General features: G+C 66.4%; 99 protein-coding genes, 2 tRNA genes, 3 pseudogenes and 1 riboswitch (2 of these 105 running past the window's edge). Of the genes and pseudogenes, 57 read left to right on the top strand and 47 right to left on the bottom strand.

Annotation, left to right across the window (positions count from 1 at the left end):
* The 8 genes in view from BKA23_RS02180 to BKA23_RS02215 are tightly spaced (at most 27 nt apart) and all read left to right on the top strand, a layout consistent with a single transcriptional unit that may run on beyond the window.
* Window positions 1-961 carry the 3' portion of an AMP-binding protein gene (locus BKA23_RS02180; RefSeq protein WP_145225071.1) on the top strand. Its footprint begins 635 nt before the window's first position, so 961 of the gene's 1,596 nt are visible here — the last part of the coding sequence; the start codon falls outside the window, past its left edge; its stop codon occupies window positions 959-961.
* Window positions 958-1,713 (top strand): enoyl-CoA hydratase-related protein, encoded by a 756-nt coding sequence (locus BKA23_RS02185; RefSeq protein ID WP_145225073.1) that lies wholly within the window; start codon window positions 958-960, stop codon window positions 1,711-1,713. Before BKA23_RS02180 ends, BKA23_RS02185 begins: the two co-directional genes overlap by 4 nt.
* Entirely contained in the window at window positions 1,710-2,879 is a 1,170-nt protein-coding gene (locus tag BKA23_RS02190) for a CaiB/BaiF CoA transferase family protein (protein ID WP_246104408.1), read from the top strand. The genes BKA23_RS02185 and BKA23_RS02190 overlap by 4 nt, the downstream gene beginning before the upstream one ends.
* Window positions 2,879-4,096, top strand: coding sequence for an acetyl-CoA C-acetyltransferase (locus tag BKA23_RS02195; protein WP_145225077.1), 1,218 nt, complete (start codon window positions 2,879-2,881; stop codon window positions 4,094-4,096). Before BKA23_RS02190 ends, BKA23_RS02195 begins: the two co-directional genes overlap by 1 nt.
* Before the next feature lie 2 nt (window positions 4,097-4,098).
* Window positions 4,099-6,270: a 3-hydroxyacyl-CoA dehydrogenase NAD-binding domain-containing protein gene (locus BKA23_RS02200; RefSeq protein WP_246104409.1), complete on the top strand. Its 2,172-nt coding sequence runs from the start codon at window positions 4,099-4,101 to the stop codon at window positions 6,268-6,270.
* Window positions 6,267-7,412 (top strand): acyl-CoA dehydrogenase family protein, encoded by a 1,146-nt coding sequence (locus BKA23_RS02205; RefSeq protein ID WP_145225079.1) that lies wholly within the window; start codon window positions 6,267-6,269, stop codon window positions 7,410-7,412. Before BKA23_RS02200 ends, BKA23_RS02205 begins: the two co-directional genes overlap by 4 nt.
* A 27-nt stretch (window positions 7,413-7,439) precedes the next feature.
* Entirely contained in the window at window positions 7,440-8,144 is a 705-nt protein-coding gene (locus BKA23_RS02210) for a response regulator transcription factor (RefSeq protein ID WP_145225081.1), read from the top strand.
* Entirely contained in the window at window positions 8,141-9,529 is a 1,389-nt protein-coding gene (locus BKA23_RS02215) for a HAMP domain-containing sensor histidine kinase (protein ID WP_145225084.1), read from the top strand. Before BKA23_RS02210 ends, BKA23_RS02215 begins: the two co-directional genes overlap by 4 nt.
* Window positions 9,530-9,575: 46 nt before the next feature.
* Here BKA23_RS02215 and BKA23_RS02220 read toward each other — a convergent pair whose 3' ends face one another.
* Window positions 9,576-10,082 carry a hypothetical protein gene (locus BKA23_RS02220; RefSeq protein WP_145225086.1) on the bottom strand — a complete coding sequence of 169 codons (507 nt, stop codon included), beginning with the start codon at window positions 10,080-10,082 and terminating at the stop codon, window positions 9,576-9,578.
* A gap of 135 nt (window positions 10,083-10,217) precedes the next feature.
* Between BKA23_RS02220 and BKA23_RS02225 the strand changes: the two genes are divergently transcribed.
* Window positions 10,218-11,258 (top strand): LLM class F420-dependent oxidoreductase, encoded by a 1,041-nt coding sequence (locus BKA23_RS02225; RefSeq protein ID WP_145225088.1) that lies wholly within the window; start codon window positions 10,218-10,220, stop codon window positions 11,256-11,258.
* 202 nt (window positions 11,259-11,460) lie between these two features.
* Entirely contained in the window at window positions 11,461-13,092 is a 1,632-nt protein-coding gene (gene groL, locus BKA23_RS02230; protein ID WP_145225090.1) for a chaperonin GroEL, read from the top strand.
* Window positions 13,093-13,432: 340 nt separating this feature from the next.
* Here the strand turns inward: groL and BKA23_RS02235 are convergent, their stop codons facing one another.
* The 3 genes from BKA23_RS02235 to BKA23_RS02245 all read right to left on the bottom strand — a co-directional run bounded on the left by BKA23_RS02235 (window position 13,433) and on the right by BKA23_RS02245 (window position 16,897).
* Window positions 13,433-14,383 (bottom strand): hypothetical protein, encoded by a 951-nt coding sequence (locus BKA23_RS02235; RefSeq protein WP_145225092.1) that lies wholly within the window; start codon window positions 14,381-14,383, stop codon window positions 13,433-13,435.
* 308 nt (window positions 14,384-14,691) lie between these two features.
* The gene (locus BKA23_RS02240) at window positions 14,692-15,648 is read right to left on the bottom strand and encodes a hypothetical protein (protein ID WP_170226332.1); all 957 of its coding nucleotides are present in this window, start codon (window positions 15,646-15,648) and stop codon (window positions 14,692-14,694) included.
* Window positions 15,649-15,952: 304 nt separating this feature from the next.
* Entirely contained in the window at window positions 15,953-16,897 is a 945-nt protein-coding gene (locus BKA23_RS02245) for a hypothetical protein (protein ID WP_145225095.1), read from the bottom strand.
* Between the two features lie 262 nt (window positions 16,898-17,159).
* On the opposite strand from BKA23_RS02245, the gene BKA23_RS02250 reads away from it, so the two are divergent.
* Complete coding sequence (locus tag BKA23_RS02250; RefSeq protein ID WP_246104410.1) at window positions 17,160-19,061, top strand: potassium transporter Kup; 1,902 nt, start codon at window positions 17,160-17,162, stop codon at window positions 19,059-19,061.
* Window positions 19,062-19,083: 22 nt separating this feature from the next.
* On the opposite strand, the gene BKA23_RS02255 is transcribed toward BKA23_RS02250, so the two are convergent.
* Complete coding sequence (locus tag BKA23_RS02255) at window positions 19,084-19,536, bottom strand: hypothetical protein (protein ID WP_170226333.1); 453 nt, start codon at window positions 19,534-19,536, stop codon at window positions 19,084-19,086.
* A gap of 259 nt (window positions 19,537-19,795) precedes the next feature.
* On the opposite strand from BKA23_RS02255, the gene BKA23_RS02260 reads away from it, so the two are divergent.
* Window positions 19,796-20,359, top strand: a complete 564-nt coding sequence (locus BKA23_RS02260; protein WP_145225099.1) for a PadR family transcriptional regulator — start codon at window positions 19,796-19,798, stop codon at window positions 20,357-20,359.
* Window positions 20,356-22,374, top strand: coding sequence for an NADPH-dependent 2,4-dienoyl-CoA reductase (locus BKA23_RS02265; RefSeq protein ID WP_145225101.1), 2,019 nt, complete (start codon window positions 20,356-20,358; stop codon window positions 22,372-22,374). The genes BKA23_RS02260 and BKA23_RS02265 overlap by 4 nt, the downstream gene beginning before the upstream one ends.
* Before the next feature lie 75 nt (window positions 22,375-22,449).
* Here BKA23_RS02265 and BKA23_RS02270 read toward each other — a convergent pair whose 3' ends face one another.
* From BKA23_RS02270 to BKA23_RS02290, 5 genes are all read right to left on the bottom strand, one after another.
* Complete coding sequence (locus BKA23_RS02270) at window positions 22,450-22,761, bottom strand: WXG100 family type VII secretion target (RefSeq protein ID WP_170226334.1); 312 nt, start codon at window positions 22,759-22,761, stop codon at window positions 22,450-22,452.
* 113 nt (window positions 22,762-22,874) lie between these two features.
* Window positions 22,875-24,923 carry a HelD family protein gene (locus BKA23_RS02275; protein WP_145225105.1) on the bottom strand — a complete coding sequence of 683 codons (2,049 nt, stop codon included), beginning with the start codon at window positions 24,921-24,923 and terminating at the stop codon, window positions 22,875-22,877.
* 190 nt (window positions 24,924-25,113) lie between these two features.
* On the bottom strand, window positions 25,114-26,745 hold the full coding sequence (locus tag BKA23_RS02280; protein ID WP_145225107.1) for a S1C family serine protease: 1,632 nt from the start codon (window positions 26,743-26,745) through the stop codon (window positions 25,114-25,116).
* Between the two features lie 59 nt (window positions 26,746-26,804).
* Window positions 26,805-28,364, bottom strand: coding sequence for a sensor histidine kinase (locus BKA23_RS02285; protein WP_246104411.1), 1,560 nt, complete (start codon window positions 28,362-28,364; stop codon window positions 26,805-26,807).
* Window positions 28,361-29,059 (bottom strand): response regulator transcription factor, encoded by a 699-nt coding sequence (locus BKA23_RS02290; RefSeq protein ID WP_145225109.1) that lies wholly within the window; start codon window positions 29,057-29,059, stop codon window positions 28,361-28,363. Before BKA23_RS02290 ends, BKA23_RS02285 begins: the two co-directional genes overlap by 4 nt.
* A gap of 160 nt (window positions 29,060-29,219) precedes the next feature.
* Between BKA23_RS02290 and BKA23_RS02295 the strand changes: the two genes are divergently transcribed.
* Both BKA23_RS02295 and BKA23_RS02300 read left to right on the top strand, forming a co-directional pair.
* Window positions 29,220-29,642 (top strand): MarR family winged helix-turn-helix transcriptional regulator, encoded by a 423-nt coding sequence (locus tag BKA23_RS02295; protein ID WP_211841570.1) that lies wholly within the window; start codon window positions 29,220-29,222, stop codon window positions 29,640-29,642.
* Window positions 29,639-30,925, top strand: coding sequence for an MFS transporter (locus tag BKA23_RS02300; RefSeq protein WP_145225111.1), 1,287 nt, complete (start codon window positions 29,639-29,641; stop codon window positions 30,923-30,925). Before BKA23_RS02295 ends, BKA23_RS02300 begins: the two co-directional genes overlap by 4 nt.
* Window positions 30,926-31,041: 116 nt before the next feature.
* On the opposite strand, the gene pepN is transcribed toward BKA23_RS02300, so the two are convergent.
* Window positions 31,042-33,642, bottom strand: coding sequence for an aminopeptidase N (pepN, locus tag BKA23_RS02305; protein WP_145225113.1), 2,601 nt, complete (start codon window positions 33,640-33,642; stop codon window positions 31,042-31,044).
* A gap of 9 nt (window positions 33,643-33,651) precedes the next feature.
* Window positions 33,652-34,782: a phosphoserine transaminase gene (gene serC, locus BKA23_RS02310; protein ID WP_145225115.1), complete on the bottom strand. Its 1,131-nt coding sequence runs from the start codon at window positions 34,780-34,782 to the stop codon at window positions 33,652-33,654.
* A gap of 34 nt (window positions 34,783-34,816) precedes the next feature.
* Between serC and pdxH the strand changes: the two genes are divergently transcribed.
* The 4 genes from pdxH (at window position 34,817) to BKA23_RS02330 (ending at window position 38,437) form a co-directional block, all read left to right on the top strand.
* The gene (gene pdxH / locus BKA23_RS02315) at window positions 34,817-35,497 is read left to right on the top strand and encodes a pyridoxamine 5'-phosphate oxidase (protein ID WP_246104412.1); all 681 of its coding nucleotides are present in this window, start codon (window positions 34,817-34,819) and stop codon (window positions 35,495-35,497) included.
* A 614-nt stretch (window positions 35,498-36,111) separates the two neighbouring features.
* Window positions 36,112-36,801, top strand: a complete 690-nt coding sequence (locus tag BKA23_RS02320; RefSeq protein WP_145225118.1) for an iron-dependent transcriptional repressor DtxR — start codon at window positions 36,112-36,114, stop codon at window positions 36,799-36,801.
* A 164-nt stretch (window positions 36,802-36,965) separates the two neighbouring features.
* A riboswitch (cyclic di-AMP (ydaO/yuaA leader) is annotated at window positions 36,966-37,137 on the top strand.
* Between the two features lie 58 nt (window positions 37,138-37,195).
* Window positions 37,196-37,870 (top strand): C40 family peptidase, encoded by a 675-nt coding sequence (locus BKA23_RS02325; protein ID WP_170226335.1) that lies wholly within the window; start codon window positions 37,196-37,198, stop codon window positions 37,868-37,870.
* Between the two features lie 132 nt (window positions 37,871-38,002).
* On the top strand, window positions 38,003-38,437 hold the full coding sequence (locus tag BKA23_RS02330) for a DUF6918 family protein (RefSeq protein ID WP_145225122.1): 435 nt from the start codon (window positions 38,003-38,005) through the stop codon (window positions 38,435-38,437).
* Between the two features lie 227 nt (window positions 38,438-38,664).
* Here BKA23_RS02330 and BKA23_RS02335 read toward each other — a convergent pair whose 3' ends face one another.
* Together BKA23_RS02335 and BKA23_RS02340 are read right to left on the bottom strand one after the other, a co-directional pair.
* Complete coding sequence (locus BKA23_RS02335) at window positions 38,665-40,452, bottom strand: HNH endonuclease signature motif containing protein (RefSeq protein ID WP_145225124.1); 1,788 nt, start codon at window positions 40,450-40,452, stop codon at window positions 38,665-38,667.
* Between the two features lie 150 nt (window positions 40,453-40,602).
* Entirely contained in the window at window positions 40,603-41,139 is a 537-nt protein-coding gene (locus BKA23_RS02340) for a hypothetical protein (RefSeq protein ID WP_211841571.1), read from the bottom strand.
* A gap of 37 nt (window positions 41,140-41,176) precedes the next feature.
* Here BKA23_RS02340 and BKA23_RS02345 point away from each other — a divergent pair, with 37 nt between their 5' ends.
* Both BKA23_RS02345 and BKA23_RS02350 read left to right on the top strand, forming a co-directional pair.
* A complete protein-coding gene (locus tag BKA23_RS02345) occupies window positions 41,177-41,920 on the top strand; it encodes a dienelactone hydrolase family protein (protein ID WP_145225126.1) in 744 nt (247 codons plus the stop codon).
* Window positions 41,921-41,922: 2 nt separating this feature from the next.
* Entirely contained in the window at window positions 41,923-42,189 is a 267-nt protein-coding gene (locus BKA23_RS02350) for a DUF6295 family protein (RefSeq protein WP_145225127.1), read from the top strand.
* 175 nt (window positions 42,190-42,364) lie between these two features.
* Here the strand turns inward: BKA23_RS02350 and BKA23_RS02355 are convergent, their stop codons facing one another.
* The gene (locus BKA23_RS02355; protein ID WP_145225129.1) at window positions 42,365-43,030 is read right to left on the bottom strand and encodes a response regulator; all 666 of its coding nucleotides are present in this window, start codon (window positions 43,028-43,030) and stop codon (window positions 42,365-42,367) included.
* Window positions 43,023-44,216, bottom strand: coding sequence for a sensor histidine kinase (locus tag BKA23_RS02360; RefSeq protein WP_145225131.1), 1,194 nt, complete (start codon window positions 44,214-44,216; stop codon window positions 43,023-43,025). Before BKA23_RS02360 ends, BKA23_RS02355 begins: the two co-directional genes overlap by 8 nt.
* Window positions 44,217-44,512: 296 nt before the next feature.
* Between BKA23_RS02360 and BKA23_RS02365 the strand changes: the two genes are divergently transcribed.
* Window positions 44,513-44,815, top strand: coding sequence for an ABC transporter permease (locus BKA23_RS02365; RefSeq protein WP_145225132.1), 303 nt, complete (start codon window positions 44,513-44,515; stop codon window positions 44,813-44,815).
* 117 nt (window positions 44,816-44,932) lie between these two features.
* Here BKA23_RS02365 and BKA23_RS02370 read toward each other — a convergent pair whose 3' ends face one another.
* The 8 genes from BKA23_RS02370 to BKA23_RS02405 form a co-directional block, all read right to left on the bottom strand.
* The gene (locus tag BKA23_RS02370; RefSeq protein WP_145225134.1) at window positions 44,933-45,745 is read right to left on the bottom strand and encodes a COG4705 family protein; all 813 of its coding nucleotides are present in this window, start codon (window positions 45,743-45,745) and stop codon (window positions 44,933-44,935) included.
* 48 nt (window positions 45,746-45,793) lie between these two features.
* Complete coding sequence (locus BKA23_RS02375) at window positions 45,794-46,630, bottom strand: ABC transporter permease subunit (protein WP_145225136.1); 837 nt, start codon at window positions 46,628-46,630, stop codon at window positions 45,794-45,796.
* On the bottom strand, window positions 46,630-47,541 hold the full coding sequence (locus BKA23_RS02380) for an ATP-binding cassette domain-containing protein (RefSeq protein WP_145228114.1): 912 nt from the start codon (window positions 47,539-47,541) through the stop codon (window positions 46,630-46,632). The genes BKA23_RS02375 and BKA23_RS02380 overlap by 1 nt, the downstream gene beginning before the upstream one ends.
* A 137-nt stretch (window positions 47,542-47,678) precedes the next feature.
* On the bottom strand, window positions 47,679-49,136 hold the full coding sequence (locus BKA23_RS02385; protein WP_211841572.1) for a phytoene desaturase family protein: 1,458 nt from the start codon (window positions 49,134-49,136) through the stop codon (window positions 47,679-47,681).
* Window positions 49,137-49,606: 470 nt separating this feature from the next.
* Window positions 49,607-49,729: a type B 50S ribosomal protein L36 gene (ykgO, locus tag BKA23_RS02390; protein ID WP_145225138.1), complete on the bottom strand. Its 123-nt coding sequence runs from the start codon at window positions 49,727-49,729 to the stop codon at window positions 49,607-49,609.
* The gene (rpmF, locus tag BKA23_RS02395; RefSeq protein WP_145225140.1) at window positions 49,726-49,908 is read right to left on the bottom strand and encodes a 50S ribosomal protein L32; all 183 of its coding nucleotides are present in this window, start codon (window positions 49,906-49,908) and stop codon (window positions 49,726-49,728) included. The genes ykgO and rpmF overlap by 4 nt, the downstream gene beginning before the upstream one ends.
* A 38-nt stretch (window positions 49,909-49,946) precedes the next feature.
* Window positions 49,947-51,050, bottom strand: coding sequence for a GTP-binding protein (locus tag BKA23_RS02400; protein WP_145225142.1), 1,104 nt, complete (start codon window positions 51,048-51,050; stop codon window positions 49,947-49,949).
* Window positions 51,047-51,304, bottom strand: coding sequence for a type B 50S ribosomal protein L31 (locus BKA23_RS02405; protein WP_145225144.1), 258 nt, complete (start codon window positions 51,302-51,304; stop codon window positions 51,047-51,049). Before BKA23_RS02405 ends, BKA23_RS02400 begins: the two co-directional genes overlap by 4 nt.
* A 53-nt stretch (window positions 51,305-51,357) precedes the next feature.
* Between BKA23_RS02405 and rpmB the strand changes: the two genes are divergently transcribed.
* The 3 genes from rpmB to rpsN are packed head-to-tail and all read left to right on the top strand — an operon-like array spanning window position 51,358 to window position 52,066.
* A complete protein-coding gene (gene rpmB, locus BKA23_RS02410) occupies window positions 51,358-51,594 on the top strand; it encodes a 50S ribosomal protein L28 (protein ID WP_145225146.1) in 237 nt (78 codons plus the stop codon).
* The gene (gene rpmG, locus BKA23_RS02415) at window positions 51,594-51,764 is read left to right on the top strand and encodes a 50S ribosomal protein L33 (protein ID WP_145225148.1); all 171 of its coding nucleotides are present in this window, start codon (window positions 51,594-51,596) and stop codon (window positions 51,762-51,764) included. Before rpmB ends, rpmG begins: the two co-directional genes overlap by 1 nt.
* Window positions 51,764-52,066 (top strand): 30S ribosomal protein S14, encoded by a 303-nt coding sequence (gene rpsN / locus BKA23_RS02420; protein ID WP_145225150.1) that lies wholly within the window; start codon window positions 51,764-51,766, stop codon window positions 52,064-52,066. Before rpmG ends, rpsN begins: the two co-directional genes overlap by 1 nt.
* A 136-nt stretch (window positions 52,067-52,202) precedes the next feature.
* On the opposite strand, the gene BKA23_RS02425 is transcribed toward rpsN, so the two are convergent.
* Window positions 52,203-52,736 carry a hypothetical protein gene (locus tag BKA23_RS02425; RefSeq protein ID WP_145225152.1) on the bottom strand — a complete coding sequence of 178 codons (534 nt, stop codon included), beginning with the start codon at window positions 52,734-52,736 and terminating at the stop codon, window positions 52,203-52,205.
* A 69-nt stretch (window positions 52,737-52,805) separates the two neighbouring features.
* Here BKA23_RS02425 and BKA23_RS02430 point away from each other — a divergent pair, with 69 nt between their 5' ends.
* On the top strand, window positions 52,806-54,257 hold the full coding sequence (locus BKA23_RS02430) for a cobyric acid synthase (protein WP_145225154.1): 1,452 nt from the start codon (window positions 52,806-52,808) through the stop codon (window positions 54,255-54,257).
* Here BKA23_RS02430 and BKA23_RS02435 read toward each other — a convergent pair.
* The gene (locus BKA23_RS02435) at window positions 54,235-55,455 is read right to left on the bottom strand and encodes a Gfo/Idh/MocA family protein (protein WP_211841573.1); all 1,221 of its coding nucleotides are present in this window, start codon (window positions 55,453-55,455) and stop codon (window positions 54,235-54,237) included. The two genes, BKA23_RS02430 and BKA23_RS02435, sit on opposite strands and share 23 nt — an antisense overlap.
* Before the next feature lie 129 nt (window positions 55,456-55,584).
* Here BKA23_RS02435 and BKA23_RS02440 point away from each other — a divergent pair, with 129 nt between their 5' ends.
* The 4 genes from BKA23_RS02440 to BKA23_RS02455 all read left to right on the top strand — a co-directional run bounded on the left by BKA23_RS02440 (window position 55,585) and on the right by BKA23_RS02455 (window position 60,495).
* Window positions 55,585-56,634 (top strand): NAD(P)-dependent alcohol dehydrogenase, encoded by a 1,050-nt coding sequence (locus BKA23_RS02440; protein WP_145225157.1) that lies wholly within the window; start codon window positions 55,585-55,587, stop codon window positions 56,632-56,634.
* Window positions 56,635-56,767: 133 nt separating this feature from the next.
* Complete coding sequence (locus BKA23_RS02445) at window positions 56,768-57,772, top strand: aldo/keto reductase family protein (RefSeq protein ID WP_145225159.1); 1,005 nt, start codon at window positions 56,768-56,770, stop codon at window positions 57,770-57,772.
* A gap of 31 nt (window positions 57,773-57,803) precedes the next feature.
* Window positions 57,804-59,561, top strand: coding sequence for a DUF429 domain-containing protein (locus BKA23_RS02450; RefSeq protein ID WP_145225161.1), 1,758 nt, complete (start codon window positions 57,804-57,806; stop codon window positions 59,559-59,561).
* A gap of 34 nt (window positions 59,562-59,595) precedes the next feature.
* Window positions 59,596-60,495 carry an SDR family NAD(P)-dependent oxidoreductase gene (locus BKA23_RS02455; RefSeq protein WP_145225163.1) on the top strand — a complete coding sequence of 300 codons (900 nt, stop codon included), beginning with the start codon at window positions 59,596-59,598 and terminating at the stop codon, window positions 60,493-60,495.
* Between the two features lie 432 nt (window positions 60,496-60,927).
* Here the strand turns inward: BKA23_RS02455 and BKA23_RS02460 are convergent, their stop codons facing one another.
* Window positions 60,928-62,175, bottom strand: coding sequence for an IS256 family transposase (locus BKA23_RS02460; RefSeq protein ID WP_145224741.1), 1,248 nt, complete (start codon window positions 62,173-62,175; stop codon window positions 60,928-60,930).
* A 716-nt stretch (window positions 62,176-62,891) separates the two neighbouring features.
* Between BKA23_RS02460 and BKA23_RS02465 the strand changes: the two genes are divergently transcribed.
* Genes BKA23_RS02465 through BKA23_RS02500 form a run of 8 tightly spaced genes read left to right on the top strand, consistent with a single transcriptional unit; the run spans window position 62,892 to window position 72,943 of the window.
* Window positions 62,892-63,932 carry a LacI family DNA-binding transcriptional regulator gene (locus tag BKA23_RS02465; RefSeq protein ID WP_145225165.1) on the top strand — a complete coding sequence of 347 codons (1,041 nt, stop codon included), beginning with the start codon at window positions 62,892-62,894 and terminating at the stop codon, window positions 63,930-63,932.
* Window positions 63,933-63,949: 17 nt separating this feature from the next.
* Window positions 63,950-65,839 (top strand): GH39 family glycosyl hydrolase, encoded by a 1,890-nt coding sequence (locus BKA23_RS02470; protein WP_170226337.1) that lies wholly within the window; start codon window positions 63,950-63,952, stop codon window positions 65,837-65,839.
* On the top strand, window positions 65,836-67,494 hold the full coding sequence (locus tag BKA23_RS02475; protein WP_145225169.1) for an ABC transporter substrate-binding protein: 1,659 nt from the start codon (window positions 65,836-65,838) through the stop codon (window positions 67,492-67,494). Before BKA23_RS02470 ends, BKA23_RS02475 begins: the two co-directional genes overlap by 4 nt.
* Before the next feature lie 36 nt (window positions 67,495-67,530).
* The gene (locus BKA23_RS02480; protein WP_145225171.1) at window positions 67,531-68,514 is read left to right on the top strand and encodes an ABC transporter permease; all 984 of its coding nucleotides are present in this window, start codon (window positions 67,531-67,533) and stop codon (window positions 68,512-68,514) included.
* Window positions 68,511-69,455 carry an ABC transporter permease gene (locus tag BKA23_RS02485; RefSeq protein ID WP_145225173.1) on the top strand — a complete coding sequence of 315 codons (945 nt, stop codon included), beginning with the start codon at window positions 68,511-68,513 and terminating at the stop codon, window positions 69,453-69,455. Before BKA23_RS02480 ends, BKA23_RS02485 begins: the two co-directional genes overlap by 4 nt.
* Window positions 69,455-70,447, top strand: coding sequence for an ABC transporter ATP-binding protein (locus BKA23_RS18170; RefSeq protein WP_145225175.1), 993 nt, complete (start codon window positions 69,455-69,457; stop codon window positions 70,445-70,447). Before BKA23_RS02485 ends, BKA23_RS18170 begins: the two co-directional genes overlap by 1 nt.
* Window positions 70,440-71,252 (top strand): ABC transporter ATP-binding protein, encoded by an 813-nt coding sequence (locus BKA23_RS18175; protein WP_145225177.1) that lies wholly within the window; start codon window positions 70,440-70,442, stop codon window positions 71,250-71,252. The genes BKA23_RS18170 and BKA23_RS18175 overlap by 8 nt, the downstream gene beginning before the upstream one ends.
* Window positions 71,253-71,293: 41 nt before the next feature.
* Complete coding sequence (locus BKA23_RS02500) at window positions 71,294-72,943, top strand: glucoamylase family protein (protein WP_145225179.1); 1,650 nt, start codon at window positions 71,294-71,296, stop codon at window positions 72,941-72,943.
* Between the two features lie 115 nt (window positions 72,944-73,058).
* On the opposite strand, the gene BKA23_RS02505 is transcribed toward BKA23_RS02500, so the two are convergent.
* The 4 genes from BKA23_RS02505 to BKA23_RS02520 all read right to left on the bottom strand — a co-directional run bounded on the left by BKA23_RS02505 (window position 73,059) and on the right by BKA23_RS02520 (window position 75,899).
* Window positions 73,059-73,427 (bottom strand): hypothetical protein, encoded by a 369-nt coding sequence (locus tag BKA23_RS02505; RefSeq protein ID WP_145225181.1) that lies wholly within the window; start codon window positions 73,425-73,427, stop codon window positions 73,059-73,061.
* A gap of 365 nt (window positions 73,428-73,792) precedes the next feature.
* Window positions 73,793-74,824, bottom strand: a complete 1,032-nt coding sequence (locus BKA23_RS02510) for a hypothetical protein (protein WP_145225183.1) — start codon at window positions 74,822-74,824, stop codon at window positions 73,793-73,795.
* Between the two features lie 173 nt (window positions 74,825-74,997).
* Window positions 74,998-75,073, bottom strand: a tRNA-Arg gene (locus BKA23_RS02515).
* Between the two features lie 76 nt (window positions 75,074-75,149).
* Window positions 75,150-75,899: a DUF4118 domain-containing protein gene (locus BKA23_RS02520; protein WP_145225185.1), complete on the bottom strand. Its 750-nt coding sequence runs from the start codon at window positions 75,897-75,899 to the stop codon at window positions 75,150-75,152.
* A gap of 102 nt (window positions 75,900-76,001) precedes the next feature.
* Between BKA23_RS02520 and BKA23_RS02525 the strand changes: the two genes are divergently transcribed.
* Window positions 76,002-76,691: a hypothetical protein gene (locus tag BKA23_RS02525; protein WP_145225187.1), complete on the top strand. Its 690-nt coding sequence runs from the start codon at window positions 76,002-76,004 to the stop codon at window positions 76,689-76,691.
* A 7-nt stretch (window positions 76,692-76,698) separates the two neighbouring features.
* Here BKA23_RS02525 and BKA23_RS02530 read toward each other — a convergent pair whose 3' ends face one another.
* From BKA23_RS02530 to BKA23_RS02560, 7 genes are all read right to left on the bottom strand, one after another.
* On the bottom strand, window positions 76,699-77,604 hold the full coding sequence (locus BKA23_RS02530) for a siderophore-interacting protein (RefSeq protein ID WP_145225189.1): 906 nt from the start codon (window positions 77,602-77,604) through the stop codon (window positions 76,699-76,701).
* Window positions 77,601-79,982 (bottom strand): GNAT family N-acetyltransferase, encoded by a 2,382-nt coding sequence (locus tag BKA23_RS02535; protein WP_145225191.1) that lies wholly within the window; start codon window positions 79,980-79,982, stop codon window positions 77,601-77,603. The genes BKA23_RS02530 and BKA23_RS02535 overlap by 4 nt, the downstream gene beginning before the upstream one ends.
* Window positions 79,983-79,993: 11 nt before the next feature.
* Window positions 79,994-81,289, bottom strand: a complete 1,296-nt coding sequence (locus BKA23_RS02540) for a lysine N(6)-hydroxylase/L-ornithine N(5)-oxygenase family protein (protein ID WP_145225193.1) — start codon at window positions 81,287-81,289, stop codon at window positions 79,994-79,996.
* A 15-nt stretch (window positions 81,290-81,304) separates the two neighbouring features.
* Window positions 81,305-82,861: a pyridoxal phosphate-dependent decarboxylase family protein gene (locus BKA23_RS02545; RefSeq protein WP_145225195.1), complete on the bottom strand. Its 1,557-nt coding sequence runs from the start codon at window positions 82,859-82,861 to the stop codon at window positions 81,305-81,307.
* A 127-nt stretch (window positions 82,862-82,988) separates the two neighbouring features.
* Window positions 82,989-83,792 carry an ABC transporter ATP-binding protein gene (locus BKA23_RS02550; protein ID WP_145225196.1) on the bottom strand — a complete coding sequence of 268 codons (804 nt, stop codon included), beginning with the start codon at window positions 83,790-83,792 and terminating at the stop codon, window positions 82,989-82,991.
* A gap of 30 nt (window positions 83,793-83,822) precedes the next feature.
* On the bottom strand, window positions 83,823-84,878 hold the full coding sequence (locus tag BKA23_RS02555) for a FecCD family ABC transporter permease (RefSeq protein ID WP_246104413.1): 1,056 nt from the start codon (window positions 84,876-84,878) through the stop codon (window positions 83,823-83,825).
* Window positions 84,875-85,927, bottom strand: a complete 1,053-nt coding sequence (locus tag BKA23_RS02560; protein ID WP_145225198.1) for a FecCD family ABC transporter permease — start codon at window positions 85,925-85,927, stop codon at window positions 84,875-84,877. Before BKA23_RS02560 ends, BKA23_RS02555 begins: the two co-directional genes overlap by 4 nt.
* Before the next feature lie 132 nt (window positions 85,928-86,059).
* Between BKA23_RS02560 and BKA23_RS02565 the strand changes: the two genes are divergently transcribed.
* On the top strand, window positions 86,060-87,106 hold the full coding sequence (locus BKA23_RS02565) for an ABC transporter substrate-binding protein (protein WP_145225200.1): 1,047 nt from the start codon (window positions 86,060-86,062) through the stop codon (window positions 87,104-87,106).
* A gap of 70 nt (window positions 87,107-87,176) precedes the next feature.
* On the opposite strand, the gene BKA23_RS02570 is transcribed toward BKA23_RS02565, so the two are convergent.
* Window positions 87,177-88,490 carry an AI-2E family transporter gene (locus BKA23_RS02570; protein ID WP_170226338.1) on the bottom strand — a complete coding sequence of 438 codons (1,314 nt, stop codon included), beginning with the start codon at window positions 88,488-88,490 and terminating at the stop codon, window positions 87,177-87,179.
* A 295-nt stretch (window positions 88,491-88,785) separates the two neighbouring features.
* Between BKA23_RS02570 and BKA23_RS02575 the strand changes: the two genes are divergently transcribed.
* The gene (locus BKA23_RS02575) at window positions 88,786-92,862 is read left to right on the top strand and encodes an AAA domain-containing protein (protein ID WP_145225204.1); all 4,077 of its coding nucleotides are present in this window, start codon (window positions 88,786-88,788) and stop codon (window positions 92,860-92,862) included.
* A 330-nt stretch (window positions 92,863-93,192) separates the two neighbouring features.
* Here BKA23_RS02575 and BKA23_RS02580 read toward each other — a convergent pair whose 3' ends face one another.
* The 6 genes from BKA23_RS02580 to BKA23_RS02605 all read right to left on the bottom strand — a co-directional run bounded on the left by BKA23_RS02580 (window position 93,193) and on the right by BKA23_RS02605 (window position 97,881).
* Complete coding sequence (locus tag BKA23_RS02580; RefSeq protein ID WP_145225206.1) at window positions 93,193-93,561, bottom strand: MscL family protein; 369 nt, start codon at window positions 93,559-93,561, stop codon at window positions 93,193-93,195.
* 101 nt (window positions 93,562-93,662) lie between these two features.
* Window positions 93,663-94,376 carry an SAF domain-containing protein gene (locus BKA23_RS02585; protein WP_145225208.1) on the bottom strand — a complete coding sequence of 238 codons (714 nt, stop codon included), beginning with the start codon at window positions 94,374-94,376 and terminating at the stop codon, window positions 93,663-93,665.
* The gene (locus BKA23_RS02590; protein WP_211841574.1) at window positions 94,373-95,236 is read right to left on the bottom strand and encodes an S-methyl-5'-thioadenosine phosphorylase; all 864 of its coding nucleotides are present in this window, start codon (window positions 95,234-95,236) and stop codon (window positions 94,373-94,375) included. The genes BKA23_RS02585 and BKA23_RS02590 overlap by 4 nt, the downstream gene beginning before the upstream one ends.
* Window positions 95,237-95,334: 98 nt before the next feature.
* Window positions 95,335-95,715, bottom strand: coding sequence for an FmdB family zinc ribbon protein (locus BKA23_RS02595; RefSeq protein ID WP_145225210.1), 381 nt, complete (start codon window positions 95,713-95,715; stop codon window positions 95,335-95,337).
* Between the two features lie 21 nt (window positions 95,716-95,736).
* Window positions 95,737-97,272, bottom strand: a complete 1,536-nt coding sequence (locus tag BKA23_RS02600) for a potassium/proton antiporter (protein ID WP_145225212.1) — start codon at window positions 97,270-97,272, stop codon at window positions 95,737-95,739.
* Window positions 97,273-97,320: 48 nt separating this feature from the next.
* Entirely contained in the window at window positions 97,321-97,881 is a 561-nt protein-coding gene (locus BKA23_RS02605; RefSeq protein WP_170226339.1) for a 5-formyltetrahydrofolate cyclo-ligase, read from the bottom strand.
* A gap of 70 nt (window positions 97,882-97,951) precedes the next feature.
* Between BKA23_RS02605 and galU the strand changes: the two genes are divergently transcribed.
* The 10 genes and pseudogenes from galU to BKA23_RS02655 form a co-directional block, all read left to right on the top strand.
* Entirely contained in the window at window positions 97,952-98,899 is a 948-nt protein-coding gene (gene galU, locus BKA23_RS02610) for a UTP--glucose-1-phosphate uridylyltransferase GalU (RefSeq protein ID WP_145228122.1), read from the top strand.
* Between the two features lie 185 nt (window positions 98,900-99,084).
* Window positions 99,085-100,299 carry a molybdopterin molybdotransferase MoeA gene (locus BKA23_RS02615; protein WP_246104415.1) on the top strand — a complete coding sequence of 405 codons (1,215 nt, stop codon included), beginning with the start codon at window positions 99,085-99,087 and terminating at the stop codon, window positions 100,297-100,299.
* Window positions 100,296-100,775 carry a cyclic pyranopterin monophosphate synthase MoaC gene (moaC, locus tag BKA23_RS02620; RefSeq protein WP_145225218.1) on the top strand — a complete coding sequence of 160 codons (480 nt, stop codon included), beginning with the start codon at window positions 100,296-100,298 and terminating at the stop codon, window positions 100,773-100,775. Before BKA23_RS02615 ends, moaC begins: the two co-directional genes overlap by 4 nt.
* Window positions 100,768-101,313, top strand: coding sequence for a MogA/MoaB family molybdenum cofactor biosynthesis protein (locus tag BKA23_RS02625; protein ID WP_145225220.1), 546 nt, complete (start codon window positions 100,768-100,770; stop codon window positions 101,311-101,313). Before moaC ends, BKA23_RS02625 begins: the two co-directional genes overlap by 8 nt.
* Window positions 101,314-101,363: 50 nt before the next feature.
* Window positions 101,364-101,918 (top strand): GNAT family N-acetyltransferase, encoded by a 555-nt coding sequence (locus BKA23_RS02630; RefSeq protein WP_246104416.1) that lies wholly within the window; start codon window positions 101,364-101,366, stop codon window positions 101,916-101,918.
* 127 nt (window positions 101,919-102,045) lie between these two features.
* Window positions 102,046-103,161 (top strand): hypothetical protein, encoded by a 1,116-nt coding sequence (locus tag BKA23_RS02635; RefSeq protein ID WP_145225225.1) that lies wholly within the window; start codon window positions 102,046-102,048, stop codon window positions 103,159-103,161.
* A gap of 4 nt (window positions 103,162-103,165) precedes the next feature.
* Window positions 103,166-104,116, top strand: coding sequence for an aldo/keto reductase (locus BKA23_RS02640; RefSeq protein ID WP_145225227.1), 951 nt, complete (start codon window positions 103,166-103,168; stop codon window positions 104,114-104,116).
* A gap of 50 nt (window positions 104,117-104,166) precedes the next feature.
* Window positions 104,167-104,242, top strand: a tRNA-Ala gene (locus BKA23_RS02645).
* A 337-nt stretch (window positions 104,243-104,579) separates the two neighbouring features.
* A protein-coding gene (locus BKA23_RS02650) for an IS3 family transposase (RefSeq protein ID WP_246104417.1) occupies window positions 104,580-105,781 on the top strand; the annotation gives its coding sequence in 2 pieces (ribosomal slippage) (window positions 104,580-104,858 and window positions 104,861-105,781; 1,200 coding nt in all).
* 89 nt (window positions 105,782-105,870) lie between these two features.
* Window positions 105,871-106,337: pseudogene (locus tag BKA23_RS02655) on the top strand (DDE-type integrase/transposase/recombinase); the annotation flags it as partial.
* Between the two features lie 156 nt (window positions 106,338-106,493).
* Here the strand turns inward: BKA23_RS02655 and BKA23_RS17575 are convergent.
* The gene (locus BKA23_RS17575; RefSeq protein WP_170226342.1) at window positions 106,494-106,664 is read right to left on the bottom strand and encodes a hypothetical protein; all 171 of its coding nucleotides are present in this window, start codon (window positions 106,662-106,664) and stop codon (window positions 106,494-106,496) included.
* Window positions 106,665-107,063: 399 nt separating this feature from the next.
* Between BKA23_RS17575 and BKA23_RS02660 the strand changes: the two are divergent.
* From BKA23_RS02660 to BKA23_RS02685, 6 genes and pseudogenes are all read left to right on the top strand, one after another.
* Window positions 107,064-107,852 (top strand): annotated as a pseudogene (locus tag BKA23_RS02660) (IS256 family transposase); the annotation flags it as partial.
* Between the two features lie 241 nt (window positions 107,853-108,093).
* Window positions 108,094-109,320 carry an IS110 family RNA-guided transposase gene (locus BKA23_RS02665; protein ID WP_145225232.1) on the top strand — a complete coding sequence of 409 codons (1,227 nt, stop codon included), beginning with the start codon at window positions 108,094-108,096 and terminating at the stop codon, window positions 109,318-109,320.
* 98 nt (window positions 109,321-109,418) lie between these two features.
* A pseudogene (locus BKA23_RS02670) lies at window positions 109,419-109,892 on the top strand (transposase); the annotation flags it as partial.
* A gap of 60 nt (window positions 109,893-109,952) precedes the next feature.
* Window positions 109,953-113,750, top strand: coding sequence for an RHS repeat protein (locus BKA23_RS02675; RefSeq protein WP_145225233.1), 3,798 nt, complete (start codon window positions 109,953-109,955; stop codon window positions 113,748-113,750).
* Window positions 113,747-114,085: a hypothetical protein gene (locus BKA23_RS02680; protein ID WP_145225235.1), complete on the top strand. Its 339-nt coding sequence runs from the start codon at window positions 113,747-113,749 to the stop codon at window positions 114,083-114,085. Before BKA23_RS02675 ends, BKA23_RS02680 begins: the two co-directional genes overlap by 4 nt.
* A gap of 59 nt (window positions 114,086-114,144) precedes the next feature.
* Window positions 114,145-114,465 (top strand): hypothetical protein, encoded by a 321-nt coding sequence (locus BKA23_RS02685; RefSeq protein WP_145225237.1) that lies wholly within the window; start codon window positions 114,145-114,147, stop codon window positions 114,463-114,465.
* Between the two features lie 474 nt (window positions 114,466-114,939).
* Here the strand turns inward: BKA23_RS02685 and BKA23_RS02690 are convergent, their stop codons facing one another.
* On the bottom strand, window positions 114,940-115,343 hold the final stretch of the coding sequence (locus BKA23_RS02690) for a zeta toxin family protein (RefSeq protein ID WP_145225239.1). Its footprint extends 751 nt past the window's final position; the window shows 404 of its 1,155 coding nt (coding positions 752-1,155); its start codon lies off the right edge, out of view; its stop codon occupies window positions 114,940-114,942.

Consider the following 115,343-nt stretch of genomic DNA (forward strand, 5'->3'; position numbering starts at 1 on the left):
GGCGTGGAACAGCCGCGAGGACGACATCACCCTCCTGGCGACACCGCTGTTTCACATCGGCGGCATCGGAGTCTGCTCGGGGACGTTGTTGGCCGGGAGTTCGATCGTCTTGCAGGAGACCGGCCTCTTCGACGCCGGCGCGACCCTGGATCTGATGGAACGAGAACGGGTTACGGGCACCTTCCTCGTGCCGGCGCAGTGGCAGACCGTCGTCGCCGAGCAGGAGCGCCAGCCGCGCGAGATCTGCCTGCGGGTGCTCAGCTGGGGCGCGGCTCCGGCCACCGAGCACCTGCTGCGCCGGATGAGCGAGGTCTTTCCCGGAGGCTCCAGCATCGCGGTCTTCGGGCAGAGCGAGATGAGCCCCATCACGTGCGTGCTGCACGAGCAGGACGCAATCCGCAAACTCGGCTCCGTCGGTCGCCCGATCTCGACGTTGGCGGTCCGGGTGCTCGACCCGCTCGGGCACGACGTCGCCCCGGGCGAGGTCGGCGAGATCGTCTATCGCGGTCCGACCCAGATGATGGGCTACTGGCGCGATCCGCAGGCCACCGCGGATGCCTTTGTCAACGGATGGTTCCGCAGTGGCGATCTGGTCCGCATCGACGACGAGGGCTTCGTCTTCGTGGTCGACCGCACCAAGGACATGGTGATCTCCGGCGGCGAGAACATCTACTGCCTCGAGGTCGAGAACGTCCTTGCCGAACACCCGGACATCCTCGAAGTGACCGTGGTCGGCGGTCCCCACCCGACGTATGGCGAAACTCCTGTGGCCGTTGCGGTCCTCCGTGCCGGCGCACAACTCACGCTGCCGCAGCTGCGCGAGTGGGCCGACGGCCGCATTGCGCGTTACAAGCTGCCGACAGAACTGCACCTGGTCGCTGCGCTGCCGCGTAATCCCAGCGGAAAGGTGCTCAAAGCCCAACTGCGGCAAGAGCTCTCAGCCGAAGGGAGCAGCGCGTGAGCGGCGTGCAGACGATCGTCGACGGCCCGGTGGTGACCGTGCGCTTCGATGCCCCCGAACGACTGAACGCCGTCGGTGGCGCGGCTGGCCAGGCCGTCATCGCGGCGGTCGAGCAGCTCGAGCGTGACGACGCACTGCGCGTGCTGGTGCTCACCGGCACCGGCCGGGCATTCTCCAGCGGCGCCGATCTGACCGGTGCCGACGGGCTGCGTCAGCGGCCGGTCGAGGCGATGGAGGCGACCAGCGCCGTCATACGTGCGCTGGTGGGATGCAGCAAGCCGGTCGTCGCGGCGGTCAACGGACTCGCCGCCGGCGTCGCCGTCGGATACGTGCTGGCCGCGGATATCGCTGTCGCTGCCCAGGATTCGTACCTCCTGCTGCCCTTCACCGGCATCGGTCTGATGCCGGACGGCGGCACCACCGTGAGCTTCGCCGCGTCGGCCGGCCGAGCACGAGCGATGCGTGCGGCATTGCTCGGCGAGAAGGTGCCTGCCCGGCAGGCACTGGAGTGGGGCCTGATCTCACAGGTGTGCACAGCAGACGAGCTCGACGACGTGGTGGCGGCCATCTGCCGCACGCTCGTCGCCCGACCGGCCGCGGCGCTGACTGCCACGAAGCGGGCGGTCAACGCAGCATGTCTGCCGGAACTGGACGCCGCCCTCGACCGCGAGCGAGACGGCCAACTGACACAGTTCGAAGACCCCGAATTCGCCGCCCGTGCAGCTGCTTTCGTGCGGGGAGGGCGTTCGTGACCGGGCCGTTGAGCGGCATACGTGTCGTCGAGCTCGCGGCGATCGGCCCGGCGCCGTTCGCTGGAATGATGCTGGCCGATCTCGGCGCCGAGGTGATTCGGGTGGGACGCCTCGATGGCGATGATCAGGCGGCGACGGCGCCAACGCACGGCGTGCTCAACCGTGGCCGCCGCTGGATGCAACTCGACCTCAAGAAGCCCGAATCCCTTGAGATAGTGCGCAGACTCGCGGCCAGCGCCGACATCTTCACCGAGGGCTTCCGGCCCGGCGTCGCCGAACGGCTCGGCCTGGGACCGGATGTCCTGCTGGCGGACAATCCGCGGTTGGTCTACGGGCGGATGACCGGCTGGGGCCAGGACGGTCCGCGGGCGGCCTCCGCAGGCCACGACCTCGGTTACATCGCGCTGACCGGGGCGCTCCACCCGTGCGTCGATGCGACCGGCCGGCCGACGCCACCGCTGAACATGCTCGGCGACTTCGGCGGCGGCGGGATGTTGCTGGTCGCCGGTGTGCTGGCGGCGCTGTGGTCGGCCGCGCGCACGGGTGAGGGACAGGTGGTCGACGCCGCGATCGTCGACGGCACCGCGCTGCTGACCGGCATGCACCAGGCGATGACCGGATCCGGGCTCTGGGCGCAACCACCGGGTGGCAATCTTTTCGACGGTGGTGCGCCGTTCTACGGCGTCTACGGCACACGTGACGACAAGTGGCTGTCGGTCGCGGCTATCGAGCCCAAGTTCTACGCGCTGCTGCTCGACGGCCTGGGTCTTGATCTCGACCCGGCGCAGCAGAACGACCAAGCGACCTGGCCTGCCACCAAAGCGGTGATCGCAGAACGCATTCGAGGCCGTGACCGCGCCGAGTGGGAGCAGGTCTTCGCCGGCTCCGACGCGTGTGTCGCCCCCGTGCTCGACCCGTCCGAGGCTGCCTCGGACGACCAGCTGAAGGCTCGTGGCACGTATGTCGAGCGTGACGGGTTACGGCATCCATCACCCGCGCCGCGCTTCTCAGGTACGCCCACCGAGTTACCTGTATCGACCAGCGGCGATGAGACCGCACAGATCCTGCACGAGCTGGGATACGCCGAAGACCACCTTGTCGAGTTCACCCGGAGCGGAGTCATCCGTGACGCAGCCGCCGACCGGCATACGAAAGGAAACGTCTGATGCCCACCGAAGCCTTCATCTTTGAGGCTGTTCGCACTCCGCGTGGTCGCGGGAAGGCGACCGGATCACTGCACGAGGTCAAGCCGATCAAGCTCGTCACCGGACTCATCGACGAGGTGCGGCGGCGCAATCCTTCCCTCGACGTGGCGGCCATCGACGATGTCGTGCTCGGCGTCGTCAGCCCGCTCGGCGACCAGGGTTCGGTGATCGCCAAGACGGCAGCACTTGCGGCGGGGCTGCCGCCGACGACGGCTGGTGTGCAGTTGGACAGGTTCTGCGCGAGCGGGCTGGAGGCGGTCAACACCGCTGCGGAGAAAGTGCGCTCGGGGTGGCACGACCTGATCCTGGCTGGGGGAGTCGAGTCGATGTCCCGTGTGCCGATGGGCTCAGACGGCGGCGCGTGGGCCTATGACCCGGAGACCGCGCACGCCACCGGGTTCGTTCCGCAGGGCATCGGCGCCGACCTCATCGCCACCATCGAGGGCTGGAGCCGCGAGGACGTCGACACGTATGCCGCCGAAAGCCAGAATCGCGCCGGCAAGGCACAGGCGGACGGTCGGTTCGACCGGTCGGTGGTGCCCGTGCGCGACAACAACGGCCTCGTCGTGCTCGAGCGAGATGAATTCCTGCGACCGCAGACCACCGTCGAGAGCTTGGCGTCGCTCAAGCCGTCGTTCGCGACCATCGGTGATCAGGCCGGCTTCGACGCCGTGGCCCTGCAGAAATATCACTGGATCGAGCGGATCAACCACGTGCATCATGCCGGCAACTCCAGTGGCATCGTCGACGGCGCCGCTCTGATGCTCATCGGTTCGCAGGAGGCGGGCGACGCGCAGGGGCTCACCGCGCGTGGGCGTGTCGTGGCCACAGCCGTCAGCGGAGCCGATCCGACGATCATGCTCACCGGGCCGGCACCTGCTGCGCGAAAAGCGCTGGCGCGAGCCGGAATGCAGGTCGGTGACATCGACCTGTTCGAGGTCAACGAAGCCTTCGCCGCGGTGCCGATGCGCTTCATGCGGGACCTCGACGTCGACCACGAGATCGTCAACGTCAACGGTGGCGCAATCGCACTCGGTCACCCACTGGGCGCGACCGGCGCGATGATCCTGGGCACGCTGCTGGACGAGTTGGACCGACAGGACAAGCGATTCGGCCTGGCGACGCTGTGCGTCGGCGGAGGCATGGGCATCGCCACCATCATCGAGAGGACCAACTGACCGTGTCCGACACCTTGCAGACCACCACGATCAGCGGCCGGCGCGACGACGCCGGCATCGTGACCGTCGTCATCGACGACCCGGCCGGTTCGGCGAATGTCATGAACGACGCCTTCCGTCAGTCGCTGCACGGATGTGTGGACTGGCTCGAGAAGACACGCGACGACGTCACCGGTGTGGTGCTCACCAGCGCCAAGAAGACCTTTTTCGCCGGCGGTGATCTCACCCGGCTGCGCGAGGTGACACCGGACACCGCCGAGGAGTTCTTCACCGGCGCCGAGGCGATGAAGGCCGACCTCCGACGCCTTGAGACCTTCGGGTTTCCCGTCGTCGCAGTCCTTTCCGGCTCAGCGCTCGGTGGCGGCCTGGAGATTGCGCTGGCCTGTCACCACCGCATCGCGGTCGACAACCGCAGCAGCTTCGGGTTCCCGGAAGTCACCCTCGGATTGTTGCCCGGCGGTGGGGGAGTCACGCGCACTGTCCGCATGCTCGGGCTGGCGGACGCGCTCACCAAGGTGCTCGGCCAAGGCGCGAAGTTCCGCCCTGCGCAGGCCGTCGAGCTCGGGCTTGTCGACGCCCTTGCGCCCGACGAGCAAGCTGCAGTCACCGCCGCCCACGAGTGGATCGCTCAGCACCCGGAAGTCCACAAGCCTTGGGACGTCAAGGGATTCAAGATTCCTGGCGGGACTCCCGCGGGCGGTCCGATCAAGGAGTTCATTCCCGCCTTCACCGCATCGCTGACCAAACAGCTGAAGGGCGCGCCCTACCCCGCGCCATACGCGATCCTGGCCGCGGCGGTCGAGGGATCACAGGTCGACTTCGACACGGCATCCCGGATCGAGAGCCGCTATCTCACCGAGCTGGCCGCCGGGCAGATCAGCAAGAACATGATCCAGGCGTTCTTCTTCGACCTGCAGGGCATCAAGAAGGGCGCCTCACGACCCGGCGGTATCGAGCCTCGCAAGGCCCACCGCGTCGGGGTGCTCGGGGCCGGGATGATGGGCGCAGGCATCGCCTACTCCCTGGCCAAGGTCGGCATCGACGTCGTCCTGAAGGACGTCGACGAGGCCGCCGCGCAGAAGGGCAAGGGGTACTCGATCGGATTGTGCGACAAGGCAGTTGGCCGCGGGCGTATGACGCAGGCCGCCGCCGACGCACTGCTGGCGCACATCACTCCCACCAGTGACCCCGAAGCCCTGGCCGGATGCGACACCGTCATCGAGGCGGTCTTCGAGGATCCACAGCTCAAGAGCCGTGTCTTCGCAGAGGTCGTCGGCCACGTCGCACCGGACGCGCTGTTGTGCTCCAACACCTCGACCCTGCCGATCACCGGCCTGGCCAAGGACATCGAGCGACCGGCCGACTTCATCGGACTGCACTTCTTTTCCCCGGTGGACAAGATGCAGCTGGTCGAGATCATCGTCGGTGCGAAGACCAGCACCGAATCCGTCGCGCACGCCTACGATCTCGTGCTGCAGTTGGGCAAGACGCCGATCGTCGTGCAGGATTCACGCGGCTTCTTCACCTCCCGGGTCATCGGCACCTTCACCGGTGAGGGCTTGGCCATGCTTGCCGAGGGTGTGAATCCGGTCAGCCTCGAGCGGGCCGCGACGCAGGCGGGGTACCCGGTCGGCACCTTGCAGATCAGCGACGAGCTCAACCTCGAACTCATGCAGAAGATCCAGCGTGCGACCGCTGCTGCTGCGGAAGCGGAGGGTGCGACACCGCCACAGCATCCGTCATACGCGGTGGTCGACGAGATGATTCGCCAGGGCCGTCCGAACCGTAAGAGCGGCAAGGGTTTCTACGACTACGACGAGTCCGGCCGGCGAGGTTCGCTCTGGCCCGGCCTCGCGACGCTCTTTCCGGTGGCCGCCGAGCAACCGCCGATGCAGGACATCAAGGACAGGTTCTTGTTCGTCGAGGCGCTGGAGTCGGTGCGCTGCGTGCAGGAAGGCGTGATCACGGCAGCTGCCGACGCCAACATCGGCTCGATCCTGGGCATCGGCTACCCGGCCTGGACCGGCGGCGTGCTGCAGTTCATCAACGGGTATGCCGGTGGGCTGACCGGATTCATCGCACGGGCGCAGGAACTGGAAGCGGCATACGGGCCACGTTTCGCTGTGCCGGAACTGTTGCAGGAGAAGGCAACTCGAGGAGAGAGGTTCGAATGACGACCCGTGAGCTGTTCGACGAAGACCACGAGGCATTCCGCCGCTCGGCGCGGGCGTTCCTGCAACGGGAGGCGGTGCCGCACCGCGAGCAGTGGGACGCCGACGGCATCGTCTCGCGCGATGCCTGGCTGGCGGCCGGTCGCGCGGGGATGATCGGTATGGCGGTGCCCGAGGAGTTCGGCGGTGGTGGTCAGCCGGACTTCCGGTTCAACACCGTCTTCACCGAGGAGTCCGTCGCGGCCGAGGTTACCGGTCTGGGTGTGGGCCTGGAGAACGACATCATCATCCCGTATCTGCTGCAGCTGGCCACCGAGGAGCAGAAGCGGCGCTGGCTGCCCGAGGTGTGCACCGGCGAGAAGATCCTGGCCATCGGTATGACGGAACCCGGTGCCGGCAGCGACCTGCAGGGTATAGCCACGACTGCGGTCGACAAAGGTGACCACTACCTGCTGAATGGTCGAAAGACATTCATCTCCAACGGGATTCTCGCAGACCTGGTGATCGTGGTGGCCAAGACGGATCCGAACGCCGGTCACAAGGGCATCAGCCTCCTGGTGGTCGAGCGCGGTATGCCGGGCTTCGAACGCGGCCGCAATCTTGACAAGCTCGGGCTGCACGCGCAGGACACCGCAGAGCTCATCTTCGAGGACGTCCGTGTGCCCAAGGAAAACCTGCTCGGTGCCGAGGGCAGCGGTTTCATCTCGCTCATGCAGAACCTCCCGCAGGAGCGACTGTCCATCGCTGTCATCGCCGTCACGTCCATCGAGCGCATCCTGCAGCTCTGCCTGGACTACGCCAAGGACCGCACGGCCTTCGGCCGACCGATCGGCGCCTTCCAGCACAACCGCTTCGTCCTCGCCGAGATGGCGACAGAGGCGCGCATCGCCCGCGTCTACGTCGACGACTGCATCCGCCGCCATGTCGCCGGTGAACTCGATGCCGCCGAGGCGTCGGGTGCGAAGTACTGGACCACCGAGCTGCAGAAGAAGATCGTCGACGCCGGTGTGCAACTGCACGGCGGTTACGGCTATATGACCGAGTACCCCATCGCGCGTGCCTATGCCGACAGCCGGATCCAGACGATCTACGGCGGCACCACCGAGATCATGAAGGAGATAGTGGGGCGTTCGCTCGGGATCTGACCAGTTTCACCTGCCTACAGTGGCGCCATGTCGACTCCCGAGACAGCCGCCACTCGCGGGCTCGTGATGGTGGTCGAGGACGAACCCTCGATCGCCGAACTGGTCCGCATGCAGTTGGCGCGCGCCGGATACGGCGTCCACCTCGAACGTGACGGTGCCCAGGCGCTGGCCGCGATCGGTCGCCTCCGGCCGGTCGCGGTGATCCTGGACATCGGCTTGCCCGGCCTCGACGGCATCGAGGTGTGCCGCCAGCTGCGTGCCGGAAACGACTGGACCCCAGTGCTTTTCACCACCGCGCGAGACGACGAGATTGATCGGATCCTCGGTCTCGAGCTGGGCGCGGACGACTACATCACCAAGCCGTTCTCGCCGCGTGAGCTCGTTGCGCGGGTGGCTACGGTGCTACGTCGAACCTCCGGCACGCCGGGACGTTCTCGCTTGCTGCGCCTCGGCTCGCTCGTCCTCGACCCGGCCGCGCGTCGCGCTGCGGCCGATGATCGTGACATCCCCCTGACAGCAACGGAATTCGACCTGTTGCATTTCCTCATGGGCAATCCCGGGCAGGTCTTCAGCCGCGATCAGCTGCTGAGCCAGGTCTGGGGGTATGCCGCGCTGGACGGCGGTCGCACGGTCGACGTGCACGTCGCGCAGGTGCGCGCCAAACTTGGCGACGCCAGCCCGATCCGGACGGTCCGTGGCGTGGGCTACAGCGCAGAGGAGCCGCGGTTGTGAGGCTCCGGCTGCGATCCCTGACCGCACGCCTGACGCTGCTCGCGGTCGTCATCGCGGTCATCACGGGGCTGCTCGCCGCCGCGATCGCCTACGGGCTGATCCAGCGAGAGGCCGAAGCACGCACGAAGGCCACGCTGTCCCGGCTGGCCGATGCGGCCCAGGCCACGACCGATCTCGGCAGCAATCCCGACACGGCGCAACGTCGCGCGCGTCGTCTGCTGGAGGCGCTCGACATACAGTTCGTCACCATCTCGCGATCGGGAGTCGAGCAACCGGCGACCGGGTTGGCCGCCCGCAGCCTGACCGCCACGGACAAGGCGCAACTGCTGGCGGGAGAGCGGGTGTCAGGGCAGCGGCGGATCAACGGCCGTTGGGTGCTGATCCAGGGTCGCCCGACCAGCGCCGGCGCGATCGTCCTGGCGCAGCGGCGGTCGGATGCCGCCGCCGCCGCGGACGACGCGATCGTGCGCCTGCTCTGGGGCATCCTCATCGCGGTGGTCGTCGCGGTGGTGCTCGGCGTCGTCTTCGCCCGACGACTCAGTCGCCCGCTGCGGACGACTGCGTCGGTGGCTGCTGCGATCGAACGCGGCGAGCGTGCGGCGGTCGCGCCCACGACCGGCCCCAGCGAGATCGCGGAGGTCGGCGCCGCCCTCAACTCGCTCGCCGGTGCGCTGGCCGGATCCGAGCAGCGCCAGCGCGACTTCCTGCTGTCGGTCTCTCACGATCTGCGCACGCCTCTCACGGCGATCACCGGGTATGCCGAGTCACTGGCCGACGGTGTCGTCCCCGCCGAGGAGACGGCCGTCGTCGGAGCCACGATGCTGGGGGAGTCGCAGCGGCTGCGGCGCATGGTCGACGACCTGCTGGATCTCGCACGGCTGGATGCGCGTGAGCTGCGCATCGACCCGACCGACATCGAGGCGACGGCATTCGGAGCCGACACCGCCCGGGTGTGGGCGGCACGTTGCGCGGCCGAGGGCGTGTCCTTCGCCTTCCGGCAGCCGCCGCCACCGATCTGGTTGCGGTCTGATCCGACTCGGATCCGCCAGATCCTCGACGGATTGTTCGACAACGCGCTGCGGGTGACTCCTGTCGGCAAAAGCATTGTGCTGCAACTGGATTCGGTCGAGGACCAGGTCGTTTTCGAGGTGCGCGACGGCGGCCCTGGTCTCAGCGACGAAGACCTGGATGTTGCCTTCGAGCGGGCCGCGCTCTACGAGCGCTACCGCGGCATACGGCCCGTCGGCACCGGACTCGGCCTAGCGATCGTGCACGCACTGACCACCCGGCTCGGTGGCAGGGTGGAGGCGGGTCACGCGCCAGAAGGCGGCGCGAGGTTCACCGTCCGCCTGCCGCAGCGCATGGACGGCGAACCTCGCGACTGACCGGGCAGCGAGCCGTGCGAATGACTTGCCGCCCGGTGTCTGTGTGTTACTTGGCGACGTCGATCCGCGTCGCGGTGTATGACGTCGTACCGGTGCCGATCACAACGACCTTCGCACCGTCGTGCACACCGCTGATCGTGCCGGCGCTCTTGGTGGCGCGCATCCGCACCTTCGTCGAACCGTTGACGGCGAAGGTCTCCTCCACGTTGTTGCGTGCCATCACCGTGATCGAGGTCGGTGACACAGCGGTGACCGTTCCGCGGATCTCGTCATGGGTGACCAGCGCACCGGTCTTCTTGTCCTTGGTGACCCAGCTGCCGTAGACGACGCCGCGGCCGAGGCGGACGTGGCGCTTCCCGTCGGCCTTGTGGGCGGTCGATGATGCGGTCGTACTCACGGCGGCTGCTGGCGGTGCTGCGTTCGCCTCCGTCGAGGAGACGGCCACGGCGCCACCCGCGAGGGCGGCTACTGCGGTGCCGGCGACGGCGTACTTCTTCCACATGTCGATGTGTCCTTGCTGTTGCAGTGATGCCGCCGAGGATTTCGGCGACACCACCGACGATGCGCTCCGGATGTCAGCGTCCCGGCAGGCGATTGTGAAGGTTGTGTAAGAACGAGCGCGCCGCAGGCGCGATACTGGCGGGTAGACCGGCGGAGCCCACCGCCATACAACCCCCGGAGGTCACCCGTGCGTATCGGAATGCCACTGAACTACTCGAGCGGGTTCGCCGAGACGGCAGCGGAGGTGACCGACCTCGAGAGCGCAGGTCTCGACATCATCTTCGTCCCCGAGGCGTATTCCTTCGACGCGGTCAGCCAGCTCGGCTATCTGGCCGCGCGCACGCAGCGGCTGATTTTGGCGTCAGGCATCCTGCAGATCTACAGCCGCACGCCCACCCTGACCGCGATGACCGCCGCCGGCCTCGACTACGTCTCCGGTGGGCGCTTCATGCTCGGCATCGGCGCATCGGGTCCGCAGGTGATCGAGGGATTCCACGGCGTGAAGTACGACGCCCCGCTGGGTCGCACCCGCGAGCTCATCGACATCTGCCGGCAGGTATGGCGCCGCGAACGTGTCGACTACCAGGGGAAGTACTACCGCATCCCGCTGCCGCCGGAGGAGGGCACCGGTCTCGGCAAACCGCTGAAGCTGATCAACCACCCCGTTCGCGAACGCATCCCGGTCATGATCGCCGCGCTCGGCCCCAAGAATGTCGCCATGACCGCAGAGGTCGCCGAGGCGTGGGAGCCGATCTTCTTCTATCCCGAGCGTGCGGGCGACGTCTGGGGCGAGTCGCTCGCGCAGGGCCGCGCCAAACGTGACCCGAGCCTCGGCGACCTCGATGTCTGTGTCGGTATGCCGATGGCGATCGGCGACGACGTCGACCATCTGCTGCAGGGTCATCGTGACCAACTCGCCCTGTATGTCGGCGGGATGGGTGCGCGCGGCAAGAACTTCTACAACACCCTTGCCCAGCGTTACGGCTTCGAGGAGGCGGCCCGAACCGTTCAGGATCTGTATCTGGGCGGCAAGAAGTCCGAGGCCGCCGCCGCGTTGCCGGATGAACTGGTGCGCATGACATCGTTGATCGGGCCCAAGAGCTGGGTCGCCGAGCGCGTCCAGGCGTATGCCGCAGCAGGGGTCACCACGCTCAGCGTCACGCCGATCGCGGCGGACACCGCGAGCCGGGTGCGGATGATCGAGGAGTTGCGGTCGCTGGTGTCGTGAGCTGCCCCTCGCTACGGCCGTTTGCACTCGCGGTCAGAGAGTGCCAATAATGGCGTTAGCACTCTCTGCTTGAGAGTGACAACTTCAGCAGTATGGCGAGGGTTCGCTGCAGGTCGCCTCCGAAAGGCGCTCCGCACGAGCCCGTCCGTCGCGGGCGCCATACCGCTGGCTTCGTCACACACACGTGAGGATTGGACCGCACATGGCCAAGACCATTGCATTCGACGAGGAAGCCCGTCGCGGTCTCGAGCGGGGTATGAACACCCTCGCCGACGCCGTCAAGGTGACCCTCGGCCCCAAGGGCCGCAACGTCGTCCTGGAGAAGAAGTGGGGCGCACCCACGATCACCAACGACGGTGTGAGCATCGCCAAGGAGATCGAGCTGGACGAGCCGTACGAGAAGATCGGCGCCGAGCTCGTCAAGGAAGTTGCCAAGAAGACCGACGACGTCGCCGGTGACGGCACCACCACTGCCACCGTCCTGGCGCAGGCCATGGTCAAGGAGGGCCTGCGCAACGTTGCTGCCGGCGCCAACCCGATGGCGCTGAAGCGCGGCATCGAGCAGGCTGTCGCCAAGGTGTCGGAGTCGCTGACGACCGCCTCCAAGGAGATCGACACCAAGGAGCAGATCGCTGCTGTTGCGGCCATCTCCGCCGGTGGCGACGCGACCGTCGGTGAGCTCATCGCCGAGGCGATGGACAAGGTCGGCAAGGAAGGCGTCATCACCGTCGAGGAGTCCAACACCTTCGGGCTCGAGCTCGAGCTCACCGAGGGCATGCGCTTCGACAAGGGCTACATCTCCGGTTACTTCGTGACCGACACCGAGAGCATGGAAGCCGTGCTCGACGACCCGTACATCCTGATCGTCAACTCCAAGATCTCGAGCGTGAAAGACCTCCTGCCGTTGCTGGAGAAGGTCATGCAGTCCGGCAAGCCGCTGGTCATCATCGCCGAGGACACCGAGGGCGAGGCTCTGTCGACGCTGGTCGTCAACAAGATCCGCGGCACCTTCAAGTCGGTCGCGGTCAAGGCCCCCGGCTTCGGTGACCGTCGCAAGGCCATGCTCGGTGACATCGCCATCCTCACCGGTGGTCAGGTCATCTCCGAGGAGGTCGGCCTCAAGCTCGACACCGCCGAGCTCGACCTGCTGGGCAAGGCCCGCAAGGTCGTCGTCACCAAGGACGAGACCACCATCGTCGAGGGTGCCGGCGACGCCGACCAGATCGCCGGTCGCGTCAAGCAGATCCGCGCCGAGATCGAGAACTCCGACTCCGACTACGACCGTGAGAAGCTGCAGGAGCGCCTGGCCAAGCTGGCCGGCGGTGTTGCCGTCATCAAGGTCGGCGCCGCCACCGAGGTCGAGCTCAAGGAGCGCAAGCACCGCATCGAGGACGCCGTCCGCGCCGCCAAGGCGTCGGTTGAAGAAGGCATCGTCGCCGGCGGTGGCGTTGCGCTGCTGCAGGCCGGCAAGGGTGCGGTCGACTCGCTGTCGCTGAGCGGCGACGAGGCCACCGGCGCCAACATCGTGGTCGTGGCCACCGAGGCTCCGCTGAAGCAGATCGCCGCCAACGCGGGCCTGGAGCCCGGTGTCGTTGCCGCCAAGGTGCGTTCGCTGCCGACCGGTGAGGGCCTCAACGCCGCCACCGGTGAGTATGTCGACATGCTCGCGGCAGGCATCCCGGACCCGACCAAGGTGACCCGTTCGGCGCTGCAGAACGCCGCGTCGATCGCAGCGCTCTTCCTCACCACCGAGGCCGTCATCGCCGACAAGCCGGAGAAGGCAGCCGCTGCGCCGGCCGACCCGACCGGTGGCATGGGCGACATGGGCTTCTGACGAAGCGCGTAGCGGAGGTTGGCGGCGAGCGACGTAGGAGCGTGGCGGCCGGCCGACGTGGAGTGCGAGGAGGACGCCCGATGGATATGGGCTTCTGACGAAGCGCGTAGCGGAGGTTGGCGGCGAGCGACGTAGGAGCGTGGCGGCCGGCCGACGTGGAGTGCGAGGAGGACGCCCGATGGATATGGGCTTCTGACGAAGCGCTCACCAGCACGAAGAAGCGGCCGCTTCCCCCGGATGGGGGAGGCGGCCGCTTCTGTATGCCGTCGGTGTTCGACGTGGGCGCGGCTGTCGCCGCCCCCACGTCGAACACCGAGCGGGGTGTTGCGTGGTCGGCCGATCAGTTGGGGATGAAGTCGGTGCCGGGCACGCGCCAGATGATGGTCTGGGCGGAGTTGGCGACCTGGATCACGGCTGCGCCGGTGTCGAAGCCGGTGTTGATGCTGCCGTAACCGTTTCTGCTGCTCCAAACGGCCTTGCCCGCCGGCGAGATGACCATCAGCTGGCCACTGGTGGTCAGGGCTGCGTGCGAACCGGGCACCTTGGTGTTGGTCTGCCACACCGTCTTGCCGTTGATGCTGTAGGCGAGGTTGCCGTTGGTGTACATCGACAACGAGGAGTTGTAGCTGCCCTGGCCGTTGTAGCTGATCTGGTTGTAGTGCAGATACTGGCCGGACGGCAGCACGCTGTTCGCCTGGATCCCGTCCGCGCGGCTGCCCGATTGCCACACCACAGCACCGGCGGCGGTGGTCATCACCAGGTTGCCGGAGTTGTTGATGGTGAGAGTTTTGCCGCCCTTGCCTGCGGTGTTGCTGTTCCAGATCAGGCCGCCGGCCCCGGTTCGGATAGCCAGGTCGCCGTTGCAGTAGAACGAGATCGAGGTGTTGTCGTCCTTGCTGACGTTGTTGTCAAAGGCAGACCATGTCCCGAAGGCTTCGTTGCTGTAGGCGCCGGCCGATGGGAACTGCACGAGTTGCAGAATGACTCCGGCGCCATGGTCGGCGACGAAGTCGTATCGGCCGTTCGCGCTGGAGATCCAGTACGTCGGGTTGTCGGCGTGGATGTTGTTGCACGCGGTCAGAGTCGAGGGCACCGTTGACGAGTCGAGCTCCTTCGCAGCACCGATCCGCTGCGACAGGGCGGTCGCGCGGGCCGGTGTGAAGTGGGAGACGCCGGTCGAGGCCGATGCCGATGCCGCTGCGGTGACGCAGCCGGTCGAGACGAGGGCTGCGGCAACAGTGGTGGTGGACAAGACGGTCTTCAACGTGGGCCGTCGAGTGGTGGTGCGCATAGTGCGTCCTTCGGTCAGAAAAAGAGGATGACCGATGCGGTCCCCCCGGAGAAAGTGGCCACGGTCGAGCAGTGCTGACTGGAGTTCCCCTGTGTGGCCGGGATCACGATAGACGTAGTTTCCTTGGGATTACCTGGGAGAACAGGTGCGCCGACCTCCCTTGGCCGGAGAGTTCGGAGCGGCCGCTTCTGCCCGGTGGAGGCGGAACGGCCGCATCGATCATGGGGCCTCAGCGCAGGTATGCCGCGCGGCATACCTGCGCTGAGGCCGTCGTTGTCGAGCCAGGCTGTCGTCGAGCCAGGTCGGTGTCAGCCGACCTCTCCCAGGTTGGTGCCAGGTACCTGCCAGATCGGAGTGCCGTCGTCATCAGCCACGAAGATCGTGCCGGAGCTGGTGTCGAACGCGGTGTTGAGGCTGCCGCCGCCGTTCTTGCTGGACCACTGCAGCTTGCCCGCAGGTGAGATCACCATCAACTGGCCACGCGTGGTCAGTGCGGCGTGGGAGCCGGGGACCTTCGTCTTGCTGTGCCACACGACCTTGCCGTTGACGCTGAAGGCGAGGTCTCCGTTGGTGTACATCGACAGTCGGGTCTGCTGGGTTCCTTCGCCGACCCCGTAGGCCCAGAACTGCAGGAACTGGTTGCTTGGCAGGATGTGGTTTGCGGTGAGTGCCTCGGCGCGCGAGCCGGACTGCCACACCACTGCGCCGGCCGCATTGGTCATGACGATGTTGCCGGAGTTGCTGATCGTGACCTTCTTGCCGCCCTTGCCGGCGGTGTTGCTGTGCCAGATCAACGCACCCGACTGCGCCCGCACCGCCAGATCACCGTTGCAATACAGAGCGAGCATCGTGTCGTCCTCCCAACTCGTCGACCCGTTGAACACGACCCAGGTGGGCAGGGCCAGGTCGCCGTAGTCGGCCGCGTTGGGCAGCCGCAGATCCTGCAGCACCATCGCAGCACCGGGAGTCACCACGAACGCGTAACTCTCGTTGGTGCTGACCAGCAACGGGATCTGTGCCGACGACTTGATGTTGTTGCAGGCGGTGAGTGATGCGGGCGCCTGCGGGATCCCGCCGTCGAATGCCTTTGCCGCGGCAGACAGTCGATGGTGCTCGGCGGCGGAGCGCACGTATGACGATGCCCCGGTGGTCCCGGTCTCGGCGGATGCCGTCGGGGACGCCAGTGCGGCAACGGACAGGGCGGTTGCCACTGCTGTGGCGGACATGAGGGCTTTGAGTTTCAGCGATCGACGGCTGATGCGCATGGTGCGTCCTTCAGGGTTGGGGAAAGGAGGATGACCGATGCGGTTCCCCCGTGTATGACCACCGGTTGATCGCCTTCTCCTCGGAATCCCCATGTGGTCGGGGTCACGATAACCCGCCACCCCTCCTGGGCGCCGCCCATACGTACGTGGTCGCACGACGGGGGCAGATCCGGCCGCGTGACGCGAGGGCGGTGAGGGCAGGAAGAAGCGGCCGCCTCTGCCGTCGAGGAAGAAGCGACCGCGTCGTGCTGTGCCGTGCGCGACGAGCCTTGCGGCATACGTGCGCGTGCGTTTTTTGCCGGTACTACAGGCGAGTGCCGGGCACCCGCCAGATGATGGTGCTGTTCTCGTTCGCCACGACGATCGTGCCGGTGCCCGTGTCGAAGTAGGTGTTGGCACTGCCGTAGCCGTTGTTGCTCGACCACAGCACCGCGCCGGTGGGAGACACGACTGTCAACTGGCCCTTGGCGTTCACCGCCGCGTGCGAGCCGGCGACCTTGGTGTTGCTGTGCCACAGGACCTTGCCGTTGAGGCTGAAGGCAAGATCACCGTTGGTGTACATCGACAGGGCGACCTTCTGAGTCCCCTTCCCGACGGCCTGCTGCCAGTACTGCAAGTACTGGTTGCTCGGCAGGACGGTGTTCGCGACCAATGCCTCCGCGCGAGAGCCGGTCTGCCACACCACGCCGCCGGCGGCATTGGTCATGACCAGGTTGCCGGAGTTGTTGATCGTGATGGTTTTGCCGCCCTTTCCGGCGGTGTTGCTCTGCCAGATCAGGGCTCCGGACTGGGCGCGCACGGCCAGGTCGCCGTTGCAGTAGAACGCGATCATGGTGTTGTCGCTGGCGCTCGCGGTGGGTGAGTAGACAGCCCACGTCGGTACCGGGATGTCGCTGTAGTCACCTGCCGAGGGGAAGTGCAGATGTTGCAGCACAGCTGCGGCACCTGGTAGCGCGAAGAACCCCCAGTTGTTGTTGGTGCTCAACAGATACGGGGTCTGGGCCGCGGCTTGAATGTGATTGCATGCGGTGAGCGTTGACGGCGTGCTGGGCGAGGCGGCAGCCAGCTTCTTCGACGCTGTGGTCACGCGTTGCTGGACGAACGTCGACCGCGTCGACGTCGATCCGCCGGAAGAGTTGGTAGCGGCGAGCGCTATCGGCGACGTGATCGCGGCGGTCGACAAAGCTGCGGCGGCCACGGCGGCGCCGATGAGGGTCTTGAGCTTCAGCCGTTGGGTGACAGTGCGCATGTGCGTGCGTCCTTTGGTCGGCAAGAGACGAGATGAAATGTGAGCTGAGTCCACCTGGGCACCACAGCGAGATCGGTAGGACGGATCTCAGTGTGGTCGGAATCACGATAGTCGGACGTGGCTCCGTCTGGTCGGTCGACCAGGCGCGGAAAGTCGCGAATGCAGCTGATCGTCGAAGATTCGGGTCCGAAAACTTCGAAGCGAAAGCCGAAGCGTGATACGAGTTAGCCAGAATGGCCGTTCGCATGGACAATGATCCGCTGTGAGTAACGAGGCCACGACGGGTCACAAGCGCGCCGGAATGATGACCCTGGCGGTCGGAGCACTGGGTGTGGTCTTCGGCGACATCGGTACCAGCCCGCTGTATGCCCTGCAGACGGTGTTCTCCATCGACCACAACCATGTGCACGCATCCCCGAGCGACGTCTACGGTGTCATTTCACTGGTGTTCTGGTCGATCACGGTCGTGGTGTCGGTGAAGTACGTGCTGTTCATCCTGCGCGCCGACAATGACGGCGAGGGCGGCGTCATGGCCCTTGCGCACCTGACCCGCCAGGTGGTCCGGCCCGGCGGTCGTCGCTTCGTCGTGGTGATGATCCTCGGGGTGCTGGGCGCGTCGCTCTTCTACGGCGACAGCGTGATCACGCCCGCGATCTCGGTCATGTCGGCAATCGAGGGACTCGAGGTGCCGGCGCCGAGCCTGTCGCACTGGGTCGTGCCGCTCGGTGCGATCATCATCGCCGGGCTCTTCCTCGTGCAGAGATTCGGAACAGCCTTGGTCGGCAAGTTCTTCGGGCCGGTGATGATCGTCTGGTTCCTCGTCATCGGCCTGCTCGGCGTTGCCAAGATCGTCCCGCACCCGGCAATCCTCAAGAGCCTGTTGCCTACGTATGCCGTGCAGTTCGTGGTCGATCGACCGATCGTCGCGTTCATCGCGATGGGTGCTGTCGTGCTGGCGATCACCGGAGCCGAAGCGCTGTATGCAGACATGGGCCACTTCGGCAAAGCGCCCATCCGGCGCGCCTGGTTCGGGCTGGTGTTTCCGTGTCTGTCGCTGAACTACCTCGGTCAGGGCGCCCTGATCCTGGACAAGCCGAGCGCGATCAGCAACCCCTTCTTCATCATGGCGCCGGACTGGGCGCAGATCCCGCTGGTCGTCCTGGCCACCGTGGCAACAGTGATCGCATCGCAGGCGGTCATCTCCGGCGCCTACTCGGTGTCGCGGCAAGCGGAGCGGCTGGGCTACCTGCCGAAGCTGACGGTGCGTCACACTTCCGAGAGCGAAGGCGGTCAGATCTACGTCCCAGCCGTCAACTGGGTGCTGTTCGCCGGCGTCATGCTGTTGCTTCTGGTGTTTCGGTCGTCGGATCGGTTGGCGACGGCATACGGTCTGGCAGTGACCGGGACCTTCCTGCTGACCTCGACCTTGTTCCTGGTCTATGCGGAGTCGGCGTGGCACTGGGCTCGCTGGAAGCTCATCCTCGTCGGCGTGATCTTCTTCAGTTTCGAGATCACGTACTTCCTGGCGAACATGACCAAGGTCGTTCACGGCGGTTGGCTGCCGATGCTGATCGCGATCTGCGTCGCGACCTCGATGCTCACCTGGCGGCGCGGCAGTCAGATTGTCACCGAGCGACGCACCGCCAAGGAGGGCCCGCTCAGCGACTTCGTCGACTGGCTGCACACCGCGCCGGTCACTCGCGTGCCGGGCACCTCGGTCTACATGCACCCCTACACGCGCACGGTGCCGCTGGCGCTGCGTGAGAACGTGCTGTTCAACCACGTGATCCACGAAGACGTCTTCATCGTCTCCGCGGTGTCGCACAACGTGCCCCACGTGCCCGACGAGGATCGCGTCGAGGTCGAGGTGCTCGGCGACCCGTATGACGCGATCACTGCCTTGAAGCTGAACTTCGGCTTCCAGGACGATCAGGATGTGCCGCGCGCGCTGCGGCTGGCGGCGGACCAAGGCGTGAACATCGACCCCGACGAGGTCTATTACTTCCTGTCACGCATCACGGTTCACCGCGATCGCGACAAGATCATGCCGCACTGGCGGAAACGACTGTTTCTGGCGATGGCTCACAACGCGGCCAACCCGGCGGAGTATTACCGGCTGCCGGAGCCGCGCACGATCGTCATGGGAGCCCAGGTCAAATTCTGACCAGCGGGCGACGCCGTCGCAGCTATGCGGTGCCCGTGAGGATGAAGCGCAGGCCGTCACGGAGTTTGTCGGTCGCATCCGAGCAACCGCCGGTCGCTGACGCGACAGCTTGCTGAAACAGTGCATCGAGGGTGGCGACCGCCACGTGGGCCGGAATCTCGCGCTGCTCCCCGGCGAGCTCGGCATGGCGTGACATGACTTGCGCGATCAGGTCTTCGATGAGGTTCCCCACCTCGCGAACCGGTCGGCGCAACTCGTGGTCGAACATGCACTGATTGCGTAGGTCGAACCACATCCGATGATGTGCCTGGTTCTCCACGGCGCTCGACGTGACGATTTCGACGGCCGCGCGGACGAGATCGTCTGCTGTTGCCGATGCCGCAAGGATGTCGGCGCACCGGCGGTTGCAGATGACTTTGTATTCGTCGATCCAGTTCATGACCTCGACTTCGCCGATGATTCGGTCGCGGACCACCCTTAGTTGCCTGCCGCTCGAATGTCCGGACAAAGGCAACCGATTGCGCCGGGGACGATCTGCGTCAAGGTGCGACGTGGCCGCCGCGCCGGGATGTCGCGATCGACTGGATTCTGTAGTAGTGGCAAGAGTCAACACAGTGAAGATTATATGCAGGGAGACTTAAACATGTCTTGCGGATCGAAAATGTCATGGTTCACAAAATGCGTTGTCACTCAACCGAATTGACATGCAATTTGTTGCATATAAAACTACGCGCATGTCCTTGGAGAGTGCGATCTTGGTTGCTCTCGCAGAAGAACCTGCGAGCGGCTACGACCTGGCGCGACGTTTCGACACGTCCTACGGATTCTTCTGGAGCGCAACCCATCAGCAGATCTACCGGGTGCTGGCGAAGATGGAGGCGACCGACTTGGTCGCGGTGTCCGTCGAAAGCTCGGAGGGCCGGCCGAATCGGCGAGTGCACCACCTGACCGAGACCGGTCGGCAGCGGATCCTGGAGTGGACCCGCGAGCCCACTCCACCACAGCAGTTACGCAGCGAGTTCGCCGTCAAGGTGCGCGCCATGCCGTTCGGCGATCGGTCGGCCATCGTCGAGGACATCCGTCGGCAGCGACGGGTCTTCCTGCATCAGGCCGGGTTTTTTCGGGAGGCGGAAGCCCTCCACTTTCCGGATGCCACGGCGCTTGGTGACGCCGAGTTGGCGGGGTGGCTGACCCTGCGGGGCGGAATGCGGGTGGCGATGAGCAGAGCCGCGTGGTGCGACGAGATGCTGCTGGCACTGGGCGAACCGACGCCCGACGAACCGGAAGAAACCACGTGACCTTCGACCACCTGACCGCGCCACTCACGATCGGCTCGACCACGTTGCGCAACCGCATCGTTATGGGGTCCATGCACACGGGCTACGAGGATCGCAGCCAGCACTTCGGTCACCTCGCGGACTACTTCGTCGAGCGCGCGGCCGGCGGTGTTGCGATGATGATCACCGGTGGCTTCGCGCCGAATGTCGAGGGGTGGTTACTGCCGGGCGGTTCGATGCTGCGCACGAGCCGCGCCGCTGACAAACACCGCCGCATCACCGATCGAGTGCATGGTCACGACAGTCGAATCCTGTTGCAGATCCTGCATGCCGGTCGCTACGGCTACCACCCACTGGTGCGCTCGGCGGGTGGTCGCAAATCCCCGATCTCACCGTTCCGACCCCGCGCGCTCTCCGGTCGTGGTGTCGAGCGCACGATCTCCGCATTCGTCCGGTCGGCTGTCCTGGCACAGCGCGCCGGGTATGACGGAGTCGAGATCATGGGCTCCGAGGGATACCTGATCAACCAGTTCCTCGCCGCACGGACCAACGACCGCACCGATGCCTGGGGTGGCGATGCCACCCGTCGGATGCGATTCCCGGTCGAGATCGTGCGTCGCATCCGCGCGGAGACCGGCCCCGACTTCATCGTCGACTATCGGATCTCGCTGGTGGACCTGGTGCCTGACGGGCAGACCTGGCCGGAGGTCGTGGAGCTGGCACACCTGCTCACCGGTGCCGGGGTGACGATGTTCAACACCGGCATCGGCTGGCACGAGGCGCGGGTGCCGACCATCGTGACGTCGGTGCCTCGAGCGGCCTTCGCAAACTGGACCGCCCGACTGCGGGCCGAGGTCGAGGTGCCGGTGATGGCCTCGAATCGCATCAACACACCCGAGGTCGCCGAACAGATCCTCGCCGATGGCCAGGCGGACCTGATCTCGATGGCACGGCCGCTGCTGGCCGATCCTCAGTTCGCGCAGAAGGTCGTGCAGAGTCGGGCCGACGAAATCAACACGTGCATCGCCTGCAACCAGGCATGCCTGGACAACACCTTCGCCGGCAAGAAGGTCAGGTGCCTGGTCAACTCTCGTGCCGGTCGCGAGAGGTCGCTCGTGCTCATGCCGGTGCCGTCCGCGCGGCGCAAGCGCATCGCGGTCGTCGGTGCCGGACCGGCCGGTCTGGCCGCCGCGGTCGCCCTCGCCGAGAAGCAGCACGAGGTGACGCTGTTCGAGCGTCGCGAGCACGTCGGTGGTCAGTTCCGTCTCGCGATGCAGGTGCCCGGCAAGGAGGAGTTCGCCGAGACGCTGCGGTACTACCGGCGTCGACTCGACGTACTCGGTGTCGAGCTGCGCCTGGGCACGGAGGCAACGCGAGAGCAGTTGGCGGCATACGACGACGTCGTGGTGGCCACGGGTGTCCGACCGCGCCGCCCGGACATCCCCGGCATCGATCACCCGAGCGTCGTCGCGTATGACGAGCTGCTGCGTGGCGAGGTCGAGGCCGGCCGTCGGGTCGCAGTGATCGGCGCCGGCGGTATCGGTTTCGACGTCAGCGAGTTCCTTGTGGCCGATGCACATCAGAAGCTGCGGGACTGGCAGCGTCAGTGGGGTGTGACCGAGGATCCGGGCGCGGCGGGCGGCCTCACCGGCAAGCAACCGGAGCAGCCGCGTCGACAGGTCTACCTCCTGCAGCGCAAACGTGAGCCGCTCGGCAAGGGCCTGGGTAAGACGACCGGTTGGGTGCATCGTGCCGCGCTCAAGGACGCCCGTGTCGAGATGATCGACGGCGTCACCTATGAGCGGATCGACGATGACGGCCTGCACATCACCGTGCCGGCCGGGCAGGGTCGATCAGCACTGCAAAGGGTCCTGGCCGTCGACACGATCGTCATCTGCGCCGGTCAGGAGTCGGTGCGTGACCTGGTCGACGACACCGACGCCGCTCGACACGTGGTCGGCGGCTCCGACGTGGCCGCCGAACTCGACGCGAAGCGAGCGATTCGCCAGGCGACAGAGTTGGCGGCCCGTCTGTGACGATGCGGGTCTGCGACGCTACCGGCCGTTGAGAGGCTGCCGGCCCGTGCGGTCGCCCGTCGATGAGGCTGTTCGTCAGCGGGGTGTGAATGCCGAGGCGATCTCGCCCTCGACCTGCGCGTAGGCGCTGCCGGCGGAGCCGACGGCGACCCCGATGTCAGTGAGCGTGTTGCGCACCTGTCCCTGAGCGCGCTCCCAGTCGGAGTGCAGGGCGGCATACTGCCCGGCAGCCCTGCCCTTCCAACTGCCCTGCAGCACCTCGAGTTTGCGCGACATCGCCAGCATCAGGGCGTCGATCTCGGCGGCGACTGCGTGGATGTCCTTGCTGTGCAGATCCAGTTGCCCGCTGTCGACGGCGTAGGCGGACGGATCGATCGGGTGTGCCATGGCGTTACCTCCGGTGCGGGCCCGCCTGATGCGGGTCGGTGCAGCGACGTTAGGTAGCCACGTCATACGACCGCAGAACTTGTCCACAGCCGGCGACGGCGACGTCTTCCCACTCAGCCACCGAGTTCGACAGGCAGCGCCTCGGCATGCACGACGGCCAGCGAAGACACCGCGCGGGTCAGCACGACGTACAGGCGACGCAGCCCGGTGCGGCGGTCTGGTTCAGCGGCTGCGATCGCGGCGGGTTCGACGACGATCACGTGGTCGAACTCCAGACCTTTGGCGACGGTCGCCGGAACCAGCTGGACCTGGTGGTCGCTGTCGTCGCCGTGGTTCTGGTCGAGGCGGCCGTGCTCGATGCCGGCGGCCGACAAGGCTCGCGACAGCTGCGCGACCCGCGCATCGGGCAGGATGACACCGATCGACCCCTGCTCGCCTCTGGCCGCGCCGATCTGATCGCGGACGGCGTCGGCGACGGCGTCCGGTCCCTCCACCTGCAGCAGATCCAGGCGGCCGGGATTTTCGCGCACCGAGACCGGCGCTCCGAGTCCCGGCGCCATTGCGGGCAACAGCCGTGCCGCGAAATCGATGACCGACGCCGGCACGCGGAAACCCCGATCGAGCACCTCGAGGTGGTGCTCGGGTTTGCCCAGATGTTGCATCGTCGTGGCCCACGAATCCGTCGCCCAGGGCGTCGTGCCCTGCGCGATGTCACCGAGCACGGTCGCCGACCCGGTCGAGCAGCGTCGGCCCACGGATCGCAGTTGCATCTGCGAGAGGTCCTGCGCCTCGTCGAGCATGACGTGGCCCAGGCTTGGCACCCGCGACAACTGGTCGCCGATCTCGTCGAGCAGCACCAGATCGGCAGCTGACCAGCGTGCGCTGCCCTTGCTGCGAAACGGCTTGTCCCACAACAGCATCGCCTGCTCGTCGGAAGTCAGCTCGTCCGCTGCCGCAGCAGCCAGTAGCTCCGGCGAGGACCACAGGGCGAAGAGCACCGCGGTGGCGTCGATCGTCGGCCACACCGACGCGACATACTTCCGCACCGGCGCGGAGCGCGCGATGGCGTCCTGCACCCGGTCGTCGGGGGAGTCACCGCTGCGTTCCATCCGCAGCAGCACCGCGTGCGCCAGGCGCTGCGGCAGCATGGCCCGGGCTGCGTCATACCGCACCCCGCGGGTGGAAAGTTCGTCCAGAATCTCCTGCACCTCGTATGCCGGGATCCGCCACTTGCGCACGCCGCGAGGGACCACCAGCGGCTCGGTCGCTCGCTGCACGTGCGCCCAGACGGCGCGGTGCATGACCGCGGCCATCCGCGAATCACCCTTGAGCACAGCAAGATCGGCGGTCTCGTCCGCCCGAGCCGGCTTGTCGGACACCAGGTCGGCAGCGGTCGCGTGGTGCACGCGGATCTCACCCAGAGCAGGCAGCACTGCGCTGATGTGGTCGAGGAAGGCGCGGTTGGGGCCGACAACCAGCACGCCGGTCCGGTCGAGGCGCTCGCGGTGGGCGTACAGCAGCCAGGCGGCGCGGTGCAGGCCGACGGCTGTCTTGCCGGTGCCGGGGGCGCCCTGGACGCAGACCGTGGTGCCGACGTCGGCGCGCACGATGAGATCCTGCTCCGGCTGGATGGTCGAGACGATGTCGCGCATCGGGCCGGTGCGCGGGCGCTCGATCTCGTCGGCGAGTATGCCGCTGCGTGGTGTGTCAGGCCGGTCGTCGGTGCCGGTGAGGTCCTCGTCCTCGATGGCGGTCAGCCGCCCGTGGTCGACCCCGAATCTGCGACGGCGCAGCATCCCCATCGGCTCGGTGCGCGAGGCGCGGTAGAACGCGGCAGAGACCGGTGCACGCCAGTCGAGCACCACCGGGTCACCCCCGGCATCGCTGACGTGTCTGCGCCCGATGTAATACGGTTCGCCACCGGTGTGGTCGAGGCGACCGAAGAAGAGCGTCGTGCGTGGGTCGTCCTGCAAGGTGGCGATACGTCGCGCGAGGGTGACCGCCAGGTCGTAGGAGGAGTCGCCGTCGCTGGCCCGCGTGGGGTCCAGCGCCATCGCGGACTCGCGCATGCGGGCCAGCGACGCGCGTGCCGCGGTGAGATAGCGCTGTTCCTGGGCGAGCTCTGCGTCATACGAAACGGTCGGAGGGTCGGAGGCAGACATGACGAAAGAGGCGCCTCTCGGGACGAGTCGTTGGGGGAGAGAGCGAGTCTAGCTCGCATCGATCTTCCTCACGACCATGTCGCAAGAGGCGCCTCTTCGTGTGATCCGGCCCCGTCACAAGCCGGATCCACCCCGTCAGGACCACCAGGCGAGGAGGAAGGCAGTAAACCTGGTGACCCTATGGTCACGATCAGTTGGTGGAGGAGGCCTCACCCAACGTCACCGTGACGTTTAGCTGCTGACCGTTACGAATGATGGTCAGCACAACCTTGGCCCCGACGGGCTCCTCGCGGACGAATCCGATCAGAGCATCGGAGGAAACAACCTGCTGGCCGTTGAACGCCGTCACGACGTCCCCGGCTTTGATCCCGGCCTTCTGGGCCGGGGATCCACTGGCCACGCTGACAATCTTCGCCGCCTGTTGGGTGGCGTTTCCGATCGTCACTGTCGCCGGTTGGGAATCGACGCTCACGCCGATTTCGGAGTGGACGGCTTTCCCGGTTTTGATCAACTGACTGGTGATGTTCTTCACGACCGTTACAGGGATAGCAAAGCCGATACCGATGTTCCCAGACTGAGAGGAACCTAGGGATTGTCCGAGAGTGGCGATGGAGGAGTTGATGCCGATCAACTGCCCGGTTCCGTTGACCAGAGCACCACCGGAGTTGCCCGGATTGATCGCTGCGCTGGTCTGAATGGCATTGGTGGTCGCGGACTCGGTCGCGGCCTGTGAGCTGCTCTCACCAGAGGAGTCAGGAGTGGTCGTGACCGGGCGGTTCAGTGCACTCACGATGCCGGTGGTGACGGTGCCGGACAGGCCGAGCGGGTTACCGACGGCCATCACCGGCTGGCCCACGACGAGCTTGGAGTCGTCCCCGAACGTGATCGGCTTGAGATCGCTGGGCGGGTTCACCAGCCGAACGACGGCCAGGTCGGTGCTGACGTCGGTGCCGACGACCTTCGCGGCATACGTCTCGTTGTTGTTGAGCGTCACGGTGATGGTGGGGTTGGCGCCGGCGCCGGTGACGACGTGGTTGTTGGTGACGATGTTGCCGGCGGCGTCCAGAATCACACCGGATCCCTGGTCACCACTCTGGCCCGCCGTCACGGTGATGGAGACCACGCTCGGCGACACCTTGCTGGCGGTGGCCGCCCAGTTCACCGAGTTGGCGTCGCCCAGGTCGGCCGGATCGGCTTTGACGACCGTGGTGCTGGTGCCGGACGCGCTGGAGGAGTTGTCGTTGTGCGCCAGCGCCCAGGTGCCACCGCTGGCCAGGACAGCGGCGATGATCGCCGCAGCCGGCACCGCGACCCACGAACGTGACCGCCGTGGCGGTGTCGCACCGCCGGTCGTGTCGTATGACGGGTGCGACTGGCTGTGGTGGGCCGTCGCGGGCTGCTGGGCGCCGCCGGCGTACGGCGGGAAGCCGGGCTGTTGCGGACGGGGGCCAGGCTGCTGGCCGAACTGCCCCTGATTGTGCTGGGCGTTGCCAGGGCGCGCGAGGTTCGGGCCCGGCTGACCGTAGCCCGGATAACCACTCTGCGCCGACTGACCCTGGCTGCCCTGGCCGGGTTGCTGTTGCCCGGACTGGCTGGACTGGCCCGGCTGCTGTCCGTAGGGCGGCCGTTGCTGCCCGTACGGCGTTCCCTGATATCCGCCGGTGGACTCCTGGCGAGGCAGCGGTGACGTGGCGTCGGTGTCTCGCGTAGGCAGCTGCCCGGTGGTGTCGGCTCCGGAGGACGGGATGGGGCTCGTACTGTCGGAGTTCCGCGGGGTTGCCTCGTCGCTGCGCCCGTCGGACGGGGTGTGGTCAGACGACATGAATGTGTGTCCCTCCTGAGAAATTCGAACCTGGCGGTGTGCCGTGACGGCGTCACGCCTCAGTCAACGGTGCCGGACTGTTGCACCGCTTCGCCGTCACTGTGGACTTCCTGTGCGCCCGTGGCAAGCTCATCATCCTGGTCTGCGGGCAGCGTCGGGATCTTCAGGACGAAAGTCGCACCACCGCCCGGGGTCTCCTGGACGTGAGCGCTGCCGTGGTGAGCCTCGACGATGGCCGCGACGATCGCCAGGCCCAGGCCGCTGCCGCCGTGCGCGCTGTTGCGTGAGGCATCAGCGCGATAGAAGCGTTCGAAGATGCGCGACCGCAGTTTCTCCGGCACGCCGTCGCCGTGGTCGCGGATGTGCACCTGGCCGCATCCGTCGGCAGTTCCCACCAGCACCTCGATGGGGGAGCGGGCCGGTGTGTAGCGGATGGCGTTGGCCATCAGGTTGGTGATCACCTGGCGCAGCCCGGCCTCGCTGCCGAGCACCGGCGTCGGGCGGACCGCGCCGTCCAGGCCGCGCAGCGTGACAGCGCGGTTGTGGTCGATCGCCTTGGCGTCCTGCACCACGTCGGCGGCGAAGATCGTCAGGTCTACCGGAGCGAACTGCATCTCGGCCTTCTCGGCGTCGGCATGGCGCCGATCCAGCCGGGTGAGCAGGAGGAGGTCGTCGACCATCACCGCCATACGGGTCGCTTCGTCCTCGATGCGCCGCATCGAGGATCGGATGTCCTCCGGGCGGGAGACGGCACCCTGCCGGAAAAGCTCGGCATACCCGCGGACGGTGGCGAGTGGGGTGCGCAACTCGTGCGAGGCGTCGGCGACGAACTGCCGCATCTTCTCCTCCGACGCCTGCCGCACCGCAAAGGAGTCCTCGATCCGCGACAGCATCACGTTGAGCGACTTGGACAGGCTGCCGACTTCGTCCTGTGCGCCACCGGCCGGGACTCGCCGTGTCAGATCACCCTCGGCGATGCTGCGCGCGGTGTCCTCGATCTGGCGCAGGGGACGCAGCGTGCGCCGAACGGCGAACCAGCCCAGCACGGCACATGCCAGCAGGGCCAGCAGGCCGACGCTGAGGATCACCAGCTCCAGATGGCGAACGATGTCGTCGGTGTGTTGCATCGAGACGGCCACGGCATACGTCTGGTCGGACGTGCCGGGTGCGAGCCCGGTGATGACGTGCCATCGGGTGCCGCCGTGCGTGGAACCGACGCTGAAGATCTTGCCACTGCGCACCTGCGGGCTGTTGATCGACAGGCGGGGCAGTTTGGGGCGCAGACCGCCGGGTTGGCCGCGGTTGGCGTCGGAGTACAAGACGTTGCCGGTGGCGTCCTGCAACTGCACGCTGTAGGTGTTGGTCGGAACGTACGAATACGTCGGTATGGCGGTGCCATTGGAATCGATGGCACCCGTGGCCAGCGGCAGGGCAGCGGCCCGCAGCTCGGCGTCCTGTCGTTGGGTGAGGAAGACCCGAACCTGTGCCGTCGCCGCTGCGCCGGTCACCAGCAGAGCGATGGCCAGCAGCGCTACCAGCAGTGCGCTCAGGCGCAACCGCAGCGGCATCGCGTGCAGCTCGCGGTTGGCCCGGCGGAACAGGGACGGCTGGGACGTCACTCGCGCGGCGCGCGCAGGACGTAACCGACGCCCCGCTTGGTGTGGATCAGCGTCGGCAGGTCGTCGATGTCGATCTTGCGACGCAGGTAGGAGATGTAGCTCTCGACGATGCCGGCTTCACCGCGGAAGTCGTAATCCCACACGTGGTCGAGGATCTGCGCCTTCGACAGCACTCGGCCGTTGTTGAGCATGAGATAGCGCAACAGCTTGAACTCGGTCGGTGACACATCGATGACGTGGCCACCACGACGCACCTCGTGCGAGTCCTCGTCGAGCTCGAGGTCGGCGACCTGCACGGTGGATTGGGCGTCGTCCTCGACGTGGGTGCGGCGCAGGACCGCACGGATGCGCGCGACGACCTCTTCGAGGCTGAACGGCTTGGTGACGTAGTCGTCACCGCCGACGGTCAAGCCCTTGACCTTGTCCTCGACGGCATCACGGGCCGTGAGGAAGACGATCGGCACGTCGAAGCCGTTACCGCGCAATTTGCGGGTGACGGTGAAGCCATCCATGTCGGGCAGCATCACATCGAGCACAGCGAGGTCGATCTTGTGCTGGCCGGCGAGCTGGATCGCCTCGTTGCCGTTCGCGGCGGTGTGCACCTCGAAACCGGCGAATTTCAGACTGGTTGCAAGCAATTCGCGGATGTTGGTCTCATCCTCGACCACCAATAGCCGCGCCTCAGGAGAAGTCATGAAGGTCAGCTTCCTCGCAGGAACTGTGAATTTTCTGAATGTCTAATGATATCAAACCGGATCGTGGCTGGACAGCGCTGGGGCGCGCGTTGTGGATGAAGTGCGCGGAGGTTTCGACCAGGATTAATACTTAACTGAGGTAATGAGATAAGCTAAGTACATGACCCCGGACGAACGCCGCACGCTCGCAGCCGACCTGCGCGCGGTGTGTATGCGCATCAGCCGTCGATCCCGCTTCGACAACGCCACCGAGATCGCGCCGCACCAGTTCTCGGTGCTGGCCAAGATCGAGGACGGCGTGACGACGCCGGGCCGACTCGCGCAGATCGAGTGCGTCAGCGCGCCGTCGATGACCCGCACCGTGGGCGACCTGGTCGAGCGCGGCTTGGTGGCTCGTGTCGCCGACACCGACGACCGTCGCGTCGTGCAGCTGAGCACGACGCCCGCTGGTCGCAGCATGCTGCGCAAGGCCCGGGGACAACGGGACGCATGGATGTTGGAACGGCTCAAGGGCCTGAGCGAGGAGGAGTGCGCAGTGTTGGTGGAGGCAAGTCAGATTCTGGGTCGGGTGGTCGCCAGGTGAGCCGTACATTCGCCTCGCTGTCGGTCTTCAACTACCGCGCCTACTTCACCGGCGCGCTGATCTCGAATGTCGGCACCTGGATGGGCCGCACCGCCCAGGACTGGCTGGTGCTGACCCAGCTCACCAATCACAATTCGACCGACCTCGGCATCGTCACCGCGCTGCAGTTCGCGCCCGTGGTCGTGCTGGCGCCGATGGCCGGGGCGCTGACCGACCGATTCTCCAAGCGCAAGGTGCTGTACGGCACCCAGACGGCACTGTTGGTCACCTCCGGGATCCTCGCTGCGCTCGTGGTCGGCGGAGTCGTGCAGCTGTGGCACGTCTATCTGCTGGCGCTGTTGCAGGGCGTGGCGACCGCGTTGGACAACCCCAGCCGTCAGGCGTTCGTGTCTGAGATGGTGCCGCCGGAAAAGCTGTCCAATGCCGTCGGTCTGAACGCCACGTCGTTCAATGCGGCGCGTCTCATCGGCCCCGGCATCGCCGGTCTGATGATCGGCCTGATCGGCACGGGTAAGACGTTGATCTTCAACACGCTGTCCTTCGTCGCCGTGCTGATCGCCCTCAAACTCATGCGCGGCTCCGAGTTGCGCCCGGCTCCCCGGGCCCGCGGCAAGGGAAAGGTCCGCGAAGGTCTGGTCTATGTGCGGCACCGTCCCGATCTGATCCTCGTGATGGCGATGGTCTTCATGCTCGGCACCTTCGGCATGAACTTCCAGATCACGATCGCGCTGATGGCGACCACCGTGTTCCACAAGGGCGCTGCGGAATACGGCCTGCTCGGCTCGATCATGGCAATCGGCTCGCTCGCCGGTGCGCTGATGGCGGCGCGTCGCGAGCGCCCGCGTCTGCGGATCGTGCTCATCGCGCTGGCCGGTTTCACGATCGCTTCGGCGCTCGCGGCGATGGCACCGTCATACCTGTTGTTCGGGGTCTTCCTCATCCCGACGGGACTGTGTGCGATCACGATGATGAACACCTCGAACGCCACGGTGCAGTTGAGTGTCGCGCCGGAGATGCGCGGCCGGGTGATGGCGCTCTACATGGCGATCTTCATGGGTGGCACGCCCATCGGCTCACCGGTGATCGGCTGGATCGGCACGGAGTTCGGTGCCCGCTGGACCATCCTGGTCGGCAGCATCGCCACAGGCATTACGGTTGTCGTCGCCATGATCTATCTGATGCGCCGCCAGGACGTCCACCTGCATGTCGAGCGTCGGCCCGTGCCACATCTGCACGTGTCCTCGCAGCCGGCGACCGGCGTCGAGCCGCAACAAGTCGCATGATGTCCCCGCGGGCGCAGCGATTGATCGTCATCGTTGCGCTGGTCTCGCTCGTCGGAGTGACCGTCTTGTCCTGGCTGATCAACTGAGCAGCTGATCAGCCAGGACGCTCCGGCTGATCAGGTGTTCCGGCTCGCCAGTTCCTGTGCCCGCAGCTGACGTCGGTTCGTGTCGGCCGCGCCGATCACGATCTTGCGCAGCGATGCCGGGGCATCGGCGTTGGTGGCCAGCCACTCGTCCGCCGCCAGAACCACCGGGTTGGAGTCCTCGCCTCCGTCGGCCAGGTCCGCGGCGGGGTACAGCCCGGTCGCCAGCAGCATCGCCATCGTCTGTGACCGGCCGTCCCACCAGGTCCGGACGCCCGCGAAGTATGCCGGTGCCAGGTCGCCCACCTCGTCGTGCGAGGCGTGGCTGAGGGCCTTGACCAGCGCCCGCTGGTGGTCGTTCGTCAGGTCGGTGCCCTCGACCAGTTCGCGCCATACGGCGTGTTTGGAATCGGCGCCACGTTGTGAGGCCACGACGAGCGCGTATGACGTGCGTCCGGTCATCGTGCGGTCCGCGTCGCGTGCGGCGTGGAGTTCGTCCTCGCCCAGCACGCCGAGGTGGGCCAGCGCTGCAAGCAGGTCCCAGCGCAGCTGCGGAGTCACCTCCAGCGACGTGAAGCCGCCGTCCAGGATGCGGCGGAGGAGTCCTTCGGCGCTGCGGTGGGCGTCGCCGAGAACGGCCATCGCCTCGGCCCACGCACGCTGCACCGGAGAGCCGGGGGCAGCGGCGGACAGCCCGCTTCCGGCAACGTCGATCAACCGCTCCGCGAACGGATCACGTTGGCTGGCAGGCAGATACGACGACAGCGCTGCTGCCGACCTGGCGAGGATCATCTCGAGCAGAGCCGCGTCGGATTCCTTCGGAGCCTGCGCGCAGACGATGTCGACGAAGCGGGTGGCGGGTAGTTGCGCGTCACGCACCAGATTCCACAACGACGACCAGACGAGGGCTCGGCTGAGGGTGCTCTCCAGGCTGCTGAGATGCGCCTGCGCCGTGGTGATCGACGTCTCGTCGAGGCGGCAGACGGCATACGTCAGGTCGAGATCATTGACGATCACCAGGTCCGCGCGCGTGCCCTCCGGCAGTGGCACCGGAGTGCGCTCGCCGGCGAGGGTGATCGGCGTGCTCGACACCGGCCGCAGCGTGCCGTCGACGAGGTCGCAGGTGGTGACGACGACCCGGTGCGGGCGCGAGACGGGCTCGCCGGTCATCGCATCGGCGCCGGCCTGGATGACCGCAACCGACACCGCACGACCGTCGCTGGAGCGCTCGACCACCGGCGTCAGGACGGAGGGTCCGGCAGTGTGCAGCCACACGGTGGTCCAGTCGGACAGGTCTGCGCTGGAGGTTTCGCGCAGACAGGCGATCAGGTCGTCGAGTGTCGTGGATCCGAAGGCGTGCCGGCGGAAGTACAACCGTGCTGCCGTGAAGAACTCCTCGCGTCCTGCGTACGCCATCAACTGCTTGATGACCGAAGCACCCTTGGCGTAGGTGATGCCGTCGAAATTCTGGCGGGCCGCCTCCAGGTCAGGCACGTCGGCGACGATCGGGTGGGTCGTCGGCAGTTGGTCCTGCGTGTAGGCCCACTGCTTGCGGTCGAGCGCGAAACTCACCCACGGGCCGTCGAATCCACAGGCCTCGGTGGCCGCGAGGTAGCCCATCAGGTCGGCGAAGGATTCCTTTAACCAGGTGTCATCCCACCACTTCGGCGTCGCGAGGTCGCCGAACCACATGTGCGACATCTCGTGCATGATCACCCCGGCCAGCGACTCGCGCTGCGCCAACGTCGGGGTGCCGCGCAGCAGGAACGAGTTCTCGCTGAAGGTCACCAGGCCAGGGTGTTCCATGGCTCCGATGTTGTATTCGGGGACGAAGACCTGGTCGTACTTGCCCCACGGATAGGGGTAACCGAAAGCTTCGTCGAAGAAGCGCAACCCCTGCTTGGTGATCTCGAAGACGTCTGCGGCGTCGAGGTGTTCGGCCATGCTGGCGCGGCACTGCAGGGCCAGCGGAATGTCTTGCGTGGAGCCGTCGGGTCGCTCGATGCGGCACAGGTCGGTCACCTCGTGGAACGGCCCGGCGGCGACCTCGACGAGGTAGGTGGACATCACCGGAGTCGTCGCGAAATGCACGGTGGACGTCGCATCGTGCTGCTCGACGCTCTCGACCGGTTGATTGCTGCGGACCAACCATGAGCTCGGCGCGGTCACGGTGACGCTGATCGGGGCCTTGAGGTCGGGCTGCTCGAAACAGGCATACGCACGTCGAGCATCGGTCGGCTCGAAGTGCGTGTAGAGATAGGTCGCCTCGTCGACCGGGTCGGTGAAGCGGTGCAATCCCTCGCCGGTGCGGCTGTAGCGGCAGCGCGCCTGGACCGTGACCTCGTTGATGCGCTCGCCGTCGTCGGCCAGACCGCCGAGGGCCAGACGCGCGCCGTCATACGTCGGTGTCTGCTCCTGGCCATTGACGCGCAGGCTCACGATCTCGCTCGCAACCAGATCCAGCCAGGTGACGGGCTGGGAGCTGACGAAGCGAACTGTCGAGGTCGACACGAAGTCACCACGGTCCGCGTCGGCAGCCTCGCTGATGTCGAGGTGCAGGTCGTAGCCGTGCACCTGCAGTGCGGCGCCGCGTGCGGCGCATTCGTCCCGGGTGAGATTCAGATCGGCAGTCACTTGCCTGAGTTAATCACCGTTGTGGTTCAGCCGCTCGGCCACGTAGTCGATGCAGGCGGTGAGCGCTTCGACGTCGTCAGGCTCGACGGCGGGATACATGCCCACGCGTAGCTGGTTGCGGCCGAGCTTGCGATAGGGCTCCACATCGACGATTCCGTTGGCGCGCAACACTTTTGCGATGGCGGCCGCGTCGCAGCCGGTGAAGTCGACGGTGCCGACCACCTGTGACCGGTGCGCCGGATCCGGCACGAAGGGCGTCACGTATGTCGATCGCTCCGCCCATGCATACAGTCGCGAACTGCTGTCGAGTGTCCGGGCGACCGCCCAGTCCAGGCCACCGTTCGCCAGCAGCCATTGCAGTTGGTCGGCCAGCAATGCCAGCGTGACCACGGCAGGAGTGTTGTAGGTCTGGTTCAGGCGCGAATTGTCCACGCAGATCTGCAGATTCAGCACATCCGGGATCCACCGGGTGTTGGTCACCGACGCGATGCGCTCGAGTGCCGCCGGCGACATGGCGGCGAACCACAGACCACCGTCGGAGGCGAGGCCCTTCTGCGGGGCGAAGTAGTAGATGTCGCTCTCGCGCAGGTCGACCGGCAGGCCGGCAGCGGCGGAGGTCGCGTCGACCAACATCAGCGCATCCGGGTCGACACCGGCGATTCGCTTCACCGACGTCATTGCGCCGGTCGAGGTTTCGTTCTGGGCGTAGCCATAGGTGTCGGCGCCGTCGACCGCGTGCAGGCTCGGCACGGTGCCAGCCGCAGCCTCGATGACAACCGGCTCGCCGAGGAACGGTGCTCGCCGCACGACGGAGGCGAACTTGCCGCCGAACTCGCCGCACACGCCGAAGGCTGCCCGGTCGCGGATCACGCTGAAGGCCGCAGCGTCCCAGAAGGCGTTCGATCCGCCCATGCCCACGACGAATTCATACCCGTCGGGAAGCGCGAACAGCGTGCCAAGGTCCGAAAGGACCTGCGCGACAAGGGTTTTCACCGGTGCTTGACGGTGGGAGGTTCCGATCACGGTCCGGCCGATGTCCTGCAGGCCGGCCAGTTGCTCCGGTCGGACCTTGCTCGGACCGGACCCGAATCTGCCGTCGGCCGGTTTGAGTGATCCGGGGATGGTGATCTGGTCAGTCACAGTGGTCAAGTCTGCCAGCGGTAGCGTCGAAGCCGTGGAACCGATCAAGCGCTGGGACTACGACGGAGACGGCCTGGACGAGTCGGCGCTGCCGACTGCGCCGTGGCCGGTGATCGAGCGGTGGGTCACCGATGCCCGCCGCCGGCAGGATGCCGAGGGCGACGTGCCGGAGCCGGATGCCATCTCGGTCGCGACCGCGGACGCCGACGGTCAGCCGCATGTCCGCACCGTCCTCATGCGCTACCTCGAGGCTGACGGCCCCGGCTTCTACACCAACTTCGGAAGTCGCAAAGGCCTTGACCTGCAAGCGAATCCGCAGATCGCTGCGGCGCTGACCTGGCCGCCGATGTTTCGTGCGATCCGATTTACCGGGCGTGCCGTGCGCCTCGACCGTGGCATCGTGACCGAGTACTTCCAGTCGCGCCCGTACGGCTCGCGCGTCGGGGCGTGGGCCTCGCACCAGTCGCAGAGCGCGCCGGATCGCAGCGCTCTGGAGTCGTCGGTCGCGGCATACGAACAGACATTTCCGGACCACGACCGGCCGGACGACGTGCCGCTGCCGGACTTCTGGGGCGGCTATCGCATCGAGTGCGACGAGGTGGAGTTCTGGGCCGGGCGGGCCAGCAGGCTGCACGACCGGCTGGTGTTCGTCCGGACCGCGGCAGGGGATCTCGCCGACGGTTCGGTATGGCGCATCGAGCGTCGCCAGCCCTGAGCCACCGCTGGGCCTGAGGCGGTCGGCATACACGCCGGGTGGGCAGGGGACAGCCCGTGGGCTCCGGCCTGAGAGGCCGGGTGCGCGATGGACGAGTCGCGCGCCCACGGGCCGCGGTGGCTGCGTTGGAGTAGCTACCGAACGTCCGCTACGTCGGTCCACCGGAGGTGGTCGCCGACGAACTGCGAGGTCGCGCTAGCGCGCAACCACCTCACGCGTCCAATATGAACTCACTGTTGGACCACCTCCTTTCTCGTGTGCGTCCACGCTAAAACTCCGTGCGCGCGTGTGCAACGGTTTTTGGGGCGGGTCGCGTCGAGCGGGGCCGCATGCCGGGAGACGGCCTGCGACATACACATCAGGTCGGTGGCGTCACGAGATGAGAAACGGCCGGCGCCTAAGGGGACATGCGCCGACCGTTCCGAGCTGGCACAAAGGCCTGCTCACCCCTTCGCAAGCGAAGGTTCGAGACGCTGCGTACACAGGGGGAGGGGTTCGCAGCGTCTGACCGTGCAACGACCGGCGCGAACCGGACATTCCCCCTGTGCCCGGAAATGACCTGTGGGTTCTGCTGGATGGTGTGCTGTCGGCCCGAAGTGGCAGGCTTACCTTTTGTGAGCGAGCTTATCGATACCACCGAGATGTACCTCCGCACGATCTTCGACCTGGAGGAAGAGGGCATCCCGGCCCTCCGCGCCCGCATTGCCGAGCGTCTCGGCCATTCCGGTCCGACGGTTTCGCAGACCGTGGCGCGGATGGAGCGCGACGGCTTGCTGACTCTGGCGGGGGATCGGCATCTGGAACTCAGCGACAAGGGTCGGCAATTGGCGATCCGCGTCATGCGCAAGCACCGGCTCGCCGAGCGGCTGCTGGTCGATGTGATCGGCGTCGAGCTCGAGTTTGCTCACGACGAGGCATGCCGGTGGGAGCACGTGATGAGCGAGCGTGTCGAGCGCAAGATCCTGGATCTGCTCACCGAGCACCACCTGTCGCCGTACGGGAACCCCATCCCGGGGCTGGAGGAGTTGGGCGAAGCCGAGACGATGGAGAAGTTCCGCGACGGGGTCCGGCCGATCACCGAGGCGCTGACCGGCGAGGCTCAGGAGTTCATCGTCCGTCGCATCGGCGAACCTGCCCAGGCGGATGCGGACGCCATCATCCTGCTGTCCAGCGGGGGCATCGCTCCTGGTGTGGCTGTGAGTGCGTATGCCGAGCGCGATCGCGTCATCGTGACCGCGCGCAGCGGCCACGGCGTCTCGCTGCCGCGGGATGTCGCGTCGCATGTCTTCGTCGAAGCGGACTGACGGGAACGTCTGGATCCCCGGAATCGCGGCGTTCTTGGGGCCTTCCTTCCAATTTCCTGAGGGTTTCGTGACCTCGCTGTGACATTCGCGATCGAGTTGTGTACCTTTGACCCTGGCTCTCCGACCGGAGAGCCCCCGGAGGGCAACGCCGAGTCCTGCCAGCCGTTCCGGGAGTGCGAAATCCGCAAGGCAGGAGCGGGGGACCCAACACCGGGCGGCCAGTGGTCGTCCTTGGGGCTAAGTCGCGACGCAGCATCACGGGGATTGCTGTGCCGAGACCGGGAATTCTCCTCCCGAGCCCGACAGCTCACCTCGTAGGCGCCGGAGAGGTATCTCGTTGTCCGTCATTGCCCCCCGCGGTCGTCACCGCGCCCCGAGCAAGCTTTCGACCACCTTGAACTCCACAGCTCGCGTCTCCGCAGCCGTTGCTGTGACCGGTGGTCTCGTCGCATCCATCGCCGCCCCGCAGGCCGCTCAGGCCGCTGACGGAGTCGCCACGATCACGGCGGCTCCCGCAGCTCACTCCGTGCCCCAGGCCACCCAGGCGCGTCAGCTCTTGGCCGAGATCGTCAAGGCTGACCCGCAGCTGAGCGCGAACGTCAAGGCCAAGTCGCTCGTCGTGCAGACAGCCCAGGTGCGCCCCCGCACCTCATCGGTGAGCACGGTCTCCTTGACCAGCGGGTCCGGTTACCAGAGTCCTGTGCAGACCAACCCGAAGCAGACGCTCCCGGCCGCGACCGGCATCGTCGCGATCGCTGAGCGGTACCTCGGCACGCCGTACGTCTACGGTGGCGAAAGCCCGTCCGGTTTCGACTGCTCGGGTCTGACCCAGTACGTGTATGCGCAGGCCGGCATCTCCATTCCCCGCACCGCCACCGCCCAGATGGACGCTGCGACCCTGGTGAGCACCCCGCAGCCAGGCGACTTGGTGTTCTTCGGCAGCGGCTCGTACGCCTACCACGTCGGTATCTACATCGGTAACGGCATGATGATCGCCGCTCCGCGCCCGGGCACCGTCGTGCAGATCCAGTCGATCTACACGACTCCCGTGGCCTACGGCCGCTTCTGAGCCGAGACGCTTTAACGCTTTTCCACGACCACGCTCCGCGGCCGGAACTCCCGGTTGCGGAGCGTGGTCGTTCACGTGGTGGCGCTCGACCCGAATGCCACCGGCATACACCCCGCAGACAAGGACTCGTTCGTGACACTCTCTGAGACTGTGCTCGACCCCGCGCGTCGCCCTCACCTCGTCGCCGATCTGGTGGGCGTCGTCGATGCCGAGGTGAAGGACAAGAAGGGGCTGGGCGGTATGGCGATCAAAGGTGCCTACGCGGCGGTTCGGAAGGTCAGTCCCACCATCGCAGAGACCGCAACCGACCGGATGCTGCCAGATTTCGCCGTTGCGCTCGACCCGTTCTGGGTCGACTTCGGTGGGGCTGGCGACTTCGGTGCCTATCTGGCGGGTCGCGGCGACGAGGTGGCGGATGCGCTGCTCGCCGTGACTGACCGTCGTGCGGCTGCGACTGACCGCGCGCCGCTGCAGAAGGCCTATGGAAGCGTGCGCGGCAAGGCCCACGAAAACGTCAAGGCGGCGTTGCCGCGACTGGGCGCGACCTTCCAGCGGTACGCCGGCTGAGCCGCTGCGATGCACGCGAGCCCCGCCACGGATCAGGTCCTGGCGGGGCTTGCGTGCATGCAGAGGATCCTGCGCAGATTGACGGGCGAGTAACGGCGTGATGTTTCGAAGGGTTCCTGCTGACCGCCCCGGCCGTCGTCGGGCGAGTTGCTGGTGATCGCCGGTCAGGGGCGTCGAACCAACCAGCGCGGCGCACCTTTGCCACTGCCGGCGGGTCGGGAGACGTTTCAGTCGGCGGGTTGGGTGAGGTAGTTGCGTCCGCTGGGGCTGGTCCAGGTGCAGACGCCGTCGGTGGTCATGGTGACCTGCCACCGGGTTTGGTGTTTGACGCGGTGGTGGTGGCGGCACAGGGATTGCAGGTTCGCCGGGGTCGTAGCGCCTGCCGGCCAGGGGGTGACGTGGTCGGCGTCGCAGTAGGTGGCGGGTTGGGTGCAGCCGGGGAACCGGCAGTGCTGGTCACGGTCTTTGACGAATCGGGCAATGCCGGCGGTGGGGCGGTACTTGGTGGAGGTTGCTTGGACCAGCACACCGGTGGTCGCGTCCAGGAGTGTGCGTGCCAGGGACACTCCCAGCGTGCTGGTCAACGCGTGGACGTGGGAGGGCAGGATCGTGCCGACGCCCGGCACGATCACCGGACCCGCCCCCGCTATTGCCGGCGCTGACGCCGACGGCATGACGTGCCGTGATGGTGCGACCAGGTTGGCCGTGTCGGGCACAGTGACCGGGTTGGTCGGGGCACCAATGTCGGGGTAGTCACCGAAGTGCGGGTCGGCGGTGAAGACGCCGTCCAGTGGTGGGTCGGGTAGCGAGTCGACCAGGTGTGCCAGGGCGGTGTCCCAGTCGATTTCATGGTCAGGATCATCATCGAAGACGTCGTCGGGTGGTTCTGGCCACCCGCACGGGGACCATCCCTCGCCATCAAGGTTCCACTCTTCATCCGGTGGTGGGTTGTTCTCGGTACGGACGACCTGGGTCCAGCCCATGGTGTGCGGGTCGGGGAACAACCGGTCACACAATGCCGCGACCTGTGCCCGTGCAGTATCCGCACCATCACCGAACACGCCAGCACCGGATCCAGCATCACTGACTCCAGCGTCACCAGCCACGCCAGCGGTGCCGGTGGTGTCGGGGTAGGCGCCGGTCAGGACGGGGATGTGGAAGGTGAGGTGGGTGTCGATGTGTGCGTTTTGCAACACCAGGTCCACCAGGGCGTCGACACGGCATTGCGGCAGGCTGATCACCTTCACCGCGTCCTGGTGTAGTTGCCGGGCCAGTTGCTCGACTGCGGACATGATCCGCGCTGCTTGGGCGGAGTCCAGCACGACCTTGATCTCACTCAACCCCGGCACATGACTAGCGCGACAGGACACTCCAACCTCACGCTCCCTCGTCTTCGTACCGGAGGTTTCTGCTGCGGTCGGGTCGAGGTCGGCCAGGATCCTCGGGACCCGCCTGGCAATCTGCGTGGTGGTCAACCCACCAATGCCTTGGTCTAAGAGTGCTGATTCGACTGCTGCCGCCACGTCCGTGGGTGCGGACCCCAACCCGGCGGTGACCTTGTGCATCTTCTCCGCCGCTAACCGGCCAGCCCCGACTTCCCGCAACAGTCTCGGTGTCAGGGTGACCGCGTCCAGGGCTTGGTCCAGGCGGGTATCGGCTTGGCGTGGACCCCAGGCCAGCAGGGCCCCGATCTCGGAGGAGACCCATTCGTTGGTCCATCCCAACTGGTGCCGCACCCACGACGTCACCGGTGGACCCTCGGTCTCACCGGTCAGGTCGGTGACGTCTTCGATCGAAGCGACCTGCGCCATCCGCACCACCCGGGCACCATCCACCGAATTCGCGACCCGCTGCACGGCCTCGACCTGCGCCAAGAGTTCGTCCCGGGTCAACCCGGGAGCATCACCGCAGATCACCTCGAACGCCCGCACCATCAACACACCCGCCGCTTCCAGCAACTCCGAACTGGAGGCAGACTCCACCACCGACTCGGCCAGCAGTGGTGTGATCGACATACTTCATCGTACATACGTTCGAGTCGAGACGCAAGCCAAATCGATTCGCCGGGTAAGCCCACAAGACCGGGCATGTCTCGGACACGGTATGAGCGCACTCACCTCGGGCCCGCCCGGATCGCAGCGACCAGAACGTGGTCGCGCCATCTGCTACGCGCGGCGCTCGTTCGAATGCTTGATCAGTGGCACCAGCGCGATGCCGGCGCCACCGAAACCGATGGTGCCGATCGCGATGTCGACACTCTTGCGCCCGTCCTTGGCCCAGTAGACGTCCTGCAGATCCAACAGCAGCGCCGCCTCGTCGGCGATGAGCGCGTTGGCAGCGCCATACGCCAGCGGTTTGAGCGGGGTGTGCGCGAGGCGTTCCTCATACTTCAGGGAGGCCGCTCCGAGGGCGGAGAGCATCGCGATGCCGAGGTTGTAGTGATGGAAGTGCTTGCCGCCCAACGACATTCCGCCGCTCTTGGGACCGTGGCCGTCCTTGATCCAGTGGGTGAGCGCACGGGTACCTGTGAACGTCAGCGTGAACGAGGCCCAAGCGAGGATGGCGGCGCGCTCGTCATGGCCGAGGTCATGCTTCCAGGCCGCGCGCAGTCGGCGAAGGGGGTTCGAGCCGGTGTAGGTCTGTGCGTGCGCCGTCGTCATGTCGGTCATCGTGGCCGCCGTCGCCGAAAGAACGCTGGACATGATGCGACCGCTCAGACGCGTTTGATACGAGTAGGACATGAGCGATTCTCTGACAGCGACCACCATCCAATTCGAGGGCGCAGGAGGTGACCCGGTCGAGGGATATCTGGCTCAGCCTGAGGAGGAGGGTTCCCGCGGCGGAGTCGTCGTCATACACCACCTGCCGGGGTATGACCGGGCGAGCAAGGAGATCGTCCGCCGCTTCGCCGAGCTCGGGTATGACGCGATCTGCCCCAACCTGTATTTCCGCGAGGCGCCCGGTGCCGACCCGGCCGATGCGGCCGCCATGGTGCGGTCCAATGGCGGCGTGCCGGATGAACGCCTCGTGGGCGATGTCGCGGGTGCTGCGGCATACCTGCGAGCACTGCCCACGTCGAACGGCAAGGTCGGCGTGATCGGATACTGCTCCGGTGGTCGTCAGTCCGTGCTCGCAGCGTGCCATCTCGATCTGGACGCTGCTGTCGACTGTTATGGCGCGTTCGTCACCGGCACGCCCTCGTCGGACTTCCCGCTGAAGGTCACCAACCTGGTGCCGCTGCTACCCCAGCTGCGATCGCCGCTGCTCGGGTTGTTCGGCAAGAACGACAAGTTCCCCTCGCAGGAGGCTGTCGCCGAGCTCGACGAGATCCTGACTGCGAATCACAAGCAGCACGAGTTCTTTTCGTATGACGACGCCGGTCACGCGTTCTTTGCGGTTGACCGTCCGTCCTACAACGTCGCCGCAGCCAATGACGGTTGGGAGCGCATCGAAACCTTCTTCGCGACCCACCTGGGGGCCTGAGCATGTGCACGTACACGACGATCAAGACCGAGGTCAACGGCAGCGCAAAAGGCCCGGAAGGCAAGTGGTTTCACGTCAGCGACGTGACGACCTACTTCGACCATCCGGTGCACGCCATGGCCGAGCACACCCTCAACGTCGACCTGGCCGACCCGTCCCGCGGGCCTGGTCAGCGGATCGCGCTCGAGCTCACCGCTGAGTCGGCGCGCCGGCTGGTCGACTCGATCCAGCAGGCACTCGCTGCCGTGCCGGAGGAACTCAAGGTCTGACCGGCCCGTATGTCGGAGGCCGCGCGGCGGATGCGATTCATCCGCGGCGCACCTCCGGCGAGCGAGTTGGCGATCGTCGGGAGCGGTGCGACTCCGGCGGGCGCTGGATCGAGAACCAGTCGTGGCGGCGCAAGCGGTGATGCCTGATGCCGCTGTTGCCGAATCTGTCGACGTGTCAGGACGGTTCGACCAGTCGGGACTCGTAGGCGAAGATGACGGCCTGCACCCGATCGCGCAGGCCCAGCTTCATCAGGATGCGGCTGACATGGGTCTTGACGGTGGCCTCGGCGAGGAACAGGTGGGCGGCGATCTCGGCGTTGGTCGCGCCGGTGGCAAGCTCGCGCAACACCTCGGTCTCGCGCTCGGTGAGATCGTCGACGGTGTGCGCGGGGGCGAGATCGCCGTCGACCGGGAGCCGACCGGAGAACTCCTCCAGAAGGCGGCGCGTCACGCGCGGAGCCACGACCGCGTCGCCACGGGCGATGGTGCGGATCGCGGAGACAAGATCCTCCGGTGGGACATCCTTGAGCAGGAATCCGCTTGCGCCGGCGCGTAATCCGGCGAAGGCGTATTCGTCGAGATCGAAGGTTGTCAGGATCAGGATCCTGACGTCGGGATGTGCGTTCACGATCTCGCCAGTCGCCGCGATGCCGTCGAGCACCGGCATACGAACATCCATCACGACGACGTCGGGGCGCAGTTCGCCGCTCAACGCGACGGCTTCGCGGCCGTTGCCCGCTTCTCCGACGACCACGAGTTCGGCCTGCGACTCCAGTGCGAGACGAAAACCCATGCGCAGCAACGGTTGGTCATCGACGAGAAGGACGCGAACGTCACTCATGGGTGGCTCCTGCACTGACGTGAATGGGTGCTTCGACGCTTCGTGCGGGACGGGTCAGGCGCGCGTGCACGCGCCAGCCGGTGGCCACGGCACCTGCGTCCGCGGTGCCGTGAAACATGGCCGCCCGTTCTCTGATGCCCGACAACCCGTGGCCGACAGCATGCGGCTCGATCGACGTCGGCGTGCCGTCGTCGGTGACGTCGATCTCGACGGAGGTGGACGTCATCGAGATGTCGACGGTGACCGACGTCGCTCCGGTGGCGTGCTTGACGACATTGGTAAGTGACTCCTGGACGATGCGAAAAACGCTGAGCTGCAACGGATCCGGAAGGTCATGCAGGTCGCCGTGCATACGGACGCTGATCCGCAGACCGGTGTCGCGGGCAGATGCGACAAGGCTGTCGAGGTCGGCGATCGTCGGCGCGGGCGAGCGTTCGGGGTCGTCCTGCTGTCCGCGAAGTACGCCGAGCACCTGCCGCAGATCCGCCATCGCGCGTCGGCCGACCGTCCCTGCCTCGGTCAGTGCGGTGCGCGCCTGGTCAGGGTTGTGATCCATGCCCAGACGGCCGCCGTCGATGAGGCTGATCATGACTGCGAGGTTGTGCGCGACGATGTCGTGCAGTTCGCGGGCGATGCGGGTGCGTTCGGCGGCCGCGGCGAGTTGTGCCTGCTGGTCGCGCTCGAACTCGAGCCGTAGTGCACGGTTTTCGAACTCGCGTAACTGCTCTGCCCGCATCCGGACGTTGCGGCCGGTCGCCGCAGCGGCGACCACCAGTCCGGACAACATGATCAGGGCGATCAGCCAGTTCGGATTGGGGCGCGCGTCCTTCCAGACCGCGAGGATGACGCCGACCTCGAGGATGACGGCGGCGACGATGATCCGCTGACGCGTCTCCCGGACGCTGATGGTGAACAAGCCGATCAGCAGTGCGGCGTCGGAGAACACCGGCAGCAGGAAGACCCACTGCACGAAGGCGACGACGCACATGGCGAGGAAGGTCTCGAACGGCCAGCGCCGGCGCCATAACAGTGGAACCGGCAGGAGGACCGCGACCGCGATCATCGCGACCCGATGCGGCCGGTGATCGTGCAACGTCCACGGTATCGATGCCACCGCAAGCACGGCGACAAGGGCGGCGTCGAGCCAACCGGCGTGCCGGCGCAGGTAGGTCTCGAACGAATTCATATCCGCAATGCTCAGAGGTCAGGCGTCAGGACGCAACACGGGACAGCCCGACGATGCGCGCCGTGATCGTTGTGTGCGACCGGGTGCGTGGTGTGCGGTCGCCACCTGTGTAGGGCGCTCGGCGCGCACAGTCGGCATTGGTGGTCCTTCCTGCGGCATCGACGAAGCGGGCGCACACGGTCGTGACTCTCACGCTACGGGCGCGGCGGCGCTGACGCATCGGCCGTGAGGCGGAGGCCTCGATCGTCCGTGCGGGTGACGATTCACGCCTGGCGTGCGAATGGTGCGAGGTGGCTATGGTGTGGCGGTCAACCCAGGCGTCGAGCAGGCAGGTCGTGGTGAGAGTCGCTGTCGTGCACGCCCAGAGTTCGTCGATCACCCAGATTTCGGGCGCCGGCGACGTGGTCCTGGAGGGTGGGCACGTGGTGGTGGCTGCGATCGTGGCGTGCCTGGTGGTGCGTTTCGGACGTCTTGGCGGCGGTCGGGACCAGGTGAGCGCGGCAGCACGCGCCGTTGTGCAACTGGGAGGTGTCGGTCTTGTCATCACTGCGGTGCTGCGTTCGTGGCCGGCGACCGTGGTCTTTTGTGCGGCGTGCTGATCATCGCCGGATTGACCGCGGGACGGCGTGTGACATCGGCGTTGACGGTGTGGGCAATGGTGCTGGTCACGTTGCTGGGAGTCCAGGCTGGCGCAGTCCTGCTGACCGTTCAGGCATTCATTCGGGCGCGCCTCGATCGGCGATCGCCCCAGCCGGAGTGACCGCGAGGTCGTCTGCCGGCTCGCTGTTCGTGGCGGTCACGTAGGCGACGATCGCCACGATCACCATGACCAGCACGAGGGTGACCGTCCCGTCGCCGATGTCAAGGCCCTGCGGCTTGGACAACCAGTCGGCCAGCGATGCACCGAGCGGGCGGGTGAGCACGTACGCGACCCAGAAAGCGACGACCGAGTTGAGCTTCAGGAGGCGCCATCCGATCAAGGGCACCAGGATGAGGACGCCGAACAGGACCGCTGACGGAAAGTACCCCAGGTGCATGGTGGACGCGGACATGTCACCCGCGGCCGTGCCAAGCGCGAACGTCGCCAGAACTGTTGCCCAGTAGAACTTTTCGCGCTTCGGTGTCGTGATGGAGTGGATCGACAGGGTGTGCTCACTGCGATACCAGCCGGTGAAGATCGCCGCCACCGCGAGCACATACAGGGTGGTGGTGGCCGGGTAGGGCAGACCGACGGCGATGTGCAGGCCGTCGGCGGCCATCGTGCCGAACACCGCGACCATCGACACGGTCGCCCAGTACAACTGCGGCCGGTAGACGGGAGTGCGCAATTGCAGGAACAGCACGCCGACGAGTCCGAACACTCCCACGACCGCTGCGAGAACGACGCTGATCGAGCCCAACCAGTCCGAGCAGGCCTCGCCCATACCGGTGGTCAACAGCTTGATCACCCAGAACAGCGCGGTGATCTGCGGGACCTTGGCCACGACAGGCCGCAGTCCGTCAGAGCTGGTGGCGGTGTTGTGCGTCATACGTTCCTCGTGAAAAGTATTGGCAAATGGTCGGATTCAGCTGATGATTCAGGCGTCGCGACGCATCAGCAGGGTGACTCCGCCGATCAGGGCTGCTGCGGTCCAGAGAGCGAAGACACCGGTGCCGACCCATGGCGCGAGGTTGTGCGGGTCTTGCAAGGTGCCGAGGATCTGGGTTCCGGCGTTCATCGGCAGGTACTGGTTGATGTGGTCGGCCCACGAGGTCGGGAGTGCTTCGCCCAGCAGTGGCAGCACGAGCAAGAGTCCGAAGAGGGTGGCGATCGCGCCGCCGGTGCTGCGGATCAGGAACCCGCATCCCAGGCCCAGCAGTGCGACGAGCGTCAGGTAGATGCCGCCGCCGATGATCGCGCGCCAGGACCCGGTCGCGCCGAGGGACACCCCGTAGTGGTGGGTGTTCAACGCTGCCTGTCCGAGCAGGAATGCTGCCAGGCAGGTGATCGTGCCGAGCACGAAGGTGATGACCGTCAGCACGATCGACTTGCCGACCAGCACGTTCCACCGGCCCGGCGCTGCCGACAGGGACGCCCGGATCATCCCGGTGGCGTATTCACCGGTGATGAACAGCACTCCGAGGACACCGATCGGCAGTTGTGCCAGCATCAGCCCGCGCATGCTGACCCGGATCGGGTCCTCGACGCCGAATGCGTGTGGGCCGGTGCCGGCGTGGGTGGCTCGCAGCAGTGAGAACAGATAGCCCAGAGCCACCGCCACGGCCAGTCCGCCGATCAGTGCGTACCAGGTGGAGCGCAGCGAGCGGAATTTCACCCATTCGCCGGCGGTGACGCGGCCCAGCGTGACCTTCGCGTCGCCACCGGCGCGGGTCGGAGCGACGTCGGTGGTGTCGATCGTTGCCGCCTGCGTCATCACGCCACTCCTCGTGCGTCGTACTCCACGCTGTCGGCGGTGAGTTTCATGAATGCTTCCTCCAGCGAGGCCTTCTGGGGTGTGAGTTCGGTGAGTATGACGCCGAGCTCGGCGGCGGCGGCACCGATGTCACGGCTGGTCAGGCCCTGCACGACAAGCTCGTCAGGGGCGTCGCTGGTGAGGGTGATACCGGGGCCGGTGAGACGGGCTCGCAACCGTGGCACGTCCTCGGTTCGAACCAGGACATGCTCATCGGCAGCTGCGCTGACCAACTCCTCGACGGTGGTCTCGGCGATGAGTCGGCCTTGGCCGATGACCACCAGATGCGTTGCCATCAATGCCATTTCGCTCATCAAGTGTGACGAGACGAAGACTGCACGACCCTCAGCAGCCAGCTGCCGCAGCAGGGTGCGGATCCACAGGATCCCCTCCGGGTCCAGTCCGTTGACGGGCTCGTCCAGCAGCAGGGTGTGCGGGTCGCCCAGCAACGCGTTGGCGATGCCGAGTCGTTGACCCATGCCGAGGGAGAATCCGCCGGCGCGTTTGCGGGCGACGTCGGTGAGTCCGACGATGTCCAGTACTTCATCCACCCGGCGGGCGGGGATGCCGTTGGTGGTGGCCATCGCCAGCAGGTGGTTGCGGGCGGAGCGACCGGTGTGGATCGCGCGAGCCTCCAGCAGGGCGCCGACCTCGCACAGGGGCGCCTGCAGATCTGTGTAGGAGACGCCGTTGATCAAGGCAGTGCCGGCGCTGGGCCGATCCAGGCCGAGCAGCATCCGCATCGTCGTCGACTTGCCGGCGCCGTTGGGCCCCAGAAAGCCGGTCACGACGCCGGGTTGGACGGTGAACGTGAGGTCTGTCACCGCGGCTCGCTCGCCGTAGTGCTTGCTCAACCCGCGCGCCTCGATCATCGCCGCTGCCATCTGCTCGTGGTCATACCAGCGAACGTATGACGCGGCTGGGTCCTGCCGCGTCCGCCGCCGGAATGATCAGGCGGATCAGTCATGGGGATGACGTGACTGTGCTGAGCGTCGAGCGGGTGGTCAGCTCAGGCGGGCGCCGGTTCGAGGCCGAGATCTGGTGGCGGCAGCTGGTATTGATCGCGCAGCGCGGTCGATGCCGCGTGCCAGCCGGCGAGGCCGTGGACGGATGGGCCGGGCGAGGCGGCGGACGACGCGAGATACCACCCGTCGACCGGAGTGCGCCACGGTGTTGGTGACAGCACCGGTCGACGCAACAGTTGTCGAAGCGTGACGGCACCGACAGCGAAGTCACCGCCGGCGAAGTTGTCACTGACAGTAGCGAAATCGCTTGCGGTCGTTGAGGTTTGCGCCAGGATCAGGTCGCGGAAGCCTGGTGCCAGGCGTTCGATCATCGCCGTCATCGCCTCGGATCGGTCCAGCGGAGATCCGAACGGCACATGTGTGTAGGCCCAGAGGGTGGCCTTGCCCGCGGGCGCACGGGTTGTGTCGACAACACCTGGTTGTACGACGAGCACGTATGGCTGATCGCTGAGTTTGCCTCGGGCCACGGCGCATTCGCTTGCAGCGATCTGATCGCGCGTTCCGCCGAGATGAATCGTCGGGGTGTTTCGCAGGGCCGCTGACGTCCACGGGACCGGACCGTCGAGGGCGTAGTCGACTTTGCAGACGCCGTTGCCGTGGTGCAACTGTCGCAGCGCGCACTGGTACCGCGTCGAGAACCGATCGCCACCCAGCGCGGCCAGCGCCTTCGTTGACACATCGAAGAGCACTGTCCGATAGGTCTTCAGTTGCGCCGCCGAGGTGATGCCGATGCCGGTGTGTATGGCTCCGCCATACGTGCCCAGGTCGGTCGCGAGGGCGTCACTGATCGCCTGGGATCCACCCTCCGGGACCGGCCAACCCGCGGCGTGCGCATGAGCGGTCAACAGCAGGCCGGCGGCGGCGGTCGTCAGGGAGGGATGTCGGCCGATGGTGTGAGCGGCACAACCGGTCAGCATCGCGGGTGCGACTTCGTCCGAGAAGCGCGATCGCCATACAGCGCAACCCTGTTCGAGTGTCCGGGCGCCGAAGAAAGCTGCGGCAGTGGGGTGCACCGGTCGTTGCAGAAGGGCACCGGAGGTCAGCGTCGTCAGCTGGCCGATGCGGTCGACGAGCGGTCGCATCAGGCGCTCGTATGCCGGGCCGTCGGCACCCATCGCGTCAGCCGCCGATTGCAGGTCGCGGTGTCCGACGCCCACCCGACCGTCCGGCAGCGGGTGGGCGAAGGACACCTCGGGCACGAGTAGGCGGATACGCCGGCTCAGTTCGAACTGCTGGAAGAACGGGGAAGCGAGCGCCATCGGGTGGACCGCCGAGGCCAGGTCGTGGCGGAACCCGGGCAGGGTGATCTCGCGAGTGCTTGCGCCGCCGCCGACCCAGTCATTTCGCTCGAAGACATCGACACTCAGGCCGGCGCGAGCCATGGTGACGGCGGCGGCCAGACCGTTTGGGCCCGAACCGACGACGGCGACCTCAGCGGGCATGTCAGCCAGGCTAACCGGCGGTCCATTCGCGCCGAGTCGGTTGCTGGCGCCTTCCGGGGAGCGAAGCATGGTCCTGCGGTGGTTCGAGTGGCACGGGGGTGCCATTGGCGTCGGGCGAGTGGCACGGGGGTGCCCGTGTCGTCGGGTGAGTGGCACGGGGGTGCCCTTGTCGTCGCCAATTGGGGCGATTGCGTGCCACTCGCGGGTGTTTCGGGCAGTTGCGTGACTGTGGCCGACCGCGCGGATGTGCGGTGGTTCGAGTGGCACGGGATTGCCCTGCCGCGGGGCGAGTGGCACGGGGGTGTCCTGCCGCGGGGTGAGTGGCACGGGGGTGCCCTTGTCGTCGCCAACTGGGGCGATTGCGTGCCACTCGTGCGTGTTTCGGGCAGTTGCGTGACAGTGGGCCGCGCAAGACGCCAGCGCTGTCGAGCACAACAGCTCTGTCGAGCACACCAGCGCTGTCGGATGGGTCAGCCCTGACGGGCCTTCAAGCGCGGGTTCTGCTTGTTGATGACGTAGGTCTTTCCGCGGCGGCGCACGATCTGTGAACCCGGCTGGTTCTTCAGTGAGCGAAGCGAGTTGCGCACCTTCATCGTGAGCCTCCGCTGATGTCGACCAGCCCGCGTTGCACCGCGCGCACCAACCTGCGCGGCACGAGGACGTCCTCGCCCGACGAAGTCGTGGCCGGCACCAGTTGGATGGGCGTGGTCTTCCAGGCCGCTCGCCGGTGCCGGGTGTTGCTGCGGGAGGTCTTGCGCTTGGGAACTGCCATGACGGTTGAATCCTTCTGGGATCGTGGGGTTTTGGTGCTCAGACCAGGTCATGTATGGCGCCGAGCCAGGGCTCGAGGCCGTCGTGCAGGCTGAGCCAGTGGGTGCCGTGTTGCGCGAGTTCGCTGTCGGTGAGCCGGCATTGCTCGAATGCGGCACGCAGCGCGCCGGCGTCCGAGCCCTCGCGGATGCCGGTCGCCACGAGCCGGTTCAAGGGCCGCCCGTGCCAAGGCCCGTGCGCACCGATGCTGACCTGCCCCGCGGCGCCGTCCATCACGCACACCGTGTCGGCCCTGGTGGGAAGCCAGAAGCAGCCGCGGATCCGGTGGGTGCCGCAGCACAGCTGCTCCATTGCGGCGGCGAACCTGCCCGGGTCCAGCGGCCGGTCCGAACTGAGCTCGAGCGTCCACACGTGCGGAGTCTGCGGCAGCGGAAGCTGTCCCCGGCGCACCTCGGCGACCCAGTCCTCGGCCAGGACATGCGCATGGATGCCGCCCGTGAGAGTCGCGCTGTCGAGACCGTTCCAGTCGCGAGTGAGTCGGGACGTCGGGCGGCGAAGGGCATCGATCAGGTCGGCGCCGGCCGGGTCGATGTCGCCCAAAACCGTGATGGCATCGGCATACTCGACCAAAGCGGCAAGCGTCTCGGCCACCCCGCGATTGTCGCCACGGAAGGTCGGCAGGCTGCGGTCCTCCAAGGTGTCGCCCGTCGTGAGATCGCGCAAGGCGGACTCGCCGTCGACCACGGTCAACACCCCGCCGATGCGGATACCGTCGCTGACGGCCGTGCCGCCGAACTGCTCGGAGCTGCTCTCGTAGGCGCAGACGCGGCACACCTGCAGGGCAGATGCCCCGATCGGCAACTGCGCGATGATCGCGCCCCAACGGTCGACCTCCGACAGTCGGGAGAGCGTGGGGATGATGTCTTCCCGCACCGCACAACTCGGGCAGGCGTGATCGAGGTCGATGCGCTCGGTTTCAAGCACGCCGCTGATGTCGCTCACCGTCCGTAGCAGCGCATTGGTGTTTCGATCGATCCGATGCGCGACGACGACCGCCGTCGGAAGGTCGAATTGCAGTGATGCTGTTGCAGATTCGACTGTCATCGGATCGATGCCGGTGAGGATGAGAGTGGGCGCCGTCATACGTCGGCTCCTGCTTCGCGGCCGTAACGACGACGGAACCGCTCGATCCGGCCTTCGGAATCCAGTTCGCGTTGCCGGCCCGTCCAGAACGGGTGGCTGGCGCTGCTGACGTCGACGTTGATCACCGGGTAGGTGCGGCCGTCGACCTCGATGGTTTCGTCGGGGATCAGCGTCGAGCGGGTGATGAAGACGTTGCCGGTCGAGCGGTCGCGATAGGCGACGGGCTCGTAGCGGGGGTGGATTTCGGGTTTCACGGTTCCTCGCGATAGTTTGATGAGAACGGTTCTCACTATACATAGGAGTTTCGATGTCCCGTCACTGCCAGGTGACCGGAGCCACGCCGGGCTTCGGTCATGCGATCTCGCACTCGCATCGGCGCACCAAGAGACGTTTCAACGTCAACGTGCAGCGCAAGACCTACTGGGTGCCCACCCTCGGCCGCCGCGTCACGTTGACCGTCAGTCCGCGTGGAATCCGCACGATCGACAAGCGCGGCATCGACGCAGTCGTGCAGCAGATGCTGGCTCGCGGGGAGCAGATCTGATGGCCGGCAAGAGCAAGGATCTGCGGCCCAAGATCACCCTTGAGTCCACCGCCGGCACGGGCTACCGCTATGTCAGCGAGAAGTCGCGACGCAACAATCCCGACCGGCTCGTCCTGCGGCGCTACGACCCCGTCGTGCGCCGCCACGTCCAATTCAAGGAGACCCGCTGATGGCGAAGAAGAGCATGATCGCCAAGCAGGCGCAGCGTGAAGCGACGGTGGCGCGGTATGCCGAGCGCCGGTCGGCGCTGAAGGAGACAGCGCGAGTGGGCGCGACCGAGAGAGAGCGGGCTGCTGCCCGGGCAGCATTGGCGACATTGCCGCGCGACGCGTCGCCCACCAGGTTGCGCAATCGCGATGTCGCCGACGGGCGCCCGCGCGGTCACCTGCGCGCTTTCGGGCTGTCGCGTGTGCGATTCCGGCAGATGGCACTGAACGGCGAGCTTCCAGGAGTCACCAAGTCCAGTTGGTGACAGCGCGCCGATCTGGTGCACCGGGCTGTATGCCGCGGGCCGCTTGCGGCGCAGCGTCTCCTCGCAGGGGCGTGCCGGTAGGCGCCTTCGGACAGCGTGCTTTCGGGCAGCGTGCTTTCGGGCAGCGTGCTTTCGGTCAGGGAGCTGGCGGCGCGGTGACGGTGACAGTGTCGGTCCTGGTCACCGGAGACTCGGTCACCCGCTGGATCGTGGTCGCCGTGACTGTCGTCGTCGCGACAGGCGCGGGAGCAGCTGTCCGTGTCACCGTGGCCTGCGGCGCCGTGGTGGTGACGGTCTGGGCCTGCTGGGTCTCGGTCGTCGTCTGCGTGCTGGTCTGTGTGTTTGCCGGCGCGGACACCGTGGTGGTGTAGGTCGCGACCTGCTGGCCGGAGCTGCCGGATGATCCGGACTGGCCGGCGATGACGTAGATCGCGATCGCACAGAGCGCGGCGCCACCGGCGCCGAGCAGCAGTCCTGCGAGTAACCCTCCCGACGACGAGCGCTGCTCGTCGACCTCGTCATCGACGGCGTCGTATGCCGTGGGGTCGTAGTCGTCGTCGTACTGACCGCGCCCGTCCTCGTCGCGTGAGCCCCAGGACGAGAGGAAGTCGTCGTCGCCGGATCCACCGTCGGTCGGCTCGGAAGCTGCGTCATACCTGTCGTTCGGCATGTCGCCATCGTAAGAGTTCAGGGCTCGTCTCAGGCGCGGGGCGATGCGCTGACGTTAGGCTCCAGGGCCATGCCGGGACTACTGATCGCTGGGACCGGCTCCGACGCCGGCAAGTCATTGGTGACGACCGGTCTGGTGCGTGCGTGGTCGCGCCGAGGTGTGCGCGTGGCGCCGTTCAAGGCCCAGAACATGTCCAACAACTCGATGGTGTGCGCCGACGGTGGCGAGATCGGCCGGGCGCAATACCTGCAGGCGCTCGCGGCCGGAGTCGAGCCGTGCACCTTGCACAACCCGGTGCTGTTGAAGCCGGGCAGTGACCGGCGTGCGCATGTGGTGCTGCGCGGTCAGCCTGCGGGCGAGCTGCACGCGGGCGAATACGCAACGGACAGAAGGCTTCTGCGAGACACGGCGTTCGAGGCGTATGACGAACTCGCCGCCTCGGTCGACCTCGTCGTCGCCGAGGGCGCGGGATCACCGACCGAGATCAACCTGCGCGCCGGCGACTTCGTGAACCTGGGACTGGCGCGGCGCTTCGGGCTGCCGGTGGCGGTCGTGGGAGACATCGACCGTGGCGGGATCCTCGCAGCGCTCTACGGCACGTGGGCGCTGCTGGATGATCAGCAGGACCGCGACCTGCTGAAAGCCTTCATCATCAACAAGTTTCGCGGTGATGAGGCGATCCTGCAGCCTGGCCTCGACATGGTGACCGAGCGCACCGGCGTGCCCTTCGCGGGCGTTCTCCCATGGCTTGAGGAGGTCTGGATCGACTCGGAGGACACCCTTGCCGTCGGCGGGTGGCGCGAGCACGATCTCGAGGCGTCGTTGCGGATCGCCGTCATACGTCTGCCGCGCACCTCGAATGCCACCGATGTCGACGCGCTTGCCGCGGAGCCCGGTGTCAGCGTGCGGGTCACGACCGACGCGCAGGTGTGCAGGGACGCGGATCTGCTGGTGCTCCCTGGGTCACGTGCGACGGTTGCCGATCTGAGTTGGCTGCGCTCGCGGGGGCTGGATTCGGTGGTGACAGAACGCGCCGCGCGTGGCTTGCCCGTGCTCGGCATCTGCGGCGGCTATCAGATGCTGGTGGAAGCCATCGATGATCCGGTCGAAAGTGGCGACGGGCACGTGCGCGGGCTCGGCATACTTCCTGGCACCGTCCATTTCACTCCCGACAAGGTGCTGGGCCGACCCAGTGCTGTATGGCGCGGCACCGAGGTGCACGGCTACGAGATCCACCACGGTCGCGTCGATGACGACGGGTCCTTTCCCGGTGGCGTTCGACGGGGTGCGGTGGACGGCACGATCTGGCACGGGATCTTCGAATGTGACGCATTCCGAAGGCTTTTCCTCGCTGACGTCGCTCGCCGAACAGGGAGCACGTGGCAGGTCGATGCGACTGCACCCGACTTCGATGCACGACGTCGGGCGATGATCGAGACGATCGCCGATGCGATGGAGCGGCACCTCGACCTCGACCTGCTGCTGCGCCTCGCTCAGGTCAGCGGGTCTGGCCGGCCGTGAAGTAGGCCCGCACGTCGTCATCCACGACGGGCACGCGCACCGGTCTGCTGCCGTTGCGGATCGATTCCGTGCCGGCAATCCCTGCCGCGACGGCGTCACGGGCGGACAACGGCGACGTGGCAGTCGGACTGCCGGTGCGCGCGAAGTCGACGAACTCCGCCACGGTCAGCTGGTCGGCATCGCCGTGGCCGCCGGCGTCTCCGACGATCGGGTATTGCACATGGCCGCGCTCCAGGAAGCCGGACCGTTTGTTCCACACTCGCACCTCGCCACCTTCGCCGTCACCGAAGTTCTCGAGCCGGCCCTCGGTGCCGATGACCGTGTAATTGCGCCAGTAGTCGGGCGTGAAATGGCACTGCTGGTAGCTCATCAGCACGCCGGAATCCATCCGCCCGGTGAGCATCGAGATGTCCTCGACATCGATGACCGGGTTGAGTTCGCGTTGGCGCAGCGGCGGCCAGTTGTCGGTGGAATACCAGTCGCGCATCCGCCGGTCGCTGTTGTCGCGTCGGTCGGTGACCTGACCGTAGACGGCAAGGTCGCCGACACCGGTGACCTCCCGCGTCGCCGAATCGGCAAGCCAGTGCATGACGTCGATGTCGTGAGCGCCCTTCTGCAGCAACAGGCTTGTCGAACGAGAGCGATCAGCGTGCCAATCCTTGAAGTAATAGTCGCCGCCGGACCCGACGAAGTGGCGGCACCAGATCGCCTTCACCTCGCCGATCTCGCCGCGGTCGATGATCTGCTTCATCAGCCGCACGACGTGCATGTGACGCATGTTGTGGCCGACATACAGCCGGGTGCCGGTTTCATAGGCGACGCGAAGCACGCGGTCACAGTCCTCGAGGGTGATGGCGAGTGGCTTTTCCAGATAGACCGGGATCCCCGCCCGCAGGAGTGCGATCGTGACGTCGGCATGGGTGTCGTCGGGGCTGGTGACGATGGCACCGTGCAGCCCAGGATGGTCACCCAGAAGGGTGTCAATATCAGGCAGCAGCGGCACGTCTGCGCCGAACAGGTCATCGAGTGCGGACCGGGTCGACGGGTCGGGATCGACCGCGGCGACAACACGCCCACCCGCCGCGGTGACATGCTGCGCCAGGCCGGCCCGCGCGCCGACTCCTATGAGCGCCACTGTGAACACTTGGTTTTCGGTCTGCGCTGAGTCCTGGAGCGGGTGCGTGGTGGCTGAGTTCATAGGAACCTCCGGGTCGGTATGGCGGTGTCGCGGGTCCGTGTATGGCGCATCACATTCCTCGAACATCGTGCTCGCAGCCGTGTGGCATCGGTTTGTCGGGTGGATCTATCGGGCATAACGTGAAATGCAATGACTACTCAAACACCCGCACTTGCGGTGACCAAGGCAGACAACCCCTTCGAGACAGTCACGCTGCAGCGCCGCGACCTGCGTGACGACGACATCCGAATCGACATCAAGTTCGCCGGCATCTGTCACAGCGACATCCACACCGTCCGTCAGGAGTGGGGCGAGATCCAGTTCCCCATCACCCCCGGCCATGAGATTGCCGGCGTCGTCGCCGAAACCGCCTCCGGCGTCACGAAGTTCAAGGTCGGCGACCGCGTCGGGGTCGGCTGCATGGTCGACTCCTGCGGAGAATGTGAGATGTGCAAGAACGGCCAGGAGCAGTTCTGCACCAAGCCGGCCGTCTTCACCTACAACAGCGACAACTACGACGGCGAGCGCGCTCAGGGCGGCTACTCGCAGCAGATCGTCGTGACCGAGCGCTTCGCCTGCCGGATCCCCGACGGTATCGAGCTCGACGAAGCCGCGCCGCTGCTGTGCGCGGGCATCACGACCTACGCACCCCTGAAGCGGTGGGGTGCCGGCCAGGGCCGTCGCGTCGGAGTCGTCGGCGTCGGCGGTCTCGGCCACCTGGGCGTCAAGATCGCAGCCGCGATGGGCGCCGAGGTCTATGGCATCTCGCGGACCATGGACAAGGCGCAGGACTCCGAAAAGCTGGGCGCCACAGCACATCTGGCGACCAACGACGAGTCTGTGTTCGAGAAGTACGCTGGCACCTTTGACGTCATCCTCAACACGGTGAGCGCGGATCTGCCGATGACCAGTTACCTCGGCCTGCTGAAGCCGTTCGGTGCACTCGTCAACGTCGGTCTGCCGAATGACGACTACGAGGTGCCGCCGCGCTCGCTCATCGGTCAGAGCAAGTCGCTGAGCGGGTCGATGATCGGCGGCATCGCCGAGACCCAGGAGATGCTCGACTTCTGCGCCGAGCACGGCATCGGTGCGACGATCGAGGTCATCGACGCCAAGGACATCGACACCGCGTGGGACAAGGTGGTGGCGGGCGATGTGCGCTACCGCTACGTCATCGACACCGCCACGATCGGCGCCTGACGACCTACCTTCCGGACCCACGTCTGCGGTGTATGACGATGCTGATCGTCATACACCGCAGTCGTTTTCGGGCGCCGGCGAGTAGGCGAGCAGGCTTGAGCTTCGCTGATTCGACAGGCGCGTAAGGTCGAGTATGGAGTTTCGATACTTGGGCAAGAGTGGTCTGAAGATCTCCGAGATCACCTACGGCAACTGGCTGACGCACGGCTCGCAGGTCGAGAACGACGCAGCCGTGCGATGCGTGCGGGCGGCGCTCGACGCGGGGATCACGACATACGACACGGCCGACGTCTACGCCAACACTGCGGCGGAGACGGTGCTGGGCGGCGCGCTGGCCAGCGAGCGGCGCGAGAGCGTCGAGATCTTCACCAAGGTGTATTTCCCGACCGGCCCCGGTGGCCCGAACGACACGGGGCTGTCGCGCAAACACGTCATGGAGTCGATCAACGGATCGCTGCGGCGGCTGCGGACTGATTACGTCGATCTTTATCAGGCGCACCGGTTCGACTACGAGACGCCGCTGGAAGAAACGATGACGGCGTTCGCGGACATTGTCCGGCAGGGGAAAGCGCTTTACATCGGGGTGAGTGAGTGGACCGCGGACGAGCTTCGCGCGGGGCACGCGCTGGCGAAAGATCTTGGTTTCCAACTGATTTCGAATCAACCGCAGTACTCCATGCTGTGGCGGGTCATCGAGCAGCAGGTGGTGCCTACGAGCGACGATCTCGGCATCAGCCAGATCGTCTGGTCGCCGGTCGCGCAGGGGATCCTGACCGGCAAGTACAAGCCGGGCCAGGAGCCGCCGGCCGGCAGTCGCGCCACGGACGACAAGGGCGGCGCCGACATGATCTCGCGGTTCATGAACGACGAGACGCTGACCGCTGTGCAGAAGCTGCAGCCGATCGCCGACGACCTCGGTCTGACCATGGCGCAGCTGGCGATCGCCTGGGTGCTGCAGAACTCCAACGTCGCCAGCGCGATCATCGGGGCGTCCCGGCCGGAACAGGTCACCGACAACGTCAAGGCGTCTGGCGTGAAGCTCGACGCCGACGTGCTCAGCCGGATCGACGACGCGATCGGCTCGCTTGCGACGACCGATGCCGCGCAGACCAGGTCGCCGCAGCACCGCCTGACCTGACCAGCGGGGTGGGATGCGGCATGCTGCAGTGATGCACTTCGTCGGTCTCGACCTCGCCTGGGGCGAACGCAATCGCACCGGCATCGCCGTGCTCGACGATGCCGGTGTGTTGCGTCATCTGTTGTCGGTGCGTTCCGAGGCCGAGATCGTCGAGGGGATTGCGGCATACGTCGGTGGTGGCTGCCTGGTCGGGTTGGATGCGCCGCTCGTCGTGCCCAACGAGAACGGCAACCGGCGCGCCGAGCGCGAGCTGAACCGCGACTTCGCTGCCTTCGACGCCGGTGCCCACCCCTCGAACCGGGCAAACCCGGCGTTTCGTGAGTCCACCCGTGGTGCACGCATCTGCGCGCAACTCGGCCTCGACATGGATCCGGACTCCAAGGGTCGACTCCGCGCACTCGAGGTGTACCCGCACCCGGCCACCGTTGCTTTGTTCGGACTCGGTCGCACGTTGAAGTACAAGAACAAGCCGGGTCGTTCGATCGATCAACTGCGCAGCGAATTACTGGCACTGACAGGGCTTTTGGAGTCTTTGTCAACTGCCTCGCCTGCATTGCAACTGTTGTCGCACCGCGGGTGGCGCGAGCTGGTGGAATCCGTGCAGGCGGCCACCCGCAAGGCGCAGTTGCGTTACGCAGAGGACCAGGTCGACGCCGTCGTGTGCGCCTATGTCGTGTTGCTGCGGCAACGGCGGCCCGAGTCGATCACGACGTATGGCGACTTCACCGACGGCTACATCGTGACGCCGACCCTGCCCGAGGGACTGCAGCCGTCGCCGCGAGCACCGAAGGTCGCGCGACGCGTCGACGTGGTGCGCAACGCGACGCAGAAGTACGCCGCGATGCACCCGCGCCTTCAGGTCGCGGCGCAGGAGGCGATCCAAGTGGTGACCGGGATCCTCGACGACGCGGGGCTCAACTATCTGAGCGTCACCGGCCGGGCCAAGAGCGTTGCGTCGTTCGCCGAGAAGGCCAGTCGCACCCGCGACGGAAAGGCGCTGTTCGCCGATCCGCTCAGCGAGATCGGCGACACGATCGGCCTGCGGGTCATCACCTATGTACACAGTGACGTCGCCGCGGTCGCCCAACTGCTGTCCACCGAGGCCGATGTTGTCGAAGACCGCGACATGGGCAAGGAGACGGCGAGCGAGGGTCGCTTCGGGTATGCCAGCCGCCACCTGCAGATCCGGCTGTCGGCGGCGGATCAACAGACGCATGACGCAGTGGGTGGTCAGCAGATCCAGGTGCAGATCCGCACAGTGCTGCAGCACGCGTGGGCCGAGTTCGAGCACGACATCCGTTACAAGGGGACGATTCCCGACGAGCATCGACCGGACTTCGACCGGCGCTTCACTCTGGCAGCCGGTCTGCTGGAGTTGGCCGACCGAGAGTTCTCGACGATCCGCGATCGGTTGCGCACGGGTGTGCCGGAGCCGGACATGCCTGGTGCCGGTGATGATCCGCGGATCAACGCGCAGGAGCTGGCTGCCTTCCTGGCCGGGCAGTATGCCGAGGCCAGTTGGTCGCGACCGGACCACTATGCCTGGATCAGCGGTCTCGTGCTTGAGCTCGGGATCACCTCGCTGGCGGAACTGGCCGACGTCATACGTGAGGTCGACAGCACACAGATCGACGAGCGGATGGGTTATACCAACCCGCCGGGCGCCGTGCGACGACTGGATGACGCCCTGCTGATGGCGTATGGCGACCGGTATGTCCGGTTGCACGGCAACGCGCATCGGGTCGCCCTGTTGCGGGCACGGGAGGCGAAACTCGGTGCCGGCGAGTGACGACGGGGCGCCGGCGCAGCCGTAGCCTCGACGTATGACGTGGACCGAATCGCAACTGCCCGACCTCACCGGCACGACCGCGGTCGTGACCGGCGCGAACTCCGGCATCGGGCTGGTGACGACGCGCGAGCTTGCGGCGCACGGCGCCGAGGTCGTGATGGCCTGCCGCAATGTCGAGGCGGGGCAGCGCGCGGCGACCGGCATCTCAGGTTCGGTTCGGGTCGAAGCTCTCGATCTGGCAGATCAGGCGTCGGTCGCGGCGTTCGCGCAGCGGTGGGAGGGACCGCTGGACCTGCTGGTCAACAATGCCGGCGTGATGGCGCCGCCGAGGTATCGCGAGACCGCCGACGGCCACGAGTTGCAGTTCGGCACAAACCATCTGGGGCATTTCGCGCTCACCGGCAGGCTGCTGCCGGCACTGGTGGCGTCGTCGCACCCGAGGGTGGTGACGGTGTCGTCGATCGCGCACTTCGGAGGCGATGCCGAGGTGTTGAGGGGCAACAAGGGCGAGGGGCGGTACAGCGCTCAGAAGACGTACTCACAGTCGAAGCTGGCGAATCTGCTGTTCTCGGCGGAGCTGCAGCGACGGGCGACGGCGGTGGGTTCGCGGTTGCTCTGTAGCGCCGCGCATCCCGGCGTCTCGGCGACGAACCTGGTCGCGTCGCCGGACGGGCTCGGCGCACTACCACTGGTGAAACACGTTGCGCCGCTAGCGCTTCGGGTGGTTCTGCAGTCGGCGAAGGCAGGTGCCAGGCCGAGTCTGTATGCCGCAACCGAGGGTGGCCCGGATTCGTATACGGGCCCGCAGTGGCTCGGGCAGTCGCGTGGCCCGATCGGCCCGGCGAAGCGCAGTGCCTTCGCGGCAGATGCTGCTCTGGCAGAACAGTTGTGGGAGCTGAGCGACGGCTGGACCGGGGTGTCGTTCGACTTCTGACGAGCGCGTTGGGCGCGGGCTGCGCCCCGGACGTGCCGCGGCGGCTCGGGGCGTCGAGTGGCACGGGAGAGCCCCGGAGCGGCGCGGCGGGTCGGGGCGCGGCGGGTGGGGGTGTCGAGTGGCGCGGTAAAGCCCCGGAGCGGCGCGACTGGTGCGCTACTGCCCTGGCATGGCGCGAGTGGTGCGGTAGAGCCCTGGCTTCGTGATCGTTGGGCGTTTGCGTGCCACTCGTGGCCACGCGGGACTCTCGCGTGCCACTCGTGATCACGCGAGGCTTGTGCGTGCCGCTCCCAGTCGTGCGGGGCTCTCGCGTGGCATAGGTTTGCGGGTGCCCGCTGGTGTGGGCGAGGCGGGTCGGGGCGTCGACTGGTGCGGTACAGCGGTCAAGTCCCTGGTAGTGGTGTAGCGGGGTGCGTTCTCCTTGTTGAGGTTTTAGGTGGTGAGTTGGGGTAGGTGATCAGCTCCGATCTGGGGTTCGGTGCCGGGCGTGGGGGTGATGCGGCATCGGGTGAGGATGTCGAGGCCGAGGTAGCGGCGTCCTTCTGCCCATTCGTCGGTTTGCTCGGCCAGGACGGCTCCGACCAGGCGCACGATCGCGGCCCGGTGGGGGAAGATGCCGACGGAGTCGGTACGGCGGCGGATCTCCCGGTTGAGGCGTTCGGTGGGGTTGTTGGACCAGATCTGGGTCCACACGTCTTTGGGGAACGTGGTGAACGCCAGGATGTCCGCGCGAGCAGCGTCGAGGTGGGCGTGCACGTCGGGCAGCTTCTCCTGGACGTAGTCCAGGAGCCGGTCGAACTGGGCATGCACGCTGGCCGTGTCGGGTTGGTCATACACCGAGTGCAGCATCGCTTTGACTGCTGGCCACATGCTTTTCGGTGTCACGCTCATGAGGTTCGCGGCGTAGTGCGTGCGGCAGCGTTGCCAGGACGCGCCGGGTAGGTTCGCGCCGATCGCTTCCACCAGGCCGTGGTGGGCGTCGGAAGTGACCAGTCGGACACCGCTCAGGCCGCGGGCGACCAAGTCGGCGAAGAACTCCTTCCACGCCGGCCCGGTCTCTGAGGTGGCTACCCGTAGGCCGAGGACTTCGCGGTGGCCGTCCCCGTTGACACCAGTCGCTAACAAGGCGACGGCGTTGATCACCCGCCCGCCTTCACGCACTTTCATCGTGAGCGCGTCAGCGGTCACGAACGTGAACGGACCCGCATCACTCAAGGGCCGGTGCCGGAAGTCCTCGACGATGCCATCGAGATCGGCTGCCATCCGAGACACCTGCGATTTCGACAGTGAGTCGATGCCCAATGTCTTCACCAACTTGTCCATCCGGCGGGTAGACACCCCGGCCAGGTAGCAGTCCGCGACCACGGTGATCAACGCGGACTCGGTGCGTTTGCGTCGTTCCAGCAGCCACTGGGGAAAGTAGGTCCCGGTGCGTAGCTTCGGGATCGCGACGTCGATTGTGCCGACCCTGGTGTCCAAGGGCCGGTGACGGTACCCGTTGCGTTGCGCGGACCGCTCGGGTGAGGGACGACCGTACTCGGCGCCCACGACCGCGTCAGCGTCCGCGGACAACAACGCGTTAATCACCGTTTGCAACAGACTGCGCATCAGATCCGGACTGGCTTCGGACAAGGCCTCGCTCAGCAAGCTGGCAGGGTCGACAATATGTGGTGCGGTCATCGTGATGACTCCATTCGAGAGTGCAGTGAGACGTTCACTCGAAGGATCACGCGGTGGCCGCACCCACGTCCACTACCAGGACGATCACGGCGACCGCGCTACACCACTATGCGGGACTCAACTGGTACAGCCCTGGCACGGCGTGAGTGGTGACGTGCGAGCCAGCTCTGTAGGAGGCGTCGTTCGGTACAGCCCTGGCACGGCGTGAGTGGTGCGGTAGAGCCCTGACTTCGTGATCGTTGGGCGTTTGCGTGCCACTCGTGATCACGCGGTACTCTCGCGTGCCACTCGTGATCACGCGAGGCTTGTGCGTGCCGCTCCCAGTCGTGCGGGGCTCTCGCGTGGCATAGGTTTGCGGGTGCCCGCTGGTGTGGGCGAGGCGGGGTCGGGGCGTCGACTGGTGCGGTACAGCCCTGGCACGGCGCGAGTGGTGCTGTAGAGCCCTGGCTTCGTGATCGTTGGGCGTTTGCGTGCCACTCGTGGCCACGCGGGGCTGAAGCGTGCCACTCGCGGTGTTGAAGCGGCGCCAACGTTCCCTTCGTGAAGGTGTTGCGGTAATCGTGCTGCGGTAATCGTGCCGCGCTCTTGGGTGCGGTGTCGCCGTCGCGGCGGGCGAATGGGACGGATGACTTGACGGCATCCTGTGACTGCTGTCACAGTAAGCGCTTACGTACGTAACCGCTTACGTAGATCTCGACGCTGAGAGGACGCCCCGCATGCCGGATCGCTCGACGATCTACGAGGTCGCTCGTCTCAGTGGAGTGTCCACAGCCACCGTCTCGCGCGTCATGGGCGGCGGCACCGGATTCTCGGCCGCCACCAAAGAGCGCGTCCTGGCCGCAGCAAGTGAACTCGGTTGGGTGCCAAGTGGATCCGCACGCGGGCTGGCCTCGAAACGGTCCGGCATCGTCGGCCTGGTGTTTCCGCATCTGAGCACCGGTGAGTCCGAGTACGACCAGGAATCACCGCTGTTCGTCGATCAGGTGATCCGTGGCGCCGAACGCGCGGCGAGCGCGGCCGGCGATGCCGTACTGATTGCGGGAGCGCACGGAGCGACCGGCCGTGACCTCGCGCTGTCGGTGGCCAGCAAGGTCGACGGCATGGTCATCATGGCCCGCAGCCTCGTCGAGCGGGATGTCGCCGAGATCGGTCGTCGGGTGCCGGTGGTCTCACTCGCCGGTGGAGCCGGTCGTCACACGCTCGACGTCGTGGGCGCGGACAACCACACCGGCGCCCGCGAGATCACCGCACACCTGCTCGACCACCACGGTTACCGCGATGTGGTGTTCATCGGTGGCCCGCGCCGCTCACCCGACGCCATGGCCAGATTTGCCGGCCATTGCGAGGCGCTCGCTGCGAGCGGTCTGCCCGTGCCGGACGCCCCGGCCGCCAGCGGTGACTTCACCGAAGCGGGTGGTGCCGAGGCCATGCAGGAGGCGTTGAGCACCAGCACACGTGCGCCGCGCGCAGTGGTCGTCGCCAATGACCAGATGGCGTTCGGCGCGCTGACCACGTTGCGGGCCAACAAGTTTCGCGTGCCGACCGATGTCGCGGTGGTCGGCTTCGACGACCTCGCGGCAGCGCGGCATACACGACCCGGGCTGACCACAGTGCGTCAGCCGATGCGTGACCTCGGCGAACAGGCCGTCCAGGTGTTGCTGGACCGCATTGCCTTCCCATCAGCGGAACGCCGCCAGGTCGTTCTGCCCACCCATGCAGTGATCCGGCGCAGCTGCGGCTGCACGGGTCGCGGCTGAGACACGAACGGATGTCAATGACCATCAACGAGCAGGACTCTGCGACCGAGCCGGCGGCGGACAACGACGCGCGCACGGACTGGGAGCAGCGGATCTACCGCCGCACCACCGACACGGCCGGGGTCGACCCCGCGCTCGAACTCCCGGCCGTCACCGGGGTGACCGCGCAGGGCTTTGTCGGCCACATCAAGCTGGCATGGAGCCCGGTCGACGGGGCCGCGGGCTACATCATCGAGCGCACCGACCGCAACGGCACCGCGGTGATCCTCGACCACGGGGGCAGCGATGTGCCCGCCGTTCCGGGCGCGGAGTATGCCGACGCCGGTATGCCGGTGGGGGAGTCGTTCGGCTATCGGATCGGCGCTGTGGCGGGCAACGAATTCCCTGTCTGGCACTGGTCCGAGCGCGTCGAGGCAGCTGTGCGGCAGGGTCCGGCCGAGCCCGTCCACGTGAGTGTGGATGCGGCGAGCGACTCCGGGACACTGCAGCGTGTCTGGCATCTGGTCGGTTCCGAGCGGCTGTCCCAATTACGTGAGAAGACAGACGATTTCGGCAATGACATTGGTGCAGAGTTCTACGACTCCTTGCGCATCGCGCACGACGAACTCGGTGTCGACCGGGTGCGCGCCCACGCCGTCCTCGATGACACCAACGCCGTAGTCGTGCGCGACGACGCCGGTCAGATCACCTATGACTTCACCAAGGTCGACGCGATCTACGACGACATCCTGCGCCTCGGCATCACCCCGGTGGTCGAGCTGGGCTTCATGCCGGCCGCCATCGCCAGCGACCCGGAAGCCACGGTCTTCACCTACCGCGGCATCATCTCCCCGCCGACCGACTGGGCCGAATGGCGTTCGCTGATCAAGGCTTTCGCCTCGCACCTGGTCGAGCGCTACGGCCTCGACGAGGTCGCGGCGTGGGGCTTCGAGGTGTGGAACGAGCCCAACCTCGAGGTCTTCTGGACGGGTGGCCCACAGGACTACCTGCGGCTGTATGACGAAGCTGCCGCCGCCATCAAAGAGGTCTCGCCCCGGCTGCTGGTGGGTGGGCCGTCCACCGCCGCATCGGAGTGGGTCCATCTGCTGACCGAGCATGTCGCGCACACCGGTGCCCCGCTCGACTTCATCAGTTCGCACACCTACGGCAATGCGCCGCTGGACGTGCAACCAGCCGCGCGCCGCAATGGTCTTGCGGACCTGCCGATCTGGTGGACGGAGTGGGGCGTCGGCCACACGCACTTCGGCCCCCTCAACGACGGCGTGTATGGCGCGCCCTTCGTGCTCACCGGCCTCAAGTCGGTGCAAGGCCGGATGGATGCCCTCGCCTACTGGGTGGTCAGCGACCACTTCGAAGAGCTCGGCCGGCCGACGCGCTTGTTCCACAACGGTTTCGGTCTGCTGACCGTCGGCAATCTGCGCAAGCCCCGATTCTGGGCGACCTACCTGGCGGAGCAGATGGGTGACCAACTGATCCGCGCGACGGTCACCGGCGACGGCGCAGACGTCGTCGTGCAGACCTGGGCGAGCCGCCACGACGACGACACCGTCGATGTGCTGTTGTGGAACTCGGTGCCCAACGCCCTTGTCGCACAGGGCGATCCGTCGCTGGATCGCACCATCAGCCTCGACGTTGCCGGGCTGGCCGCGGCCGACTACTCGGCCGAGGTTGCTCGCGTCGACCAGCATCACTCCAACATCGTGCCGGTGTGCCCGACCGACGTCGACTGGCCGGACACCGACCTGTGGCAGAAGCTGCGAGCCGCCGACGTCCTCGACACCGAGATCGTCGCCGTCGAGGCGACAGCCACCGGCATACATCTCGATCTTGCGCTGCCGATGCCCGGTGTTGCGCGAATTCGCCTGCAGCCCAAGGCTGCCGGCGCTCCTCGAAAGGAAGCATCATGATCGCAACGCGCGGCCGTAGGGCTATGGTCACCGCGCTCGTCGGAGCATGCGCACTGGCCACGGTCACCGCCTGCTCGTCCGACTCCGGCAGCTCCGCCGGTGGTTCCTCCGTCCTGACGATCCAGGGCGATGCCGGCAACCCGACGCTGGTGGAGAACTTCAACCCGCTGATGTCGTCGAACGCCTTGCACGGCGTCAACCTGATCTACGAACCCCTCGAGATCGTCAGCCCGATCGACGGCAGCTTCACGCCGTTCCTGGCCACGAGTCACAAGTTCATCAACTCAACGACGCTCACCTTCACGCTGCGCAGCGGGGTGAAGTGGAGTGATGGCACGCCATTCACCGCGCAGGACGTGGTCTTCACCTTCAACCTGCTCAAGAAGTTCCCGGCGCTCGACGGCACCGGCGTCTGGCAGCACCTGTCGTCGATCAGCGCGAGCGGCTCCACGGTCACGATGAAGTTCTCCTCGCCGAGCGTTCCGGCGGCGGCGATCGTGGCGGCGGTGCCGATCGTGCCGCAGCACATCTGGTCCAAGATCGCCGACCCGACCAAGTTCACCAACACCAAGCCGGTCGGCACCGGACCGTTCACTCTGCAGTCCTTCGCCCCGACGGAGTACACGCTCGTCAAGAACCCCACCTACTGGCAGGCCAGCAAGATCGCGCCGACCGAGGTGAAGTTCCCGGCACAGGCGAGCAGCCAGAGCGCCAACCAGTTGCAGGTCACCAGCGGTGCCTTCGACTGGGCCTACAACTACCTGCCGGACGTGCAGAAGACGTATGTCGACCGTGACCCGAAGCAGAACACCTACTGGTTCCCGCCGGGCGGCACGATCGGGCTCTACCTCAACCTGACCAAGTCGCCGTACAGCAATGCGGACTTCCGCAAGGGCATCTCGCTGGCCCTCGACCGCACCACGATCGCCAAGAAGGCCGTCAACGGTTACCTGGACCAGGCCAGCATGTCCGGCCTGATCCTGCCGAACCTGCAGAAGTGGCTCGACCCGAGCCTGCCGAACAAGGGCCTGATCACGCAAAGCGTGTCGGCAGCCATGGCGTCGTTCGCCCAAGCCGGCTACACGATGAAGGGCGGCAAGTTGGTCGGCTCCGACGGCAAACAGGTCACCATGACCATCTCGATGCCGAACAACTTCAGCGACTGGGTCGCCGCCGCCACCGAGGTCAGCACCGAGCTCAAGGCGGTCGGCATACAGGTCAATCTCGACGAGCCGCAGTTTGCGCAGTATCAGACCGAGATCCAGTCCGGCTCCTTCGATGCCGCCATCGGCGGATTCGGTGGATCAGGTTCGCCTTACACCGATTTCAACAACGCGTTGAACTCGCAGTTCGCGGCTCCGCTGAAGACGGCGACAGCCAACAACTTCGAACGGTTCAAGGACCCGGCGGTCGACAGCGCCCTCAACACTCTCGCCGGAGCGACCGACGAAGCGGCCCAGCAGAAGGCCACCTACGCGCTCGAGCAAGCGATGTACGAGCAGACGCCCGTCGTGCTGCTCTACTACGGCGGCAGCTGGGGGTTGTTCAGCACGAAGAACTTCACCGGGTGGCCGTCGGCGAGCAATCCCTACACCCTGCCGACGAACTACAACCAGTCGCTGCTGATGGTGGTCACCCACCTGACGAAGTCCTGACCAGGTGCCGGGCATGAGGAGCAGGAAGGACGTCGCATGGCGTACGTGAGACGCAAGGTCATCTTGTTCGTGATCACCCTGTGGGCCGCGATCACGATGAATTTCGCACTGCCGCGCCTCATGCCCGGCTCACCGGTCGACGCCGCGCTGGCCAAGATTGCCTCCAGCGGGCAGCCGATCACCAACGCGCAGCGCAGGGCAGTGGAGATCCAGCTCGGGTCGCCGCACGGCAGCATCATCAGTCAGTACTTCGACTACCTGAAGAACGTCGCGACCTTCAACTTCGGAACCTCGTATTCGTTTCCGTCCCAGTCGGTTTCGACGACCATCCTGAACGCACTGCCGTGGACGCTGATCCTCGTCGGCATGACCACGATCATCGCGTTCATCATCGGCACGCTGCTCGGGGTGTATGCCGGCTGGCGTCGTGGCACCGCGGCCGATGCGGGTGTGACGCTGACCTCGACGCTGCTGTCGGCTTTCCCGCCGTTCTGGCTGGGTTTGCTGCTGCTCTACGTCTTCGCCTTCAAGTGGGGGATGTTCCCACTCAAGGGCGGGTATGCCGACGGCGCGAGCCCGTCGCTGGATCCGGCGTTCATCGCCGATGCGATCAAGCACTCGGTGTTGCCGGGTGTGACCCTCGCGGTGACCTCGTTGTCCGGCTGGGTCTTCGGCATGCGCAACAACATGATCAACACCCTCGGTGAGGACTACGTCACCTTCGCCGAAGCCAACGGCATACGTCCGCGCACTGTTGCGCTGCTGTACGCCGCGCGAAACGCATTGCTGCCCAACGTGACTGCGTTCGGTCTCTCGCTCGGCGCCATCGTCGGCGGGTCGGTGCTGGTCGAGGGGATCTTCAGTTATCCCGGTCTCGGCAACCTGCTGTATGTCGCCGTCACCAACCACGACTTCCCCCTCATGCAGGCGTTGTTCCTGGTGATCACCGTCAGCATGCTGGTCGCGATCTTCGTCGTCGACCTGCTTTACGCCCGACTCGATCCGAGGGTGCGCCGATGACCGACCTGACCTCCATCCCACCGGGCGAGCATCTGCCCGACCAGCATCTCGAGCCCGTCCCACCGACGCGGACGAGCCGGCTGCCACTGCCGATCGTCTTCGTCGCCAGGGCAATTCGCACACTGTGGAGCAACGGCAAGGCCCGGATCGGCCTGACGATCCTGACGGTCATGATCCTGGTGGCGATCTTCGCCCCGCTGATCGCGCCGCATTCACCGACGGCCACGACCTTCCAGCCGTATCAGAACCCCGGCGGCAGCAACTGGCTCGGCACGACCGGCAACGGTCAGGACGTCTTTTCCCAACTGATCTACGGCACCCGGGTGTCGCTGCTCGTCGGACTGGTGGCGGGAGCGCTCGCGACGATCGTCGCGGTCGGCATCGGTCTGGTGTCCGGCTATCGCACGGGCGTCGTCGACGAGGTGCTGAGCTTCATCACCAACCTCGCGCTGGTCATCCCGGGACTGCCGCTGATGATCATCCTTGCGGCATACCTGCACGGACGCTCCATCTGGACCATCGTGCTCGTCGTCGCCTTCACCAGCTGGGCGACCGGTGCACGCGTCATACGTAGTCAGGCGGCGACGCTGCGCGAGCGGGACTTCATCACCTCCGCGCAGTTCAGCGGTGAGCGGTTGTTCCGTGTCGTGACCCGCGAGATCCTGCCGAACATGACCTCCCTGGTCGCGGGCAGCTTCTTCGGTGCGGCGACGGCGGCGGTGATGGCCGAGGCGAGCCTGGAGTTCCTCGGGCTCGGTAATCCGAACACCGTCAGCTGGGGATCGATCCTGTATTTCGCCCAGCAGCAGAACGCGTTGCTGACCGGTCAGTGGGTGCTGGTGTTCGCGCCCGGCCTGGCGATCGCGTTGCTCGCGGTCTCGTTCACGCTGATCAACTTCGGCGTCGACGCCCTGTCCAATCCACGACTGCGGGAGAAGTGATGGCGCTGCTGGAAGCCAGGGGCCTCAACGTCGGATACCACCCCGACCGTGGCCAACGCGTGTGGTCGGTGCGCGATGTCGACCTGAGCCTCGAGCCGGGCGAGTTCGTCGGTCTGGTTGGCGAATCCGGCTGTGGCAAGAGCACACTCGGCTTCGCGCTCACCCGGATGCTCCGACCGCCGGCCCACATCGACAGCGGCTCGGTCATCTTCGACGGGACCGACATCGCGACCCTCACCGGCGAGAACCTGCGCCAGCGGCGACGTGGCGGTTTCGCGCTCGTCCTGCAGAGCGGCATGAACGCGCTCAACCCGGTGCGATCGGTCGCGCAGCAGTTCGGTGACGTGCTGAGCGCGCATGCCCGCAAGGACGAGAAGCTGTCCAAGGCACAGGTGCGCTCGCGTGGCATGGACCTGCTCGACAGCGTGAAGCTGCTGCCGGAAGTGCTCGATCGCTATCCGCACGAGTTGTCCGGCGGCATGCGTCAGCGCGTCGCGATCGCGCTGGCACTCGCTCTGGAGCCGCAGCTGATCGTCTTCGACGAGCCCACCACCGCGCTCGATGTGATGGTGCAGAAGGCCGTGATGGACACCATCAAGCAGCTGCAGGCGGAGCGGAAGTTCACCGCGGTGCTCATCTCACACGACCTCGGCATCGTGCTCGAGGCCACCGACCGCGTGCTCGTCATGTATGGCGGTCGTATCGTCGAGGATCAGCCCTCGGATGCGCTGCTCACCGGCGCTCACCACCCGTACACCGAGGCGCTGTTGCGCTGCTACGGGGACCCTCGCGCCGATGTCGTTGAACTGCAAGGTATTCCGGGTGCTCCGCCGGATCTGACTCTGCCGCTTGAGGGTTGCTCCTTCGCTCCGCGCTGCGAGTTGGCGATCGACGCGTGCCGCACCACTCAGCCGCCGCTCGTCCCGCTGGGTGAGGGTCGCGCAGCGTGCCTGGTGCGCGCGCAGGCCACGAAGGAGACCTCGCATGTCTGACGTTGCTGCGCTCACTTTCTCCGGAGTGACCAAGACGTATGCCGGTCGCCGGCGTTCGGATCCACCGGTCGTGGCGGTCGACGACGTGTCCTTCGACATCGCACCAGGCGCCGCCGTCGGCCTTGTCGGCGCGAGCGGCTCGGGCAAGAGCACCATCGCCAAGATCATCACCGGCCAGGAGCGTCCGACTTCCGGTCAGGTGCATTTCGGTGACGTCGACGTGGCGAAGCTGGGTCAGCGGGGACTGCGCGACTATCACCGCAGGGTGCAGATGGTCTTCCAGGATCCGTATGGCGCGCTGAACCCGTTGCACACCGTCGGCTACACACTCACCAGGCCGCTGCGAAACTTCCGTGGCATGTCTGCGGCCGAAGCCGACACCGAGGTCGGCACACTGCTGGAAACCGTTGGTCTCACGCCATACTCGCAGTTCGTCGGTAAGCTGCCGCATCAGTTGTCCGGTGGTCAGCGGCAACGCGTGGTGATAGCTCGCGCGCTGTCCGTGGATCCCGAGCTGATCGTCGCCGACGAACCCGTGTCGATGCTCGACGTGTCGATGCGCGCAGGTGTGTTGCGACTGCTGTCGCAGTTGCGCGAATCCCGCGGTATCAGCCTGCTCTACATCACGCACGACCTGCTCAGTGCCAGGGTCGCCACCGACGACCTGCTGGTGCTGCACAACGGCCGGATCGTCGAACACGGTCCCACCAAGGATGTTTTGCAACACCCGCAGGACGACTACACCGTCGCCCTGCTCGACGCCCTGGCCACACCCGGCCGGCCGGCGACACCGGCATCCGCGTAGGCGGTGCCGGGCCCGACCATCCACTCCCCGGAGGTTCGATCATGCATATGACACACCGGCGACGCCTGCTGGCGATCGCCTCAGCAAGCACTGCAGCACTCACCGCAGTGGCGACGGCCACACCCGCGCTCGCTCAGCAACCAGGTCGTCGCGACGGGGTCGCGAATTTCAACGGGTTGTCGAATTCACAGAAGGCACAACTGCGTTCGATCGCACGTGACACCTGGAAGTTCATGCAGACCGACGTCGACCCGAAGACGCACCTGCCGATGGACAACCTCACGTATGCCGGGGGAGCGAAGGCACCGACGTCCTACGGCCGTTACACCTCCGCGGCGAACATCGGGGTCTATCTGTGGTCGGTGGTCAGTGCCGCCGACCTGAAGCTGGTCAGCCGAAAGCAGGCGACCAAGATGGTGAGCCAGACCTTGACCGAGGTCAGCCACCTGGATCGTTACAAAGGCTTTCTCTATCAGTGGTATTCGACGACCACGGGCGCAAAGATCCGCAACCCCAACGACATCAATTGCAGCGCCGACACGAGCCCGCAGTGGGACAACTGCTCGTTCGTGTCCAACGTCGACAACGGCTGGTACGCCTCCGGTCTGATCGTCGCGCGCAACGCGATGCCGCAGCTGCGCGGGCAGATCGACGCACTGATGAAGCCGATGGATTTCGGCATCTTCTACGACGACCGCGCGCAGTCCAACTGCGATGTGAATTCTGCGATCGCGGGCGACCAGCCCACCGGCCAGATGTTCGGCGGCTACTACGTAGGCTCATCGCCGTACGTCGGCACGAACTGGCAGCACTACTACCACAACGGCGCGCTGTACTCCGACCCGCGGATCTCGGCATACATCGGCATGGGCCTGAAGCAGATGCCCGGCGACGTGTGGTGGAAGACCTGGCGGACCCTCCCGCCGAAGGCTCCCGGCGCGGCCTGCCAGGCCAGCGACCCCGACTTCTCGTGGCAGGGCCAGTGGCCGGTCGCGGGTTCGTGGGTCAAGCAGCGTGACCCGATCTCAGGCAAGACCTTCACCGTGTGGGAGGGGCACTACACCTATCCCGGCACCAACCTGAAGTTCCTGCCAACCTACTCCGGCGGGATGTTCGAGGCCATGATGGCCAACATCGTCGTGCCCGAAACCTCCTGGGGTCCCAAGAGTTTCGGACTTGCCGATGCGCGCACTGTCGAGGTGCAGCGCAAGTACGCCACGCAGGAACTCGGCCTGCCGGTGTGGGGCATGTCGCCGTCGAGCACGGCTGACGACTCGGGCGGGTACGGCGGATACGGCGTCGAGGGGCTCAAATTCCCGTATCACGGCGCCGGCGCGACGGCGGCCGACCCGAATCTCGGCCTGTCGCAATGCCACACGTGCGCGACGGAGGATGTGGTGACGCCGCATGCGTCATTCATCTCGCTCGATGTCGCACCGCAGGCGGCGATGGCCAACATCAACACGCTGCTCAAGCTTTACCCGGGGATCTACGGTGTCGGCGGCTTCTTCGATGCGGTGAATCCGACGACTGGCGCGATCGGGCACCGCTACCTCGTGCTTGACCAGTCGATGATCCTGGCGTCGATCGACAATGCGGTGAACAACCGGTCGATCCAGCGCTACTTCGCGGCGGACAAGACGTCGTGGGCCGCCCGTGAGGATCTGGGCGTGGAGAACCTCGGCCTCTGAGCACGTATGACGCAGGCGTGGTGGTGGCTTCGGCTGCTGCCACGCCTGCAGTCATGTCGGCCGCTCGCGAGCTGTTGCAGTGCTGGCACGTGATGCCGGCCGGCAGCGTCCAGTGTCAGGTGTCTTCGCCGCCGAACCGGACGTCCACCTGCGGATCGTAGAGCCGCGCACCGACCGATGTGCCGACATCGATGATCGTGTTGAGCTGCTCGTTGGTGTACGCACCACGTGCGGTGGCTACGAAATGCTGTTCGGACCAGGCGAACTCGATGACTGTCTTTTGATCCGCGGGATCCCAGAAGGCCTGCTGGTGCTCGTCGAGCCGCTCCAACCCGGCGAAGGCGGTTTCAAGGGCACTCAATACATCGGCCATCGACAGCGCCTCGACGTCGGGGACGGCGACGCCGTTCTGGAGGTCGATGTATATGGCTTCGGGCTTTCGCGCAGTCCGCGGCCCTTTCCAGAACGCGAGGTCATATCCCATGCGTCAGTTGTACGCGCAGCACGACTCGTCCCGTTGACAGAAATCAGTGCAATCGAGCGGCACGCCTCTTGTAGGTGCGGTGCAGCGGGGCGGTTGCGGACTCGTCCAACACCGGTGACCACAGGCACAAGGTGCATGCGATCGCACACCGTCAGCAGGTCCTCGACCAGACCAGCACCCTGGCGTCGACCGACAACGCGTTGAACAACTGATCGATCCAGCGTTACGTCGCGGCGGACAAGACGTCGTAGGCCGGTGCATGGGATTGCCCCCTGCGAAGCCGCCGAGGGCAATCCCTACCTTCCCGCGTTCTTGAACGCGCTCGCGTCACGCCATCTGATCAGCCGATGGGGCGGCGCCGCGGATCATCGGCCGGGCCAACTCGTGGGCGCATACGCCCAGCCGAGGAACCCGCCGGTCGGAGCGGGGCTATTGAAGGTCTGCACCGTGGAATGGTTGCCGACGCTTGTCGCCACTCCGCCGGAGACGAAGGTGCCGTCTCCTCGCGACAGCATGACGTGGCCGTATCCCTTGTCCCACTGAGGGCTTTCGGAGAACACGAGCGCACCGGCCGGGATTCCGCTGGACGACGTGTGAATCTGTCCGGCGGCCTGCAGCGAGCGGAACGCCGTGATCGCGGATGCGTATCGACCGGAGGTGCCGTACGCGTTCTCCACGAACAGCTCACACAGCCCGGGGTAGCTCATCGAGCCGATCTGCGAGTTCGCCCATGCCACTGCTCGGGTTGCTGTTGTGGAGGATGGCGGTGGCGTCGGACTGGAACACGCTCCGGTCACCGGGTTGTTGCTGCCGGTGTTGATGTCGACATCGGCAGCCCAGTAGCCGTCGCTGACCTTGTACCAGAGGTTGTCCCAGCCGCCGGGGATGTACGGGCTGTAGTAACCCTTCACCGACTCGCCACGGGCGTAGCAGACGAGGTTGAGGTTCGAGCCCTTGCCGTACCAACCGACCTGGGTTGAATTCAGTGTGTCGGAGGTCATCCGTTGGGTGGTGGCCATCACAACGGCGCCACCGGAGGAGCACGCTCCGGTCACCGGGTTGTTGCTGCCGGTGTTGATGTCGACATCCGCGACCCAGTAGCCATCGCCGACCTTGTACCAGAGGTTGTCCCAACCGCCTGGAATATAGCGACTGTAGTAGCCCTTCACGGACTCCCCGCGGGCGTAACACTGCAGGTTGAGATGTGAGCCGACCGAGTACCAGCCGGCCTGCGTCGTGTTGAGCGTCGGTCCGGCCATCCGCTGTGTCGTGGCCATGACCGTGTCGTTGGTGGTGGATGCGTGGGCGCCGGCAGCCATTCCAGTCTGAAATGCTGCGGCAGCAAGAGTGGCGGTTGTCAGTGCGACGACCGCTCGCCAGCCTCGTCGAGTGTTCATTGATGCGACCTCCTTGTCGGGGCGCCGGCAGTCGTTGGGGTGTCAGCGAAAGGGCGCAATGACATGTTCATGGTCGGCACATGGCAACGAACAGCCGCTTGTACTGGGGCTTTTCATCTGGCACACGATTGTGCTATCCGCGCGTAGTCGGAGGGCGTGTCATCGGTTGGAGGTGGTGCCCTCGGGCAGATTCGAACTGCCGACACCCGCTTTAGGAGAGCGGTGCTCTATCCCCTGAGCTACGAGGGCGGGGGCAGGATCACCCGCAACGCAGTCGAGTGCAGCGGCAGCGGGGATCTCGCGCCGTGCAGTCTAGTTGCCGCTGCTAGGCGTGCGGATGCGCACCCTTGGTCTCCAGTTGCCCCGCGAAGAGCACTGCCGCGTCGATCTGATCGCTGCTCGGCGTGACGACCTTCGTCGAGGCGGTGATCCGGAAGTACCCCGCGCCCGCCAGGCAGTGCGGCACCACGATCGCTGCGTGCCGCTGGCTGGGTAGGCCGTTGCGCAGGATGTCGTAGCGCTTGCCGTCCAGCGTTGCGGAGCCGTCGAGGTCGACGCGCACCATGTCGGCGGTCGGCGAACCGCTCACCCAGTCGCAGGAGTCGCAATCCAGCAGCAGCCGGATCTGGTCGGCGACCGCACGCGTGCCTTCCGCCGGATCCAGCGTCGGCTGCAGCGAGGTGCGCGCGACCGCCATCATGCCGGTGAGATAGCCCGCCCGCCGCTGCGCCGACGCGTGCTGGTCACGTCCCCGCACCGCAATCTCGGTGACCCCCGCTCCGACTGCCACGAGCAGTATGGCGAGCACGATGTCGTCCCGCTTGTCGATCGCGAAGGTGTCGAAGGGCGCAGTCAGGAAGAAGTCGAATCCCACTGCGGATGCTACGGATGCGAGCAGCCCCGCCATACGGTCCGCGAGCACGGCGAACGCGACGATGATCAGCACGAGCACCAGTGCGGCGACCGCATTGGTCAGGTGGTGACGCGTGAGGCCGAGCAGGCCGCTGACCACCAGGGGCAGCACGACGGCGGCCACGAGCACCGCGGAGCGATTGCGCGCCAGCAGAGATTCCATAGGTGGACACAAGCACACCTGACTCGGCGCGGCAATGTCACCACGCGAGCGACGTCCGAGCGCACGAGTCCCATCGCTGCGCGGATAGGTTGGTGCGCAGCCATGACGATCCCACTTGCCTCGTTCGGCGCGTTCTTCGCGCTCGATGAGCACGACGCTGCAGCAGCGATCCGACTGCCATGGCAACCACTTCGAGACCTGACCGCGCACCCCGACCACCTCGATGACCGGGTAGGGCGGGTGCGCTCCGCCCTCAACGCGCAACGTGCCGCCACCAACCGCACGACGCCGCTGCCATTGCGTGTCGCAGCCTCGATCGCGCACCTCGGACTCGCCGCGCGGATCCTGTCGCCGGCCGTCGGTCTGACCGTCCTCGGGTATGACGCAGCGCCTCTGCTGCGCGGTGACGCGTGGTGGCAGGACCTCATGGGTGGCCCCTTCCCGCTGTCCTGCGCGCCGCCGCGCCCGATCACCTCGCCGCGACCGGCCCTCACCGGTTCGTGGGTCGCCGAACTGACCGAGCTGGTGTGCGAGAAGTATGCCGTGTCACCCCTCGTGCTGTGGGGCAATGTCGCATCCGCTGCGCACACCGCCGGCAGCCTGATCACCGCGGCGCACCCGCACCTGTCGCCTGTGACCAGCCAAGCCGTGCGGAGTCTGCTCGCGGATTCGCGCATCGACCCTCATGACCGATCGGCCACGGAGCGATTCCGTCGGCACAGTTGCTGTCTGATGTACCGCGTGACCGACAACCGCCGAAACATCTGTGGTGACTGCATTCTCGGATCCTGACTCCGCGTCAGCCCGCGCTGGCCACTCCTTCACGCCAGTAGCCCATGAAGGCCACTGCGCCCCGCGGCACGTCGAACTCGTCGACCAGCACGCGCCGCAACGCGCGCACCTGGCCGGACTCGCCGGCGATCCATGCGGACACGGCCGGCGCGCTCGCCGCAGGTGCGTCGTCGGAGGTGACCTCCCAGTACGCATCCTCTTCGCCGTCGGTCACGACCGTGGTCGTCGCGTCGTCGTGGCCCAACGAGGGCAGCGAGGCCAGCCAGGCGCGCACGATCTGCTGCTGCTCGTCGGCGGACTCGCACCAGCGGACGCTGACTCCCGCCGGTGTGGGCAGCTCGCACACGTCATCCGCGTCGGCTTCGATGCAGATCAAACCCGTTGCAGTGTCAGGTAATCCGGCGGCGATGTTGGCGATGGCCGGCAGGGCGGTCAGATCACCGACCACCAGCTGACGTGACGTCCCCGCGGTCGTATGACGAAACTCCAGCCCGCCCTGCGCACCGTCATACGCGGCGTTCGGCCCCCAGATGCCGATCTCGGTTCCGACGGCTCCGCTGCCGGCGAAGCTCGAACCCGGCCCGGTGTCACCGTGGTCGACGAAGTCGATGTCGACCTCACCAGCCTCCGGCCGCACGGTCACGACCGTGTAGGTCCGGATGACGGCGCGGCGCTCAATCGGGGTCTGCCGCCAGCTGATGAACCAGTCCGGACCCGTGGGGAATTCGGATAACGGGTCACCGCCCGGTCGAGGGAGGATCACCTTGATGCGCTGGTCGTAGCCGTTGTCGGCGAGGCCGGCCAGGTCGGGCCCGGCGAAGGTCAGTCGCACCAGATGCGGCGACCGGCGCTCGCGCCGCACCAGCCGCGTCATGAAGAAGCCGTAGGGCTCGACGGCCGTCACCGTGCTCATCGCGCGCCCACCAGCAGATCGGCCGGTCGGTAGGCAGCCAGCGGATTGCGCAACGTGCCAACCAGTTGCAGGGCGCCGGCCGGGTCAGCCAGATCGACCATCTGCTGGTTGTTGCGCAGTTGCAATCGGTTGAGGCAGGACAACGCGAAATCGTCTGCGAACACGTCAAATTCGGCGAATCTGTCAGCGAGTTCTGGATGCTCGCGCTGGTACTCGGCGGACACTCCCGCGACTTCACGCCAGAAATCCGACTCGCTCAGCACGCCTTCATCGTCCATGATCGCGGCCAGATGCCGCAGGAAGCAGTCGAAGACGTCGGTGAAGATCGACAGCAACTGCAGCTCGTGTGGCACCTCCGCCCGCACCCGCTCGACGGTCTCGGGCAGCGTGGTCTCCTCCGACATGACCACGATCTCCTCGGCGAGGTCCTTCATGATCACTCGCTCCACGGTGCCGTCACGCAGCACCAGGATGACGTTCTCACCGTGTGGCATGAACGCCAGGCCGTACTTGTAGAACGAGTGCAGCAACGGCACGAGGTACGCGCGCAGGTAACCGCGCAACCACTCCTGACTCGACAGCCCGCTCGCAGCGACGAGCGCGCCCACGAACGAGCGACCCTCGCGATCGACGTGCAGCAGCGCCGCCATCGTCGACAGTCGCTCGCCTGACGCCAGCCCGGCGACCGGGCTCTCCCGCCACAGCGCGGCCAGCATCTTGCGATACGGCGAGTACCGATCGGTCGCCGCTTCGAAGTGCACCGGGTGATAGCCCACGGCAGCGCGTTCGCGGATCACGCCGACACCGGTCGACGTGAACGTCTCGTCGTCGGCCACCAGGTCGGCCAGCCAGTCGTTGATCGCCGGGGTAGCCTCCATGTATGCCGCAGAAAGTCCCCGCATGAAGCCCATGTTGATGACCGAAAGTGCCGTCTTCACATAGTGTTTCGTCGGCTGCGAGGAGTTGAAGAAGGTCCGGATCGACTGTTGTGCACGGTAATCGTCACTGCTTTCGCCGAGCACCACCAGGTGACCCATCGCGACCTCGGCCGCAAAGGTGACCGACAGCTTGTTCCACCACTGCCAGGGGTGCACCGGGATCAGCGTGTAGTCGGCCGGATCGAGGCCCCGCGCACGCAGCTGCGCATGGAAGTCGTCCAGTTGGTCGCCGAGTTCGTCGCGGATGAACGTGTCGTATGACGTGTCGCGGCAGGAGCTGAAATGTGCCCGTGACGCCCGCGCCGCCAGCCACACCAGGTGCACCGGTCGTGCGGATTCGGGCGCGAATGCTTGGTATTCGTGCGCGCCGAAGCCGATGCGACCACTGTTGGCGATAAAACATGGATGCCCACCGAGCATCGCCGACTCGATCTGCTGAAACTCTCCGCTGACGAGGTCGGCGGCGGTGGGCGCCGGCTGCGACAGCTTGAATGCCAACGCGGACAAGGTCGAGACGATCTCCTCCAGGTAGACCGGCAGGGTCTGTGCGCTCAGGCCCAAGCTCGCGCGCAGGTCGAGCACGAACTGCACCATGTCGAGGCCGTGGGTCGTTTGACCGTCGCGTCGGCAGGTGACGCTGGGCTCCTCGATCTGCCAGTGCTCCAACGCCATGCGGCGTGCGGTGAACGAGTACGCCGCGCTGCCGTCGTCGCTGGTCACGGTGAACCGATCCGGCTCACCCTCGACTCGTGCCGGTGACAGCAGCCGCTCGTGCGAGAACTCGCTGAGCGCCTTGGTCACGAGTATCCGGTTGGCGTCCGCCCACGCCCGCGGCTGCAGGTGCGCAACCGCGTCGGCCGGGGCGCCCGGGTAGGTCTGCTGTGCAACAGCATTGGCAGCTGGGGTGCCGACCGAGCGGGCGAAGTCGTCCCGGGTGCAGATGCTCAGCAACGCTGTCTTGACCGGAGTCTGCACCGGCCCGATCTCGCGGAAGCCGATCGTTGCATTGAGCCGGTGCACGGCCGTGTTGCGGATGTCCGGCTCGACGACGACCCGCATGACGGTCGGGTCGTCGAACAGCGCGGTCATGATCGCCGTGATTACCGCGCGGGTGAATCCGTGCCGTGGTGTGTCGGTGGGCCCACACAGCAGGTGCATGCCGATGTCGCCGGGCTGCGCGTCATACAGCCCGACGAGCTCGACGTGTGCCGGGTCGTAACGCTCGGTCAGGAAACACGGCGTGCCGTCGACCAGGCCGATGAAGGCGTCATGGTGCGGGTGCTCCTGGATGCGCTGATACTCCTGCTGCACCTGCTCGACGGTGGCGTCCTGCATCATCCAGAAGCTCGACTTGGGATCGGTCACCCAACGGTGCAGCAACGCCGCATCGCCCTCGGGATCGACTGGCCGCAGCGCGAATTCACCGATTGCGTTGGTCATGATCGTCTGCATCAGGCGACTCCCGCCGGCACGCCGAACTCCTGGAAGGCGATCGACTTCTCGATCGGATAGACCTCGCGACCGACGATCTCGCGCAGGATGCACGAGTTGCGGTAGGCGCCCATGCCCAGGTCCGGCGAGGTCACGCTGTGGGCGTGGTCGCCGGCGTTCTGCAGGAAGATCTCGTGGCCCGCGCGGTCGATGCTGTAGTTGCGCGCCACCTCGAAACGACCTCGGCCGTCGAAGGCGATGCGGTCGCGGATTGCTGCGAGGAAGCCGGGAGCGCGGTGCTGGTAGCCGGTGCCGAAGACGAGCCCCTCGGAGTCGAGCGTGAACGATGCACCCTGCTCGTCGTGGTGCAATTCCATGGAATAGCAGCCACTTTCGGCGTCATACGTGACGGACTGCAGGCTGGTGTTGGTGAACATGCGGGTCGGAACACTGCCGCGCACGCTCTTCTCGTAGAGCTGATCGAAGATGCCGTTGATCAACTCGGCGTTGATGCCCTTGGACAGCGCCTTCTGCTTGCCGGTCAGCTCGTACCGCTTGTCCTCCGACAGCGCGCTGTAGTAATCGATGTAGTCCGGTGAGGTCATCTCGAGCGTCAGCTTGGTGTACTCCAACGGGAAGAACCGCGGCGACCGCGTCACCCAATTCAGTTGGTAGTGATACGAATCGATGTCCGACAGCAGATCGGCGTAGATCTCCGCGGCACTCTGCCCGCTGCCCACGACGGTGATGCTGCGCTTGCCCTGCAGCTGCGTCTTGCGCGCCAGGTAGTCGCTGTTGTGCAGCGCGTCACCGGGCAGATCCTGTGCGGCTTCCGGCACGTATGGCGCACTGCCGGTGCCGAGGACCAGTCGTCGCCCGTGGTGCACCACCAGTTCCGCCGCCCCGGCGACACGAGACGTGACCGTGTAGGCCCCGAGGGCATCGTCATACGTCACGGACTGCACGTCGTGACCGAAGTGGATCGACGCCAGCGAGCCTGCGGCCCACCGGCAGTAGTCGTTGTATTCGCGGCGCAACGGGAAGAAGCTTTCGCGGATGTAGAACGGGTACAGCCGGCCGGTGTGCTTGAGGTAGTTCAGGAACGACAGTCGCGATGTCGGGTCGGCCAGGGTCACCAGATCAGCGAGGAAGGGTGTCTGCAAGGTGGCCCCGTCGAGCATCATGCCCGGGTGCCAGTCAAAGGCCGCCTTGCGTTCGAGGAAGACACCGTCGATGTCGTCGAGTGGTTCGGTCAGGCAGGCGAGGCCGAGGTTGAAGGGCCCCAGTCCGACGGCAACAAAATCATGAATATGCATAACGATCCTTGGTTTTCAGCCGGCGACGCGGCAGTCGGTGACATCGGCCAGGTAGTCGACGCAGTGGTCGGCGATGAGGTCGACAACCTCACGTATGTCGCCGGGCGTCGTGCGCGGGTTGAGCAGGGTGAACTTCAGGTAGGTAGCCCCGTCGACGGTCGTGCTCGCGACAAGAGCCGCGCCGGACGCCGACAACGCCTGGCGCGCATGCAGATTGGCGGCATCGATGTGTTCGGGGGAGACGGAGTCGTCGGCGCGGTATCGGAAGACCACCGTGCTCAGGTCGGACTTCGCGCTCACCTCGAACCGGCGGTCATCCTCGATCATCGACCAGGCCTCGTCGGCGAGGTCGATCACTGCATCGAAGAGTTCACCGATCGCGTCGGCACCGAGCACGCGCAGCGTGAACCACAGCTTGAGCGCGTCGAATCGGCGGGTTGTCTGCAGGCTCTTGTCGACCTGGTTGGGTATCCCGGCGCGCGCCATACGTTCGGGGTTGAGGTAGTCCGCGTGATGGCGGGCATGATCCATGAACGTATGGTCACGGACGATCAGTGCGCTGGCCGCGACCGGCTGAAAGAACGACTTGTGGAAGTCGATCGTCATCGAGTGTGCACGCTCGGCACCGCTCAGCATCGCTCGACGGGTGGGCGAGACGAGCAGACCACCGCCATACGCGCCGTCGACGTGCAACCAGACGTCTCCGGCGTCGGTGCAGACGTCCGCGATCGGATGCAGCCGATCGATGACTCCGAAGTCCGTCGTGCCCGCTGTGGCGACGACCGCCATCGGGATCAGGCCGTCGCGTCGGCACTCGGCAAGGCGAATCTGCAGATCTGCCACGCTCATCCGGCGTTCGTCATCGACATCGAGCGCGACCACGGCGTGGCGTGACAGGCCGAGCATGCGAGCCGCGGTGCGCACACTGAAGTGGCTGTCGGTGGACGTGAAGATACGCAACCGCGACAGAGCGTCGGCGCGCCGGGCGTCGTCCGGCGCGTGGCGTGACAGTGTGTGCTCTCGCGCCAGGTAGAGCGCGTGCAGATTGGACTGCGTGCCACCGCTGGTGAAGATGCCGTCGGCGTCAGGACCGAAGCCGATGCGACCGGCGGTCCACTCGATCAGCCGGCGCTCCATGAGCGTGCCGCCGGCGCTCTGATCCCAGGTGTCCAGCGACGAATTCACCGCAGTGGCAACGGCATCGGCGACGACAGCCGGGATCAGCACGGGGCAGTTGAGGTGGGCCAGATAGCGCGGGTGGTGGAAGTAGACCGCGTCGCGCAGATAGGTCTGGTCAAGCTCGCGCAGGGCCGCCGGGATGTCGCCGACCGGCCGGTCGAGGTCGATCTGCGCCACACTGCGGCTCAGGCGTTCGGGTGTGATGCCCGAGAACGGGGTGGTGCAGTCGCTCATGGTCTGCGAGACGCGCACCACGGTGTCGATCATGGCGCGCTCGTAGTCCAGAGCGCTGTGGTTGTCGAGCAGGGCGGCAACGGCCGAGGTCGTGCTGTTCTGTCGGGTGACGGGTGTTGCCTCCGGCCGTTGCGGGGCCAGCCGAGCAGGGGAAGTCATGGAATGCTCCTCGTCGGGAATAAGGCAAGGCTAACCTAATGCATGCTGCCTTCAGAATGGCATCTCCGAGCGAGTGAGAAATTTCACTGGCGTCGGGTTGCGGCTGCGGCCGAGCGCGGCCGAGGTGTCAGACTGCGACGCTGGCCGACTGGCTTGCCGCGGGAATCATCAACGGTGTCAACGTTTCTGGATCCTCGATGATGCGGCAGCGAACGCCGAAGACCTGCTCGATGAGGTCTTCGGTGATGACCTCGCGGGGATTGCCGCTTGCGACGATCTCGCCCTGTCGCATGGCGATGAGGTGGGTGGCGTAGCGCGCCGCCTGGTTGATGTCGTGCAGCACCGCGACGAGCGTGCGTTGCTGCTCCTGGTGCAGCTGCGCGCACAGGTCGAGCACCTCGATCTGGTGGGCGATGTCGAGGAAGGTCGTCGGCTCGTCCAGCAGCATCAGTGGCGTCTGCTGGGCCAGCGTCATCGCCAGCCACACCCGCTGCCGCTGCCCGCCGGACAACTCGTCGACGCCGCGCTCGGCCAGCGCGGTGATGCCGGTCGCCTGCATCGCCTCGCTCACGGCGGTCTCATCGGCATCGGACCACTGGCGCAGCAGGCCCTGGTGCGGGAATCGCCCACGGGCAACCAGGTCGGCCACGCTGATACTGTCGGGCGCGATCGGCGACTGGGCAAGCAGTCCAAGACGCCGAGCGACGTCGCGAGCACCGAGTGAACGTATGTCGGTGCCGTCGAGCTGCACGGTGCCGTCGAGCGGCTTGAGCATCCGGGCCAGCGACCGCAACAGCGTCGACTTGCCGCACGCGTTGGGCCCGATGATCACTGTGAACGAACCCGTCGGAATGTCGACGTCGAGGCCGTCGAGGATGCGCCGACCGTCATACCCGATGGCGAGCTTTTCGGCAGAAATGGATGCAGTCATTGAGGATTCCTTGGTCACTACGTCAGAAGTTCAGATCAGGCCGGCGCGACGTCGGGACACGAGCAGTCCGACGAGATAGATACCACCGAGCAGACCGGTCATCACCCCGACCGGCAGAGGGTTGTCCGGGATGAGGCGAGTGGCGAGCAGATCGGCGGCCACCATGAGCGCTGCGCCGAGGCACATCGAGGGGATCAGCTGTGGCCCGGGAGTGCGCACGAGGCGGCGGGCGATCTGCGGAGACACCAGCGCGACGAAGGCCACCGGTCCGGCGGCGGCCGCCGCCAGCGCGGTGAGGATGGCGGCTGCCGCGAGCAACGTCAGTCGCACCGACTGCACACGCACACCCAGCCCGCCGGCGGTGTCGTCGCCGAGTTCGAGCATCGCCAGGCTGCGCCCGTACCCGCAGGCGAGTGCGATCACGACGACGCTGAGCGCAATGGCGACCGGTATGGCGTCACCCCAGGTCGCGGCATCCAGGCTGCCGGTCAACCAGAGCATGGCGGCTTGCGCGTCGGGCAGTTGCGCCTTGATGAGCAGGTAGCCGTTGCAGCCGGTGAGCATCGCGCCGACCCCGACGCCGATCAGGATCAGCTTGGTGCCGTGCAGTCCGTCGCGCCAGGCGAGCGCGAAGATCACGATCGCCACGGTGAGCCCACCGACGAGCGCGCCCAACGCGACGGCGGCGGTGCTGCCGCCGAACCACACGATGATCAGCAGCGCTCCTGTGGTGGAGCCCTGGCTGATGCCGAGCATGTCGGGGCTGCCGAGCGGGTTGCGTACCAGCGACTGCATGATGGCGCCGGCGAGCGCGAGCGCTGCGCCCACCGCGAGCGCGGTCGCGACTCGGGGGAGCCGCAACTGCTGAACCACCATGTCCTGCAACGTGTTTCCGTGTCCGAGCAGCGTCTGTATGACGGCGGCCGGTGACATCGGATAGTCGCCGGTGCCGATCGACACGACGGTCAGAGCCAGCGCGACGCCGACGATGATCGCTGTCACGACGACCGGTCGCCAGTGCATCCGTCGAGAGAAGGTGGGGCCGACGCGCACGGTGCGGGCCATCGTGGCGGTCCGGTCGCTCATCCGCGCAGCCCCTTCGAGCGACGCACGACGGCGACCAGGCACGGTCCGCCGATCACCGCGGTGAGCACACCGACCTGCACCTCGCCCGGCCGGGCGATCACGCGGCCGATCACGTCTGCGCCGAGCAGCAGCACCGGCGCGAACAACAGGCAGGCCGGAAGCTGCCACTGCGGATCCGGGCCGGTGAAGCGGCGGACGACATGTGGCGCGAGCAGCCCGACGAAGACGATCGGGCCGCAGGCCGCGGTGGCGGCGCCACACAGCAGCGTCACTGCCACGATCGACAGCAGCCGGACGCGGGAGGGAGAGGCGCCGAGCGCGCGTGCGCTGTCGTCACCCAGTTGCAGCGCCGCCAGTGAGCGGCCGAGCAACAGCGCCAGCGCCGCACCGACGACGAGGAAGGGCAGGATCATCACGATCGTCGAATCCGTAGCCCCCGCAAGCGATCCCACCGTCCAGAAACGCAGTTGATCCAGTGTGGTGGCATCGCTGAGGCTCAGACCGTTCACATAGGAATACAGCGTCGCGTTGAGCGCCGCACCTGCCAGCACCAGCCGACCCGGTCCGGCGGAGCGCCCTCCGCCGATGGCATACACCAGGACGGCGACGACGAATGCGCCGATCAGCGAGAACCAGATGTAGCCACCGAGCGAGGTGGCGCCGAAGAAATAGATCGAGGAGGCCACGGCGGCGCCTGCGCCGGCGTTGATGCCCAGCAGGCCCGGGTCGGCGAGCGGGTTGCGCGTGAGGTTCTGCATCACGCAGCCGGCCAGGCCGAGGGCGGCGCCGACGAGCAGTCCGAGCAGGGTGCGCGGCAGCCGCAACTGGTGGACCACCACGTAGCTGGAGCTGTGGGAGTCGGTGAGCCCGCGCCATACATCGGGAAGAGACAGCGGTTTTGCGCCGATCGCGATGCTTGCGGTGGCGACGACAACCAGGGCAATCGCCAGCAAAATCAAGGCAGTTCGAGGGGTATGTCGGCGCACCGGTGATTCGCTGCCGACGCGGTCCGTCAGGGCGGACGGTGCGAGGGTGGTGGACGCGTTCATGGTGACTTAGGTTAGCCTTTGCTTTGCGACCTGGCGAAAGCGGTGTCCGGCCGATGGCGTGCGCGACACCGAAAGCCCCGTCATACGTCACGTCACGGCGCTCGCCGTACCCCACGAGAAGAGGACTCATCCATGACCCGTTCAACGCGCCCCGATCTCAACCGCAGGACCGTGCTGGCCGCCGGCGGCGGACTCAGCCTGGCGGCACTGCTCGCGGCCTGCGGGTCGGGCTCGGGCGGATCGGCGGCTGGCCCGTCCGGCGCCGGCGCGACGAGCAGCACGTCCGGTGAGTGGACCTTCACCGACGACCGCAACAAGAAGATCACCGAGAAGTCGACGCCCCAGCGTGTCGTGGCGTTCACCGGGACCGCCGCCGCTCTCTGGGATTTCGGCGTGCGCGACAGCATCGTCGGCGTCTTCGGCGAGACGAAGCTTCCTGACGGCTCGGCGACGCCGCTCGCCGGCGACTTGGACCTGTCCAAGGTCACGATCATCGGCAACGCCTACGGCCAGTTCGACCTGGAGAAGTTCCTGTCGACCAACCCCGACTTGCTGGCCACGGACGCTTACACCCCGAACGAGCTGTGGTATGTCCCGGCCGGCAGCGTCTCCAAGATCGAGGCGGTCGCACCGACGCTGGCGATCAACACCGCTTGGGTGTCGATGATCAAGCCGATCGAGAAGCACCAACAGTTGGCCGCCGCGCTCGGCGCCGACCAGAACGCCGCCGACGTGACCGCGGCCAAGAAGCGCTTCGACGCAGCTGCCCAGGCGGTGCGGGACGCCGTCAAGGCGAACCCGGGCATCACGGTGCTGGCGTGCTCGGCGGCGACCGACATCTTCTACGCCTCGAACCCGAAATACGCCGCCGACCTGATCTACTTCGCGAGCCTGGGCGTGCAGTTCGTGCAGCCGACCAAGCTGGACAAGGGCGACTACTTCCAGAGCCTGAGCTGGGAGAACGCCGGCACCTATCCCGCCGACATCCTGCTGCTCGACAACCGTTCGACGTCGCTGCAGCCCAAGGACCTCACCGGCAATGCCGCCTGGACGGCACTGCCGGCGGTCAAGGCCGACCAGGTCACCGGTTGGGACACCGTGCCACGGTTCTCGTATGCAGGCGTCGCGCCGAACCTGGAGCGACTGGCCGCCGCGATCAAGACCGCCAAGAAGCTCTGACGGGAGCACCGCGCCGAAGGCATCCGGCCCACGGTGAACTCGCTGCGCCGCGAGCGCGACCGCTGAATCCTCAGTCGCGCTCGCGGCGTTCGCGTCGCCGGACACGCAACGCCATACGTCGGCCGTGTTCTTCGCCCGACTCTGCGGCATACCGGCCCTCAGGGGTGAGTGAGTCGAGCTCGTGCGCGAGCGCGTCGCCGGTGCGCAGGTCCACCTGCTCGGACAGATAGCGCCACAGCACTGCGATCGACGCGGCGGTCGGCACGGCAAAGAATGCCCCGACGATGCCGAACTGGTCGCCGCCGAAGGCGATTGCCAGCAGCACGATCGCCGGGTGCAGCGACATCGACTTGCTCTGCAGCAGCGGTTGCAGGATGTGCCCTTCGACCTGCTGCACCAGCACGATGATCACCAGCACGATGGCCGCTTTGGTGACGCCGACCGTGACCAGGGCGACCAGCACGGCGACGGTGCCCGCGGTGAACGCACCGATGATCGGGATGAAGCCACCGAAGAAGGTCAGCACGACCAGCGGAGCGGCCAGCGGCACGCCCAGCACGACCAGGCCGATGCCGATGAAGATCGAGTCGACGGCACTGACGATGGCCTGGGTGCGGATGAACGCCGACAGCGTGTTCCAGACGCGGGTCAGTGCCTCGGTGAAGTGAGCACCCGCGCCGCGGCCGAAGGTCACCCGCATCCACGGTAGGAAGCGCGCGCCATCCTTGAGGAAGAAAAAGGTCAGGATCAACGAAACCACGGCGTCGATCAGCACCTTGCCGGCCAGACTGATGCCGCTCAGGGCGGTCGAAGCGATCTTGTCGCCGCTGGACTGCAGCTTGGTGGTGATCGTCTTCGTCGCGTCGTCGATCTGGGTCGGCTTGACGTGCAACGGCCCGGTCTGCAGCCAGGTCTGCACCTGGTGCACACCGCGCACTGCCTGATTGGTCAGGTCGCCCCACTGCGAACTCACCGACGGGGCGATCGCGGCGATGATGCCGCCGACGACCACGAAGGCACCGATCAATCCGCAGGCAGCCGCCAGAGCCGGCGGGAAGCCGTGCGCCCGCAGCCATCGCACCGGCGGCCACAGCACCGTCGTCACCAGCAGCGCCACTGCGATCGGCAGCAGCGCCGACCAGAACATCCCGAAGACCTTCAGCAACAACCAGGTCGCCACGATGATCACGATCACGCGCAGCGACCAGCTCGCGGTCCAGCGCAGGCCGTAACTGATGACCCCGCTGCGGTCGAGGCCCTGGTTGGGATTGCGCCGCGCGGCCGCGCTGGCCGGGGCGTCGTTGGTGGGCGGGTCGCCGGCGATGGAGCGCTCCTCGTCGCGGGCGACGACGGGTTCGGGCTTGCTCGGTCGTTGTCTGGCCACTGGTGAGCGCCACCCTCCCTGTTGTGAACGATTCGTGCGTCGTGAACGAGTGTGCCGGGCACCCGGTGTCGGCCGGTCGAAGCTGGCTGTGACGGCAGCGGTCCGGATCGTGCGGGGTCCAGCCAATCAGGTGCCGGGCACGTGGCCAAGTCGCCGCATTCCGAGACCGGTGGCCGTCTGCCGGCCTGTCGGCGGTTGCCGATCAGCTGCCGGCGACCTTAAGACGACGCAGTCGGCTCGGCGCTGAAGCGTTTCGCTGCGCTGATCGCGGCCTCGCGCGGGCTAGCCTTGCGCGGTGAACTCCGAGCCCGGCCAACCCGATTCGGCCAACGTGTGGCTCGCAACCGGCCGGGTGGCCAGGGTGCGGGCCGCCGTTGCCGGCTGGCAGCGTCACCTGGTCGACCTCGGTGGGCGCAACACGATGCTGTGGTTCCGCGAATTGCCGAGTGGCACTCTCGATCTGACCCGTGCTCACCCGGCAGGCTCGGCCAAACTGTTCTCCGCCGGCAGCGTGCGCCTGGACGATCTCTTCCGCGAGCCGGCTGCCTTGGCCGATGCGACGCGCCGGGCGCGCGTCATACGTGGCAAAGCCCGTGAACTCGCCGAGGAACGCGGCGTCTGGACCTGTTTCCTGGCGATCGGTATGGCGACGTGGGATCGCCCCGGAGCCGAACACCCACCAGCGGCGCCACTGTTGCTGCGGCGCTGCGACATCGTGGCGACTCCCGGCCATCCGGACCGTCTGACCTTGCAACTGGGGGAGCGTTCAGAGTTCAACTCGGTGCTGGCGAAGTATCTCGAAGTCGAGCACGGCCTCGACCTCGATGTCGACAAGATCAACGAATACGCAAATTCCACAACGCAATTCGACACCTCAAAGATGTTCATCGCGATCCGTCGGGCGTGCGCCACCGTGCCCGGGTTCCGTGTCGACCGCAGGTATGTCGTCAGCAGCTTCACCCACACCAAACTCCCGATGGTGCGCGATCTGTCCGATCAGCTCGGGCAGTTGCACGAGAACCACGTGGTCGCGGCGCTTGCCGGTGACCCCGAGGCCATCGAGCACGTCGCCGCCGATGCGCCGCCTTTCGTCGAAGGCGATGTGGCCTCCGAACACTTGGTGCTCGACGCCGACTCCTCGCAGGAGGACGTCATCCAGGCGGTGCGCGCCGGAGCCCACCTGGTGGTCAAAGGTCCGCCGGGCACGGGCAAGAGCCAAACCATCGCCAACCTGATCGCCACCATCGCAGCCGACGGTCGGCGGGTGCTGTTCGTCGCCGAGAAGCGCGCCGCGATCGACGCCGTCGTTCGTCGCCTCGACCAGGCCGGACTGCACGATCTGGTGCTGGACGTGCGCGACGGCCGCGCCGATCGGCACACAGTCGTCGGACAGTTCGTCGAGCAGCTGAACACGTCGGGAGTCACCCCGCCCGCGCCGCCGGCCGATCAGTCCGTGCTGCTGTCCGCACGCAACCGGCTGGGCGCCCACCGCCGAGCGATGCACGATCCGCGTCCGCCGTGGGGCGTGAGTGTCGACGAGGCGCAGACCCGGATCACCGAACTCAACGCCCAGCGACCCGCGCCGCGCTCGCGGGCGTGGATCACTCCCGACGACCTGGAATCGATCAGCGAGGCACGCCGGATCGAGCTGTCGGCGGCCCTCGTCGAGGTGGCCGGCCTCAACGCCTGGCCCGTCGACGGCCGGAAGGACCCCTGGTATGGCGCTCGCGTGGTCGGCATCCAGCAAGCCGAGCGCACGCGCGACCTGGTCGCCGAACTCGCCGAAGGCCGCCTCGCGACCCATCTGAAGGTGGTCAAGCAGCTGTGCGATCAGGTGGGTCTGCCACCCGGCACCACGATGCTCGAGGTCGAGCACCGCCTCGATCTCATGGCGGACGCATACAAGACGCTGGAGTCCTTCCGGCCGGAGGTCTTCGAAGCGCCGCTGGACGAGTTGGTGCTCGCCACTGGTTCGAGCGCCTACCGCAAAGGCCAGGACGCGCATCTCGGCGCCGTCGAACGCCGTCGGCTGCGCAAGAACGCTCGAGCCCTGTTGCGACCGGGCCAGCCACCGGCCGATCTGCACGGCGTGCTCGTCCTCGCGGCGAGCCAGCGCGCGCGCTGGCGCGAGGTCGCGGGTAAAGGATCCCACCCGTCGGCACCGGTCGAGTTGTCGGCGGTTGCCGTCGCGCACGAACGCCTCCGCACCGACCTGGAGTGGCTCGGAGAACGACTCGCCGGCACGGCCGGTAAAGGCGACCTGCTGAGCACCGACTTCACCGCGCTGCAGGACCGACTGGACGATCTGTTCGCCGCGGCCGACCGGCTGGCCCTGGTGCCCAGCGTCATAGGCAAGCTGGATTACCTGCGGGCCAACGGTCTCGGTGACCTGCTCGACGACCTCGCCACCCGCCGAGTCACCGCGGATGCGGTCGCCGATGAGTTCGAATTCGTCTGGTGGCGTGCCGTGCTCGCGCGCATCGCCGAGACCGACCGAGAGTATGGCGACGTCACCGGTGACGCGCTGCGCCAACTGGTCGCGGACTACAGCGCGACCGACGCGCAGCACGTCGAGTCGGGCGCAGCGGGAGTGCGTGCCGCCGTCGCTGCGCAGGCCCGGCGCGTGACGCATGATCTACCCGAACAGGCGAAACTGCTTCTCGAACAACGGAATTCGACCAGCCCGTTGGAACTCCGTGATCTGTTGCCCGCGGCGCCGGAGTTGCTCACCGCACTGAAGCCGTGCTGGGCGATGAGCCCATTGGTTGTCGCATCGCTGATGCCACCCGGACTGTGGTTCGACGTCGTCGTCTTCGACGAGGCATCGCAGATCCCTCCGGCCGAGGCGATCTCGGCGATCTCCCGGGCCGGTCAGGTGGTGGTTGTCGGCGACCCGCGGCAGTTGCCACCGACCCGGATCCGCAGCGGCGCCGACGTCGACGACATCGAGGTGCCCGGCGGTGAGTCGGTGCTCGATGCGCTGATCCCGCTGCTCCCGGGTCGCGAACTCACCTGGCACTACCGCGCACTCGACGAACGACTGATCGCGTTCGCGAACGCCCATGTCTACCGCGGCAGCATGGTGACCTTCCCTGGCGTCGGCGACGATGCGGTCGTGCGGCTCGACGTCGTCGACGGTGCGTCGGTCGACGGCGAATCCAGCGACGCCGAGGTGGATCGCGTCGTGCAGGTGGTGCTCGACCAGGCGCGCAGGCGCCCGCGGGAGTCGATCGGTGTGATCACGTTGAGCCAGCGGCATGCGGACCGCATCGAGACCGCCGTGCGAGCGGCGGTGACGGCTGCACCCGATCTGGCACGACTGATGGATGACCACCGTTCCGAACCCTTCTTTGTCAAGGATCTCGACCGCGTCCAAGGCGACGAGCGCGATGCGGTGATTTTGTCGGTGGGGTACGGCCGCACCACCCGGGGTGAGTTGCTGCACCGCTTCGGCGCGGTGAGCGACGGTGGCGGCGAACGTCGGCTCAACGTCGCGATCACCCGGGCACGTCGCCGGATGACCGTTGTCGCGACCTTCTCCGGCGACGAACTCCACCCCGCGCAGCTGCGCTCACGTGGCGGACTGATGCTCCGGGACTTCCTGCTGTATGCCGCATCCGGTGGTGCCGCCAGGCGCGTTCCGGCGCTGGCGCAGGCGCCGACCGCAGCCGTTTCGGGCGCTCCCGCGGTGCCGGACAACCCGAGTGCGGGCGGTTCTGATTCGAACGGCTCTGCTTCGAATGGCGCTGATGCGCATGGGCCGGGCCCGGATGCGGTTGTCGATGACATGACAGTGGTCGGTGGTTCGGGTAGTGCATCCGCGACTGGTGCGCCCTCAGCATCGCCGGCAGAAGGGACGCCCACCTCGCCGAGCGCGAAGAACACCCGCCCCTCGGTGGTGCGACGTGGTCCCGACGGACGCCGGCGGCGCGTCGCCTCCACCGGAAGTGTGCTCGACCGGCCGGTGCTGCCGCAGACGAATGTCGGGCCGGTGCCGCCACTGGTCCTGGACCTGGCGCGACGGCTGCGCGCCGAAGGCCTCATCGTGCATCCCGGCTGGGGCACCTCGGTGCACCGGCTCGACCTCGCCGTCGAGGATCCGCGACGGCCGGGATCTCTCCTGGTCGCGATCGAGACGGACGGTCCGGTCTACGGCTCGATCAGCGCCACTCGTGACCGGGAGCGTCTACGGGTGGAGCAGTTGCGACGTCTCGGTTGGGCGCATGAGCGGGTCTGGACTCGCGATCTTTATCGAGACCCGGCACGGGAGGTTGCCCGGTTGGTGGCTGCGGTGCACGCGGCGTCGGTGGCCAGGCGCGATGCCGAAGCGGCCGATCGTGCCGCCGCCAATCCATGGCTCGACCGGACATGAGTCGGCCGATTGCCGACGACTCCAACCCGGTTTCTGGCGAACCGGCTGACAGTCGTCCGCGTCGCAGGCATCGTCGCGTCGACCGGCCGGCGACCGGGGGCGACGCGACGGTCTCTGTGCCGGTGGAACCCGGATATGACGACACCGACGCGGGCTGGGCACACCGTTCGAGCGTTGCTGCACCAGCGCAGGTTCCGCCGGACACCGCGGTGCGGCCACAGCGACGGACCGACACCGAAAGCGAGTCTGCACAAGACCGTTGGTGGCGCGAACAACGGCCACCCCACTGGGAGTGACCGTTGTTCGACGCGACCTGTTGGGCCGGTAGCTTCAGCCGCGGTCGCGCGAGCGCAGCTCGTCGCGGATCTCCATCAACAGGCTGAGCTCGGTGTCGGTGGGGTCGTCGGCGTCGGGCTCCTTGGTGAAGCGCTCTTTCGCAGCCTCGTAGGGCTTGACGATGAGGAAGTAGACCACGGCGGCCATGAAGATGAATGCGATCAATGCGGTGAGGAAGTCGCCGACGTGCACGCCGCCGGGCGTGTAACCGCTGAAGTTCGGTGTGCCACCGACCTTGCCGATGAGGTCCATGATGACCGCGACAAGGGCCTTCACAACGGCGGCGAAGGCTGTCGCCATGATGAAGGCGACGGCGAGTTCGACGAGATTGCCCTGCATGACGAATTTCTTGAAGCCTTGCATTGGCCTGTCCTAACGAATCGGGGTGTTCGGTTGGTCGCGACGATAGCCGACCGTTGCCGCGGTGTAGGAAAATATCTGGTCATGCGTCCGGAAAAACTTGGTCAGCGTGAGGGGGATGCCGCGACGAGCAATCCCCCACCGACGCCACCGCCGGCGGCATTCGCCGTCGCGATGGCAGCCGCCTGGCTGCGCGACACAGCGACCTGTAGCTGAGTTGTTCCTGACGCTGTTGACGACGAACCGCTCGACGCCGAAGCCTCGTCCGCCCTGTCGCCGGTTCCGGCGGCCAGCACCACCGCCAGGTCGGTGCCGATCGGCCGCCCGGAGGCACCGTCATACAGGTCGATGTGGTCGCCGGGCTGGACGAGTTGGGCGACGCTGCCCTGTGTGACCGGGACGCTGACGACCACCTGGCCGTCGGCGACACCGGACCAGCGGCCGGCCGCCCGCACCCGGCTCGCCGTCAGCGGTTCACCGCTGTGGATCGGTGCCACCAGCAGGGTCCCGGTCACCGCGTCTGCGGCGAGGATGCCCGGAACGGTTGCGCCCGCGGGCCACGCCACACCGCGCACATCGGCTGCGGTGAGCCGGTGCCCGGCCGGCAGGTCGCGAGCGGCGACGAGGACACGCGTCGTCGCCGGAGCGGGCGGACGCACCACCGACACCAGCGCGAGCACGGCTGCCGCGAGAAGGAGTCCGCACAGCACTCGCCGGGCCCGACCACGCCGCCACTGCGCTTGCCGGCTCGGGCCCTGCCAGGGGTCGGGCAGCAACCGCTGCCACGCCGGTGGCCTCGTGCTGTCGCGCGTGCTCATCCGGGCAGCTCGATCGGCAGCTGCATGCCGTCGAGTGCTCGCTGGCACTCGCAGGCTGCAGCGGCGTCAGCGGATGGATGCGGAAGTCGCGCGATTGCAGCGCGCAGAACAGTCTTGAGGTGCTCGATGTTGAGCGCGAAGATCCGCAGCACCTCATCGTGTCGCACCGACTCGCCGCCTTCGACGCCGGCGTCGTGGTCGGTGATCAGGCAGATGGTGCTGAAACACATCGCCAGTTCGCGCGCGATCGCTGCCTCCGGCATAGCGGTCATGCCCACGACACTCCAGCCGGCGCTCTGGTGCCACTGCGACTCGGCGCGGGAGGAGAAGCGTGGGCCGTTGATGACGACCAGCGTGCCGCCGTCGACCGAGCCGCTGCCGGCATCGGAGGCAGCACCCACAAGAGCCGAACGCCCTTGCGGGCAATAGGGATCGGCGAAGGAGACATGGACGACCGGACCGGTCTGGTCGTAGACGGTGTGCGCTCGCCCGAACGTGCGGTCGACGACCTGATCGGGGATGACCAGCGTGCCGGGGCCGTTCTCGGGTCGCAGCGACCCGACCGCGCAGGGCGCGAGCACCTGCCGGACACCCAGCGACCGTAGCGCCCACAGGTTGGCACGGTAGTTCACCCGGTGCGGCGGGAAGCGGTGGTCATGGCCATGGCGCGGCAGGAAGGCCACCCGGCGACCGTCGACCTCACCGATGACGATGTCGTCGCTGGGGTCACCGAACGGGGTTGAGACGTGCACAGCCTGCGGGTCGTCGAAGAAGGAGTAGAAACCGGAGCCACCGATGACACCGATCTCGGCGCGGAGCATGGGGTCGGTGTCAGTTGCCGGGCTGGGCGAAGAGGTCATGCGGCGAGATTAGCCAGCGCCTGCGGCATACAGAACGGGGAGCGGATCTCACCTGGGGACGACGCGCCCCTCCGGCGCGGGGTGTGGACGAGCGGGCGTCAGGCCGCCGAGCCACCCGAGGATTTCGAGGCCGAGGATGCTGCCGGAGCCGAGGAGTCCGACTTCTTGGACTCTGTCGTGCTGGTCGAGGTCTTCGACTCGCCGGACCCACCGCTGGACGTCGAGTCCGAGGACGTGCTCTTGGCCGACTCCGACGTCTTGCCGGAGTCCGTGGCCGTCGAGCCGGACTTCGCGTCGGCGTCGCGGCTGTCGGTGCGATAGAAACCCGAGCCCTTGAAGACCACACCGACGGAGTTGAACTGCTTGCGCAGCGACTGGTGGTGGCAGTCGGGGCATTCGGTCAACGAGTTGTCGCTGAAGGACTGAACGATCTCGAAGGCGTGCCCGCAGTCTTTGCAGGCGTAGGCGTAGGTCGGCACGGCGCTCAGTGTAAAGGTCGGCTATTCGGACTCGGATCGAAGAGGTGTGCGCCAGCCCGCCATCCGCCCGTCACGAGACACCGACCGCACCCGACGGATCGCGTCGGAACGCGCGGTCGCCGTCGTCACCAGCAGCAGGCGATCGCCGCGACGTATGACGGTGGTGCGTCTCGGCACGAAGCCTTCGCCGTCGCGCACGACCAATGTGACGTCGGCCCCTGCAGGCAGTCGCAACTCCTGCACCTCGACACCGTGCAGGCGGGAGGTGTCGCCGACGCTGACCTGCAGCACATCGGCATTGAGCTCTTCCAGGGGTGTCGCTTCGACGTCGAGGTCGAGCAGGTGCGCCGGTTCGACCACTCCCAGGCGACGCGCGATCAACGGCATCGGCAGAGCCTGCACGAGGGTGAAGACGACCACGAGCACGAAGACCAGGTCGAAGATCCACTCCGTGTGAGGCGTTCCGACCGTCAGCGGCACTGTGGCGAGCACGACGGGCACTGCCCCGCGCAGCCCGGCCCACGACAGGAACGCCTGTTCACGCCAGGTGAACCGGAACCACGGCAGCGTCAGCAGCACCGATGCCGGGCGCGCCACCAGCAGCAGCACCAGCCCGATCACGATGGCCGGGATGATCTGCGAGTCCAGGCGGGCCGGGGAGGCGAGCAGCCCCAGCAGCACGAAAAGCCCGATCTGTGCCAGCCAGCCGAGTGCCTGGCTGAAACCGCGCACCGCCTGGTGGTGCGGCAGGTTGAGATTGCCGAGCAGCAGTGCGCACAGGTAGGTCGCGATGAAGCCGCTGGTGTGGGCGAGGCTGGCGGCGGCATACGCAAGGACGGTCACGGCCAGCACACCGATCGAGAACAGCCCGGAAGACGATGGCGCGGCGTGCCGCAGGACCCAGGCGAAGATCCAGCCCAGCGCCAGCCCGATGAGCGCGCCGCCGGCCAGTTCGCCGACGGCCTCCAGTGCGATGAGCCACCAGGGGCCGGGCGATCTGCCGGGTGTTGCGGCGTCGGCCAGAGCGACCACCAGCAGCACCACGGGCGCGTCGTTGAAGCCGGATTCGGCTTCGAGCACGCCAGTGATGCGCTTGGGCAATGGCACCCGGCGTAACACCGAGAAGACGGCCGCGGCATCGGTCGACGACACGATCGCCCCGAGCAGCATCGCCACGACGAGGGACTTGTGCAGCAGCAGATGCGCGGCCAGGCCCACCACCGCCACCGAGACGAGGACACCGACTGTCGACAACAGTGACGCGGGTGCGACAGCGGAACGTATGCCGGACCAGCGGGTCGTCAGGCCACCTTCGGCGAGGATCAGCACCAGCGCTGAATAGCCCAGCACCTGCGTCAGTTCGGGGTTGTCGAAGCGCAGCCCGAGGCCGGACTCGCCCATGACCAGGCCGATGCCCAGATAGAGCAGCAGCGTCGGCAGTCCGGAACGGTTGGCCAGGCGCACCGCGGCGATGGCCACGAGCAGCACAACGGTGGAGATGAGCAGCACGACCGCGAGGTCGCCGGTGGTGAACTGGCCAGGGGCGGAGGCGGCCATGGGTGGTCTCCTTCGCGTGCGGTGGCTGGAGGAGTCGCGCTCAGTATTTCAGGCGAACCGGAGGATCCCACCGGTAGGCGTCCAGACGGCGTCCACCGGCAGGTCGTGCGGCTCGGCGGGGACACCCGCGACGAGCTCTCCGTCGAAGACGACCGCGAGGGTCAGCGCGTGCGGGCCGCGGCGTGCCAGTGCCCGGTCGTAGCTGCCGCCGCCCTGCCCCAGGCGCATGCCGTGAGCGTCGATCGCCAGGGCCGGCAGCACGATCACGTCTGCTGCTGCGATGTGGTCGACGCCGAGGTCGGCGTTGCCGGCGACGTCGCGCCAGGAGAGGTCCTTGTCGGGGAGGGTGATCGGCGCGATCACCTGCCGCTGCCGGGCGCGCAAGCCCGTGATCAGCTGCTCGGTCGGGGGCTCGGTGTCCAGGCTCTCGTAGACCGCGACGCAGGCGGCGTCCGGTGCGGCTTCGCGCACGAAGGTCAGCACGGCGTCGGCCAGTGTGGTCGACAGCTCGCGCCATACGTTGTCGTCCGCCTGTTGTCTGCGCTCGCGGCGGCGGGCACGTATGACGCGCCTCATTGCCTGCTTTGCCTGCGCTGTCTCTGTGGCCATGAGGGTGATTGTTGCCCGGATGCGGCGGATGGTCCCCGATTGGGCCATTAGTGTGCAACCCATGACCGACATGACGTCCACCAAGCGCGTGCGGAAGGCCGTCATACCGGCCGCCGGCCTTGGCACCAGATTCCTGCCTTCGACCAAGGCGATCCCGAAGGAGATGCTGCCGGTGGTCGACAAGCCGGCCATCCAGTACGTCATCGAGGAGGCCGCCCGGGCGGGCATCGACGACGTCCTCACCATCACCGGTCGTAACAAGGCAGCGCTGGAGGACCATTTCGATCGCAACTGGGAGCTCGAGCGCGCGCTCGAGCGCAAAGGCGACGAACTGCGGCTGCAGCGGGTGCGCAAGTCCGCCAACCTCGGCAACGTCCACTTCATCCGGCAGGGTGAGCCGCTCGGTCTCGGACACGCGGTGCTGTGCGCGAAGGCGCATGTCGGTGACCAGCCGTTCGCGGTGCTGCTCGGTGACGACCTGATCGACGAGCGGGACGTCTTGCTCACGACCATGATCGACACCCAGCAGCGGTATGGCGGTTCGGTGGTCGCGCTGATGGAGGTCCCGAAGGATCAGGTGCACCTCTACGGTTGTGCGGCGGTGTCGCCGCTGGCCGGCGCGGGCGAGGACATCGTGCGTGTGGACTCACTGGTGGAGAAGCCGGCGCCTGGCGACGAGCCCAGCAACCTGGCGATCATCGGCCGGTACGTGCTCGCTCCGGAGATCTTCTCCGCGCTCGAGCACACCGAACCTGGTCGCGGCAACGAGATCCAGCTGACCGACGCCCTGCTGACCATGGCCGGGCGCGTCGGCGAGCCCGGCGGCGGCGTGACCGGCGTGATCTTCCGTGGACGTCGGTACGACACCGGTGACCGGCTCGATTACCTCAAGGCCGTGGTGCGGCTGGCCGTGCGTCACCGCGACGTCGGCGCCGACTTCCGCTCCTGGCTGCTGGACTGGGCTGACTCCGACGAGGCGCGCGTCGGTGGCGACGGCGAGGACCACCTCGGTCACTGACAGTTCGGTCCGGCTGAGTCCGGACACTCGTCGGCGATCACTGTGCGGTGCCCCGCTTGGTGGGGCACCGCAGAGCGCGTGGTGGGGCAGCGCACAGTGCGCGCTTGGCGCGCCGCCCGAATCGGCCTGGTTCACGTGGTTGCTGAGACCCGGAGCAGTGAGTCGTTGCATCTAGGGTGGACGACGTGTTGACGGTCGAGGAATATCAGCGGCGGCTCCTGCAAGCCGCGACCCGGTTGCCGAGCGAGAACCGGCCGATCACCGAGATCGGATCGCTGGTGGGTGCCGTGCTCGACAAGGACGTCCGCAGTGCCGTCCCGCTCCCGGGATTCACCAACTCGGCCATGGACGGATATGCCGTCCGGGCGGCCGACGTGACCACCGCTTCGGCGGATGCGCCGGTGCGCATGACGGTGAGCGACGACATACCTGCCGGTGACACCCGGCAGTTGACCTTGCGACCCGGCGAGTGCGCTCGCATCATGACCGGCGCGCCCTTGCCCGACGGTGCCGACGCGGTGGTGCCGGTCGAGATCACCGACGGCGGTCTGGAGATCGTGACGATCAGCGAGGCCGTGACGGCGGGAAGTTCGGTGCGGCATCGCGGTGAGGACGTGCAGCCCGGCGACACCGTCATACCTGCCGGAACTCTGTTGTTGCCGCGTCACGTGCCGGTCCTGGCGTCCGCCGGCCTGACCGAGGTGGCCGTCGTGCGCCGGCCGCGGGTGGCCGTGGTGAGCACGGGGGATGAGTTGCTGCCGCTGGGGGAGCGTCCTGGGCACGGGCAGATCGTCGATTCCAACGGGCCGATGCTGGCTGCGCTGGTGGCCCAAGGTGGCTTCGAACTCGCCGCTGTGACGCGGTGCGGCGACACCGGTGAGGCCGTCCGTGCAGCTCTGACGCCGCTGGCGGATTCGGCCGACGCGATCATCACGACCGGTGGGGTGAGCGCGGGCGCGTTCGAACCGCTCAAGCTGGCGTTCGAGGGCAGCGGGTCTTTCGATTTCGTGAAGCTGACCATGCAGCCGGGCAAGCCGCAAGGCTTCGGAATCATCGGCGGCACACCGGTTTTCGCGCTGCCGGGCAATCCGGTCAGCTCGCTGGTGTCCTTCCTGGTGTTCGTTGCACCAGCGCTGCGCGCCATGGCCGGCCGATCGCCCGAGATCGCCCGCCACCGTGCCACGGTCGGCGAGCAGTGGCAATCGCCACCAGGCCGCACCCAGTTCGCCCGCGTCGTGTATGCCGACAACGGTCACGTCGTGCGGCCGATCGGCGGGCAGGGGTCGCACGTGATGGGCGGATTGGCGGGCTGCCAGGCGCTCGCGATCGTTCCGGCCGACGTCACCAGCCTCAGCGTCGGTGACGAGGTCGAGGTCATTTCGCTGGAGGGTCTGGCATGAGCGAGCGGCTGACGCATGTGCGGGACGACGGCAGCGCCCACATGGTCGACATCAGCGAAAAACCGGTCACCGCGCGCGTCGCAGCCGCTGAGGGCCGGGTTCTGTTGTCGCACAAGGCAGTTGCGGCGCTGCGCAGCGGCGACGTGCCCAAAGGCGACGCGCTCGCGGTCGCCCGCATCGCCGGGATCCAGGCCGCCAAACGCACCCCCGAACTCGTGCCGCTTGCGCACCCGGTCGCGGTGCACGCGGTCGAGGTCGATCTGACAGTGACCGACGAGGGGGTCGGCATACGTGCGCAGGTACGCACCGCCGATCGCACGGGCATCGAGATGGAGGCACTGACATGCGTCTCGGTCGCGGCGCTCGCGCTGGTGGACATGATCAAGGCCGTCGACAAGCATGCCCGCATCACCGACATCCGGGTCACCGCCAAATCCGGTGGTAGATCAGGGGATTGGGTTGAGGCCGATGCCTGAGGCCGTCGTCGTCACCTGCTCGGACCGGGCCGCTGCGGGCACGTATGACGACCGGTCCGGCCCGGTGCTGGAGGCGGCCCTCACGTCGTGGGGTTTCGTGGTGCGACGTGTCGTGGTGCCCGACGGACCGCCGGTCGGGGAGGCCCTGCGCGCGGCCATCGCCTCGGGTGCGGACGTGGTGCTGACGACCGGTGGCACCGGCGTCTCGGCGACCGATGTCACTCCTGAGCAGACGATGCCGCTGATCGATTGCGAGATACCCGGGATCGCCGAGGCCTTGCGGGCGGCAGGCGTGGCCAAGGGAGTGCCGACGGCAGTCCTGTCGCGCGGCGTCGCCGGGTTGTCCGGCCGGTGTCTGATTGTCAACCTGCCAGGGTCGAGCGGTGCCGTGCGCGACGCGCTCGCGGTGCTCGAACCCGTTGTCGCACACGTTGTTTCGCAGGTGTCTGGTGGCGATCACCCGAGAACCGACCATGAAGGCTCGGGTCATACGGACGCGGGACATTCAGGCCCTGACCACCCGGGCGCGGACCGTTGAGAAGCCGCTGGTGGCCGGTTGCGGTCGAGCAGCAGTGGCGCGGTTCGGTGGTGAAGTTGCGCCCACTTCGGACGCGTGCGGATCGCGGCGAGTTCCTGCAGTTGCGCAGCGACAACGGCGCGTGGACCAAGCCGTGGGACTCCACCTCACCGCTGCCGCAGCAGTCGATGACGTTCGCCCAGTTGGTGCGATTCCAGGATCGTGAGGCGGTCGAGGGTCGACTGCTGCCGTTCGTGGTCGACGTCGACGGCGCGCTTGCCGGCCAGATGCACCTGTTCGGCATCACTCGGGGTGCGCTGATGTCGGGTGCGGCGGGTTACTGGATCGGGCAGCGGTGGGCCGGGCGCTCCATCACGCCGTTCGCACTCGCGATGCTGATCGACCACGCCTTCAACGAGGTCGACCTCCATCGCGTCGAGGTCAACATCCGACCGGACAACGACCGCAGTCTGCGCGTGGTGGACAAGTTGGGGCTGCGCGACGAGGGGCTTCGCAAGGGGTACCTGCACATCAACGGTGCCTGGCACGACCACCGGTCGTTTGCAGTCACGGTCGAGGAGCTGCGTCATACCTCTCTGGTGGAGCGGATGCGCGAGCGCGAGTGACGATCCGAATGCCGGCGGCCGCCTCCGCTGACGCCCTGCGTGCCAGTGGCCCCGGATTGGCTGTGGCTTGGGCGACACACCGCGGATGTCCGCGAACTGCAACGACTTTGCGCCTAGCGTTCGTTGCGTGCCGGCCAGCAGTCTGATCTTCGTTCTTATCGCCGCGATTTGGGCTGCCTATCTGCTGCAGCACTGGATCCGACGCCGAGAGGCCCTTGCCACCGCGCGATCGGTGGACCAGTTCACCGCCGCCATGCGGGTGCTCGAACGACGGCCCCAGTTGTCCGAAGGCATTGCACAAGCATCAGATTCAGTCTCCGACCGCCCATCGTCGCCGCTGGTGAGCGTCAAACAGCCGCGTCCGTCACTGCGAGCAGGAACCGTCATGACTGCAGACTCCCAGCACACGCCCGAGGCGCGACCGGCTCAGACCGTTGCCCAGAACGCCTCTTCCGCAACGACTTCCGCTCCGGCGGAAGCCAGTCACGTTTCCGGCGCACGTCAACCCACGGTGCGTTCGGCCAGGTCCGGCCGACCGGCGGCGCACTCCGGGTCGCCGAAGCTTCGTGCCGGCGCGCTGATCGGCTCGTTCGCCCTGCTGGTCATCACCGGTGTCTGCACGCCGTTCGGGGCGCTGCCGTTGTGGTCCGTGGCCGTGGCCGTGGTGCTGTTCGCTGGGGTGCTCATCTGGTGTCACCGATCGGCCAAGGCGGCACGCGCTGCCCGTAGCGCAGGCCGACAGTCACAGCCGGCCCGTCAACCGCGGCCCGCGGTGCGTCAGAACCGCGACGGCCGGGCCACCCCAGTTGGCGCGACCGGTCGTCCTGCCCCGCAGGCGCCCCGGACACCCGCTGCGGACACCGCTCCTGCCAAAGCCTCGAATGGCCCGGTCGCTGCTCAGGATCCGGCTCCGGCTATGCAGCGGCGAATCGCCGACGCACCTTTCGATGTGACCGCTGTCGATGCCATGCGCATGGCTCCGCAGCCCGACACGATGTCGGCCGGTACCGCGCCCGCGCCTTCCGACGCGGGCAGCGAATGGCAGCCGGTCGCGGTGCCGCGCCCGACCTACACGATGAAAGAACGCGCCGACCGGCCCGTTCCCGCGGCGAACGTCCCACAACAGCCGGCGCTGTCGACGGCTGCGGCATACCAGCACGTGGCCAACGAGGACCTGCCGTTCGACGGACTGGCGCTCGACCAGGATCTCGACGACCTGCCGCCGGTGCACCAGGCGGGCTGAGCTGATGGACTACCGCCCGCTCGGCGATTCGGGGCTGATGGTCAGTGCCGTCGGCATCGGGTGCAATGCGTTCAGTCAGCGGGTCGATCAGGAGGGCGTCAGCGCCATACTTGCGGCCGCGCGTGAGTGCGGCGTGACCCTGCTCGACACGTCCGACACGTATGGCGGGCAGCCCGGTGGCAGTGAGGAACTGCTCGGGCAGGCGCTGCGTGGGCAGCGCGACGACTTCGTGGTGGCGACCAAGTTCGGCATGGACATGCGTGGCACGCTCGGTGCCGACTACGGGGCGCGTGCCTCGCGGCGCTACATCCGGCGCGCGGTCGAGGCCAGTCTGCGGCGCCTGCAGACCGACCACATCGACCTCTACCAGTTGCATCGCCCCGACGGGATTACGCCGATCGAGGAGACGTTGTCGGCGCTGACCGATCTCGTCGCCGAGGGCAAGGTGCGCTACATCGGCTGCTCGAATTTCGCGGCCTGGCAGGTGACGGATGCCGCGTGGACGGCGGAGGTCGACGGGCTGGCGTCGTTCATCTCGGTGCAGAACAGGTACTCCCTGCTGGACCGTACGGTCGAGGCCGAGGTCGTGCCGGCCTGCGAGCGATTCGGTCTGGGCATCCTGCCGTTCTTCCCGCTCGAATACGGCCTGCTCACCGGCAAGTACCGACGTGGCGAAGGCGCTCCGGAGGGTTCGCGCGCGGCATCCCAGCCGGATCGCGCGACCTGGCTGGCGAAGGCCGACTGGGATCGCATTGAGGCGCTGCAGACGTATGCCGCCGCACGTGACCTGTCGATTCTGGATGTCGCGATCGCCGGGCTGGCAGCGCAACCGGCCGTCGGATCGGTCATCTCGGGAGCCACCCGGCCGGAGCAGGTGACGGCGAATGCCGCTGCGCTGCGGTGGGATCCGAGTGCGGAGGACCTTGCCGAGTTGGACCGGATCACCACCGGCTGAGCCGATGTGACTGGCGGCGAGGCCCGGTGTTAGGGTTGCTCTCGCTTCAAGGGGCTGTGGCGCAGTTGGTAGCGCGTCTCGTTCGCAATGAGAAGGCCAGGGGTTCGAATCCCCTCAGCTCCACCAGGACCGACTTATTCGAACCTTTGGCAAAGTAAATGCCGTGGTTCGGATCGGATGATTGTTGAGTCCTCAGGATCGCTTCGTGTAATGCGGAGCGATTTTTTGGTTCTTGGTTGATAGTGACAACGGGAGTTGTCGGTTGGCCGCGGCGCTTTGCTGCGGTGAGTTGGAGCCAGTGATGGTGGATCTGTTGGACCGAGGTAAATGGTTCAGTTAGGTCAGATTCTGTGACTGATCCGTGTTCGTCGATGTAGAGGGCGGTGTAGAAGGCTCTGTGGGTCTGCCCAGACTTTGGTTGACACCTGACCTGTGAGGATTTCCTCGCTGGAAGGATGTCACTATGCCCAAGCCCTACCCCAAGGAGTTCCGCGACGATGTCGTGGCTGTCGCTGGCAAGGGTGATGCTCCGTTGAAGCAGATCGCGAAGGACTTCGGGATCTCCGAAGGCTGCTTGTCGAACTGGATGAAGAAGGCCGACATCCAGGACGGCAACCGTCCTGGTCTGACCGAGATCGACCGGTCCGAGTTGCGTGAGGCGAACAAGCGGATCCGGCTCCTGGAGCAGGAGAACGAGGTCCTACGCCGTGCAGCGGCCTATCTATCGCAGGCGAACCTGCCGGGAAAATAGTCTTCCCGCTCGTCCGTGAGATGGCCGCGACCGGTGCCCCCGACTCAAGGGTCAGGGTGCCGGTCGCGGTGGCGTGCAGGGTGCTCGACCTCTCCACCCAGGGGTACTACAAGTGGCTCAAAGACCCAGTGTCTCAGCGTGATTGGGACGACGCGCACGTCATCGACGTGATCCACCAGATCCATCAGGACGATCCCACCCTGGGCTACCGGTTCATCGCCGACGAGCTCGCCGACGCCGGTATCGCGGCATCCGAGAACCGTGTGTGGCGATTGTGCTCGACCGCAGGCGTGTTCGCCTCCCACCACCGCCGGCGGGGCGCATCGGGCAAGCCCGGCCCCGCTGTGCACGATGACCTGCTCGCGACCGTCGGCGATCACGGCCGGGTCCGTCACGACTTCGTCGGTGCCGCACACAGGCCGAACCAGATCTGGCTGACCGACGTCTGCGAGCACCCCACCCGCGAGGGCAAGCTCTACTTATGCGCGGTCAAGGACTGCTACTCCAACAAGATCGTCGGGTACTCCATCGACTCGCGCATGAAGTCGGGCCTCGCGGCCGCAGCGTTGCGCAACGCGATCGCGCTGCGCTCGCCCGAGAACACGATCGTGCACTCGGACAGGGGCAGCCAGTTCAGGTCGAAGAAGGTGCTCCGGCTGCTGAAAAACAACGGCCTACGCGGCTCGATGGGCCGTGTCGGGTCCAGCAGCGACAATGCCGCGATGGAGTCGTTCTTCTCGCTGCTGCAGAAGAACGTCCTGAACACCCGCCGCTGGGACACGCGGGAGGAACTACGCCTCGCGATCGTGGCCTGGATCGAAACAAAGTACAACCGCCGGCGTCGTCAGCGAGCCCTGGGCAAGCTCACCCCAGTCGAGTTTGAAATGATCTACGCGGCCGCAGACGCGGCCTGAGAACCATCCACCCCGAGTATCAACCAAACCTGGGGCAGTCCCCACGGTCGGGTGGTTGATGCGTGGTGAATGCCTGGTCGGTGCGGTGAGGAAAGACCAAGCGGACCACGGTCGCTGACCCAGCCCATGAACGTCGTGATGACCTGGTGCGCTGCCGGTTCGAACCGGTCGCGCCGGACAAGCTGTGGGCCGCGGACTTCACCGATGTCAGTTCGTGGTCGGGGTGGGTGTACGTCGCGTTCGTGGTGGACGCGTATGCCCGCTGCGATTCTGGGTTGGAGTGTGTCGTCGTCGATGACCACGGACTTCGTGCTGCACGCGTTCGAACAGGTGGTGTGGTGTCGAAACCGTTACGGGACAGCGGATTTCACTGATTTGGTCCATCACAACGACCGAGGGTCCCAGTACACCTCTCTTCGCTTCGGTGAAGCACTGGCCGATGCTGGTATCGCGGGATCTGTTGGTACCACAGGTGATTCGTATGACAACGCATTGGCCGAGACGATCGACGGGTTATACGGCAACCGAGCTGATCAGACCACGCGAACCGTGGAAAGGCGTCGGGTGCGCGCCGGGTGCCGGCGTCCGGACAGAACCGATCGATGACGACCTCCTTGTCATCTTCCTCGGATACACGGACCTCAAGCTCGATGGTGAGTCGGGTTGGCTCGTCCCCCTCGAAGTGAACCTCGTGAGGAAAGGATCCTGCCTCCTAAAGAGACACGTGACCGAGGTCGACCGTAACCCGTAGCGGTTGAGCTGGGTCGCGTAGTTCTGCCGGTGTCAGGGCTGAGTAGAGCTGCTGAAACGTCGCACCGAGGAGCAGGTTGAGCAGCCGCAATAGGAAGGACTTACCGACGTCGTTGGCCCCGACGATGGACATGATGGTCGCGGACCTCGACCGTCATGTCCTCCAAGACGGCATGGTTGGCAATCTCAAATCGTGACAGGCGCATAGCCCTCCCCGGCCAGGCACGCGGTCCGAACCGTGTGTCCAAGGTCCACGCTGACGTGTTCAGTGAACGGGTGATCATAGGACCGCGGCATCGACCGAGGCGCTGCGCGGCTTGCATGACGGTTCGCGAACAAAGCCGACGAAGCCTGATTTGGGACTGTCCGGCGAACGGTGTAACTGGCCTGACACGCCGACCGTGGTTGGCGGGGAAGGTTTGTGATGACCGAAACACTGGCGGCTGTGCCGCTTGAAGATGATGCTGTCCCTGTTCGTGCCGATGAGGCTGCGCCGATACCTGCCGCGGCGGATGAGTCTGCGGCGGTGGTGATGCCCTCGGAGCGGGCGATGATCGCGCAGCTCGTGCGCGCCGCGCGTGCTCGTGGTGATGATCTGACCGGTCCGGACGGGTTACTGAAGCTCTTGACCAAGACGGTGTTGGAAACTGCCTTGGATGAGGAGATGAACCAGCACTTGGGCTATGACAAGCACGCCGTGGCGGGCCGTGACGGCGGCAACTCCCGCAACGGGACCCGTACCAAGACCGTGCTGACCGACAACGTCGGCCCGGTCACGATCCAGGTGCCCCGCGACCGCGACGCCTCTTTCGACCCAGTCATCGTCCGCAAGCGGCAACGCCGACTGGGTGATGTCGACACGATCGTGTTGTCGTTATACGCCAAGGGTTTGACCACTGGTGAGATCAGCGCGCACTTCGCCGAGGTGTACGGCGCGAGCCTGTCCAAGGACCGGATCAGCGTGATCACCGACCGTGTCATCGGTGAGATGACCGACTGGTGTGCTCGACCGTTGCTGCCGGTGTACGCGGCGATCTTCATTGACGCGATCTACGTCAAGGTCCGCGATGGACAGGTCGGTAACCGCCCGTTCTACGCCGCGATCGGTGTTGATCTGCAGGGCCGGCGTGACGTCCTGGGGTTGTGGGCCGGTACTGCCGGGCACGGTGAGTCCGCGAAGTTCTGGATGAGTGTGCTTGCTGAAATGAAGAACCGCGGTGTCACGGACGTGTTCTTCATCGTGTGTGACGGCCTCAAAGGATTGCCCGACAGCGCGAACACGGTCTTCCCACTCGCCACGGTTCAGACCTCATCTATGCACCATGGGTGTGGCGGGATAGTCCCGCTGGTTGTCTGCGCCGTCGCGGGTAGGACCGATTCAAACGAGTTGCCCTCGAGGTCCACACGCAGACCCGTCCGCCCGTGGCGGGGCAGGCTCGACATGATTGGCCAGCGGGAGCAGCGCCTACCCGTTCCGGGTTGAGCGCCGAGATGAGGTTCCGAACAGTCGAGCCCGCCGCGCATACGGCATCAGGCGACCCGAAGTTCCCGGAAGGAGCAGCATGGTCACCACCGAAGCAGAACATCCGCACGCGATGTTCGCCGGCATCGATTGGGGCGGCACCCACCACCAGATCTGCGTCGTCGACCACACGGGCACGATCCAGGTCCAACGAAGAATCGAACACACGGTAACCGGGTTCACCGAAATCGACCGGCTTCTGGACGCTTTCGCATCTCGAGGAGTCCTACGGGTATCCATCGAACGGGCCGAGGGAATCCTGGTCGAGCACCTCCTTGACCGTGGTGAGAGCGTGTTTTGCATCTCGCCGAAGATCTCCGCTCGGGCCCGGGAACGATACCGGGTTGCCAACACCAAATCCGACGCCTTCGACGCGTTCGTCCTGGCCGACACCCTGCGCCATGAACACGTGCACTGGCGGCCCCTGAGCCGGCCATCCGCGCTGACCGCTCAGATCGCAGCGTTGTCCCGGGACCGAGAACGAGTCATCGTGATGCAACGCGCCGTGGAGTCACGGCTCCGCGCCGCGTTGGAGGCCTACCACCCCGCGCCGTTGCACCTGTTCTCTTCCCTGGACCGCGACATCACCCTGGCGTTCATCCGCGACTACCCCACCCCCGCGGCAGCCGCCCGGGTCACCGAAGACCGGATGCGACGATTCTGCGCCCGACACGGCTACACCGGCCGCGTCGAGCCAGCAGCCCTGTGCGACCGGTTACGTCCGCACCTACTCACCGCAACTGACGGCACGATCACGGGAAAGCACACGGCAGCCTTGATGCTGGTCGATCAACTCGAACTGCTCAACACCAACATCCGCACGTACAACGCGATGTTGACCCCGCTGGTCAGCGCACACCCTGACGGGCCAGTCTTCACCAGCTTCCCCGGCATCGCCACCGTGATCGCCGCGACCATGATCGGGGAAATGGGCGACGACAGAGCCCGATTCCCCACCGCCGCAACCCTGCTGGCCGAAGCAGGCCTGGCCCCGGTCACCCGCGCATCCGGACGCACCCGCCAAGTCCGCTTCCGGTACGCCGCGAACAAACGACTACGGCATAGCATCGACTGGTGGATGACCGTCGCCGCCCGCGAAGACCCCTGGTCAGGCGACGTCTATGAACACGCCCGCAACGCAGGCCAGGGCCGCTACCGCGCCTACCGCGGCCTGGGCGCACGCTGGACCCGGATCCTGTGGCGCGCTTGGACCGACCACGAACCGTTCGACCCCACCCGCGTCCACCACCAAGCACCCGCGGCATAACCCCACCAGCACCACCAACCGGCAAGACAACCCCAGCCTCGCCGGCGCCCCCACCTGCCCACTACCCACCACCGCCACACCCACCCAGGTTGACAGCGGGAGTCTGCATCATCCATCTGATCCGTGGCTCGTTTCGGTACGCCTCCAAGAAGTACTGGGAGAAAATGGCCAAAGACCTACGACCGATCTACACCGCACCCTCACGGGATGCGGCGTGGGCGGCGTTCGAGCAGTTCGAAGAGACCTGGGCAGCCCAATATCCGGCGATCTCGACGCTGTGGCGCGACGCGTGGGAGCGGTTCGTGCCGTTCCTGGACTACGACGTCGAGATCCGCCGGGTCTTGTGCTCCACCAACGGGATTGAGTCATTGAATGCTCGTTACCGGCGTGCGGTCACCACGAAGGGCCACTTCCCGACCGAACAGGCCGCGCTCAAAACCTTGTACCTGGTGACCAGGTCGCTGGACCCCAAGGGCACTGGCCAGGCACGCTGGACCATGCGGTGGAAACCAGCCCTCAACGCGTTCGCGATCACCTTCGCCGACCGCATGCCAGCAGCGGAGAACCTCTAAAATGAACAACGCCAGTTACACCGTTAACCGGACACTCCCACGTCGCAAGCCCGATCCGGGATGCAACCGCTGGTGGCGACGATGGTCCGGCCCGCCTCGACGATGGTGCTGCGGAACCTGGCCACTGGCGGGGAAGACGAAGTGCTGGACACCTACGGGTACGACGCCGAGGGTCGTCAGATCAGCGACTCTGAGACCGGGTCCGGTCTGGCGCCGGCGTGCACGACCACCACGTATGCGGACAACACGACCAGCTGGATCCGCGATGACGTTGCCGAAGTGATCCACTCCGCGCAGGCGTGCCCCGCAGCCGGGACCGCTCCGACCGGGATCTCGTCCGATATCCGCTCCTACTACGACGGGTCCACCACCCTCGGTGCCGTCCCCGGTGCGGGAGATGAGACCGAGACGGATACCGCGATCAGTAGCACCCATTTCGCGAAAGTCACCACTGCCTACGACTCGTTGGGTAGGCAGACCTCGACTACCCAGTACACCTCCTCCACCGACACGACCGGGCGTACCTCGAGCACGGCGTACACCCCGTCCGCGAGTGGACCCGTCACCCAAGTCGTGCAGAAGGACCCTTTGGGTCACACCAGTACGGAAGTTATTGATCCGGGCCGGTATCAGGTGACGTCCGAAACGGATGTGGCCGGGCATGTTACGACCGCAACCTATGACCCGCTGGGCCGGTTGACCGGCGTGTGGAAGCCCGGGCAAACCCAAGGCTCCACCCCTGCGACGACCAGTTACGCCTACCAAGTGTCCCAGAGCAACCCGTCGACAGTAACAGCCACGACCCTCGTCGATCCCGGCACCGGCAGCACGTCCACCACCACGAATGTCACCTTGTACGACTCTTACGGCGAGGTGATCCAAACCCAGGACAGCGCTGTCGGTTCTGGGGCGATCGTGAACGACACCGCCTACGACGACGCCGGACGGGTCTCCGGAAACGACAACCACTTCTACATCACCGAAGCACCGTCCACCACACTTCAGGTGCCCACGACCGATGGGGACGCGTTCATCGCGAACCGCACCGTCACCTCTTACGACGGTGCAGGTCGCCCGACCACGGTGCAGTTGTATGACGGGAACACCCTGACCTCGACGACGACCACGGTATATGGCGGGAACGCCACCACGGTGATCCCGCCCACCGGTGGTGTCGAAATGACCACGATCACCAACCCGCGCGGGGAAACCACCGAAACCGACCGGTGGTCCAGCCCACCCACGTTCTCCGGGAACACGTATTCGGGTGGGACCGCGGTGCGTGACACGTACACGTTCAACGCCGCGGGTGAGCAAACCCAGATGGTCACCGCTGCGGGCACACCGCAGGCGGCGACGTTTACGACCAGTTACGACATGGCCGGACGTCAGACCTCTAGTGCCGACCCGGACAGTGGCACGACAACCACGTCCTATGACGACGCCGGGGACCCCGTCAGCATCACCGACGCACAAGGATCAACTGTCGCGCAGACCTTCGACGCCGATGGGCGCCTCACTGGGCAATACCAGGGCACCACCTCCGGCACCCAGCTGACCGGTCTGGTGTATGACACGCTGCAGACCGGGCAGCAAACCTCCGCCACCCGCTACGTCGGCGGTAAGGCGTACACGACCGCCGCGACCGGGTACGACAGTGCGGGCCGCCCCACCGGGACATCTGTGTCGTTGTCGGTGCCGGGTTTCGCGTCCACGTACACCTCCCCGGAGACGTGGACCAGTACCGGTCTGTTGAAGACCGCGACCATCCCCGCAGCGGGATCCGAAGCAGCCGAGACCATCACCTACGGCTACGACAGCAACGGTGAGCCTGTCACCGAAACGGGTGCAAGCCCTTACGTGGCAGCGACCGCTTTGGACTCTGACGGCAAACCTCTCAGCGTCACCATGGATCAAGGCGCTGACATCACCTACCTGGGGTACACCTACAACCCGCAAACCCTGCAAGTGGTGGGGCAGAAATTCGACGCCGGAAACACCGTCCTGGACGACACCACCAACTCCTACGACCTCGCAGGAAACTTGACGTCCTCCACCGACACCCAAGGCGTGTCCGGAGCGGCCTCGACCACGACCTGTTACAACTACGACCACCTGGACGAGCTCACCCAGGCGTGGACGTCGACGGACAACTGCTCCGCGGACCCCTCCACCGCAGGCAACGCGACCGTGGGTGGGGCGGCACCGTTCTGGGAGTCTTGGACCTATGACGCGGGCGGATCGCGCACCACCCAAACCGCGCACCAACTCCCCGCGACCGCGACTCCGGTGTCCGGAACTAACCCGCTGACCCCGACCACGGGTGACAACGTGACCACCTCGGCGGTCGGGTCGACCGGTCACGCCCACGATCTGACCGGGACTACCACCACCGGCCCGAACGCAGGTTCCACTAGTCAGACCGTGAACGCGGACGGGCAGGTCACCGCGCGCACCACTGCAGGCGGGAGCCAGACTCTGACTTGGGACCCTCTGGGATTCCTGGCGTCGGTGACGACTCCTGCAGGCACGACCAGCTACGTCAATGACGCCAGCGGTAGCCCGCTATTGGAAACTGACCCGTCCGGTGCGACGACGTTGTACTTGGGTTCTGAGGATGTGACCGTCACCGGTGGTGCCGTCAGTAACGTCACCCGGTACTACGACATCGCTGGTCGGCAGATCGCCTACCGGGTCGGCACCGTGGGCCCCACCTACGTCGACGCCAACACTCAGGGCACCACGACCACCACATACACCCCCAGTGGGTCCGGTGGGACGCCGGCCGCGAATACGACTCGCCAGTACTTGGACCCGTACGGCAATAACCTTGCTGCGACATCGGCATCAGCCCTGGTCGCACCCACCCTGGCGACGAATCGGTCCTTCCTTGGTGCTGCCAGTAACGGTGACACCGGCCTGATCAGCACTGGCCTGCGCAAATATGACCCCACCACCGGCACCTTTATGTCTGTGGACCCCGTCCGAGACCCCTCAGCTGTGGATGAGCTCAACGGGTACGCCTACGGCGGTGGGAACCCCGTCACCAACAGTGACCCGACCGGTGCCCGGTACCCCTCCTCGGCAGAGAACGGGCCTCACTCCTACGGGTGCGGCAATTCCTGCTGGTCAGAAAGCGCCACCGCACGCTACGACTACTGGTACGACCACACCTACCTGCCCGAACTCCGCTGGGAATACTGGCAATCCCAAGCAGCGCTGCGTCGACAAGAAGCAGAAGCCGCCTACGATAGGCGCATCGCCGCCGAAGAATCCTGGTACAAGGAAATGCACGCCGGGTGGCGCGCACCCACCCCAGCACCCCACAAGAGTTCTGGAGGCGGCTTCTGGGGATTCGTCACCCACCACGCCGGCGCCATCCTCATGACCGGCGCCGTCGTCGGACTCACCGTCGTTAATGTCGTCCAAGGAGGAGCCGACCCCCTCACCGACGGACTCGAAGCAGAAGCCGTCGCCGACGACGCCTCCCTCATCGCTAGTGAAGACGCTGACGGGGAAGCTGCCACAGAAACCGCGGTGCCCGAGACGACGACATTGTTCCGCGCAGTTGGCCAGAGGGAAGCCGACGACATTGCAGCTTCAGGTGGCTATCGAAATGCGCCCGGATTGGAGGGCAAGTACTTCTTCCGAACGAGCCAACAGGCCGAACAATATGGACAGATGATGAATAAGGCGCCTGGCTTTGGTGCACCAAACTACCTAACGTCGGGTTCAGTTCCCACGAGCGCTCTCAGTTCGGCGGAGGGGATGGAAGCCGGGTCGGAGGGACCTGGGCTCTTCTTCAGAGGCGACCTCAACCAATTCTTCAACGTCATGAACCACGGGCTGATCCCATGACACTCGGGATTCGCGCGCGGGCCTGGATGAGCCTCAATGAGGACTCCGACCCGGATCGTGCATGGGGCGCCCTCGCCTCGGGCAGTCGATCACTCATCTTCAAGTTCGCTGATCCTGACGCCCCTGACGGCTCAATTTCCCTCGGCGCCATGATGACGACGCCAGATGCCGTTCCCCTGGCGTGGGGCGACACAGATCGCGAGGTGGCGCTGAACTTTTGGGACGACGCAGCGCGGTTGTATGTGCACGAAGGCGCGGAGTTCAGCGTCTGGTACTCGAGAACAATCGGGCGCGGATCGATCGGGAGACTCATCATCGACCTGGACGATCCGTGACCGCCCGCGCCCTCGAGAATTCCCCTTGTTGCTGGGTGCTTGTCTTCCTAGCAGCGTTCGTGACCGTCCTGGTCACGGTGTTGGGTGCGGGGACAGCGTCCGCCGTTACGAGCCCGGTGGCCGGGAACGGCGTCGGGGCTTCCACCGTCACCGGCCAGTCACGTATCGGGCTGACCGGCGGCCGAGTGATTGTTGACGTTGACGACGTCGATTTCCACGCGGATGACGGCGTACTCACCGTCATCGCGACGCTCACGACCGATGGGGCAGTCGACTCGACTGTCATCTCTGAGCTTGCCGCCCGGCTCGAGCGGGCAGCGCGCGAGGTGTACGTGCTCATCGGCACCCTGATCGTGGTGATCAAGCCGCGGGGCAGATAACACTTTGCTATTGCCATCAAGGCCGTGGCAATCTTCTTCCCGAAGAACTCACGTTCCTGCTGCGTTCTTCACAAATCCCGATGTCGGTTGAGCTTGGATCCTCTTGATTGCAAGGATGATCGGGAGATGCAGCTAGTCAGGATGCGGGAGTTGGGGGCCGAGCCGGCCCCACTTGTGCTCAGCGAGGACGAATCTGGTATTCCAACGCTGATCGCACGATCTCCTTGGAGGGGTGATTACTGGCGATTACGATGGATGAGCTGTTCTGGCAAGTGGACTTTAAGACCAATCAGCAATACCTCGCCCCAGCGCTCCCAAGGCTACTGGGCGACGACACTAACGGCTAGTACGCCGCATCGCGCACCCCTGCATTATTTCAAAGTTCCTGGAAATACTGCGGTCGATTGACCATTACGTGCGTTCTCTTCAAGAAGGGGGCAATGCTGGGCTGCATGCGAAGTAAGGACCGAGAGGCTACTGGTTTCCAATGCGTTGAATGAGTTCTTCGATATCGGCGTGTAGAGCCTTGCAGTTCAAATTGCGAGTGGAAGCTGCTCTTTGCCATTGTTCGAGCTGTTGGATTAGTGGACTCGGATCGACTGGTGCTGTGCTCACTTTACGCAATATTTCTAGCGTCTCGAGCTTAGCGGCGGCATCAGAAGATCCTAAGGTCGTGAGTAACTCTCCGTTCAGATCATAGAGAGTAATCGAGGAGAATTGTCCAGAGTCAACCAGCGAGTCGAGTATGCTGGGGATCTGTTTGTATGCCGCGCCATCGGCGGCGGGTGGTACATAGCGTTCTGGGCCATAAAGAGCGATTCGGTCAAGGTATAACCCAATGGCTCGAGTTCGACTGACAAGTTCGTTTACGGCGATCA

The organism is Rudaeicoccus suwonensis, assembly GCF_007829035.1.
GTDB classification, from domain to species: domain Bacteria; phylum Actinomycetota; class Actinomycetes; order Actinomycetales; family Dermatophilaceae; genus Rudaeicoccus; species Rudaeicoccus suwonensis.

What these genes read in the sequence shown, in the direction of transcription:
- BKA23_RS02235 (WP_145225092.1), bottom strand. Translation starts at nt 14,383, where the DNA reads ATGCGCACCACCACTCGACGGCCCACGTTGAAGACCGTCTTGTCCACC.
- BKA23_RS02435 (WP_211841573.1), bottom strand. Translation starts at nt 55,455, where the DNA reads ATGAACTCAGCCACCACGCACCCGCTCCAGGACTCAGCGCAGACCGAA.
- BKA23_RS02290 (WP_145225109.1), bottom strand. Translation starts at nt 29,059, where the DNA reads ATGACTTCTCCTGAGGCGCGGCTATTGGTGGTCGAGGATGAGACCAAC.
- BKA23_RS02245 (WP_145225095.1), bottom strand. Translation starts at nt 16,897, where the DNA reads ATGCGCACTGTCACCCAACGGCTGAAGCTCAAGACCCTCATCGGCGCC.
- BKA23_RS02475 (WP_145225169.1), top strand. Translation starts at nt 65,836, where the DNA reads ATGATCGCAACGCGCGGCCGTAGGGCTATGGTCACCGCGCTCGTCGGA.
- BKA23_RS02560 (WP_145225198.1), bottom strand. Translation starts at nt 85,927, where the DNA reads ATGAACGCGTCCACCACCCTCGCACCGTCCGCCCTGACGGACCGCGTC.
- BKA23_RS02500 (WP_145225179.1), top strand. Translation starts at nt 71,294, where the DNA reads ATGCATATGACACACCGGCGACGCCTGCTGGCGATCGCCTCAGCAAGC.
- BKA23_RS02425 (WP_145225152.1), bottom strand. Translation starts at nt 52,736, where the DNA reads ATGCCGAACGACAGGTATGACGCAGCTTCCGAGCCGACCGACGGTGGA.
- BKA23_RS02665 (WP_145225232.1), top strand. Translation starts at nt 108,094, where the DNA reads ATGGTCACCACCGAAGCAGAACATCCGCACGCGATGTTCGCCGGCATC.
- BKA23_RS17575 (WP_170226342.1), bottom strand. Translation starts at nt 106,664, where the DNA reads ATGTCCATCGTCGGGGCCAACGACGTCGGTAAGTCCTTCCTATTGCGG.
- BKA23_RS02505 (WP_145225181.1), bottom strand. Translation starts at nt 73,427, where the DNA reads ATGGGATATGACCTCGCGTTCTGGAAAGGGCCGCGGACTGCGCGAAAG.
- BKA23_RS02260 (WP_145225099.1), top strand. Translation starts at nt 19,796, where the DNA reads ATGTCCTTGGAGAGTGCGATCTTGGTTGCTCTCGCAGAAGAACCTGCG.
- BKA23_RS02480 (WP_145225171.1), top strand. Translation starts at nt 67,531, where the DNA reads ATGGCGTACGTGAGACGCAAGGTCATCTTGTTCGTGATCACCCTGTGG.
- BKA23_RS02355 (WP_145225129.1), bottom strand. Translation starts at nt 43,030, where the DNA reads ATGAGTGACGTTCGCGTCCTTCTCGTCGATGACCAACCGTTGCTGCGC.
- BKA23_RS02455 (WP_145225163.1), top strand. Translation starts at nt 59,596, where the DNA reads ATGACGTGGACCGAATCGCAACTGCCCGACCTCACCGGCACGACCGCG.
- BKA23_RS02525 (WP_145225187.1), top strand. Translation starts at nt 76,002, where the DNA reads ATGACGATCCCACTTGCCTCGTTCGGCGCGTTCTTCGCGCTCGATGAG.
- BKA23_RS02340 (WP_211841571.1), bottom strand. Translation starts at nt 41,139, where the DNA reads ATGTCCAGCGTTCTTTCGGCGACGGCGGCCACGATGACCGACATGACG.
- BKA23_RS02350 (WP_145225127.1), top strand. Translation starts at nt 41,923, where the DNA reads ATGTGCACGTACACGACGATCAAGACCGAGGTCAACGGCAGCGCAAAA.
- BKA23_RS02530 (WP_145225189.1), bottom strand. Translation starts at nt 77,604, where the DNA reads ATGAGCACGGTGACGGCCGTCGAGCCCTACGGCTTCTTCATGACGCGG.
- BKA23_RS02485 (WP_145225173.1), top strand. Translation starts at nt 68,511, where the DNA reads ATGACCGACCTGACCTCCATCCCACCGGGCGAGCATCTGCCCGACCAG.
- BKA23_RS02195 (WP_145225077.1), top strand. Translation starts at nt 2,879, where the DNA reads ATGCCCACCGAAGCCTTCATCTTTGAGGCTGTTCGCACTCCGCGTGGT.
- BKA23_RS02640 (WP_145225227.1), top strand. Translation starts at nt 103,166, where the DNA reads ATGGACTACCGCCCGCTCGGCGATTCGGGGCTGATGGTCAGTGCCGTC.
- BKA23_RS02605 (WP_170226339.1), bottom strand. Translation starts at nt 97,881, where the DNA reads ATGGCCACAGAGACAGCGCAGGCAAAGCAGGCAATGAGGCGCGTCATA.
- BKA23_RS02335 (WP_145225124.1), bottom strand. Translation starts at nt 40,452, where the DNA reads ATGTCGATCACACCACTGCTGGCCGAGTCGGTGGTGGAGTCTGCCTCC.
- BKA23_RS02360 (WP_145225131.1), bottom strand. Translation starts at nt 44,216, where the DNA reads ATGAATTCGTTCGAGACCTACCTGCGCCGGCACGCCGGTTGGCTCGAC.
- BKA23_RS02370 (WP_145225134.1), bottom strand. Translation starts at nt 45,745, where the DNA reads ATGACGCACAACACCGCCACCAGCTCTGACGGACTGCGGCCTGTCGTG.
- ykgO (WP_145225138.1), bottom strand. Translation starts at nt 49,729, where the DNA reads ATGAAGGTGCGCAACTCGCTTCGCTCACTGAAGAACCAGCCGGGTTCA.
- BKA23_RS02270 (WP_170226334.1), bottom strand. Translation starts at nt 22,761, where the DNA reads ATGGCACACCCGATCGATCCGTCCGCCTACGCCGTCGACAGCGGGCAA.
- BKA23_RS02375 (WP_145225136.1), bottom strand. Translation starts at nt 46,630, where the DNA reads ATGACGCAGGCGGCAACGATCGACACCACCGACGTCGCTCCGACCCGC.
- BKA23_RS02675 (WP_145225233.1), top strand. Translation starts at nt 109,953, where the DNA reads ATGCAACCGCTGGTGGCGACGATGGTCCGGCCCGCCTCGACGATGGTG.
- BKA23_RS02295 (WP_211841570.1), top strand. Translation starts at nt 29,220, where the DNA reads ATGACCCCGGACGAACGCCGCACGCTCGCAGCCGACCTGCGCGCGGTG.
- BKA23_RS02385 (WP_211841572.1), bottom strand. Translation starts at nt 49,136, where the DNA reads ATGCCCGCTGAGGTCGCCGTCGTCGGTTCGGGCCCAAACGGTCTGGCC.
- BKA23_RS02535 (WP_145225191.1), bottom strand. Translation starts at nt 79,982, where the DNA reads ATGACCAACGCAATCGGTGAATTCGCGCTGCGGCCAGTCGATCCCGAG.
- galU (WP_145228122.1), top strand. Translation starts at nt 97,952, where the DNA reads ATGACGTCCACCAAGCGCGTGCGGAAGGCCGTCATACCGGCCGCCGGC.
- BKA23_RS02240 (WP_170226332.1), bottom strand. Translation starts at nt 15,648, where the DNA reads ATGCGCATCAGCCGTCGATCGCTGAAACTCAAAGCCCTCATGTCCGCC.
- rpmG (WP_145225148.1), top strand. Translation starts at nt 51,594, where the DNA reads ATGGCCGGCAAGAGCAAGGATCTGCGGCCCAAGATCACCCTTGAGTCC.
- BKA23_RS02680 (WP_145225235.1), top strand. Translation starts at nt 113,747, where the DNA reads ATGACACTCGGGATTCGCGCGCGGGCCTGGATGAGCCTCAATGAGGAC.
- BKA23_RS02445 (WP_145225159.1), top strand. Translation starts at nt 56,768, where the DNA reads ATGGAGTTTCGATACTTGGGCAAGAGTGGTCTGAAGATCTCCGAGATC.
- rpsN (WP_145225150.1), top strand. Translation starts at nt 51,764, where the DNA reads ATGGCGAAGAAGAGCATGATCGCCAAGCAGGCGCAGCGTGAAGCGACG.
- BKA23_RS02565 (WP_145225200.1), top strand. Translation starts at nt 86,060, where the DNA reads ATGACCCGTTCAACGCGCCCCGATCTCAACCGCAGGACCGTGCTGGCC.
- BKA23_RS02465 (WP_145225165.1), top strand. Translation starts at nt 62,892, where the DNA reads ATGCCGGATCGCTCGACGATCTACGAGGTCGCTCGTCTCAGTGGAGTG.
- BKA23_RS02470 (WP_170226337.1), top strand. Translation starts at nt 63,950, where the DNA reads ATGACCATCAACGAGCAGGACTCTGCGACCGAGCCGGCGGCGGACAAC.
- BKA23_RS02460 (WP_145224741.1), bottom strand. Translation starts at nt 62,175, where the DNA reads ATGACCGCACCACATATTGTCGACCCTGCCAGCTTGCTGAGCGAGGCC.
- rpmB (WP_145225146.1), top strand. Translation starts at nt 51,358, where the DNA reads ATGTCCCGTCACTGCCAGGTGACCGGAGCCACGCCGGGCTTCGGTCAT.
- BKA23_RS02205 (WP_145225079.1), top strand. Translation starts at nt 6,267, where the DNA reads ATGACGACCCGTGAGCTGTTCGACGAAGACCACGAGGCATTCCGCCGC.
- BKA23_RS02440 (WP_145225157.1), top strand. Translation starts at nt 55,585, where the DNA reads ATGACTACTCAAACACCCGCACTTGCGGTGACCAAGGCAGACAACCCC.
- BKA23_RS18170 (WP_145225175.1), top strand. Translation starts at nt 69,455, where the DNA reads ATGGCGCTGCTGGAAGCCAGGGGCCTCAACGTCGGATACCACCCCGAC.
- BKA23_RS18175 (WP_145225177.1), top strand. Translation starts at nt 70,440, where the DNA reads ATGTCTGACGTTGCTGCGCTCACTTTCTCCGGAGTGACCAAGACGTAT.
- BKA23_RS02275 (WP_145225105.1), bottom strand. Translation starts at nt 24,923, where the DNA reads ATGTCTGCCTCCGACCCTCCGACCGTTTCGTATGACGCAGAGCTCGCC.
- moaC (WP_145225218.1), top strand. Translation starts at nt 100,296, where the DNA reads ATGAGCGAGCGGCTGACGCATGTGCGGGACGACGGCAGCGCCCACATG.
- BKA23_RS02210 (WP_145225081.1), top strand. Translation starts at nt 7,440, where the DNA reads ATGTCGACTCCCGAGACAGCCGCCACTCGCGGGCTCGTGATGGTGGTC.
- BKA23_RS02625 (WP_145225220.1), top strand. Translation starts at nt 100,768, where the DNA reads ATGCCTGAGGCCGTCGTCGTCACCTGCTCGGACCGGGCCGCTGCGGGC.
- BKA23_RS02590 (WP_211841574.1), bottom strand. Translation starts at nt 95,236, where the DNA reads ATGACCTCTTCGCCCAGCCCGGCAACTGACACCGACCCCATGCTCCGC.
- BKA23_RS02540 (WP_145225193.1), bottom strand. Translation starts at nt 81,289, where the DNA reads ATGCATATTCATGATTTTGTTGCCGTCGGACTGGGGCCCTTCAACCTC.
- BKA23_RS02510 (WP_145225183.1), bottom strand. Translation starts at nt 74,824, where the DNA reads ATGAACACTCGACGAGGCTGGCGAGCGGTCGTCGCACTGACAACCGCC.
- BKA23_RS02600 (WP_145225212.1), bottom strand. Translation starts at nt 97,272, where the DNA reads ATGGCCGCCTCCGCCCCTGGCCAGTTCACCACCGGCGACCTCGCGGTC.
- BKA23_RS02365 (WP_145225132.1), top strand. Translation starts at nt 44,513, where the DNA reads ATGGTGTGGCGGTCAACCCAGGCGTCGAGCAGGCAGGTCGTGGTGAGA.
- BKA23_RS02520 (WP_145225185.1), bottom strand. Translation starts at nt 75,899, where the DNA reads ATGGAATCTCTGCTGGCGCGCAATCGCTCCGCGGTGCTCGTGGCCGCC.
- BKA23_RS02380 (WP_145228114.1), bottom strand. Translation starts at nt 47,541, where the DNA reads ATGATCGAGGCGCGCGGGTTGAGCAAGCACTACGGCGAGCGAGCCGCG.
- BKA23_RS02545 (WP_145225195.1), bottom strand. Translation starts at nt 82,861, where the DNA reads ATGACTTCCCCTGCTCGGCTGGCCCCGCAACGGCCGGAGGCAACACCC.
- rpmF (WP_145225140.1), bottom strand. Translation starts at nt 49,908, where the DNA reads ATGGCAGTTCCCAAGCGCAAGACCTCCCGCAGCAACACCCGGCACCGG.
- BKA23_RS02580 (WP_145225206.1), bottom strand. Translation starts at nt 93,561, where the DNA reads ATGCAAGGCTTCAAGAAATTCGTCATGCAGGGCAATCTCGTCGAACTC.
- groL (WP_145225090.1), top strand. Translation starts at nt 11,461, where the DNA reads ATGGCCAAGACCATTGCATTCGACGAGGAAGCCCGTCGCGGTCTCGAG.
- BKA23_RS02280 (WP_145225107.1), bottom strand. Translation starts at nt 26,745, where the DNA reads ATGTCGTCTGACCACACCCCGTCCGACGGGCGCAGCGACGAGGCAACC.
- BKA23_RS02345 (WP_145225126.1), top strand. Translation starts at nt 41,177, where the DNA reads ATGAGCGATTCTCTGACAGCGACCACCATCCAATTCGAGGGCGCAGGA.
- BKA23_RS02585 (WP_145225208.1), bottom strand. Translation starts at nt 94,376, where the DNA reads ATGAGCACGCGCGACAGCACGAGGCCACCGGCGTGGCAGCGGTTGCTG.
- BKA23_RS02400 (WP_145225142.1), bottom strand. Translation starts at nt 51,050, where the DNA reads ATGACGGCGCCCACTCTCATCCTCACCGGCATCGATCCGATGACAGTC.
- BKA23_RS02550 (WP_145225196.1), bottom strand. Translation starts at nt 83,792, where the DNA reads ATGACTGCATCCATTTCTGCCGAAAAGCTCGCCATCGGGTATGACGGT.
- BKA23_RS02555 (WP_246104413.1), bottom strand. Translation starts at nt 84,878, where the DNA reads ATGAGCGACCGGACCGCCACGATGGCCCGCACCGTGCGCGTCGGCCCC.
- BKA23_RS02430 (WP_145225154.1), top strand. Translation starts at nt 52,806, where the DNA reads ATGCCGGGACTACTGATCGCTGGGACCGGCTCCGACGCCGGCAAGTCA.
- BKA23_RS02450 (WP_145225161.1), top strand. Translation starts at nt 57,804, where the DNA reads ATGCACTTCGTCGGTCTCGACCTCGCCTGGGGCGAACGCAATCGCACC.